Here is a 115,343-nt window from a genome sequence, read left to right on the forward strand (position 1 = left end):
CGCCTACAGGGTTATGACTATGGTGAATAAATGCCTAGTCTGGCTTGGCTCAATTGCCCTGATGGCGGCAGCCTTAATCTTGAGCTACAGCGTTATGTCGCGTGGAATATTTCATGCAGCAAATGATTGGCAAGACGAAGCTGCTTTGTTCTGCTTGGTGGGGGTTACTTTTCTTTGTAGTTCCTATGTTCAAGAAAAGCGTGGGCATATTGGTATTTCTGCAATTGAAGGTTTGCTGCCGCATCCAGTAAACAAAGTGCGCGCCATCATCATCGATATTATTTCCTGTCTATTTTTTGCATTTTTCTCTGTGAAAACTTGGGATTTACTTCATGAAGCATGGGTTGATGGTCAAGTGACCAACTCCACATGGGCTCCTTCCTTGTGGGTTCCTTACGCAATGATGTTCGCTGGCATGGCCTTGCTGACGTTCCAATTATTTTTACAAATCTTCATCAGAAAGGCAGTAGCTCCTGATCTTATTAGGGGTGGTCACTAATTATGTCTGTTTTAGCCATTGGACTTTTGTTTGCGGTTGTCACTCTGTTGATTATGTTTTCAGGGATTTCAATTGCCTTTGCCTTAGGTATTGTGGCAATTATCTTTATGTATTTCTTTATGCCGGCATCATCTCTTGATACTGTTGCACAAAACGTATATGAGGAGATGTCTAGCATCACTCTGATGTCCATACCGCTTTTTATTTTGAAGGGTGCGGCTATCGGCCGATCTCGTGCTGGTAAAGATTTATATGATGCACTTCACGTTTGGATGGGTAAGGTTCCTGGGGGCTTAGGGGTTGCTAACGTATTCGCTTGCGCCTTATTTGCTGCGATGGCTGGATCAAGTCCTGCAACCTGTTCCGCTATTGGTAGCGCTGGCATTCCGGAGATGCGTAAGCGTGGTTATTCTCCTGGTTTTGCAGCCGGGATAATTGCTGCTGGTGGCACCCTCGGTATTTTGTTGCCACCCTCTATTACGATGATTTTGTATTCTGTTGCTGCTGAGCAATCACTTGGCCGTTTATTCTTGGCAGCAATTGGTCCTGGAATCATGCTGGTCATCTTCTTTTCGGGCTATACGATTTATCGTTTCCGCAAAGAGTACTCAGTAGCCTACGAATCATATGCTGTTGATAAGATTCCTAATCCAATCTTAGATCGTCAAACCTACACAGCGCAACAAAAGATGATGGCATTGCCTAGGGTATTGCCTTTCTTGGTTTTATTAATTGGCGTGATGGTTGCCTTGTACGGCGGATACGCTACTCCGGCAGAAACTGCGGGTTTAGGTGCGGTATTTGCATTTCTATTGATTGCCATTATTTACAGGATGTGGCGCTTCAAGGATCTCTATCCTTTACTAGATGTCACGATCCGTGAAGCATCCATGCTGATGTTCATCATTGGTATGTCGCTTTTATTTGCGAATGTGATGAGTTATTTGCACCTGAGTCAGTCTGCTGCGCAGGCTATTGTCGATCTCGGCGCTTCGCGTTGGGTATTGTTAGCAGCAATTTTAGCGATGGTGATTGTATTGGGATTCTTTTTGCCACCAGTCTCTATTATTTTGATGACCTCACCGATCTTTTTGCCGCCTCTGCGTGCAGCTGGATTTGATTTGGTCTGGTTTGGCGTGGTGATGACTATCGTGATGGAAACAGGCTTGATTCACCCTCCGGTCGGCTTGAATATTTTTGTTATTAAAAATATTGCTCCGGATATCACCTTACGTGAAATCATCTATGGTGTAATGCCCTTTGTTGTCATCATGCTTCTTTCTGTGGTTCTCCTCTGCTTCTTCCCAGAAATTGCCACTGGCCTATCAAATTGGGTAATGGGCGCACCAATAGTTTAAGACTCTAAGCAATTAAGGAATGATTTCATGAATTTATATTCACTATTGGAAAGAGGATTTCCAAAAGATAAAAAAGCATGTGCATTAGAAACGCATGATGGGCTTTATTACTCTTGGGCTGACCTTGAGGGCGCCACTGCCAAGATGGCGAATTTACTCAAGAGTCTTAAGCTTCCAGCTGGCTCAAGGGTTGCTGTCCAGGTTGAGAAGTCCCCTGAGGCACTTTTCTTATATTTGGCGACGATTCGTGCGGGCTATGTCTATTTGCCGCTTAATACAGCCTATCAGTCTGCTGAGATCCAATATTTTCTAGAGAATGCGCAGCCTGCTGTGGTTGTTTGCAGTAGTAAGAATTTTTCTTGGGTATCTAAAGTGGCTACAAAGGCAGGCACTAAGCATGTCTTAACTCTTGATGAAAACCGTACCGGTACATTACTTGACCGCGCAGCTGGCTTAAGTGACAAATTTAAGACAGTTGTATCTAAAGACGATGATCTCGCAGCCATTCTGTATACCTCAGGTACTACCGGCCGCAGCAAGGGCGCTATGCTTACCCATAAAAACTTGGGAAGTAACGCGCAAGTCTTGCAAAAATTCTGGGGCTGGCAAAAAGGGGATGTGCTATTACATGCATTACCTATTTTCCATGTGCATGGTTTATTCGTCGCGGCTCATGGCGCTTTAATTAATGGCAGCAAGATGATTTGGTTGCCGCGTTTAGATACGGCGCAACTGATCCATCAGATGCCAAGGTCTACAGTCATGATGGGTGTGCCTACTTTCTATGTCCGTTTATTAGCAGACAAAGGATTTAATAAAAAAGTAGCACGCAATATGCGCTTGTTTATTTCTGGATCAGCACCATTACTCACAGAAACATTCAATACTTTCAAACAGGTGATTGGACAGCCGATTCTGGAGCGCTATGGCATGAGTGAAACCGTTATGCTGGTTTCCAATCCTTACAAAGGTGCTCGTGTAGGCGGTTCTGTTGGCTTGCCATTACCTGGTGTCAAAGTTCGCGTGGTCAATGAAAGTAATAAGTCCTGCGGCCTTGATGAAATTGGTAGCATTCAAGTTAAGGGCCCAAATGTATTCCCGGGCTACTGGCGTATGCCTGAAAAGACTGCAGAAGAATTTACCAAAGACGGTTGGTTCAAGACTGGTGACGTTGGACGTTGGGGTGGCGATGCCAATGGTGGCAAAGCTCCAAAAGACTACTTATGTATCGTTGGCCGCAGCAAAGACCTCATTATTTCTGGTGGTTACAACGTGTATCCAAAAGAGATCGAAGGCTTTATTGATGATATGGATGGCGTAGATGAGAGTGCAGTGATCGGGATTCCACATCCAGACTTTGGTGAGGCTGTGATGGCGGTTGTAGTACCAAAAGCTGGTGCTAAATTGAATGCCGAGGCAATGATTGCTAGTTTAAAAACGCAGATTGCGAACTTTAAGATTCCAAAGCGTTTAGAAATCGTTGCTGACTTGCCTCGTAATGCGATGGGTAAAGTGCAGAAGAATATCTTGCGTCAGCAATATACGAGCTAGTTAAAAGCCGAATGCCTTGCGGCTTTCATTAAACATGAAGGCTGCAAGGAAAAACAGCATGATGCCAAAAACCCTTTTGAGTTGAGCGACATCCAGTTTTCTGGCCATCTTGGCACCCAGCGGAGCAGTGAAGACACTCACGGCAACAATGCAGGCAACTGCCGGAACATAAACAAAGCCTAAAGATCCAGATGGAAGGTTGGGTTGACCCCAACTACCGTACATATAGCCAATCGTTGCTGCAGCTGCAATCGGAAATCCCAGGCCTGATGACGTAGCCATCGCTGTGTGAGGTTTGACGTTGCACCAAAGCATAAATGGCACGGTAATAAAAGCGCCGCCAGCACCTACTAAGCTTGCAAGAGCTCCGGTAAATCCACCAAAAGAAAATAAGCCAAGTTGGCCCGGTAATTCTCTACCGGCTTTAGGCTTCTTATTGATCAGCATCTGAATGGATGAATACACTATAAAGATGGCAAAAAAGAGTGAAAGCCAAGAGGTTTTTAATGCTTCGAATAATTCACTGCCACCGATGAGGCCGCCAAAAACCATTCCCGGGCTCAGTGAGGCAACTAACTTCCAATCAATTGAGCCATGTTTATGGTGCGCCCAAATTGCAGAGGTAGTTGTAAATAGAATAGTGGCCATGCCAGTTGCAATGGCCATATGCACAATCACTTCTTGGCTAAATCCCAAATGGTTAAAAACCAAGATCATGAATGGCACGAGAATCATGCCACCACCAATACCTAAAAGCCCCGCTAGAAATCCCGAGACGCCTCCGCACAGCATCAGCATCAGAATGTCGCTTAGTAACATGGATTCCCCGCCTTAGCCGCTAGGCCGTCATCCTGAACCCTAAGGTTCAAGGTGGAACGGCTACTCTGCTTCGGGTGCATTAAGAGATTCAGGGAGTAAGCAAGTCTAAGTTGACACTGTGAATCTGCAAAACGCTCACGCCCACAAGGTAAAGATCGTTCCGGATGCTTGCGCATCGGTTCAAGGAACTATTGGCCTTGGCGAGCCAGGCAGGGAAAGGGTTTGCATCAAGGCATCCACTTGATCTTCAAGAGTGTGGATTTCTGCTTGAAGTCTTGCAATTTCATCAGAGCTCACGTTAGAAGAGGGGCTTTGTTGTGATTGTTTTTGCAGCTTAATCAGATCGCCGGCAATTTTAAGTGCAGCCATCATACTGGCGCGCTCAATACTGCGATTACCACCGCTAATAGCCAGTTGAATTTGCTCATCAACCAATACGCATGCCGCACGTAGTAAAGGCTCGTGTTCTGTGCTTGTGGCAAGAGTAATCTTTTGCCCAGCTAGGGTTACTTCAATGCGTTGTTGGCTCACTATCATCCTCTACGTTGGTGGGTGGAATAGTTTCGCCAAGTAAATTCAGTTGGCGTCCATCACTTTGTTCTGGTAAGCGGCTCAGAATGTGTTGAATACGCTTTTGCGCACCCTCAATTTTTCCCTCAAGCTGAACCCGGTTCTGCGTTAAGTTTTTAACTGCCTCAGCTATTGCTTGAACTTTATCGGTCAAACGTTTTACAGAGGCGCTGATGGACTCGATTTCTGTATCGGTCAGGTCAGGGGAGAAAGGGGTTTGCTCACTCATAACGCCATTGTAGCTTTTTGCTCAAACCTTGTGAAAGCTCCCCTTTAATCTCTTGGTTTTAGGCTAAAAGACCTCAAAAAGTATATCTAGCTGTTAAGTAATATGTTCTTCGATCACTGGGGTAGTAGTAATAATTATTCACAAATGATCCGCTGGCGACTTGGGTGGAGGTGTAACCCCCGTAGGTGGCATATAAAGCATTACCCACGTTTTTAATTGTGAATTTAGTATCCCATCCTCCCGTTTTGTAATTTAAATACACATCGCCAACAGTGTAAGAGGGCATTAATGCGAGTGAGCTATATAAGGTGGTATTTGTCCCGGCATCGTAATGCTGTGTACTAACATAATTGACCACGCCACCAAAAGACCAACTTTGGTCGATTAAATAATTTGCTCTAGCATTTAGCAGCAAATCAGGCGTAACTGCTACAGATTGACCCATGTATGGCCCATCAGCATAGTAGGAGCGTTGAAACTTTCCACCACCTGCAATATTCAATCGATTTGTCAGATTGATAGAAGAGTCTAAAACTATGCCTCTTCGATTGATATTGTATGGAGAGTTATAGTTAGCCCCGGTTGTGGGGTTGTAGGTTATTTCATTTTGAGAAACAGAGGAGAATAGGGAGCTATTCACTTTTAGACTTTTGATCATCCAATTGCCACCAAGTTCATAGGTTTGAGCAGTTTGAGGCCTCAAGATCCCATTAAAAACTTGCGCACCGGTGGTTGGATCAGAACCCCAAAATTCATCAATGTTAGGGAAGCGATACGATTGATTCCATTTAATGTAGAGATTTTGGTTCTTTGCGTAATTGAAATTAAGCGCAGCATCCCCTGCGTTGGCAGAAAAAGTTTGATTTGCTGTCGAAGGACCATCTATTGAGCCGATGGCTGAGTAATACGTATTTGCTTGCTGTTTCTGATGTCTTGCGCCTCCAGTAAAGCTGATGCCATTCGTTATAGGTAGTTTGAGAAGGCCATACAGAGACTGATTCAATAAAGAGGCGTTTTGAACATTATTGGTTTGACCGTTAGGGTTAGTAATGTAATCATCCCGAATCATGTAACTATTTAGTTGATTTGAGCCGTACGACCCAACAGATCCTTGAGCAGCTTTATTGAACTCGTACCCTACAATCGTTGTTCCTAGAGGACCAAAATTAGCTTTGACACGAGGCGAGAGATTGAGTTGCCAGCCTGAAAGTGTGTTATTCGTGTTTGACCACACTGGTGATCCACTACTGGTATTGATGGCTGCCACAGTGTCATAAAAAGGGTAGTAATTAAACGAAGTTTTATTGGTATAGGATGTATCCAACTCTCCTATATAACCTTCAGCCAATTCCTTTGTGCCGCCAAAACGAAACCCTGTGTTGTTGACAGTATTGTTTGCTCCAATGTTCTTGAAGTAGGCTGACTGTGGGTTACCGCTCCCTACCTGTCCAATAACAGCACCAGGCAACTGTTGATTCGTATAGCCATAAATTAAGTCAATATAGAACTTATCAATGCTATTAAATTTTTGGGTTATTTTGGCATCAAAGGCGTAGGCATTTGCTGCAGAATTCTGTCGCCATCCTTGACTATTGGAGGTATTGGCCGTTAGCTGGTAAGTGGTGTCCTGATAAGTATCACGCAGAATCATATTATTAATGACAGTGTTGTAACTGCCATAACTTGTACTCGCTTGATTGAGTTTGGAAGTATTTCCATTCGTGATGATATTGATCACTCCACCAATTGCACCGTTGCCATACTGCACACTGGCACCACCTTGAAGAACCTCGATACGTTCAATTGAATCTATCGGAATGGATCCCCACATAACCGATGAAGAGTCGATTGGATTAATTCTTTGTCCATCGATCAATATTAGAGTGGTGCTACCAGCTGTCATTCCATAGCCACCCATGTCCACTGTGGCATCTAGATTGAGTTGTCCGCCTCCATTGATATTACGAACATTAAGGCCGCCAATTTGAGATAGAACATCAGGAATGTTATTTGAGGTTGAGCTGGCTATCTCATCTCGCGTAATGACTTTGACATTCGCAGGAACTTCATTGAGATTCTCTTCAAAGCGCGAACCGGTTACAACGACGGTAGATTGAGAGTTTTGTGCAAATACTAAGGATGGGTTGCTGATGGCGAATAATGCGCCGCAAAGAAGGGCGATTTTTTTCTGACTGAACTGCTGTTTCATGTGATGCTTTCTGTGATCGAATGCCTAGCTCACTTCCCCGTAAGCTGGGTCGAACAGAATTGCACGTGCAGGGGTTCAAGCGTCAATTGGGCGCAAGATCTCAGGACCAGGCGCTGTCATCGGCGCGCGAAGGTCCCCGTCCGCGAAATTCCACCTGTCTTGGCCGGTATCCGGGCTAGTAAATCTCAGAATCTGGCCTTCCCATGCGATTGACGCGCACAGTGGCTTTGTCAGATTCCTGACACCTTTCACCGAAGGAAAAGGTGCATTTACTTACCGTTGCGGGGGCAGCACACGTTTAGTGTTTCCCGTTTAACTCTATTGCACTGCAATAGAGCACCACGACACCGTAATTCTAGACTATTTTGAAGGATATTCACTTAAATTAAGGGTAAAAAAGCCTACAATAGAGAACTTAGGATTAATGATTTATGACAGCATTAGATAAGCACCCCGAAAAAAACCTGATTCGCCTTCAGTTGAGTCAAAACTCAGTCTTAAAAAGCTTGGATCAGGATGTGATGGCCGATTTGGAGCGCCATTTAGAGATCTCAGACCTCAGAAAATCAGAAATTGTGCTGCACCAAGGTGATCACCAAATGGAACAATACTTTGTTTTAGATGGGATTCTGAAGCGCATTGTGTCTAGTGCTGACGCTAAGGAAATGATCCTGCGTTTTGCCATTGAAAAAGATATTGAGACTAGCTATGCTGCTTGGCGCCTAAAGACTGCCGCCCCCTATAGCATCGCCAGTGTCACTAAGGCCCGCGTGGCCCGGATGCCTCTTAAAAAATGGGCTGAATTCCTGGAGCAGCACAAGTCTCTCAAAGAAAGCTTTGAATTTGAAGTCATGCGGCTGATGAGTGAGATCATGGCTCATACCATTACTTTGCACATGCTCGATGCCCCAGGCCGGGTAGAGCGTTTCCTGCGTAAATATGAAGACTTATTTGAGCTACTCCCCAAAAAAGAGCTAGCTTCCTACCTCAACCTCTCTCCGGAGACCTTGAGCCGCCTTAAAACAAAGCATAAAGAGCTTTTTATATAGGTTTTATGGGTTTGGGCCTCTTGAATTAGGGGGAAATTGACCGAAGTCAATGATGAACGACCACCCCAAGCCTAATATTCATCACTGCCTAAGCGGGGACTAATACCCGCAGTGCGATTAATAACTTTATTGGAGAAGCTAGCGAAAGCTAAATTGCATCAGTCCATCACCAAGTGGTGATCTGCAATTGATATTAAATTCTATGACCACAGATAATCAAAACACACAATTAACCGATGGCTTTCATCTTGTCATTGACGCTTTAAAAGCAAATGACCTCAACACCATTTTTGGTCTAGTTGGTATTCCAATTACTGACTTATGTCGTTTGGCTCAGGCAGAAGGCATCCGCTTTATTGGTTTCCGTCATGAGCAACACGCTGGTAACGCAGCTGCAATTGCTGGTTACATGACTCAGCAACCTGGTATTTGCATGACTGTTTCTGCACCAGGTTTCTTGAATGGTTTAACCGCATTGGCGAACGCTACTGTGAACTGTTTCCCAATGATTTTGATTTCTGGCTCGAGTGAGCGTGAAATCGTTGACTTACAGCAGGGTGATTACGAAGAGATGGACCAGCTCAATGCAGCTAAGCCATATTGCAAAGCTGCATACCGCATCAACCACATTGAAGATATTGGCATTGGTTTTGCTCGTGCGATTCGTGCAGCAGTTTCTGGTCGGCCAGGCGGAGTTTATTTAGACTTGCCAGCTCAGTTATTGGCCCAAACCATGCCAGTTGAAGAAGCTAAGAAATCTATCTTCAAAGTGATCGATCCAGTACCACGCCAGATTCCAGCTGCTGATGCTGTAGCACGCGCTTTAGACGTACTGAAAGGCGCTAAGCGTCCATTGATTCTGTTGGGTAAAGGCGCTGCTTATGCCCAAGCAGATAAAGAGATTCGTGACTTGATCGAAAAGTCTGGCATTCCTTACTTACCAATGTCGATGGCCAAAGGTTTGTTACCTGACAATCATCCGCAATCTGCTTCTGCAGCACGTTCATTTGTGTTGGCTGAGGCTGATGCAGTGATGTTGGTTGGCGCGCGTTTGAACTGGTTACTTGCGCACGGTAAAGGCAAGACCTGGGGTAAAGAGCCTAAGAAATTTATTCAGATTGATATTCAGGCAAATGAAGTCGATAGCAACGTGCAGATCGCTGCACCATTGATTGGCGATATTGGTTCATGTGTTAGCGAACTCTTAAAAGGCGTTGCTTCTATTCCTAAGCCAAGCGCTGAATGGATTGCAGCGATTAATGAGAAGAAAGATAAGAACACTGCGAAGATGGCAGAAACTCTTGCCAAAGAAGCAAGCCCAATGAACTTCCATGGTGCATTGCGTGCCATTCGTGATGTGATTAAGAAGAACCCAGATGTGAACTTGGTTAACGAGGGCGCAAATACACTCGACTATTGCCGCGCGATTGTCGATATGTACAAGCCGCGTAAGCGTTTTGACTCTGGCACTTGGGGCATCATGGGCATCGGCATGGGCTATGCGATTGGCGCTGCAGTTACTAGCGGTTTGCCAACAGTTGCAGTCGAGGGCGATAGCGCATTTGGTTTTAGTGGTATGGAATTAGAGACCATTTGCCGTTACAACTTACCAATCACGACGATTGTTTTCAATAACAACGGCGTATACCGTGGCACCGATAAGAATCCTACTGGTGGCACTGATGTGGCCCCAACTGTATTCATAAAAAATGCTCGTTACGACAAGATGATGGAAGCATTTGGTGGGGTAGGCTATTACGTCACCACCCCAGCAGAATTAGAAGCGGCATTAACAGAAGCGATTGCTGCTGGTAAACCGGCTCTCATCAATGCTGTTATTGATGAAACCGCAGGTACTGAAAGTGGACGTTTGACGAACTTGAACCCATCGACTGCAGCTGGAAAGAAATAAGTAGCGATTAGCAATTAAAAGTAAAAGTTAATATTTTTAGACTCAATTAAGCAATAAATAAGTAACACTCAAGGAGAAACAAACATGACTAAACCATTAGACGGTATTCGTATTATTGACTTCACCCACGTACAAGCAGGTCCTGCATGCACTCAATTATTGGGATTTTATGGAGCTGACGTGATTAAGGTTGAGCGTCCAGGTTCTGGCGACGTTACTCGTAGTCAATTACGTGATATCCCAGGCGCCGATGCTTTGTACTTCACGATGCTTAACGGTAACAAGCGTTCCTTGACGCTCGACACTAAGACTCAAGAAGGCAAGGAAGTATTAGAAAAGATGATCAAAGTTTCCGATGTAATGGTTGAGAACTTTGGACCTGGCGCTTTAGATCGTATGGGCTTCTCTTGGAAGCGCATTCAAGAACTCAATCCAAAAATGATCTTGGCATCAGTAAAAGGCTTTAGCGATGGCCACTCATATGAAGACTTAAAAGTGTATGAGAACGTTGCTCAGTGTGCTGGTGGTGCTGCTTCTACTACTGGTTTCTGGGATGGCCCTCCTACAGTTTCTGCAGCAGCTTTGGGCGACTCTAATACTGGTATGCATTTAGCAATTGGTATTCTGACCGCCTTGATGCAACGTCAAAAAACTGGCAAAGGTCAAAAAGTTTCTTGCTCAATGCAAGATGCTGTATTGAACTTATGCCGTGTGAAGTTGCGCGATCAACAGCGTTTGGACAAAATCGGTTACTTAGAAGAGTATCCACAGTACCCACACGGTTCCTTTACTGACGTAGTTCCACGCGGCGGTAACGCTGGTGGTGGCGGTCAGCCAGGTTGGGTGTTGAAGTGTAAGGGCTGGGAAACTGATCCAAACGCTTACATCTATTTCACGATTCAAGGTCACGCATGGGAGCCTATTACAACTGCTTTGGGTAAACCAGAGTGGGCAACAGATCCAGCCTATATGACTGCTGAAGCTCGTCAAGACAAGATTTTTGATATCTTCGCAGTCATTGAAGATTGGCTTAAGGATAAGACTAAGTATGAAGCTGTGGATATCCTCCGCAAGTTTGATATTCCATGTGCTCCAGTTCTCTCCATGAAAGAATTAGCTAACTCGCCTGATTTGCGTAAGAGCGGCTCAATCGTTGAGGTTGATCACAAAGTACGTGGTAAGTATTTGACTATTGGTAGCCCAATTAAGTTCTCTGATTTGGAAGTGGAAGTGAAACCATCTCCTGTATTGGGTGAGCACACTGATGAAGTGTTGGCTGACCTTGGCTACAGTGCTGATGACATCGCTAAATTGCACACAGCTAAAGCAGTTTAATAGCGAGCATTCATCGCTGATATTTGGAAGGCGCTCCTGCGGGGCGCCTTTTTTATTTTTCAGAGAGAAAAGAAAAATGACACACGCAAACTACTATAGACTGAGATTATGATTACCAATATTGATTTAAGCCAATTAGTAGAGTGCATCGGAGACGCGATCATCGTTGTCGATGCCCATGAAAAAATTGTGCTGTGGAATCCTGCTGCTACTCGTATCTTTGGTTACTCAGAAGAAGAGGCTTTGGGCAATACTTTGGATTTGATTGTTCCAGAGCGCCAACGTCATCGGCACAACGAAGGCTGCCGCAAGTCCATGGAAACAGGGATCACTCGCTATGGCTCATCATTATTAAAGGTGCCGGCTCTCCATAAGAGTGGCAGCATGCTTTCCATAGCGTTTACGGTTGGCATGCTGTTTGATGAGAATCACAAAGTTAATGGCATCGTGGCATTGATTCGGGATGAGACTGAGCGCTATGCCCAGGAGAAGACTCTCAAGCAGCGTATCTCTGACCTTGAAAGCCGCTAGCTTTAGCCTCATATAGCTCTTAGGAAGCGCTAATTGAAGGCCTAAGTAGATCTATGCCCAAAAATCGGGCAAGTGCTATTTAAGCTGATTGCCCACTGGTAGAATTGTCGAAATTTCAAAATTCTCATTTTTATTAGGACTTAAGCCATGGCAAAAGCACTAGACGGGGTCAAAATCCTCGACTTTACTCACGTTCAATCTGGACCAACCTGCACGCAGTTACTCGCTTGGTTTGGGGCAGATGTGATCAAGGTGGAAAAATCTGGCGAGGGAGATGCAACACGTGGTCAACTGCGTGACATTCCAGATGCAGATAGCTTGTATTTTACGATGCTCAACCACAATAAGCGATCGATCACCGTTAATACTAAAACTCTCAAGGGTAAAGAAATTCTGGAACGCTTGATTAAAGAGTGTGACGTCTTAGTTGAAAACTTTGCACCGGGTGCACTAGATCGTATGGGATTTTCTTGGGAACGTATTCAAGAACTCAATCCAATGATGATTATGGCTTCTGTCAAAGGTTTTGGTCCTGGTCCTTATGAAGATTGCAAAGTGTATGAGAACGTAGCGCAATGTGCTGGCGGATCTGCATCAACCACTGGTTTTGATGATGGTCCTCCGATGGTGACCAGTGCGCAAATTGGTGATAGCGGTACTGGCTTGCATTTAGCCCTCGGTATTGTGACTGCGCTGTATCAACGAACCCACTCTGGCCGCGGCCAAAAAGTATTGGCAGCCATGCAAGATGCGGTATTAAATTTATGTCGCGTGAAGTTGCGTGATCAGCAGCGTCTCGATCGCGTTGGCATCATGCAAGAGTATCCACAGTTTCCAAATGGTAAGTTCGGCGAGGCCGTGCCTCGAGCTGGTAATGCCTCTGGCGGCGGTCAGCCAGGCTGGATTGTGAAATGTAAAGGCTGGGAAACTGATCCAAACTCCTATATTTACGTGGTAGTTCAAGCCCCTGTATGGGAAGCCATTTGCAAAGTGATTGGTCGTGAAGACTGGATTACTGACGCTCGTTTTTCATCACCAATGGCGCGCTTACCCCATTTAATGGAGATCTTTGGCGAGATCGAAAAATGGACAATGACGATGAGCAAGTTTGAGGTCATGGACATCTTGAATCAGTTCGATGTTCCATGTGGCCCGATTCTATCCATGAAAGAAATTGCTGAAGAGCCTTCATTGCGTGCTACCGGTACCGTTGTCGAAGTAGATCACCCAATTCGTGGAAAGTATCTTACTGTTGGCAACCCAATTAAGATGTCCGATAGCCCAACTGAAGTGACGCGTTCACCACTCTTAGGTGAGCATACTAATGAAATTTTGAGTGAGTTGGGTTATACCAATGAAGAGTTAAAGACCTTACATCACGATAAGGTCATCTAAGATGCGAGTTGCGTTGATTGGGAGTGCGGATTTTGGTAAAGCTGCTTTAGAGGCTTTTTTAGATCGGGGCGACGAAGTGGTTGCTGTTTTTTGTCCACCCGATAATCCCAAGTCAAGTAAACCTGAGGTACTGAAAGAAGCAGCGCTTGCAAGAGGTCTAAACCTTTTACAGTTTGCCTCTTTGAAAGGTCCTGAGGCTGCTCAGGCCATGATCGATAGTCATGCTGATATCTGTGCGATGGCCTATGTGCTGCAATTTGTTCCGCAAGAGCTCTGCAAGATTCCAAAGCACGGCACGATTCAGTATCACCCATCCTTGCTACCAAAATATCGTGGCCCAAGCGCAATCAATTGGGCAATTGCATTGGGAGAAGACAAGATAGGCTTAACGATCTTCCGTCCATCAGATGGTTTAGATGAGGGTGCAGTGATTTTGCAAAAAGAAGTAGTAATTGGCCCTAATGACACCTTAGGCAAAATTTACTTCGATCACTTATTTCCAATTGGCGTGAAAGCATTACTAGAGGCAGCTGATCTAGTAGTAGCGGGCAAGCATCAAGAAATTGTGCAAGATGAATCACAGGCAAACTACGAAGGTTGGTTTGGTGTTGACGCTGCGCAGATTCATTGGGCAACCCACATTACTCAAATCTACAGCCTAATCCGAGCTTGTAACCCAGCTCCTGGAGCTTGGACGAAGTTTGGGGAGCAAAAGGTCCAGATCTACGATTGCCACAAACATGTCGCTGCTACCTTTGGCGCTGTTAGAGGTAAGCCAGGTGAAATCACGCAAATCACTTTAGATTCATTCTTCGTGGCTTGCCATGGTGGACAGATTGAAGTCCTCAAGGCCAAGGGTGCCGCAGGCAAAGTGAGTGGAGCTGACTTGGCTAAAGAATTGAGCGTAGAGGTGGGGCAGTTCTTTACCCTGTAAGAATGATCTAAGAGATTAAATCTCTAAGTTATCAATCAAGCGCGTTTTACCAATTTTGGCTGCGGTGAGAATCACCAATGACTCTCCTGCTTGCAGGCTTTCATTGGAAGCAGGCGCTAAATCACTTTGCTGTCGAATGGCGATGTAGTCTGGTTGCCAACCTCGCCCAACTAACTTCGCAACAGCTACTTTTTCAATTTCAGATAAGGTGTTGATATTGCGCGAGCCCAGTTGTAGAACCTGTTCACGAACTTCTTTTAATGCTCTTTGTAATTCAGGGGCCTCTGCACGTTCGCTTGCTGTAAGGAAGCTGTTACGAGAGGAGAGCGCTAAACCATCATCAGCGCGGATGGTTTCGCCGGGCACGATATTGACTGGCAATGCAAACTGTTTCGCCATTTGACGAATAATCATCAACTGCTGGTAATCTTTTTTTCCAAATACGGCAACCTTGGGTTGAACACAAGAAAAGAGTTTTAATACCACTGTGCAAACACCCTTAAAGAAGCCGGGGCGAAATTCACCTTCAAGGATGTCCCCAAGTTGCTGTGGTGGATCTACGCGGTATTCTTGTGGCTGAGGATAAAGATCACGCTCAGTTGGCGCAAACAAGATATACACACCTTCTTTTTCAAGCTTCTCGATATCCGCTTGCATAGTGCGTGGATAGCTATCAAAGTCTTCATTGGGGCCAAATTGTAGGCGATTGACGAAGATGCTGGCAACTACGGGGTCACCATGCTGTCTTGCCAGACGCATGAGTGATAAATGACCTTCATGCAAGTTACCCATGGTTGGTACAAATGAGGCGCGGGTTTGACCGCGCAAATGGTCGCGCAACTCCTGAATATCGCTAATAATTTTCATGCAACAGGAGTGTAGGCCAGACGCACGTAAATGGGAGCATAGGGCTCTGCTTGAGTAATTTCTATTAAAGCTTCACGTGAGAGCTCAAGCATTGCAATGAAATTGACGATCACCACTGGGACGCCTTCACCAGATTTAATTGCATCTTCAAATAGTTCACTAAACTCGATGAAACGGGTACTTTGCAGGCGACGCAAAATTCGAGTCATGAAGTCACGGACAGATAATTGTTCACGGGTGATAGTGTGGTGTTGATTGAGTTTGGCACGATGGAGAACATCACGCCAAGCCATTTGTAAATCGTCTAAATTCACTTCCGGCCAGGTAATGGCAACGGTTGTGTCCACAAAGCCATGTGCTATTTGGAAGTCACGCCCTTGTTGTGGAATTTGGTCAAGCTCTTGAGCAGCAAGCTTCATACGTTCGTACTCCAAGAGGCGACGAACCAATTCTGCACGTGGATCATCCACTTCTTCTTCGCTATCGGCCTTCTTCATCGGCAATAGCATGCGAGATTTAATTTCGATCAACATTGCTGCCATCAATAAATACTCGGCAGCAAGCTCAAGATTGGTATGGCGAATTTGATCGATATAGATCAGGTATTGATGAGTAACCTGTGCCATTGGAATATCAAGTACGTTGAAATTCTGTTTGCGAATGAGATAAAGCAAAAGATCTAGTGGACCTTCAAATGCTTCTAGAAAAACTTCTAGCGCATCTGGTGGAATATAAAGATCAGTAGGGAGCTTAAAGAGAGGTTCGCCATACAGTTTGGCGAATGCTTCCGACATCCCATCAGTTACAGATGGGGTGCTATCTAGTAAAGCGGATATTGGCTGAGTACTTGGCTCATTACCTGAATTAGTCATTCGAATAAACGTAAGCGCGTTGTTTTAATTTGGCAGCTTTAGCACGGCGCTGATCTTCAGCGCTTAATGGCTCTTTATCCCACAACAGCGCCCGACCAGCTTGTTGGTCTGCCTCGAGCTGTGGCTTCTCGGACTTGAGTTCACTTAAGAACTGGGTAAATTCAGATTGATATCTTGCCATGGTATTTCCTAAAATACTCAATAAATTCAACAACTTATAGTGTTTAATTCCAAAAGTCGTCAGGGGACTACACCCGTCATTATAGGTGCTTTTTAGGGCTATTTTTACAAGTTTGCAGCTAGCAAAGCTTCAATTTGAGGAGCTTCTACCCGGGTCATTAGATGCTTATAAGCCTTGATCGGATGCTTACTAGAAAGCGGTGCATTGATATCGCTCCAAGATTGAGAAGGGATGGAGAGGAACTCTTCTACACCTTCAGCAACTTGTGGAATAACTGGTTTGAGATAGAGGCTGAGCATGCGGAAAGCCTCTAAGGTAATGCTGCAAACTCGCTGTAAGTCGGTCTCACGAGCGGGGTCTTTAGCAATTTCCCAAGGTTTGTTTTCATCAACAAAGCCATTGATCTTGTCAGCCAAGTCCATGATGGTGCGCAAAGCTTTTGCATATTCACGTGCTTCATAAAGCGTTGCAATTTTTTCACTAGCACTAGCAATCTCTTTGAGCAATGGATGATTCATTGCTTCATCAGATACAACACCACCAAAACGCTTTACTAAAAATCCTGCGCTACGACTCGCAATATTGATGTACTTACCTAATAAATCACTATTCACCCGCGCGACAAAGTCTTGTAGATTTAAATCTAAATCTTCCATACTGTCATTGAGTTTGGTTGCGAAGTAATAGCGGAACCACTCAGGATTAAAGCCACACTCAATCACGCTGTTAGCAGAGATCAAAGTGCCGCGTGACTTACTCATCTTTTCACCATCAACCGTTAAGAAACCATGAGCAAATACATTGGTTGGTGTGCGATAGCCTGCAAATTTCAGAGTAGCGGGCCAGAAAAGAGTATGGAAATATAAAATATCTTTGCCAATGAAATGGTATTGCTCAGTGGTTGTATCGGGTTTGACCCACTCATCAAAGTTCAAGCCTTTAGCCTGGCAATAATTGAGGAAGCTGGCATAGTAGCCAATTGGGGCATCAAGCCAGACGTAGAAGTATTTGCCTGGCGCATCGGGGATCTCAAAACCAAAATAGGGGGCATCGCGAGAAATATCCCAGTCGCTCAGCTTACTTTCGCCTGGTTGGCCAACCCACTCCTTCATCTTATTGCGTGCTTCGGGCTGTAATGGCGTTTTAACTTGAGTCCACTCGCGTAAGAAGGTTTCGCAACGAGGGTCAGATAACTTAAAGAAGTAGTGATCAGAGATTTTTTTGATCGGTGTGGCACCACTCACTACTGAAACAGGATTCTTCAGATCAGTAGGCGAGTAGGTAGCACCGCATTTTTCACAGTTGTCACCATATTGATCTTTGGCACCACATTTAGGGCATTCGCCTTTAATAAAGCGATCCGGCAAGAACATTTCTTTGATGGGGTCGTAAGCTTGTTCGATAGCACGCTTTTCAATCAGGCCAGCATCCCGTAATTTCAGATAGATGCTTTGAGCAAGTTTTTCATTCTCAGGACTATCGGTGGTGTAGTAGTTGTCAAATGAAATCAGAAAGTTATCAAAGTCGCGCTTATGCTCTTTCCAAACATTGGCGATTAACTCCTTTGGAGTAATTCCTTCTTTTTCTGCACGCAACATGATTGGAGTGCCGTGGGTATCATCGGCACCAACGTAATGAACCTCATGGCCACGCATCCGTTGAAAGCGCACCCAAATATCAGTCTGCACATATTCCACCAAATGGCCAATATGGATCTGACCATTGGCATACGGTAAGGCAGAGGTGACTAGAAGGCGACGCTGGGAGCTACTCATGTAATACGGACTTAAATAAGAAGGTTAAATTAGGGGTAATACGTAATTATGCAAGCTTGTGCAGTGATTTTAGTCTGCGGTTAAAGTAAAGACCGCGAAGTCTTCAATTTTTCCTTGATTCAGAAAGTATTTCATGGTCGTAAAGCCCAATATTCAGATGTCTAGCGCCTCCGTGCCTTTGGTGCACGAGGTCGAGGTATTGGATGAGGCGGGTAGGAAGAAGTTAACCCATATCCCCGGGGAGCGCTCATTAACTATTTATTTGGATAAGCGCGAGGTTGTGACTTTAATGACCCTAGGTAGCGCTCCTGAAGCCTTGGTACTAGGTTATTTGCGTAATCAGCGTTTAGTGGAGTCTCCGGACGATATCGAGAGTATTCAGGTTGATTGGGAGACTGATTCTGCTGCCGTCAAGACTCGTCGCAGCACAGTGGATATTGATGCTTTGACGAGTAAGCGGGTCGTCACCACTGGCTGCGGTCAGGGCACTATGTTTGGTGGCTTGATGGAGGAGATATCTGCAATTGCGCTTCCAGATGGGCCTAAGCTTACTCAAGAGGCAATCGTCGCCTTAATTGATGCCATACGCGTTCATGATTCAATTTATAAGAGGTCTGGCTCGGTTCATGCCTGTGCTGTATTCGAGAGGGTGGGCGATGATGGGGTGAAGCTTCTCCACTTTATTGAAGATGTGGGACGTCATAACGCAGTGGATTCAATTTCTGGCTTGATGTGGTTGGCCAATAAATCCGGAAAGGATTTGATCTTCTTTACTACCGGGCGCCTCACTTCAGAGATGGTAATTAAGGGAGCTCAGATGGGCGTCCCTTTCCTCCTAACCCGCTCGGGAGTGACTCTTATGGGTCTAGAGCTGGCCCGTAAAACTAACCTCACCATCCTATCTCGTTGCTCCGGCAAACACTTTGAGATCTATAACGCCCCTGAGCGAGTCATTTTTACCAAAAACAGCTAATTTTTAGCACTCAGAACTCGATAAATGGTCGGTAAGGGCTACGAAGGTTTTACAATTCGGCCATGACTATTAAATCTGACCACTGGATCCGCCGCATGGGCGAACAAGGCATGATCAGCCCGTTCGAGCCTGGACAAATTCGCCAAGACGCTGCTGGCAACAAAATCGTGAGCTATGGCACCTCAAGCTATGGCTACGATATTCGTTGCGCAGACGAGTTCAAGATCTTCACGAACATCAACAGCACCATTGTTGATCCGAAGAATTTCGACGAGCAATCTTTTGTGGATTTCAGAGGTGACGTTTGTATCATCCCACCAAATTCATTTGCTTTAGCAAGAACCGTTGAGTATTTTAAGATTCCACGCAGCGTATTAACTATTTGCGTTGGCAAAAGTACCTATGCCCGTTGCGGCATTATTGTGAATGTCACCCCATTTGAGCCTGAGTGGGAAGGCTATGTCACTTTAGAGTTTTCTAACACCACACCATTACCTGCAAAGATTTATGCCGGCGAAGGATGCGCGCAAGTTCTCTTTTTTGAGAGTGATGAGATTTGCGGCACATCTTATAAAGACCGCGGTGGTAAGTATCAAGGTCAGCAGGGCGTGACCCTGCCTAAGACTTAATTTTTCCTCTACTCAAATTTGAGTTCGCGAACCTAAAGGGCAGCCATGAAATTTCGTTTCCCAATCATCATTATTGATGAGGACTTTCGCTCCGAAAATATTTCTGGTTCGGGTATTCGCGATCTTGCGGAAGCCATTGAACAAGAGGGTATGGAGGTTATTGGCTTAACTAGCTATGGTGACCTAACCTCTTTTGCACAACAAGCTTCCCGCGCATCTACTTTTATCGTTTCGATTGACGATGAAGAGTTTGACTCTGATTCTGAAGACCATGATCTTCCTGCCTTAAATAATTTGCGCGCCTTCATTACCGAAGTACGTAAGCGTAACGAAGATATTCCAATCTTCTTATATGGCGAAACTCGCACTTCACGTCATATGCCTAATGACATCTTGCGTGAATTGCATGGTTTCATTCATATGAATGAAGATACGCCAGAGTTTGTAGCGCGCCATATTATTCGCGAAGCCAAGGTTTATCTTGATTCATTGGCACCTCCATTCTTCCGTGCGCTGACGAACTACGCTTCTGAAGGTTCTTATTCTTGGCATTGCCCAGGGCACTCTGGTGGTGTTGCTTTCTTAAAGAGCCCAGTAGGCCGCATGTTTCATCAATTCTTTGGCGAGAACATGTTGCGCGCTGACGTTTGTAATGCTGTGGAAGAGTTGGGCCAACTGTTAGACCACACTGGCCCAGTACTTCAGAGTGAGCGTAATGCTGCCCGCATCTTTAGTGCAGACCATTTGTTTTTCGTAACTAATGGCACTTCTACATCAAACAAAATTGTTTGGCACTCTACTGTAGCCCCTGGTGACGTAGTGCTGGTAGACCGTAATTGCCATAAGTCTGTGATTCATTCGATTACCATGATGGGCGCGATTCCTATCTTCTTAATGCCAACCCGTAATCATCTTGGCATTATTGGGCCAATTCCGAAAGAAGAGTTTGAATGGTCCAACATTAAGAAGAAAATTGATGCTAACCCGTTCATCAAGAATAAGAATGTTGTACCCCGCGTCATGACGCTGACCCAGAGTACCTACGATGGCATTATCTATAACGTCGAAATGATCAAAGAGATGCTTGATGGCAAGGTTGACTCTTTGCACTTTGACGAAGCCTGGTTGCCGCATGCCACCTTCCATCCTTTCTATAAAGATATGCATGCGATTGGGTCTGATCGTAAGCGTACTAAGAAGAGTTTGATGTTTGCGACTCAATCTACTCATAAGCTATTAGCTGGTTTGTCACAAGCTTCGCAAGTATTGGTGCAGGATGCTGAAGAGACCAAGCTTGATCGTGATTGCTTCAATGAAGCCTATCTCATGCACACCTCTACTAGCCCACAGTACGCCATTATTGCTTCCTGTGACGTTTCTGCTGCCATGATGGAGTCGCCTGGTGGCACTACCTTGGTAGAAGAATCGATTGCTGAAGCTATGGACTTCCGTCGCGCCATGCGTGAGGTAGATGAAAAGTTTGGTTCAGATTGGTGGTTTAAGGTTTGGGGACCCGATCACTTGGCAGAAGAAGGTATTGGTGAGCGCTCTGATTGGATACTAGAGCCCAATGCAAGCTGGCATGACTTTGGTAAGTTGGCTAAAGACTTCAATATGCTTGATCCGATCAAGGCAACGGTAGTTACGCCAGGACTAGATATCGAGGGCAACTTTGGCTCCACGGGTATCCCTGCCAGTATTGTGACCAAGTATCTTGCTGAACATGGTGTGATCGTTGAGAAGTGCGGCCTATATTCCTTCTTCATTATGTTTACCATCGGCATTACTAAGGGGCGCTGGAATACCTTAGTGACAGAATTGCAGCAGTTCAAGGATCACTTCGATAAGAACGCACCTTTATGGAAAGTACTTCCTGAGTTTGTGGCTAAGCACCCACGCTATGAGCGCGTTGGGCTCAAAGATATTTGTCAGCAGATTCATGAGTTCTATAAAGGCCGTGATGTAGCACGCATGACGACCGAGATGTATACCTCAGACATGGTACCTGCGATGATGCCTTCAGAGGCTTGGGCCAAGATGGCACATAAAGAAGTCGACCGCGTGCCGCTTGATCAGTTAGAAGGGCGCGTAACGGCCATGCTAGTAACGCCATACCCACCAGGTATTCCGCTCTTGATTCCAGGCGAGCGCTTTAATAAACGGATTGTGGACTATCTGTACTTCGCAAGAGACTTTAATGAAAAGTTCCCTGGCTTTGAGACTGATATTCATGGTCTAGTTAAGGCTGATCTAGATGGTCATAGTGAATACTATGTTGATTGCGTCAGGCAAGAGCGCGATATCACGCTTTAAGTTTTATTTAACCGGCTTATCTAATTGAAACGTTACCGGAGCATCTTCATCAACCTTGTTTGAAGATGTCTCTGATTTCGAGTCTTCACCACTAGTGAAGTTGTAATCCTGGCTTTGGACTACTGCCGCAGGCTTATCTAAGAGAGTAGTGACTAGCGCAGGGAAGGCAACAACTGCTGCAACCATAATCAGTTGCAATCCAACCCATGGCAGTGCACCCCAATAGATATCACTACTCTTCACTTCTTTTGGGGCAACTCCTCTGAGATAGAAGAGTGCAAACCCAAATGGAGGATGCATAAATGAGGTTTGCATATTGACGCACAGCATGACTCCAAACCAGACGAGAGCAGCGCTAGCAGCAGCCTGCGGGTTACCGTTCATAGAGTCAAGCAGTACTGGCGAGAGAAGTTTGACTGCTACTGGTGCAAGCATGGGCACGATGATGAAAGCAATCTCAAAAAAGTCTAGAAAGAATGCCAAGAAAAAGACAAAGAGATTGACGACAATGAGAAAGCCAATCCAGCCACCTGGTAGTCCTGAGAATAGATTCTCAACCCAATGCCCACCATCTACCCCTTGGAAGATTACTGAAAAACAAGTGGAGCCAATCAGAATAAAGACCACCATAGCAGTAATGCGCATGGTGTTTTGATAAGCCTCCTGTATTAAACCTTTGAGATTTGGAATGCTAGCTCTGCGTAGCCAAGCCAATAGCAAAGCGCCCATCGCACCCATCGCGCCAGATTCCGTTGGGGTTGCAATGCCGGTCATGATAGTGCCGAGAACTAAAAAGATTAATACTGCCGATGGGATGATTCCCATGAGACATTTTTTCCAGAGCTCCCAACCCTTGAGAGTCAGATCAGTTTCTGGTACTGGAGGTAAATAGTCTGGACGGATTCGAGAGAGGATGAAGGTATAGAGTGCAAAGAGCGTAATTTGCAGTAACGAAGGCCCCCATGCGCCAAGATACATACTGCCGACATCAGCACTGCCACTTTGAGTCTTCAGTTGATCAGCTAAAACTATCAGAACCAAGGATGGCGGCACTAATTGGGTAATAGTTCCAGAAGCTGCTAGAACGCCTGTGGCATAGCGCATGTTGTAGCCGTAACGCATCATCACTGGTAAAGAAATCATCGCCATGGCAATGACTTGGGCGGCTACAGTACCCGTGATAGCACCTAGAATAAATCCCACAATGATGACTGAGTAACCTAGACCGCCGCGAACCCTGCCAAAGAGTTGACCCATCGAGTCCAGCATTTCTTCGGCAAGACCGCAGCGCTCTAGAATGGCACCCATAAAAGTAAAGAATGGAATAGCTAGCAGAAGGTCATTCGCAAGTACTCCACCAAAAATACGCTGTGGGATGGCTTGCAAAAATGGCATACCAAAAAAGCCTTCGCTGATAGCAATGACTGAGAAGAATAGACCAGCAGCCATCAGGGAAAATGCGACTGGAAAGCCAACTAACATAAAGATAATTAAGCCGCTGAACATGAGCGGTGGCATCCACTCTAATGGAATCATTGCATCGGCTTCTCGTAGTCAAGATCTTCGGCGGGCAGGATAATTTCACCTTTGAGTGCGCCAATACGTTTAATGATTTCTGATAGCCCCTGCAAGCTGAGCATAAAGAAGCCAAACGGTACTACAAATTTAATAGGGTAACGCGCTAATCCACCAGAGTTGAGTGAATGCTCCATGATCAACCAAGATGGATAGAAGAGGGTTGTCCATGAGAGCCATGTAAACAAAATGCAAGCTGGCATTAAGAACAACACTAAGCCAAATAAATCTACCCAAATACGACCACGATCAGAAAGATGTGAGTAGATTAAATCTACACGGACATGCTCATTACGTTTGAGGGTGTAGGCTGCGCCTAGCATCACTGCTGCACTAAATAAATACCATTGCAGTTCTAGGGGCCAGTTGTTGCTAATGTCTAAGCCATAGCGCAGTAAGGCATTAACTGCCGATACTATGCAGGACAGGAGAATCATGATGCCGGCAGCCTTGCCAAGCAGTTGGTTTATGCGATCAATACCCGCCGAAAGCTTGGACCAAAACCCCATGCCATCTAGAGATCTGCGCGACCCCGTTTGACTGCATTAAGCACTTGAGAAGGTGCGGTTCCTCCAGCATGTTGACGTGATTGCACAGAGCCATCAACCGTCAGCAAGGCAAAGACATCATCGCCGATGAGTTCGGGGCGATTATCAAGACCGCAAGCAAAGCGCAACTCTGAAATACTCAATTCAGTGAGCATGCAGTTTCTACCAACACAGGCTTTAACAGCATGAGCAACAGCCTCATGGGCATCGCGGAAGGCAAGGCCTTTTTTAACCAAGTAGTCAGCTAAGTCAGTTGCTGTTGAAAAACCTTCTTTAGCAGCAGCTTTCATTACATCGGCTTTGACTTCAATATGAGGAACCATGTCGGCAAAGATACGCAGCGTATCTTGAACAGTATCTACTGCATCAAATAAAGGCTCTTTATCTTCTTGGTTATCCTTGTTGTAGGCAAGAGGCTGACTCTTCATCAGCGTTAACAAAGACATGAGATCGCCATAGACACGACCAGTCTTACCCCGTGCTAATTCAGGAACATCAGGGTTCTTCTTTTGCGGCATGATGGAACTACCAGTGCAGAAGCGATCTGGTAGGTCAATAAAGCCAAAGCGCGGGCTAAGCCAGAGTACAAGCTCTTCTGAGAGGCGTGAAACGTGCATCATCAAAATCGATGCAAAGGCGCAGAACTCAATCGCAAAGTCACGATCTGATACAGCGTCTAAAGAGTTATTGCAAATACCATCAAAGCCGAGAGTTTTAGCAACTTGTTCGCGATCAATTGGGTAGCTAGTACCCGCCAAAGCAGCTGCACCTAAAGGCAGACGATTAAGACGTGCCCGCAAATCAGTCAAGCGACTTGCATCGCGACTAAACATTTCAAAGTAAGCCATCAAGTGATGACCAAAGGTAATGGGTTGTGCAACTTGCAGATGAGTATGGCCAGGCATGATCGTGCTAGCATGCTTTTCTGCTAAATCTAGTAGCGCACTGCGCAGAGTCTTTAGAGTGGCAGCGATCTCATCAACACTGCCACGCAACCACAGACGTAAATCAGTAGCCACCTGGTCATTGCGTGAGCGACCAGTATGTAAACGTTTTCCAGCATCACCCACAAGGGCAGTTAAGCGGGCTTCAATATTGAGGTGCACATCTTCTAATGCCAATTGCCATTCAAACTGGCCAGCTTCAATTTCGCTCTTAATTTGAGTCATTCCCTTCTGGATATCCGCTAAATCTTGAGCGCTGATGATCTTTTGGGCAGCCAACATCTGGGCATGGGCTAGGGACCCAGCAATATCGACCATCGCAAAGCGTTGATCAAAGCCAATAGAGGCTGTATAGCGCTGAACGAGTTCGTCCACCGGTTCGTTAAAACGGGCCGACCACGCATTGGCTTTGTTATCTAAGGAATTTTTGGGTGAGCTCATAAACACAGTATATTGTTGTACGTCTTTTATTATTTTAAATGTTATGCCCCAAACCCTGAATTCTCCCTCCCCGCTAGCCCCAAAGCGCCTAGTTATAGCCTCCCGTGAAAGTCGCCTAGCCATGTGGCAGGCAGAACACGTCCGAGATTGCCTAAAAAAGCTCTATCCAGAGTGTGATGTCCAGATTTTGGGCATGACTACCCGTGGGGACCAGATTTTGGATAAAGCCCTTTCCAAAGTGGGTGGTAAAGGTCTTTTTGTCAAGGAGCTCGAAACTGCTCTTGAGGATGGGCGTGCTGATTTGGCGGTGCACTCCCTCAAGGATGTTCCGATGGTGATGCCAGAGGGATTTGATCTTGCTTGTGTCATGGCTAGAGAAGATGCACGTGATGCATTTGTCTCGAATGACTATGCAACTCTCGAAGACTTACCTAAAGGAGCGATCGTAGGAACTTCGAGTTTGCGTCGTGAGTCAGTGCTAAGAGCAAAACTCCCGCATCTAGAAATTCATCCGCTGCGTGGAAATTTGGATACCCGTATGGGTAAGTTAGATCGTGGTGAGTATCAAGCCATCATTTTGGCTGCAGCAGGATTAAAACGCTTAGGTCTAGAAAGCCGTATTCGGGCATATCTTCCCTATGACCCATATACGCCAGCTGCTGGTCAAGGTGCTTTAGGTATTGAGACTTTAAGTAAGCATCCCAATATCAAACAATGGCTTGCACCCCTCAATGACTTGCCAACTTTATTTGCTGTTTCTGCAGAACGGATGGTGTCTCGTCAGCTCGGTGGCTCCTGTGAGGTGCCCTTGGCAGCCCATGCTGTATGGGACCAAAGCCAGATGCAAATTCGTTCTTTTGTAGCAAGTGTAGATGGCAAAGCGATTTGTATTGCTAATGGCAATGCCAGAGTGCAGTCGATTGAAGATGCAGAGGCGCTAGGACTTGCCGTTGCAAAAGATTTATTGGCACAGGGCGCAGCAGATTTAATTCCCAAAATTTCTAAATAGAAATCATAGTAACGATGAGTACTAAAACCATCGTCGTTACTAGGCCTAGTGGCCAAGCTCGCCAGTTGATTGAGATACTGATGAATAGTATTGAGCAAAGTGGGGTTGCTAAGCGCAGCCTTCCAGAAATAGTTTCACTTCCTTTACTGACAATTGTGCCCAAAACAGATGATCAATTAGCAGATCACATTGCCACGACTTTAAAAGATGCAGATCTCGCCATTTTTGTTAGTCCAAATGCCATTGAATGTGCCATGCGTTTACTAGAGCGTGACTGGCAAGAATTTTCAAAGAAGATTATTCCGATTGGGGTGATGGGTGGCAGCAGCAAGCTGGCATTACAAAACCATGGGATTGGTCAGGAGAAAAGTCCCACCCCGGTATTGATCCCCAAGAATAATGAGCATTGGGATTCAGAGGGGCTATGGCAAGAGCTGCAAGGCCTTGGCTGGGATTGGCAAAGCAAGAAGATCGTTATTTTCAAAGGTGAGGGTGGCCGAGAATGGCTGGCCGATACTTTAGTAACAGCAGGGGCAACAGTAGAGGCCATCTCTACATACACTCGCGTGCCCTTGGATCTTGATAACCCAGCTTGGCATGCGATTCGTGAAATGGACATTTCAAAATCACTTTGGCTACTCACCTCTTCTGAAGCGGTGCGTTATTTAGGTCAAGTAATGAAGGATCAATTTCCACAAGGCCTTCAAAGCGCAAGCGCCTTATGTTCACACCACAATATTGCCAATGCAGCAAAGGCGATTGGTTTCGGTGAAGTTTTTACTACTGAGGCTGGTGACGAGGCTTTAATTAAGGCTAGCCTAGCCTGGCTAATGATCTAAGTGATCTCAGTTTTTAAGAAGCTTAGTAAGGCGGGTAGGAAAATTTCATTGACCAATATTGGTCGGCCCTTTAACTGATACAGGGTACGGCGCGCCCACAAGGGTGAGCTCAATTCAGAGTAATTCTTGGAGCATCGTTTCCACAAGAGACTACTTTTATCTAAGCGCGCAATATCTCGTGGCGGTTTTGCTTTGGAGTGTTTGCGTGTTTTTGCAAACAATACGGCACCTAAAGGCTTTGTACCTAGGCGTAGAACAGCATGATTGCTGCCACTAGAGCTTAAGGTAGGAATAACACTATGTGCCATCACTACAGGAATCTTGTTTGCACATAAAAGCACTTCACGCACTCTACAGCGTCTAATTTTGAAATGGAAATAGCGACTTTCGTCGCTATTGAGTGATTGAGGGCAATCTCGCAAAACTTGAACTTCTAGTTTTTGACCAATTGCATTTTCAATTTTTTGAGTGAGTGACCCAGTATCAGTAAGCCAAGGCTGCCACTTTCGTGGCGCCCGATGAATTTCACCGGAACCGACTCGATTCCATGCAGAACGGAGACGATTACGGCGAATCATTCTTAGCTACCGCTAAAGTTCCGACGTTGACCGCCAGACTTTGGTTTAGCAAAACGTGGACCTGCAGGACGTGAGTCAGGGGAGCGTGCTGGACGTGAATCAGCAGAACGCGCAGGGCGTGAGTCAGCAGAACGTGCTGGACGTGAATCGGCTGAACGAGAATCAGTCGAACGCGCTTCAAAATGATTGCCTGAACGGTTGCCGCCGCCAGTGCCACCACCGCTACCAAAGCGCGATTCAGAACGTGCGCCTGAGCCATAACGACCGCCACCACCACCAGAATGGTTTCCGCCACCACCACCCGAGCGACCACCAGGACGACCACCGCCACCACCAAAGCTAGGCTTTGCTTGTGGCTCAAGGCCAGCAATCACTGATGCCACGATATCTTGCTGTGTGAAGCGCTCGATATTGCGAATCTTAGCGCGATCACGATGTTCAACCAAAGTGATAGCGACGCCATTACGACCGGCGCGACCAGTACGACCAATGCGGTGCGTATAGTCTTCGGGTTTCATTGGCAAGCCAAAGTTAATCACGTGACTAATGCGTGGTACATCAATACCTCGAGCCGCTACATCAGTCGCTACCAAAATCTTGGTATGACCTTTACGCAAAGACTCTAGGCGACGCATACGCACAGCTTGAGGCATTGCACCGTGAAGTGCAGTTGCTTCGTAGCCATTAGCGCGCAATGTATCAGCGATCTTTTCGCTTTCAACTTGGGTACTAGCAAACACAACCGCTTGATCTAAAGTGGCGTCAGCCAAAATGTGCTCAAGTAACTTGTGCTTGTGTGACATGCTGTCAGCCCAATGCAACTTCTGTTCAATGTTGGCATGCTTTTCACCTGCGTGAGCAAGCTCAATCCGCTTAGCATCGGTAGTCAAAGCATTAGCTAAAGACATGATCTTGGGTGCAAAGGTAGCAGAGAACATTAAAGTCTGATTGCGACCTGAACAGCGTTTATCAATCGCCTCGAGATCATCCGCAAATCCCATATCGAGCATGCGATCTGCTTCATCAATCACGAGTTGCTTAACATCATCCAAGCGAATTGCTTTGCTATCGCACAAGTCGAGTAAACGACCTGGGGTTGCAACAACTAACAAGGCACCTTTCAGAGCTTGGATTTGCTTGCCATAAGGCATGCCACCCATAACGGTTGCAATACGGATACCTTTCATGCCGCGAACTAAGTTCACTGCATCAGCGGTAACCTGTTGCGCTAATTCACGGGTAGGACAGAGCACTAATACTTTAGGTTGTGCACGGCCTGGTACAGGTGAATTGTTCGGGTTAGCATCGATGAGTTGATTAATCAAAGGCAATAAAAAGGCTGCGGTTTTACCGCTACCAGTTTGACTGCTGACCAATAAGTCACCGCCAGCTAAAGCTGCAGGAATAACCTGAGCTTGTACATCAGTGGGTTGGGTAAAGCCCAACTCAGCAACGTTTTTAAGAAGTGGCGCCGCTAGGGCGAAAGACTGGAATGTCATTCCAGGGGGCTTTGAGTCTTTCGACTCGGGTTTAGTTTCTTTAGAAAAAGTCATGCTGTTACACATCCCCTCAAAGGGATGTCTCCGTATGTTGCACCCATGGTTTTATAGGGTGCGATGGTCAAAGGCATCGACCATCAGGCAGGCGGCAGCGTTGTTTGGTTTATGACTTCTAAACTAGTCGCTGAAATATAGCTGGGGGGCGATGAATCAAATTGCTTAAAAAAGCCTCTTATTATGACAGTTTGAGGGGGGTATTACAAGGGTTTTCCCGAATTAATTATGATGCAGAGATGGAATTTTTCTCATTAGACCTACTCAAGCCCTCAAATGCTGGAATTATTGATTTCACAAGCTATCTGCTCGGCACTCTATTCATCATCTTATTGCCAGGGCCCAACTCGCTTTATGTCTTAACAACTACGACTCAAAGAGGTTGGAAGTTAGGCGCTTGGAGTGCGCTAGGTATCTTTATTGGCGATTTAGTTTTGATGATCGCCGTTGCCTTGGGCGCGGCCTCATTGCTAACGTCATCACCGGTACTTTTTATGATTATCAGAACTCTGGGCGCCGCCTATTTAGCATTGATGGGAGTTGGCTTGCTGCGGAGTGGCCAACAGCGCTGGGTATCCGAGCCGCCCTCAGAATCTTATGAAATCCAAGCGCGCCTCATGCGATTACATCCATTGCTTGCAGCCCTTGTTCTATCGCTCACAAACCCCAAGGCAATCTTTTTCTTTATCGCCTTCTTTTCACAATTTATTCGTCCTGATTCTGTAAATCCTACATATACTTTTTTATACCTTGCCACGGTTTTACAGTTGATGAGCATGACCTATTTGGCGGCCTTAATTTGCGTAGGCCAATTGTTCTCAAAGTTTTTTGAGAATCATCCGCGTTGGGCTGCTAGCCTATGGATGCTAGCAGGGCTCTTATTTATCGGATTTGCTCTGCGCTTACTAATCGCCTGATTACTTGAGCCGCTTTAATAGGCGTTCTGTGTTCTTCTCATAGGGTGGACGTGCCGGCTTAGTACCCTTCAAAAGATTGCTACCCAGCAAGCCACGCACTTCCAGAATTGGCTTGTGGTGACTAAAGGTATCAAAGCCTGCCTTACCGTGATAAGCGCCAATACCACTGGCACCAATTCCACCGAATGGGAGTGCTTGGACTGCAGCATGTAATAAGGTGTCATTGATAGTGACACCACCAGAGCGGGTCTCTTCTAAAACACGCCGCAGATTCTTTTTATCTTTACCAAACCAGTAAAGCGCTAATGGATTAGGTCTGTTATTGACATAAGTAATGGCTGCAGCGGTATCTGCAATCGTCACTATTGGAAGAATCGGCCCAAAGATTTCTTCATGCAGCACACGAGCCTGAGGTGACACATCAATTAATGCAACAGGTTCAAACCTTCTTGCGCCAGCAGATGGATTATTTAGCAAAGGAATGACTTTTGCGCCACGGTCTACCGCATCGCTTACCAGGTGCTGCCAATATTGCAGCTGATCATCATCAATCGGGCCAGTCAGCTCTTCAGGATTGCTAAATTGGGATTGAGCAGCAGTTTGAAGTTCTCTAACAAAAGCGTCTTGATTGCCTGATGTAATCAAAACATAATCTGGAGCAATGCAGGTTTGACCACCATTGAGTAATTTGCCATAAATAATGGCAGCTGCCGCTTCCTGAAGTTTGGCTGTGGAATCGATGATGGCTGGTGTTTTACCGCCAAGCTCTAGCGTCACAGGAGTCAGGTTTTCAGCAGCAGCACGCATCACTTTTTTGCCAACAGCTTCTGATCCAGTAAACAGGAGATGATTAAATGGCAATGCAGCAAACTGTTCTGCAACTTCAATGCTACCAGCGGTGACACAAAATTCGCTGGGGTGAAAATATTCTTGAATCAAGCCTGCTAAGAATCCAGAGGTACGAGAGCACCGCTCAGAAGGCTTTAGCCAAACACGATTACCGGCAGCTAGGGCAGCAATTGCAGGAACGAGTGCTAATTGAATTGGGTAATTCCAGGGGCTCATAATTCCAATAACCCCAATCGATTGACTTTCAACCCACGCTTCTGAAGATCCCATGTATGAGGGGGTTTCCATCTGTACAGGCTTCATCCACTCCTTAAGATATTTGGCAGTGTACTGACAGGCCTGATACACCATTTGAAATTCTGCAAGGTGGGTTTCAATCGGATGGCGTATTCCAAAATCGGCTGCCAACACTTTACAGATTTTTTCTTCATTAGCCTTAATCATCTTTTTGATTCGACCAATGCGCTCCAATCTCACTTCAAGAGTAGGGTTGGGTTCAGCCGCATAGGCCGCCTTGATTTCATCAAGCTGGATCGTGAAGCGATTCATAGTTTTTAATAGTTGGCAAAGATAGGAATAAGGCATTAGGATAAAGCCATGAACGAAACTCTTGATAAAAATCAGCCCCTACTAGAGCAGGCCACCTTGGGTGGTGGATGTTTTTGGTGTCTTGAAGCGGTATACCAGCAAATTACCGGGGTTAAATCGGTTGTTTCTGGCTATGCCGGTGGCCCCCAGCCTAACCCTACTTATGAAGCAGTTTGCACTGGGGTTACTGGGCATGCTGAAATTGTGGACATCATGTTTGATCCACAAGTAATTTCATTTAGAGATTTATTAGAAATTTTCTTTGTGATTCATGATCCCACCACATTGAACTATCAAGGAAATGATCACGGCACACAATATCGATCAGTCATTTTTACGCATAGCGATGAACAAAATAAGATTGCCCATGAGGTTGTTAAAGAGTTGGAAGAGTCGAGAATTTATTCCAGCCCAGTAGTGACGCAAATTGATGCAGCACCAACGATTTTCCCGGCTGAGGACTATCACCAGAATTACTTTGTGCAAAATCCCAATCAAGGTTATTGCAGGGCAGTGGTTGCACCTAAATTATCAAAGTTCAGAGCGAAATTTAAAGCGCTCATATCACCGCACTACTCCTAGGGAGCAAGGCGGTTTACACGCCAAGTGGATTCATCTAACTTGTAATGGATACGATCATGCAGTCTGGAGGGTCGACCTTGCCAGAATTCCATTTCAGTAGGGCGTAGGCGGTAACCGCCCCAATGCTCAGGACGAGGCGGCGCATCTCCGAATTCTGCTTTGAAGCGTTTCTCAGCTTCTTCTAAAAATTCACGATTCGGAATAGCTGAACTTTGTGGTGAAGCCCAAGCACCAATTCGTGATGCAGAAGGGCGAGAGTGGAAGTATTCATCACTTTCAGCGACACTCACTCGTTCGACAAGCCCCTGAATGCGAACTTGGCGCTCTAGCTCATGCCAATGAAAAAGGAGGGCTGCTTGCGGACGGACTGCTAAATCTTTACCTTTTTGGCTTTCGTAGTTAGTGAAAAAGGTAAAGCCGTCTTGATCGGCGCCTTTTAGTAAGACAATACGAGCTGATGGATTTCCGTCTTTATCGGCAGTGGCTAAAGTCATGGAATTGGGTTCGGGACACTCGGCTCTTACCGCCTGGTCAAACCAGAGCTTAAAAAGAGGCAATGGATTGCCCGGAACATCAGTTTCAGAAAGCTGACCAAAGGTATAGTTTTTGCGAAGTTGAGCAATGGAGTCCATTTATTCAGTATAAAGAGAAGCTATGGCAGAAGACAAGGTAGCAGAAAGCATCGAAGATCGTCGTTTTGGCGGGGTCGCAAGACTCTATGGACCAGAGCTGCGTGAGCGCTTTCACAATGCCACAGTCGTGGTTGCGGGCTTGGGTGGGGTCGGCTCTTGGGCGGCTGAGGCATTAGCCCGCACCGGTATTGGACATCTCGTCTTAGTCGACTTTGATCACATTACAGAGAGCAACACCAATCGCCAGATCCATGCTTTAGAAGGGCAGTACGGTAAAGCTAAAGTGGAGGCTATGACACAGCGGATTTTGCAAATTAATCCTGAGATTACATTAACACCCTGCGATGAATTTCTAACGCCAGACAATTTAGATGTGCTAATACCAACAGAAGCTTTGGTATTAGATGCTACAGATTCAGTGCAAACCAAAATTGCTTTATCAGTATGGGCAACTACAAATAATCGTGCACTAGTCATGTGTGGCGCAGCAGGTGGTAAAACGGACCCTACTTCTGTACGTTGTGATGATCTCTCTCGTACCGAGCAAGATGCCTTATTAGCAAAGGTACGCCAAGGACTGAGACAAGATCACGGCTTTTCCAGAAATCTCAAGAAAAAAATTGGGGTTCGCGCTATTTATTCTCACGAACCACGTGCTGGCACAGCCAGTGGTGGTCTGGCTTGTACTGGTTACGGCTCCACAGTCATGGTAACTGCGGCCTGTGGTCTTGCCGCCGCCGCTGAGATTCTCAATCTGATTGCGGTGCAAGCCTAATTTTTGCTGTATTGGCAATAAATCCTTAAGGGGATTCCCTGTAGGAAGTTTCTGATTCTTGTGCAGTCAGAAATATTTTTGAGATCACAGCAGTCTTGATTTAAAAGACATTTTATTTATAGGTGATCTACTTTTTATACCTTTAATCACTTTAGGTATTTTTATCCCCTAGTAGATCTGCTCAGCACTCCCTAGACTTTGCCTCGTTGGTAAATGGGCCAACGACAAACCGAAAGGAGGTCTCTTTTGCAGACTGAACACACTGGCTTAAAACGCCATCTCAAAGTAAGACACATTCGCTTGATGGCTTTGGGCTCAACGATTGGGGTTGGGTTATTTCTAGGATCAGCAAGCGCGATCAAACTTGCCGGACCATCCATTCTCTTGGGTTATTTGTTAGCAGGGATCGTTGCCTTCATTGTGCTGCGTGCTCTGGGTGAAATGGCGGTGCACGAACCTGTAGCGGGCTCATTTGCGGCCTATGCGAATAGTTATGTAAGTCCATTGGCAGGCTATATGGTCGGCTGGGGTTATTGGACCTATTGGGTTGTAGTGGGTATTGCCGAAGTGACTGCTGTGGGAATTTATATGGGAATTTGGTTTCCAGAAATGCCGCAGTGGATCTGGGCACTATCTTCCATAGTGATGATGGGTTTAATTAATCTGATTGCCGTCAAAGTCTTTGGCGAGTTTGAATTTTGGTTTGCGCTGATCAAAGTGGTGGCGATTATTGCGATGATTGCGCTTGGTGGATCAGTAATCCTATTTGGCTTTACCAATGATTGGCAACCCATTGGCTTAAGTAATCTGTGGCAGCACGGCGGCTTCTTCCCAAACGGAATTAGTGGCATGCTGCTCTCACTGCAGATGGTCTTATTTGCTTATGTTGGCATTGAGATGATTGGTTTGTCTGCTGGCGAGGCTGAGAATCCAAAGAAAACAATCCCAATGGCGATTGATTCATTGGCATGGCGCATCTTGATTTTCTATATGGGTGCGATCTTGGTTATTTTGGCGATCTTCCCTTGGAATGAAGTAGGTCAGCAGGGCAGTCCTTTTGTGGTCATGTTTGAGCGTATCGGTTTGCGTGAAGCGGCTGGCTTAATTAACTTTGTCGTGATTACCGCAGCGCTCTCATCTTGTAACGCGGGGATCTTTAGTGGGGGCCGACTCTTGTATTCCCTCTCAAATAATGGCTATGCACCAGCATCATTTTCAACACTATCCAAGTACGGTGTTCCTCATCGTGCGGTCATCGCTACTGTTGCGGTCTCTATGACAGGCGTTGTCTTGAACTATTTTGTGCCAGATAAAGCGTTCCATTACATCATGGCTGCAGTCACCTTTATTGGGCTAATGGTTTGGATTGCAATTTTGTTTACGCAAATCAAATTCCGCCGCTCATTAACTCAAGTCCAAGTAGCCGAGCTTGCCTATCGCACGCCTTGGTATCCGTATTCCTCGTGGTTTGCTTTGGCATTCATCTTTTTAGTAGTTGTACTGATGGGTTTTCATGAGGATGCACGGATCGCTTTGATATTGGGGCCGTGTTTATTGGCGGTGTTTCTAGTGATGTTTTATATCGTTGGTTTGCACCATAAAACAAAAAATAATCGTGAATTTAAATAATAGGAGATGACGATGATTATTGGCGTACCTCAAGAAGTAAAAAATAATGAGTTCCGGGTGGGATTAACCCCTGGCAACGTTAGGGGCCTTTGCAGGCAAGGCCATACGGTTCTGATTCAACGAGGAGCAGGAGAGCAAATTGGCCTGACGGATGAGTCTTATCGAATCGCGGGCGCCTCACTCGTTGATAGCGCTGCAGAAGTTTTTCATAAGGCTGAGATGATTGTGAAAGTGAAAGAGCCGCAAGCACAAGAATGCGCAATGCTCCGTGAAGATCAGATCTTGTTTACTTATCTACATTTAGCCCCTGATCCAAAACAGACTAAAGCATTAATTGATTCTGGTGCTACTTGCATTGCCTATGAGACGGTAACAGCCATGAGCGGGGCATTACCGCTGTTAGCTCCGATGAGTGAGGTGGCTGGTCGGATGTCAATTCAGGCAGCTGCATCTCATTTAGAAAAGACGCATGGTGGTTTAGGCGTTCTGATGGCAGGGGTCCCAGGTGTTTCACCCGCTAAGATTGTCATTCTGGGTGGTGGGGTGGTGGGCCGCAATGCCCTACAAATGGCAGTAGGGATAGGTGCTGATGTCTGCATCTTTGATCGTGATATTGATCGCTTACGTCAGATCGACATGTTGTACGGCAACCGAGTGCGTACTTTTTATTCTGACAATCTATTGATTGAGCAGCAGATCTGTGAAGCAGATGTTGTCATTGGAGCAGTTCTTTTACCTGGTGGTACTGCACCAAAGTTAGTTACACATGAGATGGTCAAAAAGATGAAGTCGGGTTCGGTAGTGGTCGATGTAGCCATTGACCAAGGCGGATGCTTTGAAACTTCCAGACCTACTACGCACACTGACCCTACATTCTTGGTAGATGATGTACTGCATTACTGTGTTGCCAATATGCCTGGTGCTGTTGCTAGAACATCTACCTTTGCCTTAACGAATGCGACTTATCCATTTGTGGAGGCCCTAGCTAATCGAGGGCTGATAGATGCTTTATCGATTGATCATCACTTACGCAATGGTTTGAGTGTGCATAAAGGGTTATTGACATCTAAACCAGTTGCTCAAGCTCAGGGACTAGATTTTTCCTGTGCAGAGGAGCTTCTGAAGATCTAGCTCTTTGTGAGCGTTGTGTGAGAATAGTGCCTTGGGGGATCTAAAGTTCCTCATCGCACTATTTAATCGGCACCTTACTAGGCTAAAACTTTCATGGACCTTTCTGCTCTAACTCTCTCTGCAGGGGTTGTTGCATTAGCAGAGATGGGTGATAAAACCCAACTACTTTCTTTGATGTTAGCTGCTCGCTACCCTAAACAAGCTTTGGCCATTATTGCTGGAATATTCATCGCCACCATTGCTAACCATGCTTGTGCTGCCTTGCTGGGTCATTGGTTAACAAGCCTAGTTTCTCCAGATGTCATGCGCTGGATTTTGGGTTTGAGCTTCTTAGGAATCGGGCTATGGCTTTTAGTCCCCGATCATATTGATGATGCGGCCGGATCAAAGGTTGCTGATCGAGCATGGCAAGTATTTCTGCTGACGGTAGGACTATTCTTTTTGGCGGAGATGGGCGATAAGACCCAAATTGCGACGATTGCCTTAGGTGCACGTTATGAAGATGTATTCTCTGTAACGCTTGGCACCACATTGGGGATGATGTTGGCTAACGCCCCCGCAGTCTGGGTTGGTCAAAAATTCACAAAGCGTATGCCGATTAAGTGGGTGCATGCTGTGGCTGCGGTCACCTTCATCGCGATTGGGATCGCTACCCTGATCTGGAGCTAGTTTTGGCCAAGGCTTAAAATAAAGCTATGAAAACTGATCTGCCGCAGAGCTTTCGTCGGCTCGAATATCGCCCCCCTATTTATACCTTTGATCAAGTAGAGCTTGATATTGCTTTAGATCCCGCACGGACAATTGTGAAAAGTCGGATTGAGGTTTTGCCAGGCAAGAGCTTTGAGGCCGGGGCACCATTAGTTTTAGTGGGTCAAGAATTAGAGTTTGTGAGTTTACGGATTAATGGTGAGGCCCATCGTCACTTTGAACTCACTCCCGACTTTCTGACAATTCATTCTTTACCAAACGAGGGTAAAGAAAAATTCATCGTTGAAATTATTTGCATTTGCATGCCAGCAAAAAATACTTCCCTGATGGGTTTGTATGTCTCTAATGGAAACTTCTTTACTCAATGTGAGTCTGAGGGCTTCAGAAAAATCACCTATTTCTTGGATCGCCCTGATGTGATGGCACGTTACCGCGTGACCTTACGAGCACGTGAAGCAGAATATCCAGTCCTTTTATCTAATGGCAACTTATTAAATACTGAAAAACTACCAAACGGCTGGCACAGTGCTATTTGGGAAGATCCGTTTCCAAAGCCATCCTATTTATTTGCCTTGGTAGCTGGCAAGTTGGAATGTATAGAGGAAACGATCACTACTAGTAGTGGTGCTAAGAAGTTATTGCAGATCTGGGTAGAGCCTCATGATCTGAAGAAAACCCGTCATGCCATGGATTCCTTAATTGCTTCGATTCATTGGGATGAAAAACGTTTTGGTCTGGAGCTAGATTTAGAGCGCTTCATGATTGTGGCAGTAGGTGATTTCAATATGGGTGCTATGGAGAACAAAGGTTTGAATATTTTCAATACCAAGTTTGTCTTGGCCCAGCCAGAAACTGCCACCGATGCCGACTTTGCCAATATTGAGAGCGTAGTTGCACATGAGTATTTTCACAACTGGACCGGCAACCGAGTAACTTGCCAAGATTGGTTCCAGTTATCCCTGAAAGAGGGTTTGACTGTATTTAGAGACCAAGAGTTTTCGGCCGATCAAATGGGTAGTGAATCTGGTAGAGCAGTGAAGCGAATTGAGGATGTCCGTTTACTTCGCCAACTACAGTTCCCCGAAGATGCAGGTCCGATGGCCCACCCCATTCGTCCTGACGAGTATCAAGAGATTAGCAACTTCTACACGGTGACTGTGTATGAGAAGGGCTCTGAGGTAGTTCGGATGTATCAAACCCTGCTAGGTAAAGAGGGCTTCCGCAAGGGCATGGATTTGTATTTCAAGCGTCATGATGGCCAAGCAGTGACTTGTGATGATTTCTTAATGGCAATGGCCGATGCCAACGGTAGAGATCTTACCCAGTTCAGAAATTGGTACAGCCAAGCCGGAACCCCTAGGGCAAAAGTGCAAGAGCATTACGATGCAGCAAAAAAACAATATCAGATCACGCTGACACAAAGCTGCGCGCCAAGCCCAGGTCAGCTTGAGAAGAAACCCTTTCATATTCCACTAAAGATGCGCTTGATTACTAAGGGCAATGATCAAGCAGAACAATTATTGGAGTTAATGCAAGCAAGTCAAACCTGGACTTTTGACAATATTGATGAGCGTCCGGTACTTTCGATCAACCGGGATTTCTCAGCTCCGATTAATTTAGACTTCGAGCAAAGCGAAGCAGATCTCCTGACCCTGTTCTCAAGTGACGATGATCCCTTTAATCGCTGGGAAGCTGGTCAGAAGTTGACGATGCAAATGATTTTGAATCATCGTTTGCCTGATGCCAAACTTATTGATGCCTATCGGAATCTTTTAATGGACCCTAAGCTAGATCCAGCTTTCAAAGAGCTAGCCCTAACACTACCTGCGGAGTCATATCTGTATGAGCAATGTACTAGCGTAGACCCACAGAAAATCTTTACCGCACGCCGGGCATTCCGCAGAGAAATTGCTAAGCAGTTGCCATTAGAGTGGGCTGCTTTGTACCAACAAATGCAAACACCTGGAACGTTTAAGTCAGATGCCGTAGCTGCAGGCAAACGCGCTCTCAAAAACCTTTCACTAAGTATGTTGCTTGAAGCCAATACTGCTGTTTGGGCGCCGATGGCAGTCAATCAATACCGGATTGCCGATAATATGACGGATCGTTATGCTGCATTAGCTGGATTGGTGATTCATGGCGCCAAGGAAGCAACAGATTGTTTAATTGATTTCTATGAACGCTTTACAAGCGATGCGCTAGTGATTGATAAATGGTTTGGATTGCAATCGAGTCGCCCACCAGTAGATGGCCGTGATTCAACTTTGAGCGAAGTGAAGAAACTACGTGAGCATCCAGCATTTAAAATGAATAACCCTAATAGAGTAAGAAGCGTCATTCATGCTTTCTGCTCCAACAATCCAGCAAGTTTTCATCAGGCGGATGGCAGTGGCTATGAATTTTGGGCCGATAGTGTTCTGGCTCTAGACCCGATCAACCCCCAGGTGGCAGCACGTTTAGCCAGGGCGCTAGATCGCTGGTGCCTATTTGCCCAGCCCTATCAAGGCAAGATGAAATCGGCTTTGGAGCGCGTGGCAGCCTGCCAAACCCTCTCCCCAGATGCTCGGGAAGTAATAGGTAAGGCACTGGGTAACTAGTCTTTTTGATAACAAGGCAAAATAGAGTCTTAAAGAACTTCATTGGTCACAACCGGAGAAACACTTTTGTCCTCAAGCATCAATACCAATTTCAAGCAGTATTTAATTAGCGCTAAACCGAAGGGTGCTGCGATACCTGCGGGTCTGCAAGATTTATTGCTCGCGGTTGTTAATACATGCTCCACCTTAAGCCATGAAGTAGCGCAGGGAGCTTTGATTGGTTTGTTAGGTTCTGCTGGCAGCGGTAATGTGCAGGGCGAAGTTCAGCAGAAGCTTGACATCATTGCGAATGATCAATTGATGGATGGCGTGAAAGAATGTAAATCTCTCGCAGGCCTTGCTTCAGAAGAAATGGAATTGCCTGTAGCAGTGCAAGGCACTGGCGACTACCTTCTCTTGTTTGATCCACTGGATGGCTCATCTAACATCGATGTGAATGTATCTATCGGTACTATTTTTTCAATACTCAAGAAGCAAGATCCTAGCGCACCACTGCAAACATCAGATTTTCTATTATCAGGTCGTCACCAAGTAGCGGCTGGCTATGTGGTGTATGGTCCCCAAACAACCATGGCGCTTACTTTGGGTGATGGCGTAGTGATGTTCACTCTAAATAAAGAGACTAGTGAGTTCTTATTAATCAAAGATGCTGTGACTATCTCGCCTGCCACTAAAGAGTTTGCGATCAATATGTCCAATATGCGTCATTGGGCTGACCCGGTGCGCCGTTACGTGGAAGAGTGCTTAGCTGGTACTACTGGTACTCGTGACAAAGACTTTAATATGCGCTGGATTGCATCAATGGTGGCCGATGTTCATAGAGTGTTATCCCGTGGCGGAGTATTTATGTATCCCTGGGATAAGCGTGACCCAAAGAAGGCGGGGAAGTTGCGCTTGATGTATGAGGCAAATCCAATGAGCTTCTTGGTCGAGCAGGCCGGTGGTGCGTCGATTAATGGCACTCAGACCATTATGGATCTTCAGCCAACTGAATTGCATGAGCGCGTCTCAGTCATGCTGGGATCTAAAGAAGAGATTGAACGACTAAAGCAATACCACTCTTAGGGCTTCACTTTTTCTTTGAGGTAGGCAAGCGACTCTTCGACTTGATCGATCAGAATAAGACAGATATCGCCAGCGGAGATGTCGTTTAGAGCAGTATCAATCGCCTTGAACTCCCCATGAATTTCCTTCACTTGCTTAGCTTTGGTTGCGCCTACTAAACCTTCTTGCAAAAGCTTAAGCACTTCACCATCTTCACGCCCACGTTGGCAAGCATCTTGATACAAGATGACATTGTCAAATGAGTTGCCAAGAACACGAGTGAGATCACGAATATCCTCGTCACGCCGATCGCCAGCACCGCTAATCACAACATGGCTCTTTTTAGGCTTCATGGCTTGAATGGCACTTGCTAGGGCGCGCATTGCATCTGGATTATGCCCATAGTCAGCAATCACAGTTGCGCCATTGTGCTGGAACTGATTAAAGCGACCCGGTACAGAGTTGGCATCGCTCTCAAAACTATTGAGGCCACGCGCAATTTTCTCTGCATCTAAGCCGAGCGCCCAGGCTGCACCGATTGCAGCCATGGCATTTTCTACCTGGAAACCAAGTACGCCACTTTGGGTGAGTGGAATTTCGCTAACAGGAAACCGGTACATAACACGCGACCCTTTTGAGGCAACAATGTAAGTGCCATCAAAAAAGATCACTTTCTTGTTTTTAGCACGGTGTGCAGCAATGACTGGATGGTGCTGGTTCTGTGCAAAGAAGATGACGCGACCGGAGCATTTGTCTCCCATCTTTGCTACCATAGGGTCAGCAGCATTCAGGACAGCAGCGCCAGTTGGCACTACGTTTTGTACGATAACCCGTTTGAGAATGACTAAATCCTCAACACTAGTGATGTAGTTCAAACCGAGGTGATCGCCTTCACCAATATTGGTCACTACAGCCACTTCGCAGCGATCAAAACCAAGTCCTTCACGCAACATACCACCACGGGCAGTTTCCAATACGGCCGCATCGACATCTGGATGCATCAATACGTTACGTGCGCTCTTGGGCCCACTGCAATCGCCAGAGTCAATTAAGCGATGATTGACATAAACACCATCAGTCGTAGTCATGCCAACACGCAGACCAGTTTCATTTAATAGATGAGCAATTAAACGGACAGTAGTTGTTTTGCCATTAGTGCCAGTGACTGCAACAACTGGAATACGACCATCTTCACCAGCAGGAAATAAGGTATTAATAATGTCTTCGCCAACAGGACGGCTCTTGCCATAAGATGGCTTGAGGTGCATGCGTAAGCCAGGTGCGGCATTCACTTCCACAATTCCGCCGCCTTGCTGCTCTAGGGGCTTGTAGATTGCCTCACACAAGATGTCTACACCAGCAATATCAAGGCCAATCATTTGCGCAGCAGCGATTGCGCTAGCGGCTACATCTGGATGGACATCATCAGTGACATCAGTAGCCGTTCCACCAGTGCTCAAGTTTGCATTGTTGCGAAGTAAGATGCGTTCACCGATTTTAGGGGTGAACTGAGGGTTGAGCCCGCTGCTGGCTAAGTGCGCCAGGGCAATGTCATCAAGTCGTATTTTAGTCAGCGCTGTGGCATGTCCATCGCCACGCAAGGGATTCTTATTTTCGATGTCAATCAGCTCGGCTATCGTATGCGTGCCATCACCAACAATCTGAGCCGGTTCACGACGTGCTGCAGCAGAGAGGCGATTACCAACTACCAGTAAGCGATAGTCAGCTCCAGGAAGGTAGCGCTCAACAATGGTATCTCTACCAAAGCCTTGAGTTACTTCAAAGCCGGCGCGGATATCTTCTTCAGTTTGAATATTGGCAACAACCCCTTTACCTTGATTTCCATCTTTGGGTTTGAGAACAATTGGGCCGCCAATTTTTTGTGCAGCACGCCAAGCATCATCAGCAGTAGTTACAACTTCGCCAACCGGTACTGACACGCCAGCAGCAGCAAGAAGGTTCTTGGTTAATTCTTTATCTTGGGCAATTGCCTCGGCAATTGCGCTAGTGTCACTAGTTTCAGCTGCTTGAATGCGCTTTTGTTTGCTACCCCAACCAAACTGCACCATACTGCCTTCGGTCATACGACGGTAAGGAATATTGCGCTGTACGGCAGCATCAACAATAGAGCCAGTGCTAGGACCAAGACGCACGTCCTCATACAAGGCCTCTAGTTCAGAGAGAGCGGCAGCCAGATCAAAAGGCGCATCGTTTAATGTCGCTTGAATAAGGGCAAAGGCAAAATCAAAGGCCATGCGTCCAACAACCTCTTCGGTATATTCCACGACAACTTGGTAAACACCAACATCAATGGTTTGCACTGCGCGACTAAAGGTAACAGGACAGCCAGCCTGTGCTTGCAAACCGAGTGCGGCATGTTCTAAAGCATGGGCTAAAGAAAGTACTTCATTTTGGCCGCCGCGGCGCATGCTACCTAATTGCGGAAAGCGTTCGCGAATCTTGCTTTCAAATTGGGGGATAGAGTCGATTGAGCGTTCCGACGCTTCACAAGAAACAATCGCTTCTAAAGCAGTGTGGCGACTCCATAAATTCGGGCCACGCAACATGCGGATACGGGTGATTTCCAATTAAGCCCCTATCGCAGTGGTAAGGTCTGGTGCAAATGTTTCTGCGCCAGCTTCAATAACATTAAATGGAATGTCTAAAGCCCAAGCTACAGCAATCGCTGCACCTAGATTCATACCTTTCCATGGGGCGCTAGAGTCTGGTTCAGAGTGACGTGGCACGGGAATCGATTTCTGATCCAGTTTGCCAGACTTGAGAGTGATTTGTTGTTTACCAACGAGAACTACACGACCACCATTTTGCAGATGGGTTTTGACGACTTCAGAATTTGGGTCCTCACTGAAGAAGATGATTTGACCATCACAGAGCTCTGCCATCTGAACACACATTGGGTCATCTGCGTTGAGAACTCCAATGCCAGTTGGGAGTACGACATCAATCTGGGTACGCACGACGCTAAAGACTTGTTCTTCATCATAGATTGCGTATTGAGGAAAATTCGCTTTGGGATCTACATTGAGAACGACCCCAACTTGGCAGCGATCGTAAGCCAAACCTTCAATTAGCATTGAGAGGTGATTGTTTTCAATCACGACTGCCTCTACTGCACGGTTTAATAAAGTGCGACGCGCATTTTCCCAATTAGATGCATTGGTATTGGGAATTGCACGATTACCAAAGAACAAGCCTTTACTGCATGAGAGGCCAACATAGGCATTGGTCAGGCGCAAGAAGTGCGCAATCATTTCTGCAACAGGCGTTTTGCCATGTTCACCGCAAATGCCTACAACGGGAATACGAAAATCTGTATCAGGGGGAAAGAGGTGGTTAGCAATCTCCTTACCAACGGGTTGGGGTTTGCCGCTAGCTGGCTTTAAATGCATCAAAAGACCAGGGCCAGCATTGACTTCCACAATGGCAGCATTTTGTTCCGCCAGTGGGCGACTAATGTCTTGCGCAACCAAATCAACGCCAGCAATCTCAAGACCAACTACGCGTGCAGCCAAGGCTACCTGGTAGGCAACATCTGGATGAACTAAATCGGTTACGTCAAAAGCAACGTTGCCATTGCTCTGAATAAGTACTTTTTGATCTGAGGTAGGAATACTATCTCCAGTCAGTTGTTGACGTGCGAGCTCTAATTCAACAGCTGAGTCAATGCGAACAGGATTCAGCGGACATTCTTCTGCAGTACCACGACGGGGATCAGAATTAATCTGAATCTGAATGAGTTCGTGAACCGTATGCTTACCATCGCCAGTAACCCAAACAGTTTCACCTTTAGCCGCAGCAACTACTTTATTACCAACTACCAGTAAGCGGTGCTCATCACCAACAATATGACGCTCAACCAGTACTTCGCTGCCTTCACCAATGGCTACTGCATAAGCAGCTTCAATTTCTTGTTGGGTATATAAGTTAATAAAAACGCCACGACCGTGATTACCATCGATGGGTTTTATAACTACCGGTAGGCCAATATCTTGGGCGGCTTCCCAAGCATCATCAGCACTAGTAACGGTTCTGCCTTCAGGGGTGGGTACGCCAGCACTCCGTAGCAAGCTCTTAGTCAAATCTTTATCTCTAGAAATCGTTTCAGCAATGGCGCTGGTTTGATCTGTTTCTGCAGTCCAGATACGGCGTTGTTTGGCGCCATAGCCTAATTGGACTAAGTTACCTTCAGATAAGCGGATTGACGGAATGCCACGCTCTTCAGCTGCATTCACAATGCATGCTGTGCTTGGGCCAAGCAAAAGATCATCACCAAGATCACGCAGATCTTCAATGATGGTTTGCACCTGTACAACGCAGTCTTTGTTATCTTGTACTAAACCTAAGTACAGTTCACGCGCATATTTGAGGGCAGTCAGTGTGACTTCTTCGTTGATGGCACTCACCATCACTTTGTAAACTCCACGGCGATCACCATCACGTGCCTTGCCAAAGCCACCAGGAATGCCGGCTAAATTTTGTAGCTCAAGCGTGAGATGTTCCAGAATGTGAGCAGGCCATGTACCTTCTTTAACCCTCATCAGAAAGCCGCCAGTTTCCCCAATGCTGCAACGATGCTCCACAAGGCTAGGTAAGGCCTCAACCAAACGGTCATAAAAGCCCGGGATTAAATTAGAGGGGTAGTCTTCTAGATCGCCAATATCAAGCCAAACCTCAATAACCGGATGGTAGGTCCACATATTGGGGCCACGGAGATGCTTGACGCTGAGGATCTCGATGGATTTATCTAGTAATTGGGGCATGTATAGGGTGTTGCGAGTCCATAGGCCAAGGTTTGGCTATGACGCGTTAGACAGTCTCTCTGTTTCTATTTTTTATTCAAAACTCACAAAATTAGCAAAAATACATAAAAAGGCCTGCTTCGGTAATTAAACGCTTTTTATAGCTCTAAAGTTGACAGGAGCTATAAATCTAAAAAATCTAGCTCCACTATACTTTTAGTGTCGATGAAGCCAGAAATCCTACCTTTTGCTCCAAGCTTGCCAAGCTATTGGCAGTCTATTTTGCAGGGCAAAAAATCACCGGTTCGTAGCCCAGATGCCTTGCTGGCATGGGTGGAGTTGGATTTAGATGCAGATCTGCGCTTTGAAAAAAGCCTGCTTTTACTGAGCCAAGACGGTCTTTTTTGGACTGACGGGAAGCAATTTCAGTCTTGGCCTATAGATCAGGGGCAGTATTTAGTTCATGGAGACCATGCGGGAGTCGGCCATCTCAGGCTAGAAACTGCTGACAGTTTGCTCAGGGCCTGGTATTTCACTCTTGCAGTAAATCCACAAATTCTGCGTTTGCAATCCAGCTTTAAGCAACTTACCAGAGGTGAAGAGCAAAGCAAAGGCGAGTCAAGTGAGTACGACAAACAAGTTTGCCCAGTTTGCTTAAGTCCAAAATCTGCTAACTCAGATGCATGTCCTACTTGTGATCCAGAGGACGATACTCCGCCGTCTACATGGACTTTATTTAAGCTTTGGCGTTTTGCAAAACCATACAAAAAACAACTCGCACTCGGTTTTGTCCTGACTTTGCTGTCAACTGGCGCAACACTCATCCCACCTTATCTCACGATGCCATTGATGGACCATGTGTTGATTCCCTATGAGAAAGGTAATCCGATTGATTTTCATTTGGCCAGCATGTATTTACTCGCCTTGTTTGGCGCCGCCTTAGTAGCTTGGGGATTGGGTTGGTGGAAAACCTATTTACTAGCGCTTGTAAGCGAGCGGATTGGCGCTGATTTGCGCAACACCACCTTTGAGCATTTACTCAAGCTTTCTTTGGAATACTTTGGTGGCAAGAGAACGGGCGACCTGATTGCCCGTATCGGCGCTGAGACAGATCGTATCTGTGTTTTCCTCTCGCTGTATGCACTCGATTTTGTAACCGATGTCTTGATGATCACAATGACTGCTGCGATCTTGGTATCGATTGATCCATTGCTTGCTGTAGTCACTCTAGCGCCTTTGCCTTTTATTGTTTGGATGATTAATGCAGTGCGCGATAAGTTGCGCTTTGGTTTTGAAAAGATTGATCGCATCTGGTCCGAAGTGACGAATATTTTGGCAGATACGATTCCGGGAATTCGGGTGGTGAAAGCCTTTGCTCAAGAAGATCGTGAGCTTAAGCGTTTTGTGGATTCGAATAAACACAATCTTCAAATTAATGATCGCGTCAATCGTGTGTGGGGTCTGTTCTCGCCAACGGTTACCTTGTTGACTGAGACTGGTCTCTTAGTGGTTTGGGGTTTTGGTATATGGCAAGTGGCTCATCAGAAAATTTCTGTTGGCGTATTGATTGCCTTCCTTGCTTACATTGGCCGCTTCTATATCCGTCTAGATTCGATGAGCCGCATTGTTTCGCATACTCAAAAGGCTGCTGCAGGGGCTAAGCGAATTTTTGATATTTTGGATCACGTCTCTAGCGTTCCTGAGCCAATCAATCCCGCCCCTTTGATGGATGTAAAAGGCCGCATCGCTCTGCGTGGCGTGGGTTTCCGCTACGGTAATCGTGCGGTGTCCAAAGGCATTGATCTCGATATCGCTCCTGGCGAAATGATTGGTCTGGTAGGCCACAGTGGATCTGGTAAGAGCACGCTAGTCAATTTGATTTGCCGTTTCTATGATGTCAGCGCAGGCGCCATTACTTTAGATGGGCGCGATATTCGCAGTATTGGTATTGCTGACTATCGCAAGCGCATCGGCCTAGTCTTACAAGAACCATTTTTGTTCTTTGGCACGATTGCAGAGAACATTGCATATGGCAAACCGGACGCTACTCGTGAAGAAATTATTGGGGCTGCGCGTGCCGCCCACGCCCATGAATTTATTCTGCGCCTGCCACTAGGTTATGACTCTCTAGTAGGGGAGCGTGGCCAGTCTTTATCAGGGGGTGAGCGTCAGCGGATTTCTATTGCGCGTGCATTACTCATCAATCCAAGCATCTTGATCTTGGATGAAGCTACGTCTTCAGTTGATACGACTACTGAAAAAGAAATTCAGCGTGCATTAGACAACCTGGTTAAGGGTCGAACAACCATTGCGATTGCACATCGTTTATCGACCCTTAGAAAGGCTGATCGCCTTGTAGTGCTTGATAAGGGCGAGATTGTCGAGATCGGCTCGCACGACCAATTAATGGAAGCTCAGGGCGCTTACTACACTCTCTATCAGGCCCAACTGCGTCATGCTGCTGAGTTGGTTGAGGGCGGTGCGATTGGCGAGAGTCTTGAGGACTCGCAAGAGGAAACGCGAGAAGAAAAATTAGAAGTCATCGCTAAGAACATTGGGGGTGGAGTATGAATAAGACCCATCAACTAGAGCGCAATGCACTTGGAAGCTTGGTTTTCATTGATACCAAAGGTGAGCGCCATATTGGTGTATATCCGGTGCGAGCATTTCCGATTACTGCACCTGCAGCTGGCATCGGTATCATGAATCAATCTGGCAAAGAGGTTTGCTGGTTTTCAGATATTGTGCTGATCCCGAAAGCAGAGCTCACCCTGATTGAAGAAGAATTGGCCGCGCGAGAATTTATGCCAGTTATTGAGAGAATTACCAAGGTCTCAACGTTTGCTACTCCTAGCATCTGGGATATCGAAACAGATCGAGGGACAACGCGTATTCGTCTTAAGGGTGAAGAAGATATTCGCAGAATTGCGGGCAACACTCTACTGATTGCTGATTCAAACGGTCTACAGTTCCTGATTAAAGACTCTACGCAGCTCGATAAGCTCAGTAAAAAGCTCCTCGACCGCTTCCGCTAGAATCAAAACAGATTCGCCGCTTTAGCTCAGTTGGTAGAGCAGTTCATTCGTAATGAAAAGGTCGCCAGTTCGATTCCGGCAAGCGGCACCAAATTGAGTGCTCAAGGTGGATATTTGAGCTAATTCCTTGACTCTCAGGCGTTGATGCCCATTATTTTTTTAATTAAATCAAAGACTTATAAGTCAATTGTTGCTAACCAAGCATTTAAATCTTTTTAAGGGTTTACCCTAGATAAATCTCCAAATTAGGGTACAATATAAGTACTAACCCTTAAGGAGATTCAAATGACCCAGTTATTGAATATGTTTAACCGGCTTTTTTCTGAAAGCAAACCAGCTGCTCAGCAGCGTACCCGTCACTATGATTTTGATGGTGCATATGGCGGTATGTAATTCAAAAGAGTAGTTATCTGGAAAGCCACCTTCGGGTGGCTTTTTCTTTTGTTAAGCATCGCTAATCATCAAATAACCCTATTTGAGTCAAGGATTTAGCAAGGGTAATCACCAGTGCTGTATTCAGTGAATCTTGATTACTGTCAAGTACTAGTGGATATAAATGTTTAAAAATCAGTCACCACTTTATTTAGTGGTGATGAGTGAATTTATAAAAAGTATAAACAGGAGAATACAGATGAGTAGCGAGAAAACTGCAGGACCTTTAGGAGGTCGTTGGTTTCAGCTTCTGATCGGCATCATATGTATGTCGATGATTGCAAACTTGCAATATGGTTGGACTTTATTCGTAAACCCGATTGATGCAAAGTTTGGTTGGGGTCGAGCAGCCATTCAAGTTGCGTTCACGATTTTTGTATTAACTGAAACTTGGCTTGTTCCAATTGAAGGTTATTTAGTCGATAAGTTTGGTCCACGTCCAGTGGTTTTCTTTGGCGGACTGTTATGCGGCATCGGCTGGATGATGAATGCTCATGCTGAAACATTGACCATACTGTATACCGCAGCTGCTGTGAGTGGTGTTGGCGCTGGTGCTGTTTACGGTACATGCGTAGGTAACGCGCTCAAGTGGTTCCCAGATCGTCGCGGCTTGGCTGCTGGTATGACTGCTGCTGGCTTTGGTGCGGGCTCTGCGTTGACGGTGATTCCAATTGCCAAAATGATCGCAGAACAAGGCTACCAAGAGACTTTCTGGTTCTTTGGTATTGGCCAAGGTGCGATTGTTGTGATTTTGAGTTTGCTCTTGTCTAAGCCTGTTAAAGGTGCCATCACTGCTGTTAAAGCAAGTGTTAGTCAGACTCGCAAAGATTTCCGCCCAATGGAAATGGTTAAGCAGCCTGTGTTTTGGATCATGTACATCATGTTCGTGATGGTTGCAGCTGGTGGCTTGATGGCAACTGCGCAATTGGCTCCAATTGCTAAAGACTTCCAGATTGCTGGCGTAACAGTGAGCTTGATGGGATTAGCATTACCTGCTTTGACTTTTGCATTGACGATTGACCGCGTATTGAACGGTTTAACCCGTCCATTCTTCGGTTGGGTATCTGACAAGATTGGCCGCGAGCAAACAATGACCATGTGCTTCACGTTTGAGTGCTTGGGTATTCTTGGTTTGTATTACTTCGGTCGTGATCCAGTGATGTTTGTTCTGTTGACTGGTCTCGTGTTCTTTGCTTGGGGTGAGATCTATAGCTTGTTCCCATCAACTAATGCGGATACATTCGGTTCAACTTATGCTGCTGGTAATGCAGGCCTCCTCTATACAGCGAAAGGTACTGCTTCATTGTTAGTGCCACTCTCCAGCGTATTGGTGGCTACAACCGGTGGTTGGGAAGTAGTGTTCTGGGTTGCCAGTATTTTGAACGGTACAGCTGCAATCTTGGCGTGGTTCGTATTGCGCCCAATGCGTCGCAAGTTGATCGAGCGCTCCGCTACGATGTAATTAAAGCTTCAGTAGTTCTTGAAAGGGGTCCAATAGGACCCCTTTTTCTTTTCCAGACGCATGAAGCACTTGGGATAAAATCCACTAATCATGAATTTCCGTCACCGCAAACTCGTTCACTGGCTTGCTGCAATAGCAATCGCGATGAGTGCGCTTGCGCCAGCGCTTTCACAGGCGGTATCCCTTGCAAAGGGTGGTAACGGTTTTGCCATGGAGATTTGCTCAGTAGATGGCAGCAAAATGCAGATCAGTGTTCAAGCTGATGAGCAGGCAGACCAGGTCAATTCAACCCAATCTTGTCCTTACTGCGTTACCCATTTCAGTGTGACACCAGCATTTAATACCAATTTGAGTTTTCAAGCGCCGCAAACTTTTGCGTTTCTACCCCAGCTCTTCTATCAATCACCTAAGCTACTTACAGTTTGGGTATCGCCTCCCTCTGCAGCACCTCCTACACAAGCCTAAATCTTTTTAGGACATAGCAATGCTATGTATTTGGCAACCAAGTAAATAAGTTGCCGTGATTTGTGTGGGGAATTCAATTGAAGTTCAAGAAAATAGCAGTGGCGATAGCGTTTTTATTTCCAGCAACAGGTGTAATGGCGTGTGCGAGTTGTGGTTGCAGTTTAAATACGGATATTGGCACTCAGGGAATGGGGATGACCCCAGGCTGGTCATTAGATGTTCGTTATGACACTCTCAATCAGAATAAATTGCGCTATGGCACGAAGGGGATTGGCCAGGCTCAAGCTGCCAAGACTACCAATACTGCCACTGGTGCGCCCGCAGAAGTGGAGGGGTATACGCAGAATAATTACATCACTGCTTCGTTGGATTACAACGATGGAGAGAGCTGGGGTGTGACTGCTGTGTTGCCATTCATCATGCGCAACCATATGACTTATGGATCAAATTCTGATGAGGGTACAGGAGGCTTTCCTACTGGAGAAAATGGCTATAGCTCTAAGGGCTCTGGTATTGGCGATATAAGAATTATTGGGCGCTACTTTGGTCTTGCAGAGCAAAAGGATTGGGGGATTCAGTTTGGCGTGAAGTTGCCGACCGGAAGTAATTCACAAAGTGCTGCTGCTAATTCAGGCGGGACTGTTGCAGTTGATCCTGGCCTTCAACGTGGTACCGGCTCTACAGACCTCATTGGTGGCATTTACAAATTTGGATTCGTAAATGATTTAGAAAATTGGGGGTATTTCGCACAGGCACAGTACCAAGCTGCTGTCATAGTAACTAATGTTCCTAATTCTTTGGTAGGTTTATCAAGCGGCCCAAGTGATTCGCCAACGATCACCACTGGTGGTTCTTATCGTCCAGGCAATTCACTGAATGTAAACGTAGGCGTAAATTACCAAGCTTTTGAGAAATGGGTTCCAACGCTACAGCTAAATGTGATTAACAAAAGGGCTGATAGCGGAACTGCGGCCGATACTTGGGCAACTGGCGGAACACTTGCTTATCTAACGCCTGGAGTTTTATATCGATTGACAGAAAAAACTCAGATGTATGCCAATTTGCAATTGCCAGTTTATCAAAACGTGAATGGTATTCAGGTAGTCCCCTCGTTCATTGCCTCGATGGGCGTACGAGTTCACTTTTAATTACTGAGTAGATAAAAGTGGGGTAATGATTTCGTCAAGAAGTTTGGTATCGACTTTGGGATCACCAGTCAAGCCATTTTTACGAAGCTTTCCCTGCTTATCAATGATGAATGAACTGGGTATACGCCAAATTCTGCCGTAACCTGAGTAATTCATTTGCTGTCTTTCTGCAAAGAGAAAGGAATAATTTTGCATGATTTGTTTTGCCTGGCCCATATCTGCAGGTTTATCTACGGTAATGGCAAGTACTTCGAAACCTTGAGACTTATTTTTCTTAAGGTAGGCTTCAATGGCAGGCATCTCTTCTCTGCAGGGTTCACACCAACTGGCCCAAAAGTTGACTAGCACTACCTTTCCTTTGTAGGCATGTAGTGAGAAGACTTTTCCATCCAAAAGCTCACCCTGAATATCAGGGGCAGGATTTCCGAGTTCAAGCCCTGCATAAGCGGCAGATGACTGCAAAAGAATAATCAGTAGGAAGAGTCGAAAAGTCTGCATAATATTGGGGAAATCAGTTGATGCAATGTACCACTTTTTAATTGAGGGGCAAAAATGAAGTCAAACATATTTTTAACAATGAGCATTGCCCTCGGCATTGCTTTTAGCGGCAATGCCTTGGCTCAAAATGCCCTAGTTGGCCCAATCAAAATTGAGCACGCTTACACTCGGGCCACAATGCCGGGTCAACAAGTTGCTGGCGGCTTTATGAAGATTGAAAACAAAGGCGGCCCTGCTGATCAATTGGTTTCTGCTAGCTCACCAGTGGCGGGTGAAGTGCAGTTACATGAGATGTCAATGGAAGGTAACGTGATGAAGATGCGCCAGGTGAAAGATATCTCAGTGCCAGCAGGCGGCTCTGTTGAGTTAAAGCCTGGTGGTTTACATCTGATGTTCATGAATATCAAGGCTCCACTGAGCGCTGGTGAAACAGTGCCTGTGAAATTGACATTTGCAAAGGCAGGCGAAGTTGAAGTGAAGATGCCTGTGAATGTGATGGGTCAGCACGTCAAACAGTAGGCTTGATTCAATAGCGCTAACAAAAAAGCCCCTAGTTTTACCTAGGGGCTTTCCTTTACTGATTTATTGATTAAGTTAAATCTAAATTCAGATCCGTTACGGCGCCTTTGCTAGCACTACTTGCAAGACTTGCATACTTGGCTAGTAAGCCGCGGGTATAGCGTGGCTTAGGTTGCTTCCAGTTAGCCCTGCGCTTTGCAATTTCTTCTTCGCTGACATTGAGTTGAATGAGTAACTTATGAGCATCGATCGTGACAGAGTCACCTTCGTTGATGAGGGCGATGACACCGCCAACATAGGCTTCAGGAGCAACGTGACCAACAACCATACCCCAGGTGCCACCAGAGAAGCGACCGTCAGTGATAAGGCCTACAGACTCGCCTAGACCTTGACCAACGAGGGCTGAGGTAGGAGAAAGCATCTCACGCATACCGGGACCACCTTTAGGGCCTTCATAGCGAATGATGACAATGTCACCGTCTTTAATCTTTTGGGCCATGATGGCTGCCATAGCATCATCTTCAGAATCAAAGACACGGGCTGGGCCAGTAATCGATGGATTCTTGAGACCAGTAATCTTGGCAACACAACCTTCTGGGGAGATATTGCCTTTCAGAATGGCTAAGTGACCTTGCTTATACAAAGGATTATCTAAAGTGCGAATCACTTTTTGATCTGCGCGTGGCACAGCAGGAATATCTTTCAATGTTTCAGCAATCGTTTTACCGGTGATCGTCATGCAATCGCCATGTAATAAGCCGCCGTCGAGCAGAATCTTCATCACTTGCGGAATGCCGCCAGCTTGATGTAAGTCGGTTGCTAAATAAGTGCCAGATGGTTTCATATCCACAATGACTGGAACAAGCTTACGAATGCGCTCAAAGTCATCAATCGTCCATTCAATTTCAGCGGCACTGGTAATTGCTAAGAAATGCAATACCGCATTAGTAGAGCCGCCTACTGCCATGATTACGCTGACTGCATTCTCAATAGATTTTTTAGTAATGATGTCGCGTGGGCGTAAGTTATTCTTGATTGCGTCTACTAAAACACGAGCAGATTCAGCAGCGCTCACTACTTTTTCATTATCTTCGTTAGCCATGGTTGATGAATAAGGTAGGCTCATACCTAGAGCCTCAAAAGAAGAGCTCATGGTGTTTGCTGTATACATACCACCGCATGAACCGCTGCCGGGGCAAGCATTCTCTTCAACCCCTTTTAAATCCTCTGCACTTAATCTGCCAGAAGTAAATTCACCAACAGCTTCGAATGCAGAAACAATATTGAGATCTTTGCCTTTGTAGTGACCTGGCTTAATCGTGCCACCATAGACATAGATAGCTGGAACATTAGTGCGTGCAATTGCCATCATGCCACCTGGCATATTTTTATCGCAGCCACCAATCACAACCACGCCATCTTGCCAAAGACCATTGACGCAAACTTCAATGCTGTCAGCAATCACTTCACGAGAAACGAGGGAGTATTTCATACCCTCGGTACCCATGCCAATGCCATCAGAAACAGTAGGGGTGCCAAATAGCTGGGCTTTTGCACCTGCTTCTTCAAGGGCATCGACTGCTGCATCTGCTAATTTTTGTAATCCACTATTACAAGGGGTAATCGTGGAGTGACCATTCGCAACGCCAACCATTGGCTTTGAGAAATCCTTTTCCTTGTAGCCCATGGCGTAATACATCGAGCGATTGGGTGCGCGAGCAACTCCCTCGGTGACCATGCGTGAGCGTTCATTAAGGCGTTTCATGCTTATTACTCCAGAAAAGGTTGTTGTCGAAAGGCTCTATTGTGCCGTGAGATCTGATTGGGGGCTAAGCTTCCTATTTGGCGTAAGCGGGAGATCAACATATATTGCAATGCAATATAAATGAGAATGAATTCATCAATATTAATCGCGACTATTCACTGTAAGGCTAATAGCTATATTCAATATAGATGTCTAATATGAATAAATATGTTGATCAATCATTATTTTCCCTTTGAATTCAATGACTAAAGTCGGCCATATTTACCTGATTGACGATGATGAATCGATGCGTATCTCGTTGGCGAGGATGCTGCGCGAGTTGGGCTATTTAGTTGAGGATTACGCCTCTGCGCGCATATTTTTAGATAAGTCCGTGCCAGTATCCCCAGCAGTCATTCTTTTGGATATGCAGATGCCAGATATGACAGGCCTGGATCTACAAGAAAGACTTCTGAAATTAGGCCGTAAGACCCCAATTGTCTTTGTCAGTGGCCAAAGTCACCCCCATCAAATCGTTCACAGCTTGAAGAAGGGGGCAGTCGATTTTCTGTTCAAACCATTCAATTTGGAAGAATTGCTGAAAGCTGTGGCAGATGCGCTTGATTTAGATAGCCGCCAGTTAAAACGCATTTCTTTAGACGTGGAAACGAGAAGGGACTATGCCAGCCTGACGCCAAGAGAGCGTGAAGTCTGTGGCTGGCTAGTTAAGGGACTTCTAAATAAAGATATTGCCGTCAAACTAGGCACTACTGATGCCACCATTAAGGTTCATAAAGCTAGAGTGATGGTAAAAATGCACGCAGATTCAGTGCAGAGCTTGGTGAAGAAATACTTAGAGTCAGATTTAGAAAATCATGCTTTGAGTCACTAGCCTTTAAGCTAATTACTTTGATGGTACATAAGTACTACTATGAAAAAAAGTATTAAAGTTATCAGTCGATTAGAGTTATCACTTTAAAAAATAGCGAGATCTATCTTAGATGGGCAATCAAGCAAAACTTCCGGAGATTCGAAAAGAAGCTTTTTCAAAAGCCCGGGAAAGTCTTGGTTTAAGCGCTAAGGATTTAGCTGGTATGGCTTGCCTCTCAGTGCGCCAAATTCAACAGATTGAAAATGGTGAATCGAATTCTTTCTATGGCGCCCAAATTAAAGTGACTGCTGCGAAAAAGGTAGCGGCATTATTAAAGCTAAAAGAGGAAGATGCTTTTGATTTTGGCGACTCAGTGCCTGAGAAAAAAATCGATCCTGAAAGTGTATTAGTAGAGAATCAATCTAGTCGTGTGGCAAGCGGTGTGTCAGCAGAAAAAAACATAGCGCATGCAAAATCTAACCAGACTAAACCACTCGACACTATGAAAGAAAAAGTCGTTCTTTCATCAACCTCGTCAAGTCAAGAAAAATATCCCCAGAAGAAATTGTTTATTCTTTTGGGTATCGCTCTAGCTTTAGTATTTTCAATAGTAAATTTGCGCCCCTTATTTTTCCCTGAACCTGTGAAGCAAGAGATCGCGGTAGTAGAGGAGCCTGTTCCCGCTAGCCCGCCTGCAGAGCAGGTGGCAGAGAGTAAGCCAGAAGAAAAGCCTGCTGTGGCCGCCTTTGCCGTTGTGCCCCCTGCGCCGGTAGCTCTACCAGTAGCTGCGTCGGTAGCTACTTCAGAGTGCCCGCCTGCGGATACTTCAGCTGTAGGCTACAAAACTGAGTCCCCTAAAAAGGCTGGTGATATGGTGTATTTGCAATCCAAGACAGCCCAAACTGTTTGCGTAGTTGATGCCAGTGGCAAGACTCAAAACAAAACTTTAGAGCCTGGAGTGGGAGTGAGTGTTTTTGGAAAGCCACCGCTCAAGGTCTTAACCTCTGGACAAGCTCAGATAGATATGTATTACCAAGGCGTGAAGGTGCGTCCTTCTAATACCACTTCAAAGACAATTATTTTGGAGCAGGTTGAAATCATTCAGCCTACAGCTTCAACAGATTCTCAGTTGCGCTGAGAATCTGCGCTAGCTTAAACGGCAATCACACTGCAGATTCGTTAGTTTCGCCAGTACGAATCCGAATGACTTGTTCAACCGCAGTAACAAAAATCTTGCCGTCACCAATTTTTCCAGTGTGTGCAGCTTTGGTAATGGCCTCAATTGCAGCCTCAACACGATCGCCTGGAACAACAGCCTCCACCTTAACCTTAGGCAAGAAGTCGACTACATACTCAGCACCACGATAAAGCTCAGTATGGCCTTTTTGGCGACCAAAACCTTTCACTTCCGTGACGGTAAGGCCAGTGACACCCACTTCTGCTAAAGCCTCACGAACTTCGTCAAGCTTGAACGGTTTAATGATTGATGTAATTAATTTCATTTATTCCCCCCTAATGCAGTAATCATACCTAGAACTGAAATATAGCGCTAAAAGCGAACACTTTTATCCATTTTTAGGCTCTAAATTGTGAAGTAATTGGGTAGCGCCAGTCGCGACCAAAAGCGCGGGTAGTGACACGAACTCCTGGAGGCGCTTGGCGGCGCTTGTATTCATTTAATTTGATCAGGCGGGTAACCTTTTCTACGCTCTCAGAATCAAAACCAGCAGCAACGATTTCGGCTATCGATTGGTTCTGTTCCATATAGCGCTCCACGATGCCATCTAAGACCTCGTAAGAAGGCAGACTGTCCTGATCGGTTTGGTCGGGGCGTAATTCAGCTGAAGGCGCGCGCGTCAAAATGCGCTCAGGAATCACCGACTTAATACTATTGCGGTAATCGCACAATCGATATACCAAAGTCTTGGCAATGTCTTTAATCACTGCAAAGCCACCAGCCATGTCGCCATACAAGGTGCAATAGCCAACTGCCATCTCGCTCTTATTGCCAGTAGTTAATACCAGGCGCCCAGTTTTATTGGATAAAGCCATCAGCAAGGTGCCGCGGACACGAGCCTGAATATTCTCTTCAGTAGCATCTAGCTTTAAACCTTTGAACTGTGCTGCTAAAGATGCTTCGAGGGCATCTACTGGGCCGCTAATCGGAATCTCGTCGTATTGAACGCCCAAATTCTTGGCCATCTCGCTGGCATCAATCCAGGAAATATCAGCTGTATAGCGTGAAGCCATCATCACGGCACGCACTTTGTCAGCGCCTAAAGCATCAACCGCAATAGCCAACACTAAAGCAGAATCTACGCCACCGGATAAGCCAAGGATGACTCCTGGGAAATGATTTTTAGTAACGTAGTCGCGAACACCTAGAACGAGTGCTTGATAGGCCTGCGCCTCAACGCTTTGCGCTGGGCTAATCAGACCCTTTTCCAATTGGCCAGAGGGGCTAACATTAACAATACCCAAGCCAACTTCGAACTGAGGCATTGCCATGACGACATCGCCTTGACTATTTAATGCAAATGATCCGCCATCAAATACCAATTCATCTTGTCCGCCAACCGCATTGACATAGACCAAAGGCATTTTGGTTTGCGCAATATGTTCACGCAGTACATCAATTCGCAAGGCTTCTTTTTTCAAGTGATAAGGCGACGCATTGGGAACCAGTAAAACTTGAGCGCCAGCAGCATGTGCTTGTTTAGCAGGACCAGCATGCCATGCATCTTCACAGAGAATCACGCCATAGCGAATACCATCGCATTCAAACACACAGGCTTTATTCCCAGGAACAAAGTAACGTACTTCATCGAATACTTCATGGTTGGGCAACTCTTGTTTAGCATAGCCTGCAATCACTTTGCCGTTTTGTAAAACAGAAGCATAGTTTTGTAGACCCGCTGGAGTCTTTTTGGGGTGTCCCACCACTACGGTAAGTCCTGAGTATTGACCCAACTCTTTCATTAAGAGGTCAAGTTGCTGCTGTGCTTTCTCAATAAAAGCAGGGCGCAGTAATAAATCTTCGGGGGGATAACCAGTAAGCGCTAACTCTGGGGTAACTACAAGCTTGGCGCCTTGCTGAAAGGCATCTTGAGCAGCTTTGTGAATCAGGTGTGCGTTACCCGCTAAATCCCCCAGCATTGGGTTCATTTGGACTAGGGCAATTTTCTGTGTGCTCACTCCGAATCACAAAGCCTTTATAAATAAGTCAGTAGATCAAATTGATGGATGTTCTTTGTTGTAGCGCTCGATGCCTTGCAAGATTTCTTGATGAGCATCTGCAACGCCACCCCAGCCATTGACCTTGACCCATTTACCTGGCTCGAGATCTTTATAGTGCTCAAAGAAGTGTTGGATTTGATTGAGGCGTAATTCATTGATATCTTCTGGCTTTTGCCAGTGAGTATAGATAGGCAAAATCTTGTCTTCTGGAACTGCCAATAATTTAGCGTCTTGTCCAGCTTCATCTTCCATTTGGAGAACGCCAATTGCACGGCAGCTCACAACTACACCTGGAATCAGTGGGAATGGAGTAATGACGAGAACATCAACAGGGTCACCGTCACCAGCGATGGTTTTATTGATGTAGCCGTAGTTACATGGGTAGTGCATTGCGGTACCCATAAAACGGTCTACGAAAATGGCACCACTTTCTTTATCCACCTCATACTTCACTGGATCAGCGTTCATTGGGATTTCAATAATGACATTAAAGCTCTCAGGGATCTTTTTTCCTGGCTTAACTTTGTCCAAACTCATAAATACTCCAAATGGTGATTAGTAAATACCCTGATATTAGCAAACAGGCTCAGGGGTGATTCTGATACATACTGTTACAGCCTTAGAGCCCTAGTTTAAAGCTTTCAAAAACTAGGCCGACTTAAGTGCTAGATATATAAAACAATAGGATCAACTTTAGGGAGTTCAAGCATGAGTAATGTCACTTTAGGCTTGTATTTTGCCTTGGCATGCGGTGTCCTGGCCGTGATTTACGGTTTTGTGATGCGCAGCTGGATTTTGAAGCAAAGTACGGGCAACGCCAAAATGCAAGAGATTGCAGACGCAATTCAGCAGGGTGCTGCCGCTTATTTATCACGTCAATATAAGACGATTGCTGTAGTCGGGGTAGTTCTGACTATCCTTATGGCGCTCTTTTTGGACTTCGCAACCGCTATTGGTTTTGTGGTCGGTGCAGTGCTATCCGGAGCATGTGGCTTTATTGGCATGAACGTTTCAGTGCGTGCAAACGTGCGTACAGCCCAAGCAGCTACCGTAGGCATGAACGAAGCTCTTAATGTGGCATTTAAAGGTGGCGCAATTACTGGCATGCTAGTAGTTGGTCTTGGTCTATTAGGTGTTGGCTTGTTCTTCATGTTCCTAGTATCCATTGGTGCGGGACAGGATCTTGCCGCGGTATTACACCCACTCATTGGTTTGGCCTTTGGGTCCTCATTGATTTCTATCTTCGCGCGTCTTGGTGGCGGTATCTTCACCAAAGGTGCAGACGTTGGTGCTGACCTGGTTGGCAAGGTAGAGGCAGGTATCCCAGAAGATGACCCACGTAATCCAGCGGTGATTGCAGATAACGTTGGAGATAACGTAGGTGACTGCGCAGGTATGGCAGCTGACCTCTTTGAAACTTATGCAGTGACACTGATTGCGACGATGGTACTAGGTTCCTTGATAGTTACCGGTGCGCCAGTAGCTGCCATTGTTTACCCATTGGTATTGGGTGGCGTCTCCATCATTGCCTCTATTGTCGGTTGCTCTTTTGTAAAAGCAACGCCTGGTATGAGAAATGTGATGCCAGCTTTGTATAAGGGCTTAATCATTGCTGGTGGTTTGTCATTGGTAGCGTTCTACTTTGTGACGAACTTCATCATGCCTGATGATGCTCTAGGTATTCCTGGTAGCCAGTGGCGTTTATTTGGCTCTACAGCAGTAGGCCTCATATTAACTGCAGGTTTGGTATGGATTACCGAGTACTACACCGGTACTCAGTTCAAGCCAGTGCAGCATATTGCTGAGGCTTCTACTAAAGGTCACGGTACTAATATCATCGCTGGCTTAGGTATCTCGATGAAGTCAACTGCATATCCAGTGCTCTTTGTATGCGCAGCGATTTATGCGGCCTATTGGTTAGCGGGTTTATACGGTATTGCAATTGCAGCGACAGCCATGTTGTCGATGGCAGGCATTGTTGTTGCGCTAGATGCCTACGGCCCAATTACCGATAACGCTGGTGGTATTGCTGAGATGGCTGGTTTGCCACAAGCAGTGCGTGATATCACTGATCCATTGGATGCAGTGGGTAACACTACTAAAGCAGTGACTAAAGGCTATGCGATTGGTTCAGCCGGTCTTGCAGCACTCGTATTATTTGCTGACTACACCCATGCACTAGAGGGCATTGGTCAACAAGTCTCCTTTGACTTGTCTAACCATATGGTGATCATTGGACTATTTATTGGCGGCATGATTCCTTACTTGTTTGGTGCGATGGCAATGGAAGCGGTTGGTCGTTGCGCTGGTGCAGTAGTGGAAGAGGTACGTCGTCAGTTCCGTGAGATTCCTGGAATTATGGAAGGGACTGCTAAGCCTGAGTACGGCAAGGCAGTAGACATGCTCACTTCTGCAGCCATTAAAGAAATGATTATTCCTTCTTTATTACCAGTGGTTGCGCCAATCGTAGTTGGTCTTTTACTAGGGCCTGCCGCATTGGGTGGCTTACTCATGGGTACGATTGTGACTGGCTTATTTGTAGCGATCTCGATGTGTACTGGCGGCGGCGCTTGGGATAACGCCAAGAAATATATCGAAGAAGGTAACTTCGGCGGTAAAGGTTCTGAAGCGCATAAAGCAGCAGTGACTGGTGATACTGTAGGCGACCCCTACAAAGATACCGCTGGTCCTGCAGTGAACCCACTCATTAAGATTATTAACATTGTGGCGCTGCTTATCGTGCCATTGTTACCGGTGATGAGTCGCTAAGAAAAAGTAATCAAAGCAACAAACAAAAACGCCTAGCAATGCTAGGCGTTTTTTATTTTTCCTTACATAAGGCGAATATGGATATTGGGTAATTTATCATTTGGATATGCAAAAAGTTAAATTATTTTGAATTCATGTTGACCTAAAAAATCCCAAAACATTTCCTAGTGGTTTTGTTGATCACAAAGCATTGGCTTTGGTTACAGAGTCAGAAATACTGGCCCATGAAAAAGAGGATGACCTTGCGTGGAAGAGCGTTATTACAGCTGCTATCAAACCCAATAGGACATAAATCCTCCCTTAAATAGGGGTTGTAAGAGGGTTAAATGCAATATACAATTGCTATATACATGAGGAGGACTGGATTTTGGCTATTTCAACTGTTTTTACGAACAATCGAACTCAGGCAGTGCGACTACCTGTCGAGATGCGGCTTCCAGAGAATGTTCGCAAGGTGAATGTTCGTGCAAAAGGCTGTGAACGCATCATTGCCCCAATTGAAAACATATGGGACAACTTCTTCTTAAGTGAAGCAGGTGTAAGTGATGACTTTATGGATGAAAGAGGGACCCAAGAACAAGGCGATAGAGAGCCTCTTTAATGCTTAAATACTTATTAGACACAAACATTGTTATTTATGTCATGAAACGAAAACCTCTAGAGGCCCTTAAGGTTTTTAATAAAAATGCAAGTCGTATGGCTATATCTACTATTACGTTGGCAGAGTTAATTTATGGCGCTGAAAAAAGCAAGCAAGTAGAAAAGAATCTCAACACTATTGAGGACTTTATCAGTCATTTAGAGGTTTTGCCTTACGATATAAATGCGACTCAGCATTACGGCCAAATAAAAGCATTTTTAGAGCGATCCGGAAAGCCAATCGGTGTGAATGATATTCATATTGCTGCTCACGCTAGAAGTCATGGATTAACTTTGGTCACCAACAATTTATCTGAATTTAAAAGGGTTCCAAATCTAGCTCTTGAAAATTGGGTTTAAATAGCGCTCCTTAAGCAAAAACGCCTAGCACTGCTAGGCGTTTTTGCTTAGAGAATCTTCAGAAGTCTTAATCCAAAGTTTCCAAATAACGTTGTGCATCTAATGCAGCCATACAGCCTGTACCAGCGCTGGTGATGGCTTGGCGATAGATATGGTCTTGCACATCGCCAGAAGCAAATACACCAGGGATATTGGTAGCAGTAGCATTGCCCTCTAAGCCGGAGTGAGTTTTGATATAGCCATTATTCATATCTAACTGGCCAATAAAGAGTTCGGTATTGGGTTTGTGACCAATCGCAATGAAGGCGCCAGTCAAAGCGATATCTTCTGTGCTGCCATCTTGTTTCTTGATGCGCACACCAGTCACGCCTTTTTCATCGCCCAGAACTTCATCCAGTGTTGCATTGAGTTTGAGTTCTACTTTACCTTCAGCAACTTTGGCCATGAGGCGATCATTCAAGATTGGCTCTGCACGGAATTTGTCACGACGATGAATGACGGTGACTTTCTTTGCAATACCAGTCAGATAGAGCGCTTCTTCAACGGCGGTATTACCACCACCCACTACGCAGACATCTTGATTGCGATAAAAGAAACCATCGCAAGTGGCGCACCCGGAAACACCGCGACCCATGAATGCTTCTTCGCTAGGTAGGCCAATGTATTGGGCAGAAGCGCCAGTAGAAATAATGAGGGCATCGCAGGTATAGGTTCCAGAGTCGCCAACCAAGCGAATTGGCTTCTCTGTGAGGGCTGCTGTGTGAATATGGTCAAAGATGATCTCGGTATTAAAGCGTTCTGCATGCTTTAAAAAGCGCTCCATGAGCTCTGGGCCCTGGACCCCATCAGGGTCTGCAGGCCAATTTTCGACGTCGGTAGTGGTCATTAATTGACCCCCTTGAGCCAGGCCAGTAATGAGGGTAGGCTGTAAATTGGCTCGGGCAGCATAGACTGCCGCTGTATAGCCAGCAGGGCCAGAACCGAGGATAAGAACTTTGGAATGTTTTGGGGTATTTGTAGTCATACCCAAATTATAGGTTTGCTTGTTTACAATCAGCAGAACATGGCGAGAACCGTATACCCGAAGTCCAAGGCTCCAATGAGCCCCCAGCCCCCAGAGATGGACGGGCAGGGTAGGATGCCCCGCCTTCTGCTGGAGGCCCGCTGGTTCATCTCCCTAGGTTTGTGCCTAGGTTTATTTGCCATTTTATTCACTTATTCCAAGGCTGATCCAGCCTGGTCGCATGCCAGTTTTGAGACCCCAAGGAACTTGGGTGGCCGTTTTGGAGCTTATTTGGCCGACTTGATGCTCTATATCTTCGGCATCTCTTCCTTCTGGTGGGTAGCCCTCTTTGGGCGTCGGGTCCTCAATGGCTGGCGTGAGCTCTGGAGCATTCCGCTGCCACCGGATCCCGATGCCAAACCAGAATCCCTCTTAGTCCGCTGGTTGGGCTTTGGGCTGACCTTAGCGTGCAGCATGGGTCTTGAGTCGATTCGCATGCATTCGTTGTCCTGGGAGCTGCCAAGACCACCTGGTGGCATTTTGGGTGAGTTGATCGGTGATCCCTTGCAAATGTCTCTTGGCTTTACTGGGGCAACCCTGGTTTTGCTATTTGGCTTATGTGCTGGCTTATCCCTGTTTTTACACTTCTCTTGGTTAGATATTGCCGAGAAAGTAGGCCGCTTCCTAGAGGTGACTTTTCACCGCATTCGTGAGCGTCGCGATAGTGAAGAGGATCGTAAGCTCGGCGAGGTTGCTGCGGAAGAGCGCGAAGAATTTGTGGAAGAATTTCGTGGCCGCGTTGAAGTGGCAGCTCCCGTACAAATTGTGCGAGCACCGATAGAAATTCCAAAGAGTGCCCGAGTTGAGCGTGAGAAACAACAGCCGTTATTCGTTGACATCCCAGATTCAGAATTGCCACCGCTGGCATTGTTAGATCCCGTGCCAGAAGTAAAAGAGACCATCTCTGCCGACGTCTTGGAATTTACTTCTCGCTTAATCGAGCGCAAGTTAGCTGAATTTAATGTTCAAGTTACTGTGATTGCTGCGTATCCTGGTCCTGTCGTCACTCGTTATGAGATTGATCCAGCGATTGGCGTCAAGGGGAGTCAGATTGTCAACCTCTCACGTGACCTAGCTCGTTCACTGGGTGTTGTGAGTATGCGTGTCGTGGAAACGATTCCAGGGAAGACCTGTATGGCTTTGGAATTGCCAAACCCTACACGTCAATCAGTTTACCTTTCTGAGATTTTGACCTCGCAGGTCTATAACGATAACCATTCATTGCTGACCTTGGCTTTAGGAAAAGATATTTCTGGTAGCCCAATGGTTGCAGACTTAGCGAAGATGCCACACTGCTTGGTTGCTGGTACTACTGGTGCTGGTAAGTCAGTTGGTATTAATGCCATGATTTTGTCGATCCTCTTTAAAGCAAAGCCGGACGAAGTACGTCTAATCATGATTGACCCAAAGATGCTAGAGATGGCAATCTACGACAAGATTCCGCATCTCTTATGTCCAGTGGTAACGGATATGAAGCAGGCTTATAACGCTCTCAATTGGGCGGTCAATGAGATGGAGCGCCGCTACAAACTGATGAGTAAGTTTGGGGTACGTAACCTAGCGGGCTTTAATAAGAAAATTCTGGAGGCAGAAGAAAAAGGTGAAAAGCTCACCAATCCATTTAGCTTGACTCCGGATGATCCTGAGCCAATCTATAAAGCACCAGTTATCGTAGTGATCATCGATGAGTTGGCTGACTTGATGATGGTCTCTGGTAAGAAGATTGAAGAATTGATCGCGCGGATTGCACAAAAAGCACGTGCCGCAGGTATTCACCTGGTATTGGCAACACAGCGCCCGAGCGTAGACGTCATTACTGGTTTAATTAAAGCGAACGTACCAACCCGGATTTCATTTCAGGTCAGTAGTAAGATTGACAGCCGCACAATTTTGGATCAACAGGGCGCTGAAGCACTCCTCGGTATGGGAGACATGCTCTATATGGCACCAGGTACTGGCTTACCAGTCCGCGTGCACGGCGCATTTGTATCTGATGATGAAGTGCATCGCGTAGTGGATTGGCTGAAAGAGAAGGGCGAGGCCAATTACATCGATGGTGTTCTTGAGGGTGCTGATGAATCCAATATGGATGCCTTAACAGGTGATAGTGGTGGTGAGTCAGACCCCCTCTATGATCAAGCGGTCGCAATTGTTCTAGAAAACAAACGTCCTTCTATCTCTTTAGTCCAACGTCACTTACGAATTGGTTATAACCGTGCTGCTCGCTTACTTGAAGATATGGAAAAAGCAGGGCTTGTATCTAAGATGGGCAACGGCGGTAATCGTGAGATCCTGCGTCGCTCTTCCGAATAAGGCAGTAATTTTGCAAAGATTCTTTTCTGCAGCATGTCTTGGGGCAGTAATTCTGTTTTCAAGCGCAGCCAATTCTCAGAGTGAGAGCGGTGCCGATCAATTGCGTCAGTTTGTGCGCAACTCTAAAACAGCTGAAGGTGATTTTGTACAGCAGCAGTTGCGGGCACCTAAAGCAAATGAGCCACAAGATAAAGGTTTAAAAGTGGTGCGCCAGACTCAGGGTCACTTTGTGTTTCAGCGTCCCGGAAGATTTATCTGGGATACCCAAAAGCCATATGAGCAAAAGTTGATTGCCGATGGTAAGCAGCTCATTTTGTGGGATAAAGATTTAAATCAAGCCACTATTCGCCCTGCAGGACAAGCATTAGCTGCGACACCAGCAGCGATTCTGTTTGGTGAGGCCTCCTTAGATCAGCATTTTGATTTAGTGGAAGGCGAAGCGCGTTTGGGTATGCAGTGGGTTGCCTTGTCTCCCAAAAAAGATCCCAATGTAAAGAGTAGCAATGATCTCCCTTACACAAAGATCTCCATAGGGATGGCTAATGGCTTACCAAAAGCCCTGGAGTTGATTGATGGCCTTGGAAGTGTGGTTCTGGTTACCCTAGATAAGATTCAGTTGAACGTGAATCTACCAGCAAACCGCTTTACTTTTACGCCGCCGGCTGGTGCAGAGGTCTTACGCTTAAACTAGAGCCTAAATAAAACTCATAACCTATAGAGCCCATAGAGTATCGAATGATTGATCCACAATTACTCCGCAAAGATATCGCCGCAGTACAGGCGCGCCTCGCTACTCGTAAATTCCAGTTGGATGTTGAGAAGTTCAACGCTTTAGAGTCTGAGCGTAAATCTTTGCAAACTCGCACCGAAGAACTACAAGCTAAGCGCAATCAATTGGCAAAAGCCATTGGCATGAAAAAAGGCAAAGGCGAAGATGCCTCAGCTGAGATGGCAGAAGCAAGTCAGATCAATATTGACATGGAATCTGGTTCAGTAAGGCTGGCGATTCTGCAAGCAGAGATATCCGATTTCTTGATGGGGATTCCTAATTTGCCCGATGAATCAGTGCCTACTGGTAAGGATGAAACGCAGAATCAAGAAATCAAACGTTGGGGTACAGAACCTATTTTTGATTTTGAGATCAAAGATCACGTTGATCTCGGTGGTCCCTTAGGCTTAGATTTTGAGGTAGCAGCGAAGATCAGTGGCTCACGCTTTGTAGTGCTCAAGGGCCCAATTGCTAGATTGCATCGTGCGCTTGCGCAATTCATGATTGAGACTCATGCTAGCAATCATGGTTATCAAGAGGTATATACGCCGTACATGGTCAATGCCGCTTCTATGCGTGGTACAGGACAACTTCCTAAGTTTGAAGAAGATCTTTTTAAAGTTCCTCGGCAAATGGGTGGAGAGGATGGTAATTGCGAAGCAAAAACAGAGAACTTCTACCTTATTCCCACCGCAGAAGTTCCTGTTACTAATTTAGTTCGCGATGAAATCGTTAATGCAGATCATCTGCCACTGAAATATGTTGCGCATACTCCATGCTTTCGTTCTGAAGCAGGAAGTTATGGTCGCGATGTGCGCGGCATGATTCGTCAACATCAGTTCGACAAAGTAGAGCTAGTACAAATTACAAAGCCAGAGCATTCGATGCAAGCTCTTGAAGAGTTGACCGGTCATGCTGAACGTATTCTGGAGCTCCTCGAGTTACCGTATAGAAAAGTATTGCTTTGCACGGGTGATATGGGTTTTGGTAGTACTAAGACTTATGACTTAGAAGTATGGATACCATCACAAAAAGCCTACCGTGAGATTAGCTCATGCTCCAGCATGGGCGACTTTCAAGCTAGACGGATGCAAGCCAGATTTAAATCTGGCCAAGGCAAACCGGAATTAGTGCACACCTTAAATGGTTCAGGTCTTGCAGTGGGTAGGGCTTTAGTAGCTCTGATTGAGAACAAGCAACAAGTCGATGGAAGCATAGCTATACCTAAAGCGCTACAACCCTATTTGGGTGGCTTGATAGTCCTCAAGCCAATCTAACTTAGCCCTTTACAAATAACCCCGAAGCTATAATTGCTCTTCGGTTCGGAGAGGTGGCAGAGTGGTCGAATGTACCTGACTCGAAATCAGGCGTACTGTCAAAGGTACCGAGGGTTCGAATCCCTCCCTCTCCGCCAAAAACTAATCTATATTTTTCATTAAGATTTTCTGGGCGGCGGCGGCGTAATCATTCATTGTTTTAATAAGCTTGGCAGTCGGACGCACATATTTGATCCGCTTATCAGACTCATCGAGATAATGCTCAACCCAGCCATCATTTACGAACCTAAGATAGTGTCCACGTACGGCCGTATAAGAGTGAGGGACTGAGGCAAAGAGCTCTTTGATTGAGATATTATTTTTGGCATAGTTATTAATTGCCAAGACAAGAATTAAATCGTAGGCAATCAGAGAGTTTTCAATTGGCAGGCGATCCTTGCACCAAGTGCGTAAGGCAAAGATGCTACCAATCATTAATTCATGGGTTTTACTAAACATGTTGTGAATCTATCAGCAATATCACTTAATAGATACCTAAAAAGACATCTTAAAAGGACATATTTATATTTATTGGCATCTTAAGAATTATTTCTAGAATAGAATGAAATGATTCTCAATCATGAATTCTTCTAATGAAAATTACTGCCTACTTACCTCTCATTATTGTTTTTAGTTTGTTTGCTTGTGCAACTCCAGAACGTGAGTTTGGGGTATACAAGCAATCGGATGGTGCGGTTGGGGTACATGCTCCAGCTGGTGCTAAAGAGAGTGAGACTCAAGAAATGGCTCTGGCAGAATGCAAGAAGCTAGGAAAGCAGAATGCTGTAGCTGCTGGAAGTAGGAAAACGGTCAATGACCGTTTTCCTATTACTTATACCTACATCTGCAGATAAGTTGCGATTAAGTCTTGCTTCAGGATATCAATTAGCTTAATAACCACTTCTTAATCGACTTATTGACGCACATGGCATCTAAAGCCAGCCCAAAGAACTCAGAGCCATTGGTGACCATGCTCTCGATTGCTTCCACTTTTCCAGATTTAATGCCGCGCAAGTAGGTTGCCGCACGATAACGTAAGAAATGCTCGGTTGCGCCTTCTTCATTTTCGGTAGTGCATAGCTCAAGGCTGCCGTAGCGGGTTTCTGGATTGATGTTCAGAATTGCCAAGCCCAGTGCGCCAATCAATTTATCTGGAACCGGGATGGGCACATAGGAGTAGAGTGAGATCAGCATTTCTTGCTCGTCTACTTCGATAATGTGATCAATGTCGAGAACATCTTGCTCGGTTAATTCTGTTTCACCAGAATCACCACCACCAAAAGTAGATTCAAACTGCAGCATTGCAGTATCACTGCCTTTGGAAATCTCGATCATGTCAGGATAGCCAAGTAAACCTTTCCACCAATACATCAAGGTGAAGGTGCAAGGTTTTACCTCTACTAAACCTTTGCTAGTAGATTTGGCAAAGTAAAGACCATAAAACTCATCATCTTTCTCAAGGCCATATTGGTCTACCTTAGTAGATTTTGATATTGACTTTTTGGCCGTTGGTTTCTTTGCTGGCTTCTTAGCGGGAGCTTTCTTGGCTGCCACTTTTTTCACCACCTTTTTAGTCGCCACTTTTTTTACTACCTTTTTGGCAGCGACTTTTTTGACAGCTTTCTTTGTAGGGGCTTTTTTTACCACCTTAGTAGCTACTTTCTTTTTTGCTGGGGACTTCTTTGTAGCCATGGTTTATTACCCTTCTTTTGGTGTTAATGTGCTTAAGTACTTATAGATATTACTGCAAGTTCCTTGCAGTTTTAATATTGGCTATATGGGGCTTGTCCTCCTTATAACAAGGGAAGACCGCTAAGCATCCATATTTTAGTCTAGGGCTTACCATCTTGATAAGCTCGATATAGAATGAATGCGCAATGAGTAAAACCCTCAAAATTATTCTGATTATCTTTGCCGCTGTCTTAGCCTTAGGAGGCTTGGGTGCTTGGTATGCTGCATCATCTGTCAATCCAAGGCAATTAACCCAGCTGCTCAGCTCCGCAGTGAAAGATGCAACAGGACGTGATCTTAAAATTGCAGGGCCAGTCAGTCTCAATATCTTCCCCTCAATTGGCGTTAAGGCTGAGCAAGTTACCCTCAGCAATGCATCATGGGCAAGCCAATCTCAAATGCTATCTTTAAAGCATATTGACCTCGAGGTAAAGCTATTTCCTTTATTTCTAGGAAATGTAGAAATTAGCAACATTCATCTTGCTGGACTAGATGCCCATTTGGAAGTAAATAAGTCAGGGCAAGGTAATTGGGATTTAACGCCATCAGTAAAACCAGCTGACTCAAAAAGTGCTAATAGTAGCCCGCCTCAGAAATCATCTGATGACACTACTTTTGTGGCCATAGATACTGTTTATATTTCTGATGCACATATCACTTATCAAGATGGCAATAGTCCTGCGAAGATGATAGAGGTGCCGAAACTTTCATTAATCGGTGGAGGCGGTAAGACTGCCATCTTGCTTGACTTACAGTACGCTAATTACAAGATGGGTCTCAAGGGGAAGGTGGGCTCACTGCGCCAGCTCATCATGGATTGGGATCAAAGTCCCGTCAAGACAAATCTCGATTTGACGCTCACACTCAACGGAAAGTCTTTGGATATTTCAGGGAAGATAAATAAAGTCCCTAAGGTATTGCCGCAATTCGATATCCAGCTACAGTCTAATTCGTTTGACTTAGCCCCCTTAGCGGCAGCATCGCTTGCATCCTCGACTGGAAAAAAAACAGCAGCAGTGAAGTCTGCAGAGAGTCAAGGCAAATATTTTTTTAGTGATGACCCTTTGCCATTTGATTTATTGCCAAATGCTAATGGAAAGATTGCGCTAAAAATTACTCAGCTAAGCTTGCCAGATAAAACCTCATTGCAGGATTTGAAGGGTAGCATTGCATTTAAGGGTGACAGGATTGATATTAATGATCTGAAATTTCAGTTAGGTAAAGGGCAAGCTCAGGCACAAATTTCGCTTACACAGATTAGCAGCGCCTCTCCAGTAGTAACGATCAAGGCGCATGCCAAAGGCTTTACTGTGGAGCAAGTGCTAGCTAGCAGAGATTTCAGTGCCAAGATGAGTGGGGGAGATGCTCAAATTGCCTTGAATTTATCTGGCAGAGGTAAGAGCTTGCATCAGATTGTCGGAGCTGCAAATGGCGCAGCACAAATGACTGTGGGTAACGCCCGCATCGACTCAGACCTATTGAATGCTGCAGGTGATTTAGCTGTCACCGTGATGGATGCCTTAAATCCCATGCGCAAGCAAAGTAATCAAACTATCTTAGAGTGCGCAGTTGCTTATTTGCCCGTAAGTAATGGCATGATCAATATCAAGGAGTCTATTGGAGTGGAGACTGATAAGTTAGACATTACTTTATCGGGAACGCTCAACCTCAATACTGAGGCAATTAATCTGAAGATTGACCCCCATCAGAGATCGGGCATCACTACGGGCGTTAACTTAGGTAGCTTAGTTCAGCTTGAGGGAACCCTACAAGATCCTAAGGCTGGTATTAATAAGGAAGGTGTAGTGAATAGCGCGGTTTCAATTGGTTTGGGAATTTTGACTGCAGGAATGAGTATTGCTGCTGAGAATGCTAAATCTGTCAGCACCAAGAGGCAGCCCTGTAAAACAGCAATGCACTCTTGGGCCGATATTTACCCTGCGCCTAATTGATTTAGTCTTTAGAAAACTAAGCCACTGATAAAGAGGCTAAATAAAGAAATAAAAATACTCGCAAAGAGTGCAGTCCAGAAACTGGAAATCGTAAAGCCGCTAACAAGAGCCGATACCAGCATTAAGACTAAAGCGTTAATGACCAGCAAAAATAAACCCATCGTAATTACTGTTAAAGGCAGTGTAAATAGAATGAGTAATGGCTTAACGATGGCATTGGCAAATCCGAGGACTAAGGCAGCAATGATTAGTGAGCCCCCATCGGCAAAGCGCAAGCCACTAAAGATATAACTCGCCACCCAAAGGGATAAGGAGGTTAAGCCCCATTGCACTAAAAACAGTGTTAAGTTACCCATAATATTCTTCCTTTTTTCTAGTGAGAAGTTTACAGAGTGTTGCCTATTGAACTATCTTATCAGTCACCTAGTAATGTGGGGGAATTTCATCTTTGAGGCTTCCACCACCGCCACCAGAGCTGCTAGCCTGCTCTTTAATCGCTTTTAGCTCACGGTACAGAAATTCAATTTGTTGTTGTTGCTTATAGATGGTCTCATTGAGTTTTTCGATGAGGTCTTCAGTGAAGCTCAGTTTGATTTCTAAATTGGTAATACGGTCATCACTCATTTGATTTGCCCTTTTATTCTGAGACGAGCTCAAAGCGCCCATCTTCCATTTCTGCTTTTGGCCTAATCCAAAAATCATGAGATTGCATCGATTCATAAACGTAGGCTGGCGCAAGAGAGGCTTCAATATTGGCCAGTAAGACTACTTTATAAAATCCACCAGTCTTTTTATGCATCAGTTTGCTGCCAGGCTTGAAGAGCCCTTCATCAGGGTCAGCCATTTTAGGTTTAGTCATGTCAACTAGGCACTTTCTCAGTATGATCTTGTGATGGCAAATCCCATCCCGTACTCCATTCTAGATATATCTCCCATTCCTGCGGGTTTTACTGCCGCCGATGCCTTGCGTAATTCTTTGGATATTGCCCAGCATGCTGAAAAATGGGGCTATACCCGTTACTGGGTGGCTGAACACCACAATATGACAGGTAATGCGAGCTCTGCAACAGCTGTACTGATAGGATATTTAGCCGCAGGAACATCCCATATTAGGGTGGGATCTGGTGGCGTGATGCTACCTAACCATGCCCCCTTAGTGATTGCAGAGCAGTTTGGCACTTTGGAGTCTCTTTATCCAGGACGAATTGACCTAGGTCTTGGTAGAGCGCCCGGTACCGACCAGATGACAGCAAGAGCCTTACGTCGAGATCTGCTTGGGAGCGATGATCGGTTTCCACAAGATGTTCGCGAGCTGCAACATTATTTGGGTCCGCTTCAAGATGGACAATCCGTTAAGGCGATCCCGGGTGCTAACACAGAGGTGCCAATTTGGATTCTAGGGTCTAGTCTATATGGTGCTCAGCTGGCGGCCCATTTTGGTTTACCTTATGCATTTGCCTCACACTTTGCGCCTGAACAATTGTTGGAGGCAATGAAGATGTATCGTGAACTTTTTAAGCCCTCAGATAAATTAGATAAACCCTATTGTGCTTTTTTAATGAATGTTGTGGCTGCTGATACGGATGAAGAGGCTGCGCACCTCTTTACAACCTTACAGCAAAATGTAGTGCGGATGAGGCGTAATACTCGCGGTCAATTGCCCGCACCAATAGCCGATCTTGATGAATTTTGTGAGCCTCATGAAAAGGCAGCAGCAGCCCATTCCTTAGAGGTCTCTGCGGTAGGCTCACTAGAAACGATTCAAAAAGAAATGCGTCACTGGTTAGCTGCTACTGGGGCAGATGAAATCATCATGACCGGACAAATTTATGATCACCACGCTCGCTTAAGATCATTTGAAATTGCAGCGCAGGCTGCTAAGTCCTTAGAATTCTAAAGACTGATAGTCCGCAGAAATCAAGATATTTTCTTTTGCGGCATGATCGGCAAACTTTAATACTTCATTATCTTTGCTAATAAGAGTGCAGGGTCTGGCTGTGAAGGCTAAGTCCAAAAAGACCTGATCGTCTGGGTCTTGGCTCCGCCAGGGGGAGCTCAATAGACTTTGATCATCTAAGACTCGTGCTAGCGACGTCCATTGCAGCAAGATCTTTTTTTGGTCTATCGTCTCCAAAGCAAATAGAGGTCGAGAGATCACATCTGCAAACTCTTCTAGAGTCTTGGGGCTAGCAAGCGCATCGATTTGTTGATTAAGTAATGCCTGCTTTAAATGAAGCGCTCTAAAGTCGTTAAAGACAAATAGATCTAGCAGAACATTGGTATCAAAGACGACGGATTTCATCTTTCAAGAATTACTTAGTCTTGATTACTGCGCCAAACTTCAGGTGTGATCGTCACATGACCTTGATCCGAAGAAACATAAACTTCGCCATCCTGAATATTGACATGAATGACCATGCTGCGCTCAACCAATTTATTTAATTCTTTTGCTTGCTCAGAGGGAATAGAAATGATTTGGAGATTGCGGGCACGCGTGAGTTTATTTGCAATGCCATCCCACCAGATTTTGCTGGTATGTCCACCATAGCAATACACAATGACTTGGTCTGATCTACCGCAGGCTTTCAGAATGCGGCGATCATCTGGCTGACCAATTTCAATCCAAAGCTTGATGGCATCGGTGAGATCTTTAATCCAGAGATCTGGCTCATCGGTATCACTCAAACCCTTGGTAAAAACCAAATCCTCATGTGCCTGCAAAGCAAAGGCGAGAATTCTGACCATCATCCGCTCCTCAGTTTCAGAGGGGTGCTTAGCAATGGTCAGGGAGTGACTACCGTAATAATGGCGGTCAGAGTCTGCGACGTGAAGGTCGGCTTTGTGGATGGTTGCGCGAAGAGCCATCCCGCATTATCGCCCTTAAAGTGGGCTATTCATATTCCTTGTATCATTTTGGAAACTAGACCTTTCAAGCGGAATATCTATGAATACTTGGCCTACTCGAAAAATCCTCTATTTCTTGCGCTTAGTCGTCGGACTTATTTTTATTGGTTTTGGAAATTCGCTCATAGCAGCGGAAGTTTGGCCTAGTAAGCCAATCAAGATCGTCGTGCCATTTTCTCCAGGTAGCGTTCAAGATGCCTTAGCGAGATCCTTTTCCAATGAACTAGGCCAAGCGCTTGGTCAATCAGTCCTAGTTGAAAATAAGGCGGGAGCTGGTGGCACCGTTGGCACTGGCATTGTTTCTAAATCTGCCCCCGATGGATATACCTTAGTGATGGCTGCAGCTAGTCACAATATCAATGGCACTTTATTCCCTAAGCTCAGTTTTGATCCGATCAAAGATTTCACGGCAGCAGCCTATGTCGGCACTAGTAGTTATGTTTTGATGACCAATACTGAATTTCCAGCAAAGACTGTCGCCGAGTTTATTGCTTTAGCAAAGGCTAAGCCTGGTGGATTCAATTACGCTAGCGCTGGCAACGGCAGCGCCTCTCATTTGGCTATGGCCTATTTCGATAGTATGGCTAGCATTGATTTAGTGCATATACCCACTAAAGGGACGGGAGATGCTATTACCGAATTGCTCGCTAATCGGGCTCAGGCAGTGATTGCTGCAAATGTGGCTGCGCTGCCATTTGCAGCGGACAACCGAATTCGTTTCTTGGGGGTATCTTCCGAGAAACCTTCGCCATTTGTGCCTGGCATTCCGCCCATTGGTAATACTGTTAAGGGTTATGTATTTGATAGTTGGTTTGGCTTGCTAGCTCCAGCCGGGACTCCAAAAGAGGTGACTAATAAAATTTCTACTGAAATGGCGAAATTACTCAAGCAGCCAGACATCATTGAGCGTATGCGTCGTCAGGGAATAGAAATTGGGAGTCTGACGCCTTCTGAATTCAATCAACTGCTTGTCAAAGATTTCGATCGCATGGCAAATGTAGTCAGAAGCTCGGGGGCAAAAGCAGAGTAAGTCTCAATACTGTGTATTGTAGAGCCTCATGATTCGCATTACTGAACTACGCCTGCCTGTCGACCATGCTCCAGAAGCTGTGGAAGCAGCTATTCTTAAGCGTCTCAATTTATCTACTAAAGACTTAATCAGCTTTGAAATCTTTAAGCGTAGTTACGATGCTAGAAAGAATGCGACACTTTCTTTCATCTATACGGTTGATCTTTCAGTAAAAAGTGAAGAAGCCATTCTTAAAAAATTTGATGGTGATATTCACATCAGACCATCACCCGATACGAGTTATCACTTTAAAGCCAAGGCGCCTGAGTCCATTGCCACAGGCGAATCATTGCGCCCGGTAGTCATTGGTTTTGGTCCTTGTGGAATATTTGCTGCGCTCGTTTTGGCGCAGATGGGATTTAAGCCGATTGTGTTAGAGCGTGGTAAGAAGGTGCGAGAGCGCACTCAAGATACTTGGGGCTTATGGCGCAAGAATGTACTAAACCCAGAATCGAATGTGCAATTTGGAGAGGGCGGCGCCGGCACTTTTTCAGATGGTAAGTTATGGAGCCAGATTAAAGATCCGAAGTTTTATGGCCGCAAAGTGATTAAGGAATTTGTGAAGGCAGGTGCGCCAGCAGAAATTCTATACGTTGCAAAGCCTCATATTGGTACCTTCCGCTTGGTAGGCGTAGTAGAGAAAATGCGTCAAGAAATTATTGACCTGGGTGGTGAGATTCGTTTTTCCCAAAAAGTGATTGGTTTTGACATTCAGAACGAGCAAATTACTGGTATCAAAATTGAAGGCCATGAAGATCTGCCTGCAACCCATGTCGTACTGGCACTTGGGCATAGTGCTCGAGATACCTTTGAGGCTTTGCATGAGGCAGGAGTCTTTATGGAGGCCAAACCATTTTCAGTGGGGTTTCGCATTGAGCATCCACAATCGCTGATTGATAAGGCCCGCTTAGGACCTCACGCCGGCAATGAGTTGATTGGTGCAGCTGATTACAAGTTAGTTCATCACGCTAAGAATGGTCGCTCGGTCTACAGCTTCTGTATGTGCCCTGGCGGCACAGTCGTAGCAGCAAGCTCAGAGCCTAATCGGGTAGTCACTAATGGCATGAGTCAATACTCGCGCAATGAACGTAATGCTAATGCAGGCATCGTGGTAGGCATTACTCCAGCGGACTATCCCGGCGGTCCACTTGCTGGAATTGAGTTCCAGCGCGCAATTGAATCTAAAGCCTTTGAGCTGGGCGGTGGAACCTATGAGGCCCCTGGGCAACTAGTGGGAGATTTTCTGGAAGGCAAGTCCTCAACGCAGTTTGGCAGCGTGATTCCATCATATAAGCCAGGCGTTCATTTGACTGACTTAGCAGACAGTTTGCCAGCCTATGCAATTGAAGCAATACGTGAAGCACTGCCTGCATTTGAAAAGCAAATTAAGGGCTTTTCGATGAAAGATGCTGTTTTAACGGCTGTAGAGACTAGAACCTCTTCACCTCTTCGTATTACCCGTGGCCTTAACTTTCAAAGTTTAAACATTAAAGGGCTCTATCCTGCAGGTGAAGGAGCTGGTTATGCAGGCGGAATACTCTCGGCTGGCGTTGATGGGATTAAAGTAGCAGAAGCACTTGCGCTAGATTACTTATCAAAGTAAATCTTTCCCTCAGCCTGCTCATTTTTCAGATAATTTCAGAAAAATCACCTCTTTTTCGGAAGTGACGATAATGTCGCCATGGCTTTAATCGTACTTACTGATGCAAAACTGGCTTTCGGCCACGTAGACCTCCTCGCAAATACCGCTTTTTCACTTGAATCAGGTGAACGCGTTGGCTTAATTGGGCGCAATGGCACTGGCAAATCTTCTTTATTGAAGATCTTAGCTGGCATTGAAAAAATGGATGATGGGCTTTTGCAATATCAGCAAGGCCTGAGAATTGCTTACGTTCCCCAAGAGCCTATCTTTAATGCTGAAGAGACAGTCTTTGATGCAGTCTCAAAGGGCGTGGCCAGTGCCAAAGCCCTGCGTGAGGAATATGAGGCGCTGAGCATAGGCGACTGGGATGATGCCTCTCACCACCGCTTGGATGAGGTGCAATCGCAATTAGAGGCACTCAGCGGCTGGAATTGGGAGCAGCGGGTGCATGAGACGCTAGACCGATTGCATTTGGAGGCGGATCTTAAAATCAGCACGCTATCAGGGGGAACTAAAAAACGTGTGGCACTTGCACGTGCTTTAGTAGAAATGCCTGATGTTTTACTTTTAGACGAGCCAACTAACCATTTAGATTTAGATTCAATTGCATGGCTGGAGGGGCTTTTAAAAGAATATCTAGGCTCTGTCATTCTGGTTACCCACGATCGCGCTTTCTTAGATAATGTCTGTACGCAAATCGTTGAGCTTGATCGTGGAATTTTACGAAGCTACCCTGGCAACTTTACCCAATACGAAGTTCTCAAAGAACAAGAGCTCAATGCAGAGTCATTGGCTAATGCCAGAACCGATAAATTATTAGCCCAAGAAGAGGTATGGATTCGGAAGGGTGTCGAAGCTCGGCGGACACGTAGCGTCGCCCGTATTGCTCGCCTTGAGAAGTTACGCACCAGCCGCGCCGAGCGAAGAGATGAGATGGGCCAAGTGAAGTTGGCTGTTTCAGCGGGCGATCGAAGTGGCAAGATTGTGGCAGACCTCCAAAATGTGAGTAAATCCTACGATAGGCCGATTGTGCAAGACTTCACCGCCACGATTTTGCGGGGCGATAAAGTCGGTTTACTGGGCCCTAATGGTGCAGGTAAAACAACCTTACTGAAATTAATTCTAGGGACTATTGCTCCTGACTCAGGAAGCGCTACGATGGGTACTCGCATTGAAGTGGCTTATTTTGATCAAATGCGCGAAGGTCTTGACCTTAATGCTTCGCTTGAGGACTATATTAGCCCAGGCAGCGAGTGGATTGAAATCAATGGCAATAAGAAACACGTCAAAAGTTATTTAAGCGACTTCTTATTTGCACCAGAGCGCACTAATTCTCCGGTAAGTACTTTGTCGGGTGGTGAACGCAATCGTTTACTACTTGCTCGTTTGTTTGCTAGACCGGCAAATGTGTTGGTTCTAGATGAGCCAACCAACGATTTAGATATTGATACCTTAGATTTGCTTGAGCAATTGCTACAAGAGTACAAAGGAACTGTATTTTTAGTGAGCCATGATCGTTATTTCTTGGATAACGCAGTGACTAGCATCATTTCTCATGAGGGTGATGGACTATGGCGTGAGTATGAGGGCGGCTACGAGGATTGGAAGATCCAAAAAGCACGCTCAGATCAAATTCGTGCCAATCTTGCAAAACCTGAATCTAAAGTTGAGCCTAAAGCCGAGGTCAAGCAAGCGCCTAAAGTAGAAGTAAAGCCAGCGATCAAGAGTGGGGTGCAAAAACTCAATGGCAAGGAGCGCCAAGAGTTAGAGACTTTGCCTTTGCAAATCGAAGAACTAGAAATAGAGCAGGCAGATATCGGTATTGCGATGAGCAATCCAGAGCTTTATAAGAATGAACCTGAGTTGGCTGCCAGCCTGCAAGCACGTTTAACAGAGATTACTGAGCAGCTAGAACAAAAACTTCAACGCTGGGAACTGCTGCTGGGTCGTTCCGAGTCTTGACCTTGCTTATTTAAGGTTTAGGCGCGCACGAAGTTGTGCGATTTCATCTAAGAGATTAAGCGCCAGAGCAACTCCTGAAACGTTCAATTCCAAATCATGCGTGAGGTGCGCTGCGGTTTGGGCTCTTTTAAGAGAGTCTCCACTAAAGCGCCAATCTTCGGGGGATGAGCCTGCAGGACTGAGGACTCCCTCTGATACCCAAGACATAATCAATTCTTGAGGAGTGCGAGAAGCGTGCGAGAGTTCCACAATGCTCATATGCACTTCGTTTTCTACGATACTTGCTTCAATCCAGGTGGTGTTTATCTTCGTCATGGTCATCATCCCTTCAGGTGAGATCTAGGGTTGAAATCAAAAGCCTTCTCAAAGTTTTGATAGGCTTCTTTTTGGGCATCGGTTCCTGCAGGTGGTAAAACAATCGTGGGAACTACATATAAGTCACCAGGCTCGGCACTCGGAATGCCTTTGCCTTTGAGACGCAGCTTGCGGCCAGCAACAGTCCCTGCTGGAATCTTTAATTCCAAAGTAGTACCTGCTGGTGTCGGTACATTGACTGCAGTACCTAAGGCTGCCTCCCATGGCGCTAATGGAATATCGATGAATACATCCTTGCCATCAATCCGATAGATTGGATTTGGATGAAAATCAATTTCTAAATAGAGATCACCTGCTGGACCTTCGCCAATACCCGGACCTCCTTGCCCTGAGAGGCGAAGATTTTGACCAGCTTTGATCCCTTTTGGAATGCTAACATCTAATTTACGTTCTTGCGTACTTACATGACCATTGGCATCTTGCGTTGGCATGTGCAATGCAATAGTGCGCTTAGCGCCGTTATAGGCATCAACAAGATCAACCAAAATTTTGGCATGATGATCTTGCCCTTTGAAGTTCATACCTTGACGTGCTTGTCCACTGCGGCCACCTTGGCGATGATTGCCTCTACCAAAAAGAGATTCAAAGAATTCACTTTGGTCACCTTCAAAGCCGCCACCATAGCCTGGATGACCACCATTAAATTGGCTATCAGAGTATTCAAAACCTTCATTCCAATTTGGGGGAGGGGTAAAGTCTTGACCGTTTTTCCAGTTAGCACCAAAGCGATCGTAAGCTGCACGCTTCTCGGTATCTTTTAAAACCGCATAGGCCTCACCAATTTCTTTGAATTGCTCTTCAGCACCAGCCTCTTTATTGATATCTGGATGGTATTTGCGGGCAAGCTTGCGGTAGGCAGTCTTGATTTCAGCTTCGGTAGCAGAGCGCGCTACGCCAAGTGTTTCGTAGTAATCCCTAAATTTCATATGCCTGTATTCATCCTCGGGTGTTCATTCTTGCTGAGCTCATGATGAATTCTACAGGCGTATTAGCTCATTACTCCAATTTGCCAGGGAACAAATTCATAATCGCCCAGGCCCAGCAACTCGCTCTTAGAGGCCTCTCCAGAAGCAGTTCTTAGGAAGAGCTCAAATATGCGTTGCCCCATTTCTTGAACAGAGACAGTCCCGTCCAAGATCTCGCCACAATTAATATCCATATCTTCGGAAAGCCTCTGATACATCGGGGTATTAGTAGCTAGCTTGATGCAAGGTGCAGGTTTAGAGCCAAACATGGAGCCTCTACCAGTGGTAAAGGCAATTAAATTCGCACCACCAGCGATTTGTCCGGTGGCTGAGACAGGATCAAAGCCGGGAGTATCCATAAAGACAAAGCCTTTAGCGGTAACTGGCTCAGCGTATCTATAGACTTCCATTAATGGACCAGTGCCACCCTTCATGGAAGAACCCAAAGATTTTTCAAAGATATTGGCAAGTCCACCAATTTGATTTCCGGGGCTTACTTGGCCGTTGATTTGAACATCTCTACCAACAGAGTATTCGTCTTTCCACCAGCGAATGCGTTTAATCAGTTTTTCACCAATGGCTTGATTTGCAGCGCGGCGGGTGAGGGTATGTTCTACGCCATAAATCTCAGGTGTCTCTGACAAAATCCCAGTACCACCATGGCGAGACAAAATATCAATCGCTGCACCTAAGGCAGGATTAGCAGTAATAGAAGAAAAACCATCTGAACCACCGCATTGCAAGCCAATACACAGATGACTTGCCGAAACCGTTTCGCGTTTTACTTTATTTGCTGCTGGAAGTAATGCTTTGACTGCCTCAATACCGGCTTCAATCGTTTTACGTGTGCCACCAGTCTCTTGCATGATGAAAGTATGAAGATTTGTACCCGCAGTGAGGTCTTCCTGCTCCATCAATCCTTTTAATTGGTTACGCTCACAGCCAAGACCAACAATGAGGGCTGCTGCAAGATTAGGGTGACGAGCATAACCAGCCATCGTGCGACGGAGTAGCTGCATTGGCTCACCACTCATTTCCATGCCGCAACCAATATCATGACTAAATGCTACGACCCCATCTACATTTGGAAAATCTTTTAATCTATCAGGCGTAAACCAGTCAGCAATTTTATTTACTACAGTTGCGGAGCAATTCACAGTCGACAAAATACCAATAAAATTACGTGTGCCTACTTTTCCATTGGCTCTGATATAGCCCTGAAATGTGGCGCGCTCAGATTCCGGCAACATTTGAGTAGGTTTAAATTCACTAGCATAGGCATAGTCACGATCAAACTCACGAAACTCAGTGTTATGACTGTGAACCATGGTGCCTGCTTCGATATCGATATTTGCAAAACCTACAGTCACGTTGTATTTCAGAATTGGATCACCTTTTAGAATCTTCTTGGCTGCTATCTTGTAGCCTGCAGGGACTTGGCTACGGCTACTGAAGTTTTCACTAGGCACTTCGGTGCCAATAGCAATATCAATCCGCGCCACCACGATATTGTCATTGGGATGTAGGCGAATTATTGGACCAGCTAATTTTTTTCCAGAGGTTTCAATCATGATCTTATTGGGTCTTGTATAAGGGGTTTATCGTAAACCTAGACCGGCTTTTATTTAATGACTCAGATCAAAAAATAGCACTTCCGCATCCACGCCATCCTGCATTTCTAGGACAGATTCGTTTTCTATGAGCAAGGCATCACCACCAGCCAGTTTTTGATCATTGACAGTCAAAGATCCCTTGATTAAGTGAACATAGGCCTTGCGTTTTGGATCTAATTGCATCTTGGCTGACTGAGAACCATCAAACAAGCCAGCGAATATCTTAGCATCCGCTGATATTGATACAGACCCAGCTTTACCATTTGGTGAGGCAACTAAACATAGCTTGCCTTGTTTGTCTGTTTGCGGGACGGTCTTTTGCTCATAGCTTGGTTCAATTTCTAAAACATTAGGCTCAATCCAGATTTGTAATAAGTGGGTTGTTTGATCTTTGGCGTGGTTGAACTCGCTATGCGTCACACCAGAGCCAGCACTCATGCGTTGCACGTCTCCTGGTGGAATACTTTTTACATTGCCCATACTGTCCTGGTGCGCTAATTCACCGGAGAGAACATAGCTAATGATTTCCATATTGCGATGGCCATGTTTACCAAAGCCCATACCGGCTGCCACTTGATCCTCATTAATAACTCTTAAATTCCCCCAGCCCATAAATTGGGGATCGTGGTACCCAGCAAAAGAGAAAGAATGAAAGCTTTTGAGCCAGCCATGATCGGCATAGCCTCTTTCTTGGGATTTTCTAAGAAACAACATGCCAATACCTTTTATTGTGATGAATTAAGAATAGGTGCGAGATCATGATCCATATATATAAGGACCTAAAGCAGGGTGCCATTCATCAGTTATTCGCTTTCACCTGATCTACTGGGGTATTTGAAAGAGGCATAACGTACCACTGCATTTGCTAAAGCTAGCACGAGGATTGTGATGCCCATGTAGAGAATGGGTAGATCAGCTTCATGCTTTGTGTTAACCAAATCAATAATGAGTCGGGTAACGGCAGTAATGGCAACATAGATTAAAAAGCGGACTGGCATATGGTTAGTTTTGAAATAAATTCCAACCATGGCGCCGATCTCTAAATAGATGAATAGCAGTAGCAAGTCTTCAATTGATGCAGATCCTTTGCCCATCATTCCCACAAATGCAACGGCTGCTGACCAAACTGTTGCCGCACCAATTCCAAACAAGGCAATGCGATGAAATAGGGATACAAATAGGTTGCCAATCGGTACTGTCCACTTTTCAATGGATGCCTCTAGCTTAGAGGCATCTTTTGGTGAGTTTGGGGTCATGCTCATATAGATCTAGATCTCCGGTTTTCTAATACATTTTTGCCAGTATATTTCCCAATGAGGTCTGGGAGAATAAAAAAGAGGCCCAAAGGCCCCTTTTTTCGGATGATTGTCTTTGATTACCCCAAACTATCCGCCCAGATATTGTGAGCCCATCCCCAGGCGTATACCCCCTCAAGGGTGGATGGTGCCGGTGAGAGCCCTCCAGAGCCCGGAACAGTCTTGAAGGTCTTTTCAGCGGCGTTGTATTGATGGACGCTAGCAACGTGCACAACCTCACGGTCATTGACGAAGCTATAGCAGGTATTGGTGAGAACGGGCGCTGGATTCATTTCCCAGCCACAGAGCTCAGCAACAATGGCGGCCGCCGCTACTTTGGCATGTTGATTCGCCATGTGACCAGACTTGGGCATTGCTGGTGCAACTTGAATTGAGTCACCTAAAACATGGATATCTTTTTGTGCTGTAGATTCAAAGTTAATGAAATTCACATTCACCCAGCGACCATTTGAATTTGCCAAACCTGTTTTGACTGCAATTTCACCAGCACTCATTGCAGGCAGTAAATTCAATACATCAGCCTTCACATCATCTTGCACTTCAAGTTTGATTGTTTTAGTTTTTGCGTCAACCGCAGTGACATTATGTTTTGGCAAGTATTCAATCATTCCGGAATACTGCTCAGCCCAAACTTTCTTAAATAGAGCGCCCTTCGATGTCACATCCTGGTTGGCATCCAAAATTAATACTTTAGATTTTGGCTTATTGCGCTTAAGGTAGTTCGCCACTTGGCAGGCCCGCTCATATGGACCAGGAGGGCAGCGATAGGGGGCCTCTGGAATACTCAGCGCAAAAGTTCCCCCATCACGCATTGCTGCCAATTGATTGTGAAGGGCAACAGTCTCAGGGCCAGCCTTCCAAGCCTGCAAGGTGACACCATCTTTATTGGCTTGCGCTAGACCTTCAATGCTATTCATCATCAGAGTAATGCCAGGAGAAACAATTGCCTTGTCGTAGCGCAAGGTTTTACCTGAAGCTAGTTTGACGGTTTTTTTATCTGCATCAATACTGGCAACGCTATCTTGAATAATGTTGATGCCATGGCGCTTGCTCAGAGTATCGTAAGGCGAAGTGAGCTCTGCCAAAGTACGTGAGCCACCTACAACCAGATTGGATAGTGGGCAAGAAATAAATGAAGCATTTGGCTCAATGAGTGTTACTTTGGCAGTATTATTTGAAAATAGGCGTAGGTATTTAGCAGCAGTAGCGCCGCCATAACCACCACCAATAACTAGAATTTCTGCTTTTTGTAAATTAGCGCGAGCCTGGCCAGAGAAGCCTGCAAGCAATCCAAGCGCTGCTGCGCTTTGACCAATGAAGTGTCGACGATCCATGATGGGCTTCCTTATTATTTCTTGCCAAGCTGATTGGCGATAGTTTCGAGTTGCTCGTCAGAGTAGCCTTTAGCTAACTGCGGCATGATGGTTCCTTCGCGAGCGCCTGATTTAAATGCCTTTAATTGGGCTAGCATTTGCTCGCTAGTTAAATTGTTGATCAAGGGCATACCGCCATCAACCACCCCTTTGCCGTCGGTACCGTGACAGTTAGCGCAAGTAGCAGCAAGGCTGCGTTTATATAAATTGCTGGCATCAGCTTTTTGCGCAAGACTAGCGCTACTCCAATGGCTTAAGCTGATATAGAGCGCTGCTAGGATTGCGGGTTTGAGATACTTTGCTCGCATGGGTTACATCTCCATTTAGTTTATTTCTGAATTATGTATTACGTTTTTGTTTAGTCACATATTAAACAAGAAGTCCTGAAGGAAGTAAGATTTGCCTCATATTCATTTTTCATAAGCTCATGCAAAAAAGAGGCTGAATCTGCTTTTATCAGATCTTCGCACATACCTATAAACTATAGGGATGCGAGGTTTATTTTCTTACCGTTCTGCTCTCCTAATATTACTTTTAGGTGTATTTACCTATCTTTACGGCTTAGATAGCCGATTTGCACCTAAAAACGGCGATGAGTATCCCTATATGCATATTGTCCGTATGACTGCTGAGGTCGGAAATTGGTTACCCCTCCAGTCTGAAATGGACGGGATCAAAAATACCAAACCACCCCTCATTTTTTGGCAAGGAATTGCCAGTACTCACTGGGCAAGCCAATGGTCGCTAGCGAATCTTCGTTGGCCTAGCGTTCTCTATACAGGGCTTACGGCATTTTTCTTATTTTTAGCAGTGCGTCGCTTTAGCGGCAAAACCCAAACCGGCTTATTGGCGACTTTAGTTTGGCTTTCTTTCTTTGCCACCTATCGTTATGGACGTCCCTTCTTAGCAGACCCACCAGAAGTCTTTTGGATCAGCTTGCCATTCATGGCGCTTCTATATTGGGGTAAGTGCGCGTTTGAATCCAAATTCTTTTTCCCACTATTGGCCGGCATCTGTTTTGGCCTGGCTCTTTTTGCCAAATCCTTTGCTTACATCGCGCCAGCAACTTTCGCCCTAAGCCTTTACTACTGGCGCTGGCGGCAGTGGAGTATTCCAAAAACACTCACCCATGATCTTTATAAGGTCTGTATCGCTGGCATATTGGCCCTAGCAGTATTTGCTTTGTGGTTTGCATTTGATCCAAACCCAGAAGCGGTTTGGCAAGAATTTGTTCTGGGTGAGAACGCTGGAAAATTTGCAGCACGAAATTCAAATTACTTCCTAGATCTCGTTCGTGGCGGTGACAGTGTTTGGCTATTACTTTTAACTACAGTAGCTAATGCTGGCTTATTTACTTTCGTCTTGATTTCTACTTTATGGCAATGCTGGCGTGAACGTCGTTTCTTAAGCTTTGAAGAAGTTCTCTTACTATTGCTGATAGCTGCATTTTTGATTGTGTTTACTTTGCCTAGCCAGCGTTCTGGCCGATATCTATTACCAGTCATGCCAGCATTTGCTGCCTTGATTGCCTTGCATTGGGAGCGCTTACCTTTATGGGGCTTTCGGATTGCACTTCTCCTACAGATACTGATTCTTTCCCTCCTATTGTGGATCGGCGCTAATCTGCAATTTTCTGGCCTGATGGGGGAGGTCTACTCATGGACTTATTCTTATTGCCATTGGATCTTGATGGCTGGAAGTCTTGTGATTGCTCTAGTGGGTTTATTTAAATATCAACAGACTAAAACTTTGGCATTAGCAGCTTGCTTCCTGACTTATTGCGCACTGACTAGTAGCTTAGCCCCCTTAGAAGGGCAGCTCGGACGCTACTCAACAGCGACGATTGCCCAATTGCAAGGTAAGGATATTTGGATTCCTTGTGACTTCCGCGCAAAAGATGAAGAGTATCGATTGCTCTTGCCTGATACTAAGTTACACGGCTATCCAGCGAAAGATGCCAGTGATGTGAATGGATTGACAAGCTCTTACCCTCTCGTTGCGGTACAAGTGCCACTTGGAAGTACTCCTGTACTTTGTGATTCTTGTGAAATTGTTGGGCAGAGAATGGAAATGCGAGCTCGGCACTCCAATGAAGAAATTATGGAGATCTTGCAGGGCCAGGTTAGCAAGAATCTATTTGTAAATGAGTACTTAGTTGCAACATCAGTTGCAAAACCAGTCGCCTCCGATCTTGTTAATGTTAAGGATGTTTGTAGATGAGCCGTGTTCTCGCCCTGTGTTTTTTATTGCTAGCTGCAGTGATCGGCTTTTTACATATTGATAGTCGTCCAGCTTGGGCTCCTTTTTCGATTAATACAGTCACTTCAGTTGAAGAAGAAGTGGATGTGTCGGCTACTCCAAAGTCTAAAAATCAAAGCATTCAAAGTAAGGCAAGTATTGCAAGCCCCATTAGCACATGGTTACCAGAAACCGGCGCTGCTTCAGTACATGCCGCATCTCTGATCGCATTGAAGGACGGAGCTATTCGGGCTTTTTGGTTTGCTGGCAGTCGCGAAGGGGCTGCAGATGTTGTGATTAACAGTGCTGTTTTTGATCCTAAGTCATCCAATTGGAGCGCCCCTACTGTAGTGATGGATAGAGTGAGTGCTGAAAAAGGTTTATCACGTTATATCGCCAAGCTGGGCAATCCAGTGCCCGCCAGAATGGCAGACGGTCGCCTGCAATTGTTCTTTGTCACAGTTTCGATAGGTGGTTGGGCAGGCAGTTCAATTTCCAGTGTGATTTCAGATGATGAAGGTTTGACCTGGAGTAATCCACAGCGCCTGATCAGTTCACCCCTGATTAATCTCAGTACCTTAGTGAAGTCGCCAGCCATTTCTTTTGCTGATGGTCGCCTAGGTTTGCCTGCTTATCACGAGTGGATCGGGCGCTTCGGTGAATTCTTAAGAATCGATGCCGGGCAAGTGATTGATAAACGTCGCATGAGCTCTGGCCGAAGCACTATTCAACCACTGGTTTTTGTAAACGATGCTCAGGACGCAACTGCGTATTTCCGTCAAACAAGAAGTGCAGGTCAAGCCAAGCAAGTGCCCGTTAGCCAAACACAAAATGCAGGCCAATCATGGCAGTCAGAGGCAGATTTGCCGATTGCCAATCCTAATGCTGCAGTGACTGGTTTACAGCTGAATAATGGCGCAAGAATTTTGGTGCTCAATAATCTCGAAACAGGGCGTTATCGCTTGGTCTTGATGATGGCGGATGCTAAATCTGGACAGTGGCAAACCATAGAAGTGCTAGAAGATGATGAAGCCTTGCCAGAAGATCAGCGCAAAGAATTTTCTTATCCATACCTCATTAGCCTTGATGGTAATGATGCTCATGTGGTTTATACCTGGGATCGTAAAAAGATTCGTCATCGATACTTCTCTGGGGCTTGGTTAAAGCATGCCCAAAGCCAGTTCAATACTTCACCAGTAGATGTCATTTCTCAGGAGGCTAAATAATGAATAATCTGATGCAAACTCTTGCCTTAGTTGAGATGTCCATTACTTGCGCTGCAGTGATTACATTACTAGTGCAAAAAACATCCCATCAACAATTTCCACTGATTGCAAAAGTATTATTGATTCTATTGATCAGTAATCTCTTTTTCTGGCCATTAGGCCTCGGTATGGAATTACCGCTTTCTGCTTATATCAGGGGTGTCATTGGTGATCTGAGTATCGTCACTACCTTGTTACTTTGGACCTCATTGCTATCCTTAAGTAAGCCTACTCCATTGGCATTGAAGTTCGCTGTAGCTTGTATCGCCATTGCTTTCTACCCACTTGCCTTAGGTCTTGGCATGATTGATCCCTACGCTTGGGGATATGGATCAACTCTGTTCTTGATTGCAGTCTTACTCTTTGCAACTGTATGTGGCCTAGCCAATTGGAATAAGGGTGTTTGGATTATTGCTATCGCTATTCTTGCTTGGGCAGCCCATTGGCATGAGTCTGCCAATCTTTGGGATTACTTACTAGATCCATTCTTGGCAATCTGGGCTTTGATAGCATTATTTGGAGTGCTTTATAGAAAGCGCCGCGAGAAGGCTCGCTCTGGTTATTTATTTAGACCAGGTTAAGCAATTTAGGATTTAGCATCAAGTCTTTAGAAAGAAAAAAGCCAGCAATATGCTGGCTTTTTATCTGATGCAGTCAATGCTTAGTCTGGAATATTCGATTTACGAATAATCGGACCCCATTTATTCACTTCTGCCTCAAGGTGAGTCTTTAAGCCATTGGGGGTCATCTTCTCTGGCGAGACGATATCAATGTTGGCATCTTCTAAACGCTTTTTCACATCAGGTGAGTTGAGCGCTTTTTTCAAAGCAGCATTGAGCTTATCCAAAATCGGTTTTGGAACACCTTTTGGCGTGTACATGCCATGCCAAACTTTGACTTCGAAACCTTTTAAGCCTTGCTCATCCAAAGTCGGTACGTTTGGAATTGCAGGTAAGCGTTTCATAGTAGTAGTGCCATAAGCCTTCACACGACCATCCTTGATATAAGGAATAGTTTGGGTCGTTTGATCGCAAAGTAGATCTACTTGACCACCCAACAGGTCTGTCAAAGCAGGGCCAGTCCCTTTATAGGGGATGTTAGTGAGTTTCACACCCATACGGCTTTGGAATAGCAAGCCGCAAAGCTGAGACACGGCACCTGGACCAGCATTAGCCATGGTGAGTTTTGAGCCATTCGCTTTGATATAGGCCTCTAACTCTTTGAAGTTATTTGGCGGCAAATCTTTTTTACCCAAGAGCACCATTGGTACGTCGGCTACTTGGCCGATATATTCAAAGCTAGTCAATGGATCGTAGGGAAGCTTGTCATAGAGTGCGTTAGCAGTTGCCATACCCATGTGATGCAGGTAAATGGTGTAGCCATCTGGCGCAGCACGCGCTACCTTAGTAGAGGCAATGGTGCCCCCAGCGCCGTTGACGTTCTCAACTACTATGGTTTGCCCCAAGGCTTGCCCCATTGGCACTGCAATTAATCTTGCAACAGTGTCAGTAGGTCCGCCAGCAGCAAAAGGTACGACGAGGCTGATTGACTTTGTTGGCCAATCTTTTTCTGCTAAAGCATTACCGCCTATAAGCGCACTAGCAGTGAGTGCTGCAGTGATTCCGGAAAATAAGAAATTCTTAATCTTCACTTTCATCTCCATCTTTTTAAGTTGAATAATTTTGCCATCTTTAGAGCCCTTTGGGGAGTGGTAATCCCTAGTATTTACCAGCAATGGCAATGGTTTTTTGGGCTAGTAATACCGCCAGGCGATCAATCATGCGCCCATCTAGCTTCACTGTACTCCCTTTAGATGCTTATCGGCCTCAATAACCCGCTTGCCCCAAGCAACTTCCTGCTAGGAGGGCATAAAGGTATCTCCAGTAGATTCATATGGGACTGGCAGTCTAATTACTGGTAAGTAGAGGGCCTAGCTTGGCCTGTTTGCGAATATTCCACAAGAGATCAATTGCTTTTTTCATCTCAGCAGGGCTGGCGCCTCCACTAAAAGCAGCAAGCCGCATCGCCTTATCGGTAATCTCGGTGCGGCTTAAGGTATTTCCAGGATCCCCTTTAGGCTCATCAACGCGACCATCCAGAATTTGCCCATTATTCAAATGTACTTTGACTTTACCAATCCAGCGTTGTGGATATGCACTATCTACTTCGGGGTCGAGAGTCATAGTGACGCGATCACGGAAGAGGCAAATAGCATCATCATGAAAATGTGCATCAAATTCTTGAAGGCCAGCGAATTGATAGTGGGCAACCAAAGCCAATACAGTGCCCATAGAAAACTTGGATTGATGAACCGTGGCTGGATTAACGACAGGCCCTAAGACATCAATCGCACCTTGGTGTACTAAAGTTTCTACTTTAGCGATATCGCTTGGCTTGAGTTTATTGGCTAACATGACTTGTAAGAGCGCATCAGCAGCAGGGTGCGTGTGACGACAGGAGGCGTGATATTTAAAGCTCGTTTCTGCTAAAGCCCAGCGACTACCTAAACGATCCACTAATTTGCTCGGATTGGCATCACTTGACATGCCGGCAGCTAAACCTTGCTTACCTTCGAGGATATGCTCTGCGCCAGTAAAGCCTGCTTGGGCGATATATGCGGACATTAAGCCGGTTGCAGCAGCATGGGCGGTATGTAATTGTTTGGAGTCTGCAGCATCACGTAAAAATTCCCAGAGGCCAGCAGATTGTGTGCCAGCAGAACCAAAGGCATGCAACATTTGCGCGGGCGAGAGTTTTAGCAGTCGACCCACAGCAGCAGCAGCAGCAAGCGTACCTGCAGTGCCAGTGGTGTGAAAGACTTTGTAGTGAGAACGGCCTAAAAATTCACCAACCCGAATGCCAACTTCGTAACCAGCTACTGCTGCAACTAAAAGATCTTCGCCAGATGCGCCAATGGCTTGTGCACAAGCTAAGGCAGGTGGAAACACCACGGTAGCCGGATGAAAGACTGAGCCATTGTGGACATCATCTTGCTCGGCCACATGTGAAGCGGCAGCATTAGCCATTGCTGCTAAAAAAGGACTGGAACTTTTTCGCGAGATCAAAATTTCTGAAGGGCCAGCGTGCTTGCTATCAAAGCCGCCCATATTTTGCGCAAACTGGGTAATGGTTTCAACAGGACGTGAACCTTTGCCTGCAATTGCTGAACCAAACCAATCCACTAATAAATCTTCAGCACGGCTCATCACATCATTTGGAATATCACTTACTTTTAAATTAGCAGCGAAGCTTGCTAACTCGAGAGATAAATGTTCTTGACTCATAAAAATATTCTCTTATTAGTGCTGATACGTTATACCAAAACAGCAGTGGCTTGCATGGTTAGCCAGCCTTCATGATCCTGCGCCCAAATAGCAATCGTTTTGCCACTTGGATCTTTTTCTAAATCAGGCTTAGCGGATACTTTGAAGATATTGATATCAAAGCTTGGGCGAATTGCGCGGAACTCAAAGCTCTTAAGCTTGCAGCCCGGAATACTTTGACGGACTAAATCTACCAAAAGAGTGGCAATCAATGGGCCATGAACAATCAGACCTGGATAGCCTTCAACTTCGGTAACGTATTTACGGTCGTAGTGAATGCGATGACTATTAAAGGTGAGTGCTGAGTAACGAAATAGCAACACATCATCAGGCGTGATGGTCTTAGTCCACTTCGCATCGCTTGGTGCAGGAGTAGGGGCAACTGGCTTGTCATCAGGACCTGGGGCATCGCGATAGACAATGTCATGTTCTTCAACGATGGCAAGACCTTGTTGGTTTGATATTTGATGTTTCACTAAAACAAAAATCAAATCACCGGTGCGGCCTGCTTTATGTGTGACGGATTCAATTTTGGAAATGCGCTCAATCTCATCGCCTACAGCAAGCGGCGCTAGCCACTGGATCCGGCTACCTGCCCACATGCGACGTGGCAGTGGGACTGGAGGAAGAAAGCCGCCCCGCTTGGGATGGCCATCAGCACCAATCTCCGATTCGCGGGCATGTGGAAGAAAATACAGCCAGTGCCATAGTTCAGGTAAAAAAGCACCTTTACTTGGAGCCGGATCATCGCGATCCAAAGTTGCCGATAATGCACGCACAGGCGCAGCTGTAACAATATCTTGTACAGACTCAGTTTTACCGAGCCATTCTTGTAAGTGGGTGATGGTTTGAGATTCGATTCGCATAAGTTCTATTATGCCAATCTTGAGAAACTGCCTTAGCCTATTAACACTGCAGCAAGGTAAACCAGAAGACCAGCTAATGCAGACCCTCCTATAACAGTCATCACCCCTTTTTGGAACTTAAATAGAGCCAGTCCCGCTAATCCACAGATGATGATCGATATCCAGGAAATAGAGGCGCCCAGACCGCTTGGTAAAAACACGTGATAGGCAAAAAACAGGCCCAAATTGGCAATGACGCCAACCACCGCAGCGGTAATAGCAGTAAGTGGTGCAGTAAAGCCAAGCTTGCCATGAGTAGATTCAATCAGGGGGCCGCCGACTAGAATAAAAAAGAAAGAAGGCAAAAAAGTAAACCAAGTAGCAACGCAAGCACCAATCACCCCAAACCAGAATGGATTGCTATAACCAATCAGGTGTTGAATGTGACCAGCCAAGTAACCCACAAAGGCAACGACCATGATAAGTGGTCCAGGGGTGGTTTCACCAAGGGCTAAACCATCAATCATTTGATTGGCGCTGAGCCAATGAAAATGATCTACAGCACCTTGATATACATACGGCAGTACGGCGTAAGCACCACCAAACGTCAGTAGGGCTGCTTTGGTAAAGAACCAAGCAATTTCTGGGTAAAGGGTCTTCCAGCCAAAAATTGTAATCAATCCTGCAATCGGCAGTAGCCAGCAAGTCAATGCAATCACACTGTGGCGTATGGTTTTCTGAATATTAAATTGCGCATGCACAGGTGTTGGAGTGTGGTCATCAATGAGGGCGCTACCGTAATTTTTCTCTTTGGAGTTTGTGTGTGAACCTGTTTGCTCAAAATACTCTGGATAACGTTTGCCTCCCCAGTAACCAATTGCGGCAGCAATCATGACAATAATCGGAAAGGCGAGATTCAAAACGAAGATCGCTAAAAAAGAGCCGAAGGCAATCCACTTCAATGCATTGTTATGAATCGTGCGCTTACCAATGCGCACAGCTGCGTGCAACACAATCGCAACTACTGCAGGTTTAATGCCAAAAAAGATTGCAGCAATCCAAGGCACTTGTCCGAAAGTCAAATAAACCCAAGACAAGGCAATCAGAATAAATAGTGACGGCAATACAAAAAGAGTTCCAGCCAGAATACCGCCCCAGCTGCGGTGCATCAGCCAGCCTATATAGGTCACTAGTTGCTGCGCTTCTGGCCCAGGTAGCAACATACAGTAGTTGAGAGCATGTAAAAAGCGCCGCTCAGAAATCCAGCGACGCTTCTCAACCAACTCTTGATGTAGGACAGCGATTTGTCCTGCGGGCCCACCAAAACTAATAAAGCCAAGTTTGGCCCAAAACTTGAGGGCCTCACCAAGTGGAATGTTCAAGCTTCTTCCATCCCACCAATCACTTGGCTAAAGCCGTTATCCACATAAATGATTTCAGCAGTGATGCCATTTGCTAGATCAGAGAGCAAGAAGGCAGCCGCATTACCAACATCATCAATCGTGACGTTGCGACGCAGTGGAGCAGTTTGCTCAACAGCTTCTAAAATTTTTCCAAAGCCTTTAATTCCAGAAGCGGCCAAAGTTTTAATTGGGCCAGCAGAGATAGCGTTTGCACGAATCCCTTTTGGTCCAACTGAACCAGCGAGGTAGCGCACGGATGCCTCTAAAGAAGCTTTTGCTAAACCCATGGTGTTGTAGTTTGGAACAGTCTTCATTGATCCTAAGTAGGTCAATGTGAGTAAGGATGATTTATCACGCAACATCGGCAATGCTTCTTTGGCCATTGCAGGAAAACTGTATGCGGAAATATCATGGGCAATCTTGAAACCCTCGCGGGAGAGCCCTTCTAAAAAGTCCCCAGCAATCGCTTCGCGGGGAGCAAAGCCAATCGCATGAACAAAGCCATCAAACTGAGGCCAAGATTTGGCTAAATCCGTAAAGAGGGCAGAAATCTGCTCGTCGCTACCGACATCGCAGTCAAAAATGAGCTCGGTATTGAATTCTTTTGCAAAATCCACGATCCGGTCCTTAAAGCGCTCTCCTACATAGGTAAAGGCCAGTTCAGCGCCTTCGCGGTGACAGGCCTTGGCGATACCATAGGCAATGGAACGGTTAGAGAGGAGGCCGGTAATGAGGATTTTTTTGCCGGAGAGAAAGCCCATGTTGTGTCCTTTGCTTCAAATATGATTAGCTATCTACAATTGTTGCATATATGCCTACCCTAAACCCCATTCGCCACATTAGATATATCTTCCTGCTAGCCATGCTTCTAGGGCTTGGGGCTAATGCAGCGCAGGCAGCTCAGGGGATTTCCCAGTATGGCAAGCCTAAATATCCTGATGGATTTGCCCATTTTGATTATGTGAATCCAAATGCCCCTAGGGGTGGCACCCTGACTTTGCCGAACCCGGGGCAAAGAACCAGTTTTGATAAGTTCAATCCATATACCCTGCGTGGTGTGACTGCTCCCGGAATTGAATTGATGTTTGAGTCTTTGGCTGAAGGCAGTGCGGATGAGGTATCGAGTATTTATGGTTTGCTCGCAGAAGATATTGCGGTGGCTGCAGATCATAAGTCAGTCACGTTTCGGATTCGTCCGGAAGCAAAGTTTTCGGATGGCACATCTGTCTTGGCTGCAGACGTTAAATATAGTTTTGATGTGCTGATGAGTGGCAAAGCGCACCCAAGATACAAAACCACTTTTGCAGACATCAAAGAAGCGGTAGTAATCTCCGATCGATCAGTGCGTTTTGATTTTAAGAACAATAACGCTGAACTCCCGATCTTGGCTGGAACGCTCCCAATCTTTTCTCGCAATTGGGGAAAGAAGGCAGATGGCAGCATTGTTCCTTTTGAGAAGATTGCCTTTGAAGTCCCGGTGGGTAGCGGCCCGTATCTGATTGAATCCTTTAAAGCTGGTAAATCAATTACCTATAAAAGAAACCCGCAATACTGGGCTGATCAAGTAAGTAAGCCTTTAAATGTGCGCGTGGGTTTTTATAACTTTGATCGGGTACTTTACAAGCTATATAGCGATGATGCAGTCCGCCTTGAGGCGTTTAAGGCAGGAGAGTTTGATGCCATTGTTGAATACCGCGCCAAGATTTGGGCAAAGGGTTATGTAGGTTCTAAGTTTGAAAACGGCACTTTATCGAAGAAGGCATTCTTAAATCACAATGGCGCAGGGATGCAAGGTTTTGCCATGAATGTGCGTAAACCAATTTTTAAGGATGTGCGCGTTCGCCAAGCATTGGGTTTAGCTTTGGATTTCGAATGGCTCAACCGTCAAATATTTTTCGATCAATATGGCCGTATCAACAGCTACTTCACCAATAGTGATTTGAGTGCCAACTTTGATGGCCCACGGAACCCTACTGAAGCAGAGTTGAAATTATTGAGGCCGCTCAAGGCTAAATATCCGCAATGGGTGCCTGATGCGGTATTTGGTCCTATGCCGGCACCGCCATCTACAAAGTCACCAGACAGCTTGCGTCAGAATTTAAAGAAAGCCCGTGAACTATTAATGCATGCAGGCTGGCAGTACCGAGATGGCGCTTTGCGTAACGAAAGGGGCGAACCTTTTCGTATGGAAATGGTGGAAAGCGGAGGATTCTTCTTGAGAGTAATTTCTGCTTACAGTCGAAACTTGGAAAAGTTAGGCATCCAGCTAGATATTCGCACCAGTGACTTTGCCTTGTATCAAAAGCGGATGGATGAATACGACTTTGATATGACTACAACCCGTTTTCCAGACTCGCAAAATCCTGGCAATGAATTATGGGATCGTTTTGGTAGTCAGGCCGCAAAGGAAAAAGGCTCAGACAATATCATCGGTATGCAGTCGCCCGTTGTTGATGCCTTAATTGAAGAGATTACTAAAGCCCAGAATCGCGAAGAGTTGCGGGCTGCTTGTAGGGCGCTTGATCGAGTCCTGTGGAATAGTTATTACGTGATACCGCAGTGGTACAACCCAACTCACCGCGTTGCCTTTCGGAAAGAGATGCGCTACCCCGAGCCTCCTTTGTATTATTCAGCCGAGCCTTGGATTATGCAAAACTGGTGGAAAGAGGAGTCTAAATAATGCAAGGACAAATGCGCGCTTACATCTTTAAACGCCTGCTCTTGATGATTCCAACTCTATTGGGCGTTCTGACTTTGACTTTTGCAGTAGTGCAGTTTGTGCCGGGCGGCCCAGTCGAGCAAATGGTATTGGAGCTCAAAGGCAAAGGTGATGCTGGGGTTGGAGGTACAGAATCTTCTGGTGCTGGCGCTACTTATCGTGGACGTCAGGGCATAGATGCCCAACGCTTAGAGGAAGTAAAAGCACTTTATGGGTTTGATAAGCCACCGTTAGAGCGTTACTTCATGATGCTTGGTCGTTTTGCCAGATTCGATCTAGGTCAAAGCTATTACCAACATGAAAGTGTCTGGGGATTGGTTGTTTCGAAACTCCCAGTGTCTATCAGCATTGGTTTGTGGACCTTCTTCATCACGTATTTGGTTTCGATTCCGCTGGGCATTGCAAAGGCAGTGCGGGATGGCTCGCGCTTTGATGCCGTGACCAGCAGCATCATATTAGTAGGCTATGCCATTCCAGGATTTGTCTTGGGAGTTTTGCTTTTAGTCATCTTTGGTGGCGGCAGCTTCCTGCAAATATTTCCCTTGAGAGGTCTCACTTCAGATAACTGGAGTGATCTGAGTTTGATCGGCAAGGTGATGGACTATTTATGGCATTTGGTTCTGCCAATCACTGCTTCAGTGCTTGGCAGTTTTGCAGTTGTCACCATGTTGACTAAGAACTCCTTCTTAGAAGAGATTCGTAAACAGTATGTTTTGACTGCGAGAGCAAAAGGCCTTACTGAACAACAAGTACTTTGGAAGCACGTATTCCGCAATGCACTTTTGCCTCTGGTAACAGGCTTCCCAGCAGCCTTCATCGGCGCATTCTTCACCGGCTCGCTCTTGATTGAAACACTGTTTTCATTAGATGGGCTTGGTTTGCTCTCGTATGAGTCTGTGATGCGCAGAGATTACCCAGTGGTGTTCGGCACCTTGTATTTATTTACCCTCATTGGTTTGTTTACTAAGCTCATATCGGATCTTTGCTACGTTTATATCGATCCTCGGATTCAGTTTGGCGCTGGAGGCGGTTCATGAGTCGTTGGCAGCGCTTTAAGCACAGTCGCGTTGGTTACGCCAGCTTATGGATCTTCATGGTCCTGTTCGTCTTGTCTATGTGCGCCGAACTGATTGCTAATGACAAACCTTTAGTTGTGCGTTACGAGGGACATTTCTATTTCCCAATTGTAAAGAATCAGGCAGAGACGGTATTTGGTGGCGACTTCTCAACCCCAACCGATTTCTTGGACCCCGATATTCGTCAAAACATTACGAGCAATGGTAACTGGTCAATCTATCCCCCAATTCACTACAGCTACGAGACACTGAATTACTTCTCAAAGGTCCCCAATCCAGCGCCGCCTTCTTGGGAAAACTGGCTTGGCACTGATGATCGTGGGCGTGATGTCTTAGCACGTCTGATTTACGGATTCCGCTTATCCATTTTGTTTGGTTTGGCGCTCACGATAGTAGGGGTGAGTGTGGGCATTATTACAGGATCCTTGATGGGATTTTTTGGTGGCAAGTTTGATTTGATCTCACAACGCCTGATTGAAATTTGGTCAGCAATGCCAGAGTTATATCTGCTAATTATTTTTGCCTCGATCTTTAATCCCAGCGTTTCCTTACTAATCATCCTCTTGGCTGCATTTGGATGGATGGGTTTATCTGACTATGTCCGTGCAGAATTTTTTCGTAATCGTGCCTTGGAGTATGTTCGGGCAGCACGTGCATTAGGACTAACGAATGTGCAAATTATGTGGCGTCATATTCTGCCAAACAGCTTGACTCCGGTTATTACCTTTTTGCCATTTCGGATGAGCGCTGCCATTTTGTCTCTGACGAGTTTGGATTTCTTGGGTCTGGGCGTCCCGCCTGGCACTCCCAGTCTTGGAGAATTGCTCTCGCAAGGTAAAGGGAACTTAGACGCCTGGTGGATTTCTTTATCGACCTTTGTTGTCCTAGTGGCAACTCTACTGTTGCTGACGTTTATGGGTGAGGCATTGCGCGATGCATTTGATTCTCGTAAATCGGGCGCGATGAGCGGAGGTCGCTCATGAGCTTGCTGCGTTATGAAAATCTTTCTATTTCATTTGGATCAGGGCGCCGTGAAAAGTTTGCGGTGAATCATCTCGATTTAGAAATTGGCATTGGTGAGCGGGTTGCGCTTGTAGGTGAGTCTGGCTCTGGCAAGACACTTACTGCTTTAGCTCCCTTACGACTTGAGCCCGAGGGTGCTAAGGTATCTGGAAAGATTTTATGGAATCAGAAAGATGGTCAGGGCACAGTTGATTTGCTCTCATTACCAATCCAAGATATCCGTGAAATTCGTGGTCGAGAAATTGCGATGGTATTTCAGGAGCCGATGACAGCGCTTAACCCCTTATTCACAGTCGGCAATCAAATTATTGAAGCTGTCCAAATTTATCAACCCCTGATTTCTAAATCAGATTGCATCGATGCTGCGATTGATCTCCTCAGAAAGACTGGTATTCCTGAGCCTGAACGGCGCTTTCATTCTTATCCACACCAGCTCTCAGGCGGCCAAAGGCAGCGCGCCATGATTGCAATGGCACTAGCCTGTAAGCCACGCCTCTTAATTGCAGACGAGCCGACAACTGCACTTGATGTGAGTTTGCGTCTGCAGATTTTAGATTTACTCAAAGAGCTCCAAGAAGAATCTAAGGATCAAGGCGGGATGGGAATCTTATTGATTACGCATGATCTCAATTTGGTAAAACACTTTGCTCAGCGTGTGGCAGTGTTACATCAAGGAAACTTGATGGAGTCAGGACCTACCAAGCAAGTCTTCACCCAGCCAACCGATCCCTACACAAAGGCGCTAGTCAATAGTGGGCCTGTCAGAGATTTAGCTCCTGTCATGCCCCTAGCACCTGTTTTACTCAAGACCGAAGATTTATCGGTTGCTTATCCCAGTTCAGAATCCTCCTCTTGGTTTAAAAAAGCACCGGCGCATAAGGTATTAAAGAAGGTCAGCTTTAACTTAAAGCAGGGGCAAACCATTGGTGTGATTGGCGAGTCAGGCTCTGGTAAGACTACGCTTGGTATGGCTGTGCTAGGTTTGTTGGGGGATTCTGCAGCACAGGTTTCTGGAGAGGTGGATGTTCTGGGAAGTGATTGGCAAACACTCAAACCAGTAGAGCGCCGTGCCATGCGTTCGAGCTTACAAGTTATTTTTCAGGATCCATTTGGCTCTTTATCTCCGCGTATGAACGTGATGGAAATTGTGGCTGAGGGCTTAGATGTTCACTTTCCGAAACTCTCAGCTACTGAACGTGAAAATCGTGTGTTGGATATTCTGAAAGAAGTGGGGATTGATCGCTCGGCACTCACACGCTATCCACATGAGTTCTCTGGTGGGCAAAGACAGCGCATCGCTATTGCCAGAGCGCTGATTTTGCGCCCACAAATTTTGGTTTTAGATGAACCCACTTCCGCTTTAGATGTCTCCATACAAAAGCAAGTACTGGCACTGTTGACTGAATTGCAAAAGAAGTACAACTTGGCCTATCTCATGATTAGTCATGATTTGGCCGTGATCAGAGCAATGTCCCATGAGGTGATGGTCCTTAAAGACGGCAAAGTAGTGGAGTTTGGGGATACTGAAACCCTCATTAAGTCTCCACGCCAGACCTATACCAAGGAACTTTTTGCTGCGGCTGAGTTGGCTTAATAGGGTAGTGAAATACTCCTTAGATGGGCTAATTTGGTGCATATGCCCCATTCTGAGGATAAATTTTCTTTAGAAACATAGACTTAAGACTAGAGTCAGGATTTGGTTAATCAAAGGTTCTTTGTTAAACTGATTCGATGTCACTGAAAAAAGCGCTACTTTTCAAGTTCCTAGGTTTTGCCTTGGGCTTAGCCGTTTCTGTGTCGACCTATGCAGTCGATACACCTAGTGACGCCCCTGCCGAAGCAGTTGTTCCTAAAGAAAGCATGTTTCAGGCGGGTCGCTCTTATCTTTACCGTGTTTCTGACCGCTTGGTCGATACCGTTTCTGGAAAATCAGAAGAGTTAATTGACCGTGCCATGGAAGTCATTGGCGTTCGTTATCGCTCCGATACTGAGTTACCTCAGTCTGGTTTGGACGGCAGCAGTTTTGTTGGCTATGTTTTCAAAGACAAGCTGGGATTTTTATTACCACGCAAATCCACGCAAATGAGTCGCGTTGGTAAGCCTATTAATCGTGATGAGTTGCAGCCAGGTGACCTCGTATTTTTTAATACGATGCGCTTAACTTTTTCTCACGTTGGTATTTATGTAGGCGACAATAAATTTATCCACTCTCCATCCAAGGGCACCGCTGTTCGGGTTGACGATCTTGGAAGTTTGTATTGGGATAAGCGTTTCGATGGGGCGCGCCGCTTAGATGGTAGCGATAACCTCAATGACTCTGAGCGTCGAGAACTTCTAAACGAAGTCAAAAATCTCAAGCGTAAGTCACGCAGCCTATAAGGCCTGGGCTCTCTAGCCCTTTAGCTTTTCCTTAATCAAAGCCATTTGCTCCTGAGTAGCTGCCTCTCCTGCAAGGATGGCCGCATTCCTAGATTTGAAATCACCACTACTCATTTGCTTGAGTTGTGGGGTAATCACAATATCAGCACTCTTGAGTTCGAACTGGTTAATGCTGTTTTGCATAATTGAAATGGTGTGCTGAAGAATTCCAAACGTACCGCTAGCGTCTTGATGGGCTGGCTCTGAAGAAATATTGACTGCAATCACGATGGTTGCCCCCATCTGTCTTGCATAACTCACCGGCACTGGTGCTACCAATCCACCATCGACATATTCTTTGCCACTAATGACTGTAGGCTGGAACACCCCTGGAACGCTGCATGATGCACGCACAGCCTGCCCAGTATTGCCGCTTCTAAAAAGGACGCCTTTGCCTGATTGCAAATCCGTTGCCACAATTCCTAGAGGTATGCGCATTTGCTCAATCGTTTTATTTTGGACTTCCCGATTGACCATGTTTTGTAGTGCATCCCCTTTAATGAGACCACCAAAACGTCCGGCAAAGGGCAGACCCCAGTCGGCAATGGTCGCTTCATCCAGATTCAGGGCCAGGCGATTGAGATCATTGCCCGATGCGCCTGAAGCCAGAAGGGCTGCAATAACACTGCCAGCGCTACTACCAACCACGATGTCAGGCCGAATGCCTTGTGCTTCTAATGCCTTAATCACGCCCACATGGGCAAAGCCTCTGGCTGCTCCGGCACCGAGTACCAAGCCAATAACCGGTTTTTTGCTCCCAATCAGACTGCATGAGGAGAGGCTTGCAGCCCCCAGTAGGGCGCCAATTCCAATCCCTAGACCCAGTAGGCGACGGCGCTCTAGGGAGCCTGGATCCTCAAATGACTGAATCTGGGGTTTTGATGAAATATTGTGCATATGGCTATTGTATTGAGCCTACCTTATAATGGGTACACGGTGAACGAAAAGGACTTCGTTTCGGCGCGAACCAATCCCCAACTAGAATTCATGAGATGGATTGTTCGTAGTAGCTAGAGAACACCCCAAACCCATTACTGAAATACATTTTTTAAAGCCTCATCAGGATATTCCTGATAGCCCGAATTTTATGGACGATCACAACAAGCGCGTTATTGAAACAGCCCTCCTGTGCGCACAGGAACCATTGAGCGTTGCTGATTTGTCTCGCTTATTTATTGAAGACATCACTACTGCGGATATCGATGAAGTCTTAATCGAGATTCAGCGAGCCTGGGATGACAAAGGAATGGAGCTGGTGCATATTGCGACTGGCTGGCGTTTTCAGAGTCGCTTATCCATGCGCGAGTATTTGGATCGTTTAACGCCTGAGAAGCCCCCAAAGTATTCTCGTGCAGTGATGGAGACCTTGGCGATTATCGCTTACCGTCAACCAGTTACCCGTGGTGAGATTGAAGAAATTCGGGGTGTTGCTGTAAGTACTAATGTGATGAAGCAATTAGAAGATCGCGGTTGGGTAGAGATTATTGGTCATAAAGAGACCATCGGTCGCCCCGGTTTATATGCCACTACCAAACAATTTTTAGATGACTTGAGTTTGACTAATTTGCAAAGCCTGCCCATCTTAGAAGATGCAGCACCAATGGCAGCAGCAGAGCAGTTAGGCCAAGCGATTATCGAATTTGATCCAGATGCCACAGTAGAAACTGTGATCATCAATGAAGTAGTAGAAGAAGTTACCCCTGAGTCTGAAGAACAATCAGACGAAACAAAACAATAATTAATGACAAGCTCTAACGAAAACGATTCATCCCCGGTAGTAAATCCATCGGCAATTCCATCAAGCACTGAAGCAGCGCCATCCAATGGGGATGGCAATAAAGCGGAAGGTCGTGAGGGTGGAGAGCGTGGGCCTCGGCATCCCCGTCGTGCTGGAACAGGGAAACATCCATTTAATAAGAAGCGTCCTTTTAATAAGGATCGCCCTCGTCGTGAAGGCGATGCCCCCCATGCTCCAAGAGAGGGTGGCCCTAATATTTCTGCTAAGTTAGCTCCAAATCCTGCTGATATTGAAGCGCTATTTGCTTCAGTAGTTTCAGGTGAATTTGATGCTGCTTTAGATGCCCCCGAGGCATTAGAAGTGAAAAATCCAGATGGCTTTAATGAGAATGAAGTTTCTCATCAGACAGGTGCAGAGCGTCGTGAACAACGTGCACAAGGTTCGCGTGAAGATGAAGATCCTGATGCGCCAACTGAAGAAGAAGTCAGTAGCTTGCAATTTGCGAACGTCGATGAGTTACCGCTCAGCATGCGCGATGAAGTTTGGTCAGATCTTGATGGTTTAGATGATGATGCTGACGATGAAGATACTGTCAAACTGCATAAAGTATTAGCTGACGCTGGTATGGGCTCGCGCCGCGATATGGAAGACTTGATTATTCAGGGTCGCGTATCGGTCAACGCGTTGCCTGCGCACATTGGCCAACGTATTGGCCCAACCGATCAAGTGCGTATTAATGGCAAACCAGTACATCGCAAGATTCAGACTAAACCACCACGCGTGATTTTGTATCACAAGCCTGCAGGTGAGATTGTGAGTCAATCTGATCCAGAAGGACGTCCAACAGTTTTCGATCGCCTGCCTAAGCCGCGTCAAGGGCGCTGGATTGCAGTAGGTCGTTTGGACTTTAATACCGAAGGTCTTTTGTTATTCACTACCTCTGGTGAGCTGGCGAATCGATTAATGCATCCCCGTTATGGCGTTGAGCGTGAATACGCAGTGCGTATTTTGGGTGAGCTTGGGCAAGACTCCATGGCGCAACTCAAGAGTGGCATCCAGCTTGATGATGGCCAAGCAAAATTTTTGCGTCTTGCAGTAGGTGGTGGCGATGGTGCAAATCGTTGGTATCACGTTGCTTTGAGTGAAGGCCGCAATCGTGAAGTGCGCCGCATGTTTGAAACTGTAGGCCATACAGTGTCACGTTTGATTCGTACGCGTTATGGCATGTTCTTATTACCTCCACGTTTGAGGCGGGGTAAATGGGAGGAGGTTGAGGCTGGCGGCATCTATAACTTGATGAAGTCTGCAGGCTTAAAAATGCCACAGCCGCAAGATAAGGGCCGTAATCCAAACCCAAACGGTCAAAGTCGTAATTCTGCCGGTGCAGATTTTCAGCCTGATCCAATGCAAACCTCAGTTTCTTACTGGGGCTCACGCGATGCCTTAACTCTTGCTAGCGGCCACAATGGCATGACCCATCAGGGCAGAAATGCCAATCCTGGCGGTGGTGGCTCAGGCGAAGGGCGCGGTCCTTTCCGTGGCCGCACCCAAGGTGGCAGACCTGGACAGGGTAGTCAGGGTGGGCAAGGGGGTCAAGGCCAAGGTCAGAACCGCAATAAAGGCAAAAAAGTACACCATGGCCAGTCTGCTTTTGTGACAGCCGCACCCCAAAGTCCTGGAAATGGACCCAAACGGGGTGCGCCAAAAGGGCGAAAACCCTTCAATAAGGGCCCCAGAAAGCCTCGTAATCCAGGCGAAAGCTTCTGATTTCTAACAGTTTTCCCTAAAATCAGCTATAATTTTTGACTGACAGCAGTGTTTTGCTGTTTTTAGTAGTTACCGACTGATGTTGCGATCAACGTAAGTCGGCCTGTTCTGAATTTCGAGAATATGGGCTTCAAGGCCCATTTTTTTTTGCCATTTTGGTATGAAGGAAAGTCGTGAAGGATCAGCAGGTAATTTCTGCAGAGCTGGAAAACTTAGGTTACACGTTAGTAGATATTGAGCGTGAAGCCGGAGGCTTGTTGCGCGTCACGATTGAAAATCCCGATTACGAGCGTTTGATTAATGTCCTCGATTGCGAGAAGGTAAGTCATCAGCTGAGCTACGCATTGCCAGTTGAGAACATTCCTTACGAGCGTTTGGAGATTTCTTCACCAGGCTTAGATCGCCCTGTGAAGAGTGCGGCAGATTTTGAGCGCTTTACTGGAATGGAAGTGGATTTAAAGTTGCGTGTTGCCGCTGGCGGCCGTAAGAATTATCGCGGTGTGTTGCAAGGCTTACTGACTGGTGAATTGAATTCACCTGATGCGAAGTTTGGTTTGGTGTTTGAGGGTGCTGATGGTCAGCCCTCTCAATTGGAGTTCTCTTTAGCCGAGGTCGATAAGACTCGGTTGGTCCCTGTTATTGATTTCAAAGGAAGAAAGTCATGAGCCGAGAAGTTCTCATGTTGGCAGACGCCCTAGCGCGCGAAAAGAACGTTGATCAGACTATTGTGTTTGAGGCGCTCGAAATGGCGTTGGCATCAGCCACTAAGAAACGTTACCCAAATGAAGATGTCGATATTCGTGTATCGATTGATCGTGAATCGGGTGAATACGAAACCTTCCGTCGCTGGTTGGTTGTACCCAATGAAGCTGGCCTACAAGAGCCTGATAAAGAGATTCTGCAGTTTGAAGCCCAAGAGCAGCTTGCCGATATGGAAGTTGGCGACTACATCGAAGAGCAGATCGAATCTTTAGCATTTGGCCGAATTGGTGCGCAAGCTGCTAAGCAAGTGATTTTGCAACGTATTCGTGATGCTGAGCGTGAGCAAATTTTGAACGACTACCTTGAGCGTGGCGAAAAAGTCATGACCGGTACCGTGAAGCGCGCTGACAAGAATGGTTTGATCATTGAATCTGGTCGTGTTGAAGCTTTATTGCGTCGCGATCAAATGATTCCAAAAGAGAATTTACGTTCTGGTGACCGTGTGCGCGCATACATCCTGAAGGTGGATCGTGAAGCACGTGGCCCACAGATTGAACTCTCCCGTACTTGCCCAGACTTCTTGATCAAACTCTTTGAGAATGAAGTTCCAGAGATGGAGCAAGGTTTATTAGAAATTAAGGGTGCAGCTCGTGACCCTGGTATTCGTGCCAAGATTGCTGTCGTCACGTATGACAAGCGTATCGATCCAATCGGTACCTGTGTAGGCGTGCGTGGTACCCGCGTTACTGCAGTTCGTAACGAAGTTGCCGGCGAAGCAGTCGATATTGTGTTGTGGTCTGAAGACCCAGCTCAGTTTGTGATTGGGGCTTTAGCTCCAGCGCAAGTTTCTTCAATCGTGGTTGATGAAGAGCGTCATGCGATGGATGTTGTGGTTGATGAAGAAAACTTGGCAATTGCGATTGGCCGCAGTGGACAGAACGTTCGCTTGGCAAGTGATTTGACAGGTTGGCAGATCAACATAATGACCCCAGAAGAGTCTGCTGAGAAAACCGAAAAAGAAGCCTCTTCCGTACGTCAGTTATTTATGGATAAATTAGACGTTGACCAAGAAGTAGCCGATATCTTGATTGAAGAGGGTTTCAACACCTTGGAAGAAGTGGCCTATGTACCGCTTTCTGAAATGCTCGAGATTGATTCTTTCGACGAAGATACTGTGAATGAGTTGCGTACTCGTGCTCGTGATTCCTTGTTGACTATGGAGTTGGCAAAAGAAGAGCGTGTTGGGGAAGTTTCCCAAGACTTACGTTCTTTAGATGGAATGACAACGGAGCTGATTGCTAGGCTTGCTGACAATCAAGTTCACACCCGTGACGACCTTGCTGAACTAGCTGTTGATGAGCTAGTTGAGGCGACACAAATTGACGAAGAAACTGCGAAAACGCTCATCATGAAAGCGCGCGAACATTGGTTTACTTCATGAGAGGAAGTAGTACATGGCAACAACAACAGTAAAAGCACTCGCCAAGGAACTGAAACGAACTGCGGTTGACCTTTTAGAGCAATTGAAGGCAGCTGGAATCGAAAAAGGTTCTGAGGACGAGAGCATTACCGAGAAGGACAAAACAGTTCTACTCGAACATTTGCAAAAAGCACACGGCAATGCTGAGACTGGCGCTCGTAAAAAGATTACTTTAATCAAGCGCGAGAATTCTGAGATCCGTCAAGCAGACTCTGCTGGACGTACTCGTACCGTGCAGGTTGAGGTACGTAAAAAACGTGTCCTAGTAAAGCGTGGGGAAGAGGCTGCGGCACCTGTTGAGCCTGTACCAGAAGCTAAACCAGCTAAGGCTGCAGCAGTTAAACCAACCCTTCCTGTAGAAGAATTAGAAAAACGCGCCGCAGAAGCGACCCGTCAAGCCGAGTTATTGGCTCGTCAAGAAGCGGAAATGAAGGCGGAAGAAGATGCTCGTCAAAAAGCAGCTGCTGAGACGGTTGATAAAGACCCAGAAGCCGCTAAAGATGCTTCTGCAGCTGAGAAAAAAACAAAGTCTGAAAAGGCTGCAAAAGATTTAGCTGTAAGCAAAGAAAAAGAATTAGCTGAGATTCGGGTTCGTCGCGCTGCTGCTGAGGCTGAAGCTTTGGCTATTCGCGACATGATGAGTACACCAGCTCGCGTTCTCAAGGCACCAAGTGAAGTTGCTGCTGAAGAAGCGAAAAAAGGAACCTTACATAAGCCTGCAAAAGTAGAAGGTGCAGAGGATAAGAAAAAATCCCCAGCTAAGGTTGGCGGTAAAACGATTAAGTCTTCAGAGACATCCTCTACTTGGCAAGAAGAAGGCGCTAAGAAGCCAGGCGGCCTGAAAACTCGTGGCGATAGCTCTGGCGGTATAGGCGGTTGGCGTTCAGGCGGTGGCCGTAGAAAGCAACGTCAAATTGCTGAAGCCAATGTGGATACGAACTTCCAAGTACCTACAGAAAAAGTAGTGCATGACGTACAAGTTCCAGAAACTATTACTGTAGCTGAGCTAGCTCATGCAATGGCAGTGAAAAGCGCTGAAGTGATCAAGCTCCTGATGGGCATGGGTCAGATGGTAACGATTAACCAAGTACTCGATCAAGATACTGCAATGATTATCGTTGAAGAGATGGGCCATACAGCCCATGCTGCTAGATTAGATGATCCGGATTTAGATCTTGGTATTGCTGGTCATGATGCTGAATTATTATCACGTCCACCAGTAGTGACCGTAATGGGTCACGTTGACCACGGTAAAACTTCCTTGCTTGATAAGATTCGTACAGCAAAAGTAGCTACCGGTGAAGCTGGTGGTATTACTCAGCATATTGGCGCATATCACGTGGAAACACCACGCGGCATGATTACCTTCCTAGATACGCCAGGTCATGAAGCCTTTACGGCGATGCGTGCTCGTGGTGCTAAGGCAACGGATATCGTGATCTTGGTAGTGGCGGCTGATGACGGTGTGATGCCGCAAACTAAGGAAGCGATTCACCATGCAGTAGCTGGTGGCGTTCCAATTGTTGTAGCGATCAACAAAATTGATAAGCCCGATGCGAACTTAGAGCGCGTTAAAACTGAATTGGTTGCTGAGCAAGTGGTTCCAGAGGAATACGGTGGTGATGTGCCATTTATTTCAGTATCAGCAAAAACTGGCGAAGGCATTGATGCTTTGTTAGAGAACGTTCTCTTACAAGCTGAAATTCTTGAGCTGAAGGCGCCTAAAGATGCTCCGGCACAAGGCCTGGTCATTGAGGCTCGCCTAGATAAAGGCCGCGGTCCAGTTGCTACAGTACTAGTCCAGTCTGGGACTCTGAAGCGTGGCGATATGTTGTTAGCAGGTTCTACATTTGGTCGCGTACGCGCAATGATGGATGAAAACGGTAAGCCATGTAATGAGGCTGGCCCATCGATTCCAGTAGAGATTCAAGGTTTAGCTGAAGTTCCTGCTGCCGGTGAATCAGTGCAAGTAGTTCCTGATGAGCGTAAGGCTCGTGAGATTGCGCTCTTCCGTCAAGGTAAGTTCCGCGATGTGAAATTAGCTAAGCAACAGGCATTCAAGCTCGAAACCATGATGGAAAATATGGAAGAGGGCGCGGTTGAAGCAAAGCTGTTACCTTTGATTATCAAGGCCGACGTTCAAGGTTCACAGGAAGCTTTGTCACAATCATTGCAAAAACTCTCCACTGCTGAAGTTAAAGTGCAAATTGTTCATGCAGCAGTAGGCGGAATTACTGAAACGGATGTGAACTTAGCGGTTGCTTCTAAGGCCGTCATTATTGGCTTTAACTCCCGTGCGGATGCTGCAGCGCGTAAGTTAGCCGAGAACAATGGCGTTGATATTCGTTATCACAATATTATTTATGACGCTGTTGATGAAGTGAAGTTGGCTCTGAGTGGTATGTTGACACCAGATAAGAAAGAAGAAATCACCGGTCTCGTTGAGATCCGTCAAGTCTTCTTGGTATCTAAGGTTGGCGCCATTGCAGGTTGCTTGGTAGTTGACGGTATTGTTAAGCGTACATCAAGCGTTCGTCTGTTACGTGACAACGTGGTTGTCTGGTCTGGTGAGCTTGACTCACTCAAGCGCTTCAAAGACGATGCTAAAGAAGTTCGTGCCGGTGTTGAGTGTGGTCTTTCATTGAAAGGCTACAACGAGATTAAAGAAGGTGATCAACTTGAGGTATTTGAAGTTACCGAAGTAGCTCGTTCACTCTAGTTTTAAGCACATGCATAAATCTAGCCCGCATCGTAACCAGCGTCTTGCTGATCAAATTCAGCGAGACCTGGCCGAGCTGATTCCGCGCGAGTTGCGTAGTTCTAGCTTAGGCTTAATTACGTTGCAAAGTATTGAGCTCACGTCCGATTTAGCACATGCCAAGGTGTTTTTTACTGTCTTAGGTGCTGAGCCTGAGCATGTATTAAAGGCACTCCAAGAAAAAGCAGGGTATTTACATTCTTTATTATTTAAGCGTTTGCATATTCATACCGTTCCAACCTTGCACTTTCACTATGACAGCTCAGTTGAACATGGCATAGAGATGTCTCGATTGATCGATCAAGCAGTAGACAGTGATCGCAAAGACGAAGTCCAATAATTTCATGGCTATTCGGATCGACGGCGTAGTGCTGCTAGATAAACCCGCAGGAATGAGTTCCCAGGGAGCAGTCACTGCAGTCAAGCGCGCATTTAATGCTGATAAAGCTGGTCATACGGGTACTTTAGATCCGATGGCAACAGGTCTTTTGCCCATTTGCTTGGGTGAGGCCACTAAGTATTCTCAAGATTTATTAGAAGCTGACAAAACGTATATTGCTAAAGTCAAATTTGGTTCACGTACGGATACAGGTGACGCAGAAGGTAGCACTATTGAAGAATTTCCTTTGCCAGTATTTACAAGTGAAGCAGAAATCAGAAAAGCATTAGAGGCATTACTCCCAAAATTTAGCGGGCCGATTTCTCAAGTTCCACCAATGTATTCAGCGTTAAAGCGCGATGGCAAACCTTTGTATGAATATGCCCGTGCTGGCCTTGAGTTAGAGCGTGCTGCGCGCGAGATCACGATTCATCAAATTCGTTGGACTGATATTCAGTGGCCAGTAGCGACTCTAGAGGTCTCATGTAGTAAAGGTACTTATATTCGCGTATTGGCAGAAGATATTGGCAATGCTCTTGGCTGTGGTGCTCACTTAGTTGGCTTACGCCGAACTGAAGTAGGGCACTTAAATCTAGAGCAGTCATTTACGATTGAATCCATTCAGAGTGGTTTACAAAATAGCTCTAACTACATCTTGCCAGTAGATGCATTGCTGCAAACCTTACCTCACTTAACAGTGGACGAGCAACAAGCGAAGCGCTTAGAGATGGGACAACGTGTGCCTCTCAATTTGCCTTCGATTGAAGCGCTAGTGCGTATTTATCGTGCTACTGCTGCACCTCATAACTTTATTGGCACTGCTGATTGGCGCTCTGGGGTCTTGCATCCTAAGCGTTTGATTTCGCAGGCATCTTAATAACCCTTGTACCTATCTTTAACTTTAGAAGCTTCACATGACTAAACGCGCACTTCGTAATATCGCCATCATCGCCCACGTTGACCACGGTAAAACTACTCTGGTTGACCAACTCTTACGCCAATCAGGCACATTCCGCTCGAATGAAAAAATGACCGAACGCGTCATGGACTCAAACGACTTAGAAAAAGAGCGTGGCATTACTATTTTGTCCAAGAACTGCTCAGTAGAGTACGACGGTACTCATATCAATATTGTTGATACCCCAGGACATGCTGACTTTGGTGGTGAAGTAGAGCGTGTGTTGTCTATGGTTGACGGTGTATTGCTTTTAGTGGATGCAGTTGAGGGCCCAATGCCACAGACACGTTTCGTAACCAAGAAAGCGCTAGCACTTGGTTTGAAGCCGATTGTGGTGATTAACAAGGTTGACCGTCCAGGTGCTCGCTGCGATTACGTTATCAATGCAACCTTTGAGTTGTTTGACAAACTCGGCGCTACTGAAGAGCAGCTCGATTTTCCAATCATCTATGCCTCTGGCTTGAATGGCTATGCAGGCTTGACAGAAGATGTTCGTGAGGGCGATATGCGCCCTCTGTTCGACGCTGTCTTAAAGCATGTTCCTGTCCGTGACGATAATCCTGATGGTCCTTTGCAGTTTCAGATCTCTTCAATTGACTACAACAGTTATGTTGGAAAGATTGGTGTTGGTCGTGTGAACCGTGGCCGTGTTAAGCCTGGCATGGAAGTGATTTGTATGAATGGCCCAGATGGTGTGCCATTTAAAGGACGTGTTAACCAAGTATTGAAATTCAAAGGCTTGGAGCGTGAGGTTGTTGAGGAAGCTTTTGCTGGTGATATCGCGTTGATTAACGGTATTGAAGAGTTAGCGATTGGCACGACTGTCTGTGCAGTTGATACGCCTGAAGCATTGCCAATGTTGAAGATCGATGAGCCAACCTTGACCATGAACTTCATGGTGAACACCAGCCCATTTGCAGGTCGTGAAGGTAAGTTTGTTACTAGCCGTCAGATTCGTGAGCGTTTAGATCGCGAATTGAAATCGAATATGGCACTGCGCGTTAAAGAGACTGATGACGATACTGTGTTTGAAGTATCCGGCCGTGGTGAATTGCATCTGACCATCTTGGTTGAGACCATGCGTCGCGAGGGCTATGAAATGGCTGTTTCTCGTCCACGCGTTGTTTTCCATGAAGAAGATGGCGTGAAGATGGAGCCGTATGAGAATTTAACAGTTGACGTTGAAGACGCAACCCAAGGCGCTGTGATGGAAGACTTGGGTAAGCGTAAAGGCGAACTGCAAGATATGGTGAGTGACGGAAAAGGACGCACGCGTCTGGAGTACCGTATTCCAGCACGCGGCCTGATTGGCTTCCAAGGTGACTTCATGACCATGACTCGTGGTAATGGCTTAATGAGTCATACCTTCGACTCTTACGCTCCTGCTAAAGATGGCATTTTGGGTGAACGTCATAATGGCGTACTCATTAGTCAAGATGATGGCGAAGCAGTTGCTTATGCCATTTGGAAATTACAAGACCGTGGTCGCATGTTTGTAAAGCATGGCGATCCTGTTTACGAAGGTATGGTCATCGGTATTCATAGTCGTGATAACGACTTAGTTGTGAACCCAATTAAAGGGAAACAACTAACCAACGTACGCTCCTCTGGTACGGATGAGGCGGTCCGCTTAGTGACCCCAATTGATCTAACTCTTGAATATGCAGTGGAATTCATTAGCGATGACGAATTAGTGGAAGTTACTCCAAAGAGCGTGCGGGTTCGTAAGCGTCACCTCAAGGAACATGATCGTAAGAAGGCTTCACGCGAGTAAGCGCCTCAAGCTAGACAAGAAAAGCCACCTTCGGGTGGCTTTTTGATTGTCATGAATCCATCATATATATTTCTATATAATTGGAAATATGAAAAATACAGATGCAATACAAGCTTTTCTGGCGTTAGGGCAGGAATCTCGTCTCAACGTCTTCCGTCTGATTGTCCAGCGTGGTGATAAAGGACTTACTCCCAGTCAAATTATTGAGAAATTGGGTATCCCCAATGCAACCCTGAGTTTTCATTTAAAAGAATTGGTGAAAGCAGACTTACTCTTGGTTGAAAGACAAAGTCGTAACCTGATCTATCGTCCTAATGCAGGGCTCGTGCAAGATTTAAGTGGGTTCTTGTTAGAAAACTGCTGTGATGGCGAATCTTGCATTCCAGTCAAAGTTTTGAAGAAAGCGAAATTAGCATGAAGCAATACAATATTCTTTTTCTCTGCACTCATAATTCAGCTCGCTCGATTATTGGGGAGGCCTTAGCTTCTACACACCCAAGCGGTAAGCTTAGAGGTTTTTCTGCAGGCTCAACTCCTGGCACAAGCGTGAACCCATATGCCGCCCAGATTGCAAAAGAGTTGGGTCTGGATACTTACTTACTGAAATCCAAAAGTTGGGATGTGTTTGCGCAGCCTGATGCCCCAAAGATGGATTTCATTATTACGGTATGTGATAACGCGGCTGGTGAAGTATGCCCCCATTGGCCTGGTCAGCCAGTGACAGCCCACTGGGGATTTCCTGATCCTTCACAAGTCCAGGGTACTGATATTGAAAAGAAAGCAGCATTTATCAGCGTGATGAATGGCCTTAAAAAGAGAGTCGATATTCTAGCTGCCATGCCTTTAGATAAGTTAGATGCTATGAGTCTGAAAGAGATCCATTCCAAATCATGAGCACACTTACTAAAAAACTTTCTTTTTTAGATCGCTATTTAACGGTCTGGATTTTTTCTGCTATGGCTTTAGGTATTGCCCTAGGTTATTTCTTGCCTGGAGTAGAGGGCTTTATTAACTCCTTTCAGGTGGGTAGCACTAATTATCCCATTGCTATTGGTTTAATACTCATGATGTATCCACCCTTTGCTAAGGTGAGATATGAAGATCTGCCAGATGTATTTAGAGATAAAAAGATCTTTGCGATTGCTTTTCTGATGAACTGGATTATTGCCCCAATCTTCATGTTCTTTCTGGCAATTACTTTTGTGCCCACCCAGCCTGAATACATGGCAGGCCTTATTCTGATTGGGATTGCGCCTTGTATTGCAATGGTGATTGTCTGGAATGATATTGCTAAAGGATCTACCGAATACGCTGCAGGCTTGGTTGCCTTTAATGCGATCTTCCAAGTTCTATTCTTTAGTCTATATGCCTACGTATTTCTAACCGTGTTGCCACCATTATTTGGCCTTACTGGATCAAACATCAACATCACAATCGGTGAGATTGCTAAGACCGTCTTTATCTATTTGGGCATTCCTTGTATTGCAGGGCTATTCACAAGATTTGTGATGCTCAAGTTTGTCTCTAAAGATTGGTATCACGAGCACTTTGTGCCAAAAATTGGTAAGCTCACATTGATTGCGCTGCTCTTTACTATCGTAGTCATGTTCAGCCTAAAGGGAAAACTCATTCTTCAGCTTCCAGGTGATGTTCTCACCATCTCCATTCCATTGCTGATCTATTTTGGAGTGATGTTCCTAGCCACTTTTGTAATCACAGCCAAGATGGGCATTGATTACAAGCGCTGCTGCACTTTATCTTTTACGGCATCCAGTAATAACTTTGAATTAGCGATTGCTGTTGCAATTGCAGTCTTTGGGATTAACTCTGGCGCAGCCTTTGCAGCGGTAATAGGGCCTCTAGTAGAAGTTCCTATCATGATTGGGTTGGTAAGCATTGCCCTATGGATTAAAGAGCGCTATTGGCATGCAAGTTAATTCTGAAGGAGTCTCAGCATCGCGGGTATTTTTGCCTGCTGATCAGCCTTACCCAAATTTATTACAATTCTTTATCGCTCAGTTTCCTCATATCGAAGTCAAGGAGTGGGAAGATCGCTTTGCTCAAGGTCTAGTATTAAATGCCGAGGGAGAGGCTCTTGAGGCAAGTAGTGCATATCAACCCAACACCCACTTGATTTACTTTAGGCGCTTGGCCCGCGAACCAGAAATACCCTTTGAAGAAGAGATTCTCTTCCAAGATGAACATATCCTAGTCGCAGATAAACCGCACTTCTTA

The 115,343-nt window shown here is 45.8% G+C and carries 104 protein-coding genes, 2 tRNA genes, 1 other RNA gene, 1 pseudogene and 1 riboswitch (1 of these 109 running past the window's edge); of the genes and pseudogenes, 64 read left to right on the forward strand and 44 right to left on the reverse strand.

The features are described from left to right. The first annotated feature begins 19 nt into the window (after positions 1 to 19). Genes ICN29_RS09660 through ICN29_RS09670 form a run of 3 tightly spaced genes read left to right on the forward strand, consistent with a single transcriptional unit; the run spans position 20 to position 3,408 of the window. Positions 20 to 499 carry a TRAP transporter small permease gene (locus ICN29_RS09660; RefSeq protein WP_255538170.1) on the forward strand — a complete coding sequence of 160 codons (480 nt, stop codon included), beginning with the start codon at positions 20 to 22 and terminating at the stop codon, positions 497 to 499. Between the two features lie 2 nt (positions 500 to 501). Beyond that, positions 502 to 1,857, forward strand: coding sequence for a TRAP transporter large permease (locus tag ICN29_RS09665; protein ID WP_216132666.1), 1,356 nt, complete (start codon positions 502 to 504; stop codon positions 1,855 to 1,857). A gap of 27 nt (positions 1,858 to 1,884) precedes the next feature. Further along, complete coding sequence (locus ICN29_RS09670; RefSeq protein ID WP_216132668.1) at positions 1,885 to 3,408, forward strand: malonate--CoA ligase; 1,524 nt, start codon at positions 1,885 to 1,887, stop codon at positions 3,406 to 3,408. Here the strand turns inward: ICN29_RS09670 and ICN29_RS09675 are convergent, their stop codons facing one another. The 5 genes and pseudogenes from ICN29_RS09675 to ICN29_RS09695 form a co-directional block, all read right to left on the reverse strand. Continuing rightward, a complete protein-coding gene (locus tag ICN29_RS09675; protein ID WP_216132670.1) occupies positions 3,409 to 4,227 on the reverse strand; it encodes a sulfite exporter TauE/SafE family protein in 819 nt (272 codons plus the stop codon). Continuing rightward, positions 4,228 to 4,446, reverse strand: a non-coding RNA gene (gene ssrS, locus ICN29_RS09680) — 6S RNA. It abuts the gene before it with no gap. A gap of 99 nt (positions 4,447 to 4,545) precedes the next feature. Continuing rightward, positions 4,546 to 4,764: pseudogene (locus tag ICN29_RS10795) on the reverse strand (cell division protein ZapA); the annotation flags it as partial. Beyond that, entirely contained in the window at positions 4,739 to 5,026 is a 288-nt protein-coding gene (locus ICN29_RS09690; protein ID WP_216132672.1) for a hypothetical protein, read from the reverse strand. The pseudogene ICN29_RS10795 and the gene ICN29_RS09690, both read right to left, overlap by 26 nt. A 73-nt stretch (positions 5,027 to 5,099) precedes the next feature. Further along, the gene (locus ICN29_RS09695; protein WP_216132674.1) at positions 5,100 to 7,235 is read right to left on the reverse strand and encodes a TonB-dependent receptor; all 2,136 of its coding nucleotides are present in this window, start codon (positions 7,233 to 7,235) and stop codon (positions 5,100 to 5,102) included. A 144-nt stretch (positions 7,236 to 7,379) separates the two neighbouring features. Beyond that, positions 7,380 to 7,594, reverse strand: a riboswitch (cobalamin riboswitch). A 72-nt stretch (positions 7,595 to 7,666) separates the two neighbouring features. Between ICN29_RS09695 and ICN29_RS09700 the strand changes: the two genes are divergently transcribed. The 6 genes from ICN29_RS09700 (at position 7,667) to ICN29_RS09725 (ending at position 14,391) form a co-directional block, all read left to right on the forward strand. Beyond that, positions 7,667 to 8,284, forward strand: coding sequence for a Crp/Fnr family transcriptional regulator (locus tag ICN29_RS09700; protein ID WP_216132676.1), 618 nt, complete (start codon positions 7,667 to 7,669; stop codon positions 8,282 to 8,284). Positions 8,285 to 8,486: 202 nt separating this feature from the next. Continuing rightward, positions 8,487 to 10,196, forward strand: a complete 1,710-nt coding sequence (oxc, locus tag ICN29_RS09705; RefSeq protein ID WP_216132678.1) for an oxalyl-CoA decarboxylase — start codon at positions 8,487 to 8,489, stop codon at positions 10,194 to 10,196. Between the two features lie 84 nt (positions 10,197 to 10,280). Next, complete coding sequence (frc, locus tag ICN29_RS09710) at positions 10,281 to 11,531, forward strand: formyl-CoA transferase (protein ID WP_216132680.1); 1,251 nt, start codon at positions 10,281 to 10,283, stop codon at positions 11,529 to 11,531. A 108-nt stretch (positions 11,532 to 11,639) separates the two neighbouring features. Further along, positions 11,640 to 12,062 (forward strand): PAS domain-containing protein, encoded by a 423-nt coding sequence (locus tag ICN29_RS09715; protein ID WP_216132682.1) that lies wholly within the window; start codon positions 11,640 to 11,642, stop codon positions 12,060 to 12,062. 147 nt (positions 12,063 to 12,209) lie between these two features. Beyond that, positions 12,210 to 13,457, forward strand: a complete 1,248-nt coding sequence (gene frc / locus ICN29_RS09720; RefSeq protein WP_216132684.1) for a formyl-CoA transferase — start codon at positions 12,210 to 12,212, stop codon at positions 13,455 to 13,457. A 1-nt stretch (position 13,458) separates the two neighbouring features. After that, positions 13,459 to 14,391, forward strand: coding sequence for a methionyl-tRNA formyltransferase (locus tag ICN29_RS09725; protein WP_216132686.1), 933 nt, complete (start codon positions 13,459 to 13,461; stop codon positions 14,389 to 14,391). Between the two features lie 15 nt (positions 14,392 to 14,406). On the opposite strand, the gene panC is transcribed toward ICN29_RS09725, so the two are convergent. The 4 genes from panC to metG all read right to left on the reverse strand — a co-directional run bounded on the left by panC (position 14,407) and on the right by metG (position 18,086). Continuing rightward, on the reverse strand, positions 14,407 to 15,258 hold the full coding sequence (gene panC / locus ICN29_RS09730; RefSeq protein WP_216132688.1) for a pantoate--beta-alanine ligase: 852 nt from the start codon (positions 15,256 to 15,258) through the stop codon (positions 14,407 to 14,409). Further along, positions 15,255 to 16,130: a segregation and condensation protein A gene (locus tag ICN29_RS09735; RefSeq protein WP_216132690.1), complete on the reverse strand. Its 876-nt coding sequence runs from the start codon at positions 16,128 to 16,130 to the stop codon at positions 15,255 to 15,257. Before ICN29_RS09735 ends, panC begins: the two co-directional genes overlap by 4 nt. Further along, positions 16,123 to 16,311, reverse strand: a complete 189-nt coding sequence (locus ICN29_RS09740; RefSeq protein ID WP_216132692.1) for a DUF3460 family protein — start codon at positions 16,309 to 16,311, stop codon at positions 16,123 to 16,125. The genes ICN29_RS09735 and ICN29_RS09740 overlap by 8 nt, the downstream gene beginning before the upstream one ends. Positions 16,312 to 16,415: 104 nt before the next feature. Beyond that, complete coding sequence (gene metG, locus ICN29_RS09745) at positions 16,416 to 18,086, reverse strand: methionine--tRNA ligase (RefSeq protein ID WP_216132694.1); 1,671 nt, start codon at positions 18,084 to 18,086, stop codon at positions 16,416 to 16,418. Between the two features lie 133 nt (positions 18,087 to 18,219). Here metG and ICN29_RS09750 point away from each other — a divergent pair, with 133 nt between their 5' ends. The 3 genes from ICN29_RS09750 (at position 18,220) to ICN29_RS09760 (ending at position 22,001) form a co-directional block, all read left to right on the forward strand. Further along, a complete protein-coding gene (locus tag ICN29_RS09750) occupies positions 18,220 to 19,059 on the forward strand; it encodes a formate dehydrogenase accessory sulfurtransferase FdhD (protein WP_216132696.1) in 840 nt (279 codons plus the stop codon). Between the two features lie 62 nt (positions 19,060 to 19,121). Beyond that, the gene (dcd, locus tag ICN29_RS09755; RefSeq protein WP_216132698.1) at positions 19,122 to 19,688 is read left to right on the forward strand and encodes a dCTP deaminase; all 567 of its coding nucleotides are present in this window, start codon (positions 19,122 to 19,124) and stop codon (positions 19,686 to 19,688) included. Positions 19,689 to 19,733: 45 nt separating this feature from the next. After that, positions 19,734 to 22,001, forward strand: a complete 2,268-nt coding sequence (locus ICN29_RS09760) for an arginine/lysine/ornithine decarboxylase (protein ID WP_216132700.1) — start codon at positions 19,734 to 19,736, stop codon at positions 21,999 to 22,001. A gap of 3 nt (positions 22,002 to 22,004) precedes the next feature. Here the strand turns inward: ICN29_RS09760 and ICN29_RS09765 are convergent, their stop codons facing one another. Genes ICN29_RS09765 through argH form a run of 3 tightly spaced genes read right to left on the reverse strand, consistent with a single transcriptional unit; the run spans position 22,005 to position 25,509 of the window. Continuing rightward, complete coding sequence (locus ICN29_RS09765) at positions 22,005 to 23,537, reverse strand: TRAP transporter large permease (RefSeq protein WP_216132702.1); 1,533 nt, start codon at positions 23,535 to 23,537, stop codon at positions 22,005 to 22,007. Beyond that, positions 23,534 to 24,085 carry a TRAP transporter small permease subunit gene (locus ICN29_RS09770; RefSeq protein WP_216132704.1) on the reverse strand — a complete coding sequence of 184 codons (552 nt, stop codon included), beginning with the start codon at positions 24,083 to 24,085 and terminating at the stop codon, positions 23,534 to 23,536. Before ICN29_RS09770 ends, ICN29_RS09765 begins: the two co-directional genes overlap by 4 nt. Positions 24,086 to 24,090: 5 nt before the next feature. Next, positions 24,091 to 25,509, reverse strand: a complete 1,419-nt coding sequence (gene argH / locus ICN29_RS09775) for an argininosuccinate lyase (RefSeq protein WP_216132706.1) — start codon at positions 25,507 to 25,509, stop codon at positions 24,091 to 24,093. A gap of 43 nt (positions 25,510 to 25,552) precedes the next feature. On the opposite strand from argH, the gene hemC reads away from it, so the two are divergent. After that, positions 25,553 to 26,518, forward strand: coding sequence for a hydroxymethylbilane synthase (hemC, locus tag ICN29_RS09780; protein WP_216132708.1), 966 nt, complete (start codon positions 25,553 to 25,555; stop codon positions 26,516 to 26,518). A gap of 14 nt (positions 26,519 to 26,532) precedes the next feature. Then, positions 26,533 to 27,357: a uroporphyrinogen-III synthase gene (locus ICN29_RS09785; protein WP_216132710.1), complete on the forward strand. Its 825-nt coding sequence runs from the start codon at positions 26,533 to 26,535 to the stop codon at positions 27,355 to 27,357. On the opposite strand, the gene ICN29_RS09790 is transcribed toward ICN29_RS09785, so the two are convergent. Together ICN29_RS09790 and ICN29_RS09795 are read right to left on the reverse strand one after the other, a co-directional pair. Next, entirely contained in the window at positions 27,354 to 27,935 is a 582-nt protein-coding gene (locus ICN29_RS09790) for a chorismate--pyruvate lyase family protein (protein WP_216132712.1), read from the reverse strand. The two genes, ICN29_RS09785 and ICN29_RS09790, sit on opposite strands and share 4 nt — an antisense overlap. 2 nt (positions 27,936 to 27,937) lie before the next feature. Continuing rightward, positions 27,938 to 29,488, reverse strand: coding sequence for a DEAD/DEAH box helicase (locus tag ICN29_RS09795; RefSeq protein WP_216132714.1), 1,551 nt, complete (start codon positions 29,486 to 29,488; stop codon positions 27,938 to 27,940). Positions 29,489 to 29,727: 239 nt separating this feature from the next. Between ICN29_RS09795 and leuE the strand changes: the two genes are divergently transcribed. Then, entirely contained in the window at positions 29,728 to 30,405 is a 678-nt protein-coding gene (gene leuE / locus ICN29_RS09800) for a leucine efflux protein LeuE (protein WP_216132716.1), read from the forward strand. Here the strand turns inward: leuE and ICN29_RS09805 are convergent, their stop codons facing one another. Then, on the reverse strand, positions 30,406 to 31,803 hold the full coding sequence (locus tag ICN29_RS09805; protein WP_216132717.1) for an aldehyde dehydrogenase family protein: 1,398 nt from the start codon (positions 31,801 to 31,803) through the stop codon (positions 30,406 to 30,408). It lies immediately after the preceding gene. A 48-nt stretch (positions 31,804 to 31,851) separates the two neighbouring features. Here ICN29_RS09805 and msrA point away from each other — a divergent pair, with 48 nt between their 5' ends. Next, positions 31,852 to 32,424, forward strand: a complete 573-nt coding sequence (gene msrA, locus ICN29_RS09810; RefSeq protein ID WP_216132719.1) for a peptide-methionine (S)-S-oxide reductase MsrA — start codon at positions 31,852 to 31,854, stop codon at positions 32,422 to 32,424. Here msrA and pdxH read toward each other — a convergent pair. Then, positions 32,421 to 33,056: a pyridoxamine 5'-phosphate oxidase gene (gene pdxH, locus ICN29_RS09815; protein WP_216132721.1), complete on the reverse strand. Its 636-nt coding sequence runs from the start codon at positions 33,054 to 33,056 to the stop codon at positions 32,421 to 32,423. The genes msrA and pdxH overlap by 4 nt on opposite strands. A gap of 22 nt (positions 33,057 to 33,078) precedes the next feature. Between pdxH and ICN29_RS09820 the strand changes: the two genes are divergently transcribed. From ICN29_RS09820 to ICN29_RS09845, 6 genes are all read left to right on the forward strand, one after another. Beyond that, a complete protein-coding gene (locus tag ICN29_RS09820) occupies positions 33,079 to 33,831 on the forward strand; it encodes a tRNA threonylcarbamoyladenosine dehydratase (protein ID WP_216132723.1) in 753 nt (250 codons plus the stop codon). Positions 33,832 to 34,077: 246 nt separating this feature from the next. Then, complete coding sequence (locus ICN29_RS09825; RefSeq protein ID WP_216132725.1) at positions 34,078 to 35,460, forward strand: amino acid permease; 1,383 nt, start codon at positions 34,078 to 34,080, stop codon at positions 35,458 to 35,460. A gap of 12 nt (positions 35,461 to 35,472) precedes the next feature. Continuing rightward, positions 35,473 to 36,591: an alanine dehydrogenase gene (gene ald, locus ICN29_RS09830; protein ID WP_216132979.1), complete on the forward strand. Its 1,119-nt coding sequence runs from the start codon at positions 35,473 to 35,475 to the stop codon at positions 36,589 to 36,591. A 93-nt stretch (positions 36,592 to 36,684) separates the two neighbouring features. Then, positions 36,685 to 37,260 (forward strand): TMEM165/GDT1 family protein, encoded by a 576-nt coding sequence (locus ICN29_RS09835; protein WP_216132727.1) that lies wholly within the window; start codon positions 36,685 to 36,687, stop codon positions 37,258 to 37,260. Positions 37,261 to 37,286: 26 nt separating this feature from the next. Continuing rightward, positions 37,287 to 39,896 (forward strand): aminopeptidase N, encoded by a 2,610-nt coding sequence (gene pepN / locus ICN29_RS09840; protein ID WP_216132729.1) that lies wholly within the window; start codon positions 37,287 to 37,289, stop codon positions 39,894 to 39,896. 66 nt (positions 39,897 to 39,962) lie between these two features. Then, positions 39,963 to 40,961, forward strand: a complete 999-nt coding sequence (locus ICN29_RS09845) for a class 1 fructose-bisphosphatase (protein ID WP_216132980.1) — start codon at positions 39,963 to 39,965, stop codon at positions 40,959 to 40,961. Here ICN29_RS09845 and cphA read toward each other — a convergent pair. Both cphA and ICN29_RS09855 read right to left on the reverse strand, forming a co-directional pair. Then, the gene (cphA, locus tag ICN29_RS09850; protein WP_216132731.1) at positions 40,958 to 43,528 is read right to left on the reverse strand and encodes a cyanophycin synthetase; all 2,571 of its coding nucleotides are present in this window, start codon (positions 43,526 to 43,528) and stop codon (positions 40,958 to 40,960) included. The genes ICN29_RS09845 and cphA overlap by 4 nt on opposite strands. Continuing rightward, positions 43,529 to 45,721, reverse strand: a complete 2,193-nt coding sequence (locus ICN29_RS09855) for a cyanophycin synthetase (protein WP_216132733.1) — start codon at positions 45,719 to 45,721, stop codon at positions 43,529 to 43,531. Between the two features lie 204 nt (positions 45,722 to 45,925). On the opposite strand from ICN29_RS09855, the gene ICN29_RS09860 reads away from it, so the two are divergent. From ICN29_RS09860 to ICN29_RS09885, 6 genes are all read left to right on the forward strand, one after another. After that, the gene (locus tag ICN29_RS09860; RefSeq protein ID WP_216132735.1) at positions 45,926 to 48,271 is read left to right on the forward strand and encodes a cyanophycin metabolism-associated ABC transporter; all 2,346 of its coding nucleotides are present in this window, start codon (positions 45,926 to 45,928) and stop codon (positions 48,269 to 48,271) included. After that, positions 48,268 to 48,735 (forward strand): cyanophycin metabolism-associated DUF1854 family protein, encoded by a 468-nt coding sequence (locus tag ICN29_RS09865; protein ID WP_216132737.1) that lies wholly within the window; start codon positions 48,268 to 48,270, stop codon positions 48,733 to 48,735. Before ICN29_RS09860 ends, ICN29_RS09865 begins: the two co-directional genes overlap by 4 nt. A 15-nt stretch (positions 48,736 to 48,750) precedes the next feature. Next, positions 48,751 to 48,826, forward strand: a tRNA-Thr gene (locus ICN29_RS09870). Between the two features lie 540 nt (positions 48,827 to 49,366). Further along, entirely contained in the window at positions 49,367 to 50,629 is a 1,263-nt protein-coding gene (oxlT, locus tag ICN29_RS09875; RefSeq protein ID WP_216132738.1) for an oxalate/formate MFS antiporter, read from the forward strand. A gap of 90 nt (positions 50,630 to 50,719) precedes the next feature. After that, entirely contained in the window at positions 50,720 to 51,094 is a 375-nt protein-coding gene (locus tag ICN29_RS09880; RefSeq protein ID WP_216132740.1) for a DUF2946 domain-containing protein, read from the forward strand. Between the two features lie 77 nt (positions 51,095 to 51,171). Further along, on the forward strand, positions 51,172 to 52,242 hold the full coding sequence (locus ICN29_RS09885) for a TonB-dependent receptor (protein WP_216132742.1): 1,071 nt from the start codon (positions 51,172 to 51,174) through the stop codon (positions 52,240 to 52,242). Here ICN29_RS09885 and ICN29_RS09890 read toward each other — a convergent pair whose 3' ends face one another. Then, positions 52,243 to 52,740, reverse strand: a complete 498-nt coding sequence (locus tag ICN29_RS09890; RefSeq protein WP_216132744.1) for a peroxiredoxin family protein — start codon at positions 52,738 to 52,740, stop codon at positions 52,243 to 52,245. Between the two features lie 54 nt (positions 52,741 to 52,794). Here ICN29_RS09890 and ICN29_RS09895 point away from each other — a divergent pair, with 54 nt between their 5' ends. Beyond that, positions 52,795 to 53,259, forward strand: a complete 465-nt coding sequence (locus tag ICN29_RS09895) for a copper chaperone PCu(A)C (protein ID WP_216132746.1) — start codon at positions 52,795 to 52,797, stop codon at positions 53,257 to 53,259. 70 nt (positions 53,260 to 53,329) lie between these two features. Here the strand turns inward: ICN29_RS09895 and ilvD are convergent, their stop codons facing one another. Next, positions 53,330 to 55,024 carry a dihydroxy-acid dehydratase gene (gene ilvD / locus ICN29_RS09900; RefSeq protein WP_216132748.1) on the reverse strand — a complete coding sequence of 565 codons (1,695 nt, stop codon included), beginning with the start codon at positions 55,022 to 55,024 and terminating at the stop codon, positions 53,330 to 53,332. Positions 55,025 to 55,265: 241 nt separating this feature from the next. Here ilvD and ICN29_RS09905 point away from each other — a divergent pair, with 241 nt between their 5' ends. Together ICN29_RS09905 and ICN29_RS09910 are read left to right on the forward strand one after the other, a co-directional pair. Then, the gene (locus ICN29_RS09905) at positions 55,266 to 55,895 is read left to right on the forward strand and encodes a response regulator transcription factor (RefSeq protein WP_216132750.1); all 630 of its coding nucleotides are present in this window, start codon (positions 55,266 to 55,268) and stop codon (positions 55,893 to 55,895) included. A gap of 109 nt (positions 55,896 to 56,004) precedes the next feature. Then, positions 56,005 to 57,012, forward strand: coding sequence for a helix-turn-helix domain-containing protein (locus ICN29_RS09910; protein WP_216132752.1), 1,008 nt, complete (start codon positions 56,005 to 56,007; stop codon positions 57,010 to 57,012). Between the two features lie 25 nt (positions 57,013 to 57,037). Here the strand turns inward: ICN29_RS09910 and ICN29_RS09915 are convergent, their stop codons facing one another. The 3 genes from ICN29_RS09915 to ppa form a co-directional block, all read right to left on the reverse strand. Next, entirely contained in the window at positions 57,038 to 57,376 is a 339-nt protein-coding gene (locus ICN29_RS09915) for a P-II family nitrogen regulator (protein WP_216132754.1), read from the reverse strand. Between the two features lie 73 nt (positions 57,377 to 57,449). Next, the gene (locus ICN29_RS09920; protein WP_216132755.1) at positions 57,450 to 59,069 is read right to left on the reverse strand and encodes an NAD+ synthase; all 1,620 of its coding nucleotides are present in this window, start codon (positions 59,067 to 59,069) and stop codon (positions 57,450 to 57,452) included. A 36-nt stretch (positions 59,070 to 59,105) separates the two neighbouring features. After that, a complete protein-coding gene (gene ppa / locus ICN29_RS09925) occupies positions 59,106 to 59,648 on the reverse strand; it encodes an inorganic diphosphatase (RefSeq protein ID WP_216132757.1) in 543 nt (180 codons plus the stop codon). Between the two features lie 171 nt (positions 59,649 to 59,819). Here ppa and ICN29_RS09930 point away from each other — a divergent pair, with 171 nt between their 5' ends. The 3 genes from ICN29_RS09930 (at position 59,820) to vapC (ending at position 62,879) form a co-directional block, all read left to right on the forward strand. Continuing rightward, on the forward strand, positions 59,820 to 61,880 hold the full coding sequence (locus ICN29_RS09930) for a sodium-translocating pyrophosphatase (protein ID WP_216132759.1): 2,061 nt from the start codon (positions 59,820 to 59,822) through the stop codon (positions 61,878 to 61,880). 367 nt (positions 61,881 to 62,247) lie between these two features. After that, the gene (vapB, locus tag ICN29_RS09935) at positions 62,248 to 62,481 is read left to right on the forward strand and encodes a type II toxin-antitoxin system VapB family antitoxin (RefSeq protein WP_087910249.1); all 234 of its coding nucleotides are present in this window, start codon (positions 62,248 to 62,250) and stop codon (positions 62,479 to 62,481) included. Continuing rightward, positions 62,481 to 62,879 carry a type II toxin-antitoxin system tRNA(fMet)-specific endonuclease VapC gene (gene vapC, locus ICN29_RS09940; protein ID WP_216132761.1) on the forward strand — a complete coding sequence of 133 codons (399 nt, stop codon included), beginning with the start codon at positions 62,481 to 62,483 and terminating at the stop codon, positions 62,877 to 62,879. Before vapB ends, vapC begins: the two co-directional genes overlap by 1 nt. A 67-nt stretch (positions 62,880 to 62,946) precedes the next feature. Here vapC and trxB read toward each other — a convergent pair whose 3' ends face one another. Further along, positions 62,947 to 63,903, reverse strand: a complete 957-nt coding sequence (gene trxB / locus ICN29_RS09945) for a thioredoxin-disulfide reductase (protein WP_216132763.1) — start codon at positions 63,901 to 63,903, stop codon at positions 62,947 to 62,949. Positions 63,904 to 63,978: 75 nt separating this feature from the next. Here trxB and ICN29_RS09950 point away from each other — a divergent pair, with 75 nt between their 5' ends. The 4 genes from ICN29_RS09950 to ICN29_RS09965 all read left to right on the forward strand — a co-directional run bounded on the left by ICN29_RS09950 (position 63,979) and on the right by ICN29_RS09965 (position 68,438). Then, entirely contained in the window at positions 63,979 to 66,255 is a 2,277-nt protein-coding gene (locus ICN29_RS09950) for a DNA translocase FtsK (RefSeq protein WP_439651276.1), read from the forward strand. Then, the gene (gene lolA / locus ICN29_RS09955; protein ID WP_369411668.1) at positions 66,227 to 66,946 is read left to right on the forward strand and encodes an outer membrane lipoprotein periplasmic chaperone LolA; all 720 of its coding nucleotides are present in this window, start codon (positions 66,227 to 66,229) and stop codon (positions 66,944 to 66,946) included. Before ICN29_RS09950 ends, lolA begins: the two co-directional genes overlap by 29 nt. A gap of 44 nt (positions 66,947 to 66,990) precedes the next feature. After that, on the forward strand, positions 66,991 to 68,301 hold the full coding sequence (gene serS, locus ICN29_RS09960; protein WP_216132767.1) for a serine--tRNA ligase: 1,311 nt from the start codon (positions 66,991 to 66,993) through the stop codon (positions 68,299 to 68,301). A 47-nt stretch (positions 68,302 to 68,348) separates the two neighbouring features. Continuing rightward, a tRNA-Ser gene (locus tag ICN29_RS09965) sits at positions 68,349 to 68,438 on the forward strand. A gap of 4 nt (positions 68,439 to 68,442) precedes the next feature. On the opposite strand, the gene ICN29_RS09970 is transcribed toward ICN29_RS09965, so the two are convergent. Beyond that, positions 68,443 to 68,799: a winged helix DNA-binding protein gene (locus ICN29_RS09970; protein WP_216132769.1), complete on the reverse strand. Its 357-nt coding sequence runs from the start codon at positions 68,797 to 68,799 to the stop codon at positions 68,443 to 68,445. A 134-nt stretch (positions 68,800 to 68,933) separates the two neighbouring features. Here ICN29_RS09970 and ICN29_RS09975 point away from each other — a divergent pair, with 134 nt between their 5' ends. Beyond that, positions 68,934 to 69,194 (forward strand): hypothetical protein, encoded by a 261-nt coding sequence (locus tag ICN29_RS09975; protein WP_216132771.1) that lies wholly within the window; start codon positions 68,934 to 68,936, stop codon positions 69,192 to 69,194. A gap of 31 nt (positions 69,195 to 69,225) precedes the next feature. Here the strand turns inward: ICN29_RS09975 and ICN29_RS09980 are convergent, their stop codons facing one another. Continuing rightward, entirely contained in the window at positions 69,226 to 70,032 is an 807-nt protein-coding gene (locus ICN29_RS09980; protein WP_216132773.1) for a hypothetical protein, read from the reverse strand. A gap of 185 nt (positions 70,033 to 70,217) precedes the next feature. Between ICN29_RS09980 and ICN29_RS09985 the strand changes: the two genes are divergently transcribed. Then, the gene (locus ICN29_RS09985) at positions 70,218 to 72,023 is read left to right on the forward strand and encodes an AsmA family protein (RefSeq protein WP_216132775.1); all 1,806 of its coding nucleotides are present in this window, start codon (positions 70,218 to 70,220) and stop codon (positions 72,021 to 72,023) included. A gap of 8 nt (positions 72,024 to 72,031) precedes the next feature. On the opposite strand, the gene ICN29_RS09990 is transcribed toward ICN29_RS09985, so the two are convergent. The 3 genes from ICN29_RS09990 to ICN29_RS10000 all read right to left on the reverse strand — a co-directional run bounded on the left by ICN29_RS09990 (position 72,032) and on the right by ICN29_RS10000 (position 72,882). After that, positions 72,032 to 72,382 carry a phage holin family protein gene (locus ICN29_RS09990; protein WP_369411671.1) on the reverse strand — a complete coding sequence of 117 codons (351 nt, stop codon included), beginning with the start codon at positions 72,380 to 72,382 and terminating at the stop codon, positions 72,032 to 72,034. A 64-nt stretch (positions 72,383 to 72,446) separates the two neighbouring features. After that, complete coding sequence (locus ICN29_RS09995; RefSeq protein ID WP_216132779.1) at positions 72,447 to 72,647, reverse strand: SlyX family protein; 201 nt, start codon at positions 72,645 to 72,647, stop codon at positions 72,447 to 72,449. Positions 72,648 to 72,660: 13 nt separating this feature from the next. Next, on the reverse strand, positions 72,661 to 72,882 hold the full coding sequence (locus ICN29_RS10000) for a hypothetical protein (RefSeq protein WP_216132781.1): 222 nt from the start codon (positions 72,880 to 72,882) through the stop codon (positions 72,661 to 72,663). A 33-nt stretch (positions 72,883 to 72,915) separates the two neighbouring features. Here ICN29_RS10000 and ICN29_RS10005 point away from each other — a divergent pair, with 33 nt between their 5' ends. Next, positions 72,916 to 73,920, forward strand: a complete 1,005-nt coding sequence (locus ICN29_RS10005; RefSeq protein WP_216132783.1) for an LLM class flavin-dependent oxidoreductase — start codon at positions 72,916 to 72,918, stop codon at positions 73,918 to 73,920. On the opposite strand, the gene ICN29_RS10010 is transcribed toward ICN29_RS10005, so the two are convergent. Further along, entirely contained in the window at positions 73,909 to 74,325 is a 417-nt protein-coding gene (locus ICN29_RS10010) for a putative toxin-antitoxin system toxin component, PIN family (protein WP_216132785.1), read from the reverse strand. The two genes, ICN29_RS10005 and ICN29_RS10010, sit on opposite strands and share 12 nt — an antisense overlap. Before the next feature lie 14 nt (positions 74,326 to 74,339). Beyond that, complete coding sequence (locus ICN29_RS10015) at positions 74,340 to 74,888, reverse strand: YaeQ family protein (RefSeq protein WP_216132787.1); 549 nt, start codon at positions 74,886 to 74,888, stop codon at positions 74,340 to 74,342. 79 nt (positions 74,889 to 74,967) lie between these two features. Between ICN29_RS10015 and ICN29_RS10020 the strand changes: the two genes are divergently transcribed. The 3 genes from ICN29_RS10020 (at position 74,968) to ICN29_RS10030 (ending at position 79,600) form a co-directional block, all read left to right on the forward strand. Next, a complete protein-coding gene (locus tag ICN29_RS10020; RefSeq protein ID WP_216132789.1) occupies positions 74,968 to 75,957 on the forward strand; it encodes a tripartite tricarboxylate transporter substrate binding protein in 990 nt (329 codons plus the stop codon). 28 nt (positions 75,958 to 75,985) lie between these two features. Next, positions 75,986 to 77,599: an NAD(P)/FAD-dependent oxidoreductase gene (locus tag ICN29_RS10025; protein ID WP_216132791.1), complete on the forward strand. Its 1,614-nt coding sequence runs from the start codon at positions 75,986 to 75,988 to the stop codon at positions 77,597 to 77,599. 78 nt (positions 77,600 to 77,677) lie between these two features. Continuing rightward, positions 77,678 to 79,600: an ATP-binding cassette domain-containing protein gene (locus ICN29_RS10030; protein WP_216132793.1), complete on the forward strand. Its 1,923-nt coding sequence runs from the start codon at positions 77,678 to 77,680 to the stop codon at positions 79,598 to 79,600. Positions 79,601 to 79,606: 6 nt separating this feature from the next. On the opposite strand, the gene ICN29_RS10035 is transcribed toward ICN29_RS10030, so the two are convergent. From ICN29_RS10035 to ICN29_RS10065, 7 genes are all read right to left on the reverse strand, one after another. Next, positions 79,607 to 79,915, reverse strand: a complete 309-nt coding sequence (locus ICN29_RS10035) for a chaperone modulator CbpM (protein WP_216132795.1) — start codon at positions 79,913 to 79,915, stop codon at positions 79,607 to 79,609. A gap of 5 nt (positions 79,916 to 79,920) precedes the next feature. Continuing rightward, the gene (locus ICN29_RS10040) at positions 79,921 to 80,901 is read right to left on the reverse strand and encodes a DnaJ C-terminal domain-containing protein (RefSeq protein WP_216132797.1); all 981 of its coding nucleotides are present in this window, start codon (positions 80,899 to 80,901) and stop codon (positions 79,921 to 79,923) included. 62 nt (positions 80,902 to 80,963) lie between these two features. Beyond that, positions 80,964 to 82,511, reverse strand: coding sequence for a UxaA family hydrolase (locus ICN29_RS10045; protein WP_216132799.1), 1,548 nt, complete (start codon positions 82,509 to 82,511; stop codon positions 80,964 to 80,966). A gap of 54 nt (positions 82,512 to 82,565) precedes the next feature. Next, positions 82,566 to 83,267, reverse strand: coding sequence for a pirin family protein (locus ICN29_RS10050; protein ID WP_216132801.1), 702 nt, complete (start codon positions 83,265 to 83,267; stop codon positions 82,566 to 82,568). A gap of 89 nt (positions 83,268 to 83,356) precedes the next feature. After that, complete coding sequence (locus ICN29_RS10055; protein ID WP_216132803.1) at positions 83,357 to 83,815, reverse strand: phosphate-starvation-inducible protein PsiE; 459 nt, start codon at positions 83,813 to 83,815, stop codon at positions 83,357 to 83,359. A gap of 113 nt (positions 83,816 to 83,928) precedes the next feature. Next, positions 83,929 to 85,203, reverse strand: coding sequence for an NAD(P)/FAD-dependent oxidoreductase (locus tag ICN29_RS10060; RefSeq protein WP_216132805.1), 1,275 nt, complete (start codon positions 85,201 to 85,203; stop codon positions 83,929 to 83,931). Between the two features lie 14 nt (positions 85,204 to 85,217). Then, the gene (locus tag ICN29_RS10065) at positions 85,218 to 85,550 is read right to left on the reverse strand and encodes a c-type cytochrome (protein ID WP_216132807.1); all 333 of its coding nucleotides are present in this window, start codon (positions 85,548 to 85,550) and stop codon (positions 85,218 to 85,220) included. 181 nt (positions 85,551 to 85,731) lie between these two features. Between ICN29_RS10065 and ICN29_RS10070 the strand changes: the two genes are divergently transcribed. Genes ICN29_RS10070 through ICN29_RS10080 form a run of 3 tightly spaced genes read left to right on the forward strand, consistent with a single transcriptional unit; the run spans position 85,732 to position 89,326 of the window. Continuing rightward, positions 85,732 to 87,462, forward strand: coding sequence for an ArnT family glycosyltransferase (locus ICN29_RS10070; RefSeq protein WP_216132809.1), 1,731 nt, complete (start codon positions 85,732 to 85,734; stop codon positions 87,460 to 87,462). Beyond that, on the forward strand, positions 87,459 to 88,706 hold the full coding sequence (locus ICN29_RS10075; RefSeq protein ID WP_216132811.1) for a sialidase family protein: 1,248 nt from the start codon (positions 87,459 to 87,461) through the stop codon (positions 88,704 to 88,706). The genes ICN29_RS10070 and ICN29_RS10075 overlap by 4 nt, the downstream gene beginning before the upstream one ends. Then, positions 88,706 to 89,326, forward strand: a complete 621-nt coding sequence (locus tag ICN29_RS10080) for a hypothetical protein (protein WP_216132813.1) — start codon at positions 88,706 to 88,708, stop codon at positions 89,324 to 89,326. Before ICN29_RS10075 ends, ICN29_RS10080 begins: the two co-directional genes overlap by 1 nt. An 80-nt stretch (positions 89,327 to 89,406) precedes the next feature. Here the strand turns inward: ICN29_RS10080 and ICN29_RS10085 are convergent, their stop codons facing one another. The 5 genes from ICN29_RS10085 to fabI all read right to left on the reverse strand — a co-directional run bounded on the left by ICN29_RS10085 (position 89,407) and on the right by fabI (position 95,077). Next, the gene (locus tag ICN29_RS10085; protein WP_439651275.1) at positions 89,407 to 90,402 is read right to left on the reverse strand and encodes a tripartite tricarboxylate transporter substrate binding protein BugD; all 996 of its coding nucleotides are present in this window, start codon (positions 90,400 to 90,402) and stop codon (positions 89,407 to 89,409) included. Positions 90,403 to 90,652: 250 nt separating this feature from the next. Next, positions 90,653 to 92,029, reverse strand: coding sequence for an MmgE/PrpD family protein (locus ICN29_RS10090; RefSeq protein WP_216132815.1), 1,377 nt, complete (start codon positions 92,027 to 92,029; stop codon positions 90,653 to 90,655). A gap of 29 nt (positions 92,030 to 92,058) precedes the next feature. Continuing rightward, on the reverse strand, positions 92,059 to 92,934 hold the full coding sequence (locus ICN29_RS10095) for an HTD2 family dehydratase (protein WP_216132817.1): 876 nt from the start codon (positions 92,932 to 92,934) through the stop codon (positions 92,059 to 92,061). Between the two features lie 32 nt (positions 92,935 to 92,966). After that, positions 92,967 to 94,295 (reverse strand): chromate efflux transporter, encoded by a 1,329-nt coding sequence (gene chrA / locus ICN29_RS10100; protein ID WP_216132819.1) that lies wholly within the window; start codon positions 94,293 to 94,295, stop codon positions 92,967 to 92,969. Beyond that, positions 94,292 to 95,077, reverse strand: coding sequence for an enoyl-ACP reductase FabI (gene fabI / locus ICN29_RS10105; protein WP_216132821.1), 786 nt, complete (start codon positions 95,075 to 95,077; stop codon positions 94,292 to 94,294). The genes chrA and fabI overlap by 4 nt, the downstream gene beginning before the upstream one ends. 50 nt (positions 95,078 to 95,127) lie before the next feature. Between fabI and ICN29_RS10110 the strand changes: the two genes are divergently transcribed. The 5 genes from ICN29_RS10110 to ICN29_RS10130 all read left to right on the forward strand — a co-directional run bounded on the left by ICN29_RS10110 (position 95,128) and on the right by ICN29_RS10130 (position 101,513). After that, positions 95,128 to 96,996 (forward strand): extracellular solute-binding protein, encoded by a 1,869-nt coding sequence (locus tag ICN29_RS10110; protein ID WP_216132823.1) that lies wholly within the window; start codon positions 95,128 to 95,130, stop codon positions 96,994 to 96,996. A gap of 11 nt (positions 96,997 to 97,007) precedes the next feature. Then, entirely contained in the window at positions 97,008 to 98,072 is a 1,065-nt protein-coding gene (locus tag ICN29_RS10115; protein WP_216132983.1) for a microcin C ABC transporter permease YejB, read from the forward strand. Next, positions 98,069 to 99,094, forward strand: coding sequence for an ABC transporter permease (locus ICN29_RS10120; RefSeq protein ID WP_216132825.1), 1,026 nt, complete (start codon positions 98,069 to 98,071; stop codon positions 99,092 to 99,094). The genes ICN29_RS10115 and ICN29_RS10120 overlap by 4 nt, the downstream gene beginning before the upstream one ends. Then, the gene (locus ICN29_RS10125) at positions 99,091 to 100,728 is read left to right on the forward strand and encodes an ABC transporter ATP-binding protein (protein ID WP_216132827.1); all 1,638 of its coding nucleotides are present in this window, start codon (positions 99,091 to 99,093) and stop codon (positions 100,726 to 100,728) included. Before ICN29_RS10120 ends, ICN29_RS10125 begins: the two co-directional genes overlap by 4 nt. Before the next feature lie 137 nt (positions 100,729 to 100,865). Next, complete coding sequence (locus tag ICN29_RS10130; protein ID WP_216132829.1) at positions 100,866 to 101,513, forward strand: C40 family peptidase; 648 nt, start codon at positions 100,866 to 100,868, stop codon at positions 101,511 to 101,513. A gap of 12 nt (positions 101,514 to 101,525) precedes the next feature. Here the strand turns inward: ICN29_RS10130 and ICN29_RS10135 are convergent, their stop codons facing one another. Next, on the reverse strand, positions 101,526 to 102,449 hold the full coding sequence (locus tag ICN29_RS10135; RefSeq protein WP_216132831.1) for a patatin-like phospholipase family protein: 924 nt from the start codon (positions 102,447 to 102,449) through the stop codon (positions 101,526 to 101,528). Positions 102,450 to 102,639: 190 nt separating this feature from the next. Here ICN29_RS10135 and scpB point away from each other — a divergent pair, with 190 nt between their 5' ends. The 12 genes from scpB to ICN29_RS10195 all read left to right on the forward strand — a co-directional run. Next, positions 102,640 to 103,290: an SMC-Scp complex subunit ScpB gene (scpB, locus tag ICN29_RS10140; protein WP_216132833.1), complete on the forward strand. Its 651-nt coding sequence runs from the start codon at positions 102,640 to 102,642 to the stop codon at positions 103,288 to 103,290. Between the two features lie 3 nt (positions 103,291 to 103,293). Continuing rightward, positions 103,294 to 105,057: a pseudouridine synthase gene (locus tag ICN29_RS10145; RefSeq protein WP_216132835.1), complete on the forward strand. Its 1,764-nt coding sequence runs from the start codon at positions 103,294 to 103,296 to the stop codon at positions 105,055 to 105,057. Positions 105,058 to 105,230: 173 nt separating this feature from the next. Further along, positions 105,231 to 105,722, forward strand: a complete 492-nt coding sequence (gene rimP, locus ICN29_RS10150; protein ID WP_216132837.1) for a ribosome maturation factor RimP — start codon at positions 105,231 to 105,233, stop codon at positions 105,720 to 105,722. Then, entirely contained in the window at positions 105,719 to 107,200 is a 1,482-nt protein-coding gene (gene nusA, locus ICN29_RS10155) for a transcription termination factor NusA (RefSeq protein WP_216132838.1), read from the forward strand. The genes rimP and nusA overlap by 4 nt, the downstream gene beginning before the upstream one ends. A gap of 13 nt (positions 107,201 to 107,213) precedes the next feature. Then, complete coding sequence (gene infB, locus ICN29_RS10160; protein WP_216132840.1) at positions 107,214 to 109,958, forward strand: translation initiation factor IF-2; 2,745 nt, start codon at positions 107,214 to 107,216, stop codon at positions 109,956 to 109,958. Positions 109,959 to 109,968: 10 nt separating this feature from the next. Beyond that, complete coding sequence (gene rbfA / locus ICN29_RS10165) at positions 109,969 to 110,337, forward strand: 30S ribosome-binding factor RbfA (protein WP_216132842.1); 369 nt, start codon at positions 109,969 to 109,971, stop codon at positions 110,335 to 110,337. Between the two features lie 4 nt (positions 110,338 to 110,341). After that, positions 110,342 to 111,253 (forward strand): tRNA pseudouridine(55) synthase TruB, encoded by a 912-nt coding sequence (gene truB / locus ICN29_RS10170; protein WP_216132844.1) that lies wholly within the window; start codon positions 110,342 to 110,344, stop codon positions 111,251 to 111,253. 37 nt (positions 111,254 to 111,290) lie between these two features. After that, positions 111,291 to 113,108 (forward strand): translational GTPase TypA, encoded by a 1,818-nt coding sequence (gene typA / locus ICN29_RS10175; protein WP_216132846.1) that lies wholly within the window; start codon positions 111,291 to 111,293, stop codon positions 113,106 to 113,108. A gap of 88 nt (positions 113,109 to 113,196) precedes the next feature. Then, positions 113,197 to 113,526, forward strand: coding sequence for an ArsR/SmtB family transcription factor (locus ICN29_RS10180; RefSeq protein WP_216132848.1), 330 nt, complete (start codon positions 113,197 to 113,199; stop codon positions 113,524 to 113,526). Further along, positions 113,523 to 114,002: an arsenate reductase ArsC gene (locus ICN29_RS10185; protein WP_216861528.1), complete on the forward strand. Its 480-nt coding sequence runs from the start codon at positions 113,523 to 113,525 to the stop codon at positions 114,000 to 114,002. Before ICN29_RS10180 ends, ICN29_RS10185 begins: the two co-directional genes overlap by 4 nt. Further along, positions 113,999 to 115,045, forward strand: coding sequence for an ACR3 family arsenite efflux transporter (arsB, locus tag ICN29_RS10190; protein ID WP_216132850.1), 1,047 nt, complete (start codon positions 113,999 to 114,001; stop codon positions 115,043 to 115,045). Before ICN29_RS10185 ends, arsB begins: the two co-directional genes overlap by 4 nt. Then, positions 115,035 to 115,343: the 5' portion of a pseudouridine synthase gene (locus tag ICN29_RS10195; RefSeq protein ID WP_216132852.1), read on the forward strand. Its footprint extends 588 nt past the window's final position; the window shows 309 of its 897 coding nt (coding positions 1-309); the start codon lies at positions 115,035 to 115,037; its stop codon lies off the right edge, out of view. Before arsB ends, ICN29_RS10195 begins: the two co-directional genes overlap by 11 nt.

Source organism: Polynucleobacter nymphae (assembly GCF_018882155.1).
Classification (GTDB): Bacteria; Pseudomonadota; Gammaproteobacteria; order Burkholderiales; family Burkholderiaceae; genus Polynucleobacter; species Polynucleobacter nymphae.

What these genes read in the sequence shown, in the direction of transcription:
- ICN29_RS09660 (WP_255538170.1), top strand. Translation starts at nt 20, where the DNA reads ATGGTGAATAAATGCCTAGTCTGGCTTGGCTCAATTGCCCTGATGGCG.
- ICN29_RS09665 (WP_216132666.1), top strand. Translation starts at nt 502, where the DNA reads ATGTCTGTTTTAGCCATTGGACTTTTGTTTGCGGTTGTCACTCTGTTG.
- ICN29_RS09670 (WP_216132668.1), top strand. Translation starts at nt 1,885, where the DNA reads ATGAATTTATATTCACTATTGGAAAGAGGATTTCCAAAAGATAAAAAA.
- ICN29_RS09675 (WP_216132670.1), bottom strand. Translation starts at nt 4,227, where the DNA reads ATGTTACTAAGCGACATTCTGATGCTGATGCTGTGCGGAGGCGTCTCG.
- ICN29_RS09690 (WP_216132672.1), bottom strand. Translation starts at nt 5,026, where the DNA reads ATGAGTGAGCAAACCCCTTTCTCCCCTGACCTGACCGATACAGAAATC.
- ICN29_RS09695 (WP_216132674.1), bottom strand. Translation starts at nt 7,235, where the DNA reads ATGAAACAGCAGTTCAGTCAGAAAAAAATCGCCCTTCTTTGCGGCGCA.
- ICN29_RS09700 (WP_216132676.1), top strand. Translation starts at nt 7,667, where the DNA reads ATGACAGCATTAGATAAGCACCCCGAAAAAAACCTGATTCGCCTTCAG.
- oxc (WP_216132678.1), top strand. Translation starts at nt 8,487, where the DNA reads ATGACCACAGATAATCAAAACACACAATTAACCGATGGCTTTCATCTT.
- frc (WP_216132680.1), top strand. Translation starts at nt 10,281, where the DNA reads ATGACTAAACCATTAGACGGTATTCGTATTATTGACTTCACCCACGTA.
- ICN29_RS09715 (WP_216132682.1), top strand. Translation starts at nt 11,640, where the DNA reads ATGATTACCAATATTGATTTAAGCCAATTAGTAGAGTGCATCGGAGAC.
- frc (WP_216132684.1), top strand. Translation starts at nt 12,210, where the DNA reads ATGGCAAAAGCACTAGACGGGGTCAAAATCCTCGACTTTACTCACGTT.
- ICN29_RS09725 (WP_216132686.1), top strand. Translation starts at nt 13,459, where the DNA reads ATGCGAGTTGCGTTGATTGGGAGTGCGGATTTTGGTAAAGCTGCTTTA.
- panC (WP_216132688.1), bottom strand. Translation starts at nt 15,258, where the DNA reads ATGAAAATTATTAGCGATATTCAGGAGTTGCGCGACCATTTGCGCGGT.
- ICN29_RS09735 (WP_216132690.1), bottom strand. Translation starts at nt 16,130, where the DNA reads ATGACTAATTCAGGTAATGAGCCAAGTACTCAGCCAATATCCGCTTTA.
- ICN29_RS09740 (WP_216132692.1), bottom strand. Translation starts at nt 16,311, where the DNA reads ATGGCAAGATATCAATCTGAATTTACCCAGTTCTTAAGTGAACTCAAG.
- metG (WP_216132694.1), bottom strand. Translation starts at nt 18,086, where the DNA reads ATGAGTAGCTCCCAGCGTCGCCTTCTAGTCACCTCTGCCTTACCGTAT.
- ICN29_RS09750 (WP_216132696.1), top strand. Translation starts at nt 18,220, where the DNA reads ATGGTCGTAAAGCCCAATATTCAGATGTCTAGCGCCTCCGTGCCTTTG.
- dcd (WP_216132698.1), top strand. Translation starts at nt 19,122, where the DNA reads ATGACTATTAAATCTGACCACTGGATCCGCCGCATGGGCGAACAAGGC.
- ICN29_RS09760 (WP_216132700.1), top strand. Translation starts at nt 19,734, where the DNA reads ATGAAATTTCGTTTCCCAATCATCATTATTGATGAGGACTTTCGCTCC.
- ICN29_RS09765 (WP_216132702.1), bottom strand. Translation starts at nt 23,537, where the DNA reads ATGATTCCATTAGAGTGGATGCCACCGCTCATGTTCAGCGGCTTAATT.
- ICN29_RS09770 (WP_216132704.1), bottom strand. Translation starts at nt 24,085, where the DNA reads ATGGGGTTTTGGTCCAAGCTTTCGGCGGGTATTGATCGCATAAACCAA.
- argH (WP_216132706.1), bottom strand. Translation starts at nt 25,509, where the DNA reads ATGAGCTCACCCAAAAATTCCTTAGATAACAAAGCCAATGCGTGGTCG.
- hemC (WP_216132708.1), top strand. Translation starts at nt 25,553, where the DNA reads ATGCCCCAAACCCTGAATTCTCCCTCCCCGCTAGCCCCAAAGCGCCTA.
- ICN29_RS09785 (WP_216132710.1), top strand. Translation starts at nt 26,533, where the DNA reads ATGAGTACTAAAACCATCGTCGTTACTAGGCCTAGTGGCCAAGCTCGC.
- ICN29_RS09790 (WP_216132712.1), bottom strand. Translation starts at nt 27,935, where the DNA reads ATGATTCGCCGTAATCGTCTCCGTTCTGCATGGAATCGAGTCGGTTCC.
- ICN29_RS09795 (WP_216132714.1), bottom strand. Translation starts at nt 29,488, where the DNA reads ATGACTTTTTCTAAAGAAACTAAACCCGAGTCGAAAGACTCAAAGCCC.
- leuE (WP_216132716.1), top strand. Translation starts at nt 29,728, where the DNA reads ATGGAATTTTTCTCATTAGACCTACTCAAGCCCTCAAATGCTGGAATT.
- ICN29_RS09805 (WP_216132717.1), bottom strand. Translation starts at nt 31,803, where the DNA reads ATGAATCGCTTCACGATCCAGCTTGATGAAATCAAGGCGGCCTATGCG.
- msrA (WP_216132719.1), top strand. Translation starts at nt 31,852, where the DNA reads ATGAACGAAACTCTTGATAAAAATCAGCCCCTACTAGAGCAGGCCACC.
- pdxH (WP_216132721.1), bottom strand. Translation starts at nt 33,056, where the DNA reads ATGGACTCCATTGCTCAACTTCGCAAAAACTATACCTTTGGTCAGCTT.
- ICN29_RS09820 (WP_216132723.1), top strand. Translation starts at nt 33,079, where the DNA reads ATGGCAGAAGACAAGGTAGCAGAAAGCATCGAAGATCGTCGTTTTGGC.
- ald (WP_216132979.1), top strand. Translation starts at nt 35,473, where the DNA reads ATGATTATTGGCGTACCTCAAGAAGTAAAAAATAATGAGTTCCGGGTG.
- ICN29_RS09835 (WP_216132727.1), top strand. Translation starts at nt 36,685, where the DNA reads ATGGACCTTTCTGCTCTAACTCTCTCTGCAGGGGTTGTTGCATTAGCA.
- pepN (WP_216132729.1), top strand. Translation starts at nt 37,287, where the DNA reads ATGAAAACTGATCTGCCGCAGAGCTTTCGTCGGCTCGAATATCGCCCC.
- ICN29_RS09855 (WP_216132733.1), bottom strand. Translation starts at nt 45,721, where the DNA reads ATGCCCCAATTACTAGATAAATCCATCGAGATCCTCAGCGTCAAGCAT.
- ICN29_RS09860 (WP_216132735.1), top strand. Translation starts at nt 45,926, where the DNA reads ATGAAGCCAGAAATCCTACCTTTTGCTCCAAGCTTGCCAAGCTATTGG.
- ICN29_RS09865 (WP_216132737.1), top strand. Translation starts at nt 48,268, where the DNA reads ATGAATAAGACCCATCAACTAGAGCGCAATGCACTTGGAAGCTTGGTT.
- oxlT (WP_216132738.1), top strand. Translation starts at nt 49,367, where the DNA reads ATGAGTAGCGAGAAAACTGCAGGACCTTTAGGAGGTCGTTGGTTTCAG.
- ICN29_RS09880 (WP_216132740.1), top strand. Translation starts at nt 50,720, where the DNA reads ATGAATTTCCGTCACCGCAAACTCGTTCACTGGCTTGCTGCAATAGCA.
- ICN29_RS09890 (WP_216132744.1), bottom strand. Translation starts at nt 52,740, where the DNA reads ATGCAGACTTTTCGACTCTTCCTACTGATTATTCTTTTGCAGTCATCT.
- ICN29_RS09895 (WP_216132746.1), top strand. Translation starts at nt 52,795, where the DNA reads ATGAAGTCAAACATATTTTTAACAATGAGCATTGCCCTCGGCATTGCT.
- ilvD (WP_216132748.1), bottom strand. Translation starts at nt 55,024, where the DNA reads ATGAAACGCCTTAATGAACGCTCACGCATGGTCACCGAGGGAGTTGCT.
- ICN29_RS09905 (WP_216132750.1), top strand. Translation starts at nt 55,266, where the DNA reads ATGACTAAAGTCGGCCATATTTACCTGATTGACGATGATGAATCGATG.
- ICN29_RS09910 (WP_216132752.1), top strand. Translation starts at nt 56,005, where the DNA reads ATGGGCAATCAAGCAAAACTTCCGGAGATTCGAAAAGAAGCTTTTTCA.
- ICN29_RS09915 (WP_216132754.1), bottom strand. Translation starts at nt 57,376, where the DNA reads ATGAAATTAATTACATCAATCATTAAACCGTTCAAGCTTGACGAAGTT.
- ppa (WP_216132757.1), bottom strand. Translation starts at nt 59,648, where the DNA reads ATGAGTTTGGACAAAGTTAAGCCAGGAAAAAAGATCCCTGAGAGCTTT.
- ICN29_RS09930 (WP_216132759.1), top strand. Translation starts at nt 59,820, where the DNA reads ATGAGTAATGTCACTTTAGGCTTGTATTTTGCCTTGGCATGCGGTGTC.
- vapC (WP_216132761.1), top strand. Translation starts at nt 62,481, where the DNA reads ATGCTTAAATACTTATTAGACACAAACATTGTTATTTATGTCATGAAA.
- trxB (WP_216132763.1), bottom strand. Translation starts at nt 63,903, where the DNA reads ATGACTACAAATACCCCAAAACATTCCAAAGTTCTTATCCTCGGTTCT.
- ICN29_RS09950 (WP_439651276.1), top strand. Translation starts at nt 63,979, where the DNA reads ATGAGCCCCCAGCCCCCAGAGATGGACGGGCAGGGTAGGATGCCCCGC.
- serS (WP_216132767.1), top strand. Translation starts at nt 66,991, where the DNA reads ATGATTGATCCACAATTACTCCGCAAAGATATCGCCGCAGTACAGGCG.
- ICN29_RS09970 (WP_216132769.1), bottom strand. Translation starts at nt 68,799, where the DNA reads ATGTTTAGTAAAACCCATGAATTAATGATTGGTAGCATCTTTGCCTTA.
- ICN29_RS09975 (WP_216132771.1), top strand. Translation starts at nt 68,934, where the DNA reads ATGAAAATTACTGCCTACTTACCTCTCATTATTGTTTTTAGTTTGTTT.
- ICN29_RS09980 (WP_216132773.1), bottom strand. Translation starts at nt 70,032, where the DNA reads ATGGCTACAAAGAAGTCCCCAGCAAAAAAGAAAGTAGCTACTAAGGTG.
- ICN29_RS09985 (WP_216132775.1), top strand. Translation starts at nt 70,218, where the DNA reads ATGAGTAAAACCCTCAAAATTATTCTGATTATCTTTGCCGCTGTCTTA.
- ICN29_RS09995 (WP_216132779.1), bottom strand. Translation starts at nt 72,647, where the DNA reads ATGAGTGATGACCGTATTACCAATTTAGAAATCAAACTGAGCTTCACT.
- ICN29_RS10000 (WP_216132781.1), bottom strand. Translation starts at nt 72,882, where the DNA reads ATGACTAAACCTAAAATGGCTGACCCTGATGAAGGGCTCTTCAAGCCT.
- ICN29_RS10005 (WP_216132783.1), top strand. Translation starts at nt 72,916, where the DNA reads ATGGCAAATCCCATCCCGTACTCCATTCTAGATATATCTCCCATTCCT.
- ICN29_RS10010 (WP_216132785.1), bottom strand. Translation starts at nt 74,325, where the DNA reads ATGAAATCCGTCGTCTTTGATACCAATGTTCTGCTAGATCTATTTGTC.
- ICN29_RS10015 (WP_216132787.1), bottom strand. Translation starts at nt 74,888, where the DNA reads ATGGCTCTTCGCGCAACCATCCACAAAGCCGACCTTCACGTCGCAGAC.
- ICN29_RS10020 (WP_216132789.1), top strand. Translation starts at nt 74,968, where the DNA reads ATGAATACTTGGCCTACTCGAAAAATCCTCTATTTCTTGCGCTTAGTC.
- ICN29_RS10025 (WP_216132791.1), top strand. Translation starts at nt 75,986, where the DNA reads ATGATTCGCATTACTGAACTACGCCTGCCTGTCGACCATGCTCCAGAA.
- ICN29_RS10030 (WP_216132793.1), top strand. Translation starts at nt 77,678, where the DNA reads ATGGCTTTAATCGTACTTACTGATGCAAAACTGGCTTTCGGCCACGTA.
- ICN29_RS10035 (WP_216132795.1), bottom strand. Translation starts at nt 79,915, where the DNA reads ATGACGAAGATAAACACCACCTGGATTGAAGCAAGTATCGTAGAAAAC.
- ICN29_RS10040 (WP_216132797.1), bottom strand. Translation starts at nt 80,901, where the DNA reads ATGAAATTTAGGGATTACTACGAAACACTTGGCGTAGCGCGCTCTGCT.
- ICN29_RS10045 (WP_216132799.1), bottom strand. Translation starts at nt 82,511, where the DNA reads ATGATTGAAACCTCTGGAAAAAAATTAGCTGGTCCAATAATTCGCCTA.
- ICN29_RS10050 (WP_216132801.1), bottom strand. Translation starts at nt 83,267, where the DNA reads ATGTTGTTTCTTAGAAAATCCCAAGAAAGAGGCTATGCCGATCATGGC.
- ICN29_RS10055 (WP_216132803.1), bottom strand. Translation starts at nt 83,815, where the DNA reads ATGAGCATGACCCCAAACTCACCAAAAGATGCCTCTAAGCTAGAGGCA.
- ICN29_RS10060 (WP_216132805.1), bottom strand. Translation starts at nt 85,203, where the DNA reads ATGGATCGTCGACACTTCATTGGTCAAAGCGCAGCAGCGCTTGGATTG.
- ICN29_RS10065 (WP_216132807.1), bottom strand. Translation starts at nt 85,550, where the DNA reads ATGCGAGCAAAGTATCTCAAACCCGCAATCCTAGCAGCGCTCTATATC.
- ICN29_RS10070 (WP_216132809.1), top strand. Translation starts at nt 85,732, where the DNA reads ATGCGAGGTTTATTTTCTTACCGTTCTGCTCTCCTAATATTACTTTTA.
- ICN29_RS10075 (WP_216132811.1), top strand. Translation starts at nt 87,459, where the DNA reads ATGAGCCGTGTTCTCGCCCTGTGTTTTTTATTGCTAGCTGCAGTGATC.
- ICN29_RS10080 (WP_216132813.1), top strand. Translation starts at nt 88,706, where the DNA reads ATGAATAATCTGATGCAAACTCTTGCCTTAGTTGAGATGTCCATTACT.
- ICN29_RS10085 (WP_439651275.1), bottom strand. Translation starts at nt 90,402, where the DNA reads ATGAAAGTGAAGATTAAGAATTTCTTATTTTCCGGAATCACTGCAGCA.
- ICN29_RS10090 (WP_216132815.1), bottom strand. Translation starts at nt 92,029, where the DNA reads ATGAGTCAAGAACATTTATCTCTCGAGTTAGCAAGCTTCGCTGCTAAT.
- ICN29_RS10095 (WP_216132817.1), bottom strand. Translation starts at nt 92,934, where the DNA reads ATGCGAATCGAATCTCAAACCATCACCCACTTACAAGAATGGCTCGGT.
- fabI (WP_216132821.1), bottom strand. Translation starts at nt 95,077, where the DNA reads ATGGGCTTTCTCTCCGGCAAAAAAATCCTCATTACCGGCCTCCTCTCT.
- ICN29_RS10110 (WP_216132823.1), top strand. Translation starts at nt 95,128, where the DNA reads ATGCCTACCCTAAACCCCATTCGCCACATTAGATATATCTTCCTGCTA.
- ICN29_RS10115 (WP_216132983.1), top strand. Translation starts at nt 97,008, where the DNA reads ATGCGCGCTTACATCTTTAAACGCCTGCTCTTGATGATTCCAACTCTA.
- ICN29_RS10120 (WP_216132825.1), top strand. Translation starts at nt 98,069, where the DNA reads ATGAGTCGTTGGCAGCGCTTTAAGCACAGTCGCGTTGGTTACGCCAGC.
- ICN29_RS10125 (WP_216132827.1), top strand. Translation starts at nt 99,091, where the DNA reads ATGAGCTTGCTGCGTTATGAAAATCTTTCTATTTCATTTGGATCAGGG.
- ICN29_RS10130 (WP_216132829.1), top strand. Translation starts at nt 100,866, where the DNA reads ATGTCACTGAAAAAAGCGCTACTTTTCAAGTTCCTAGGTTTTGCCTTG.
- ICN29_RS10135 (WP_216132831.1), bottom strand. Translation starts at nt 102,449, where the DNA reads ATGCACAATATTTCATCAAAACCCCAGATTCAGTCATTTGAGGATCCA.
- scpB (WP_216132833.1), top strand. Translation starts at nt 102,640, where the DNA reads ATGGACGATCACAACAAGCGCGTTATTGAAACAGCCCTCCTGTGCGCA.
- ICN29_RS10145 (WP_216132835.1), top strand. Translation starts at nt 103,294, where the DNA reads ATGACAAGCTCTAACGAAAACGATTCATCCCCGGTAGTAAATCCATCG.
- nusA (WP_216132838.1), top strand. Translation starts at nt 105,719, where the DNA reads ATGAGCCGAGAAGTTCTCATGTTGGCAGACGCCCTAGCGCGCGAAAAG.
- infB (WP_216132840.1), top strand. Translation starts at nt 107,214, where the DNA reads ATGGCAACAACAACAGTAAAAGCACTCGCCAAGGAACTGAAACGAACT.
- rbfA (WP_216132842.1), top strand. Translation starts at nt 109,969, where the DNA reads ATGCATAAATCTAGCCCGCATCGTAACCAGCGTCTTGCTGATCAAATT.
- truB (WP_216132844.1), top strand. Translation starts at nt 110,342, where the DNA reads ATGGCTATTCGGATCGACGGCGTAGTGCTGCTAGATAAACCCGCAGGA.
- typA (WP_216132846.1), top strand. Translation starts at nt 111,291, where the DNA reads ATGACTAAACGCGCACTTCGTAATATCGCCATCATCGCCCACGTTGAC.
- ICN29_RS10180 (WP_216132848.1), top strand. Translation starts at nt 113,197, where the DNA reads ATGAAAAATACAGATGCAATACAAGCTTTTCTGGCGTTAGGGCAGGAA.
- ICN29_RS10185 (WP_216861528.1), top strand. Translation starts at nt 113,523, where the DNA reads ATGAAGCAATACAATATTCTTTTTCTCTGCACTCATAATTCAGCTCGC.
- arsB (WP_216132850.1), top strand. Translation starts at nt 113,999, where the DNA reads ATGAGCACACTTACTAAAAAACTTTCTTTTTTAGATCGCTATTTAACG.